Annotated in this window: 108 protein-coding genes and 9 pseudogenes (1 of these 117 running past the window's edge); 55 read left to right on the plus strand and 62 right to left on the minus strand. The window is 73.1% G+C overall.

Annotated features, from left to right (window positions below):
• The 3 genes from ACZ5WK_RS00005 to ACZ5WK_RS00015 form a co-directional block, all read left to right on the plus strand.
• The coding region (locus tag ACZ5WK_RS00005) for a hypothetical protein (protein ID WP_465543317.1) at positions 1-347 on the plus strand (347 nt) is incomplete at its 5' end.
• A 260-nt stretch (positions 348-607) separates the two neighbouring features.
• Positions 608-1,987: an AfsR/SARP family transcriptional regulator gene (locus tag ACZ5WK_RS00010; protein WP_465543319.1), complete on the plus strand. Its 1,380-nt coding sequence runs from the start codon at positions 608-610 to the stop codon at positions 1,985-1,987.
• Between the two features lie 1,506 nt (positions 1,988-3,493).
• Positions 3,494-4,327, plus strand: a complete 834-nt coding sequence (locus ACZ5WK_RS00015; protein ID WP_465543321.1) for an MBL fold metallo-hydrolase — start codon at positions 3,494-3,496, stop codon at positions 4,325-4,327.
• A 93-nt stretch (positions 4,328-4,420) separates the two neighbouring features.
• Here the strand turns inward: ACZ5WK_RS00015 and ACZ5WK_RS00020 are convergent, their stop codons facing one another.
• The 5 genes from ACZ5WK_RS00020 to ACZ5WK_RS00040 all read right to left on the minus strand — a co-directional run bounded on the left by ACZ5WK_RS00020 (position 4,421) and on the right by ACZ5WK_RS00040 (position 10,243).
• Positions 4,421-5,197, minus strand: a complete 777-nt coding sequence (locus ACZ5WK_RS00020) for a 3-oxoacyl-ACP reductase (protein ID WP_465543323.1) — start codon at positions 5,195-5,197, stop codon at positions 4,421-4,423.
• Positions 5,194-6,567 (minus strand): aldehyde dehydrogenase family protein, encoded by a 1,374-nt coding sequence (locus ACZ5WK_RS00025; protein ID WP_465543325.1) that lies wholly within the window; start codon positions 6,565-6,567, stop codon positions 5,194-5,196. The genes ACZ5WK_RS00020 and ACZ5WK_RS00025 overlap by 4 nt, the downstream gene beginning before the upstream one ends.
• Entirely contained in the window at positions 6,564-7,292 is a 729-nt protein-coding gene (locus ACZ5WK_RS00030) for a gamma-glutamyl-gamma-aminobutyrate hydrolase family protein (RefSeq protein WP_465543327.1), read from the minus strand. The genes ACZ5WK_RS00025 and ACZ5WK_RS00030 overlap by 4 nt, the downstream gene beginning before the upstream one ends.
• Positions 7,293-7,436: 144 nt before the next feature.
• The gene (locus ACZ5WK_RS00035) at positions 7,437-8,795 is read right to left on the minus strand and encodes a glutamine synthetase family protein (protein ID WP_465543329.1); all 1,359 of its coding nucleotides are present in this window, start codon (positions 8,793-8,795) and stop codon (positions 7,437-7,439) included.
• Positions 8,792-10,243, minus strand: coding sequence for an amino acid permease (locus ACZ5WK_RS00040; RefSeq protein WP_396321096.1), 1,452 nt, complete (start codon positions 10,241-10,243; stop codon positions 8,792-8,794). Before ACZ5WK_RS00040 ends, ACZ5WK_RS00035 begins: the two co-directional genes overlap by 4 nt.
• A 334-nt stretch (positions 10,244-10,577) precedes the next feature.
• Between ACZ5WK_RS00040 and ACZ5WK_RS00045 the strand changes: the two genes are divergently transcribed.
• The 4 genes from ACZ5WK_RS00045 to ACZ5WK_RS00060 all read left to right on the plus strand — a co-directional run bounded on the left by ACZ5WK_RS00045 (position 10,578) and on the right by ACZ5WK_RS00060 (position 14,731).
• Positions 10,578-11,327 carry a FadR/GntR family transcriptional regulator gene (locus tag ACZ5WK_RS00045; protein WP_396321095.1) on the plus strand — a complete coding sequence of 250 codons (750 nt, stop codon included), beginning with the start codon at positions 10,578-10,580 and terminating at the stop codon, positions 11,325-11,327.
• 100 nt (positions 11,328-11,427) lie between these two features.
• A complete protein-coding gene (locus tag ACZ5WK_RS00050; protein ID WP_465543332.1) occupies positions 11,428-11,787 on the plus strand; it encodes a zinc ribbon domain-containing protein YjdM in 360 nt (119 codons plus the stop codon).
• A 212-nt stretch (positions 11,788-11,999) separates the two neighbouring features.
• Positions 12,000-14,060, plus strand: a complete 2,061-nt coding sequence (locus ACZ5WK_RS00055; RefSeq protein ID WP_465543334.1) for a galactose-binding domain-containing protein — start codon at positions 12,000-12,002, stop codon at positions 14,058-14,060.
• 80 nt (positions 14,061-14,140) lie between these two features.
• Entirely contained in the window at positions 14,141-14,731 is a 591-nt protein-coding gene (locus ACZ5WK_RS00060; RefSeq protein WP_465543336.1) for a TetR/AcrR family transcriptional regulator, read from the plus strand.
• Positions 14,732-14,765: 34 nt separating this feature from the next.
• Here the strand turns inward: ACZ5WK_RS00060 and ACZ5WK_RS00065 are convergent, their stop codons facing one another.
• The 5 genes from ACZ5WK_RS00065 to ACZ5WK_RS00085 all read right to left on the minus strand — a co-directional run bounded on the left by ACZ5WK_RS00065 (position 14,766) and on the right by ACZ5WK_RS00085 (position 17,790).
• Positions 14,766-15,128, minus strand: coding sequence for a hypothetical protein (locus ACZ5WK_RS00065; RefSeq protein ID WP_465543337.1), 363 nt, complete (start codon positions 15,126-15,128; stop codon positions 14,766-14,768).
• A gap of 15 nt (positions 15,129-15,143) precedes the next feature.
• Positions 15,144-16,100, minus strand: a complete 957-nt coding sequence (locus ACZ5WK_RS00070; protein ID WP_465543339.1) for a S8 family serine peptidase — start codon at positions 16,098-16,100, stop codon at positions 15,144-15,146.
• Positions 16,101-16,199: 99 nt separating this feature from the next.
• Positions 16,200-16,448, minus strand: a complete 249-nt coding sequence (locus tag ACZ5WK_RS00075) for a hypothetical protein (RefSeq protein ID WP_465543341.1) — start codon at positions 16,446-16,448, stop codon at positions 16,200-16,202.
• 42 nt (positions 16,449-16,490) lie between these two features.
• On the minus strand, positions 16,491-17,483 hold the full coding sequence (locus tag ACZ5WK_RS00080) for a cyanobactin maturation protease PatG family protein (RefSeq protein WP_465543343.1): 993 nt from the start codon (positions 17,481-17,483) through the stop codon (positions 16,491-16,493).
• Between the two features lie 76 nt (positions 17,484-17,559).
• On the minus strand, positions 17,560-17,790 hold the full coding sequence (locus tag ACZ5WK_RS00085) for a hypothetical protein (protein ID WP_465543345.1): 231 nt from the start codon (positions 17,788-17,790) through the stop codon (positions 17,560-17,562).
• 429 nt (positions 17,791-18,219) lie between these two features.
• On the opposite strand from ACZ5WK_RS00085, the gene ACZ5WK_RS00090 reads away from it, so the two are divergent.
• On the plus strand, positions 18,220-18,498 hold the full coding sequence (locus ACZ5WK_RS00090; protein ID WP_465543347.1) for a hypothetical protein: 279 nt from the start codon (positions 18,220-18,222) through the stop codon (positions 18,496-18,498).
• A gap of 118 nt (positions 18,499-18,616) precedes the next feature.
• On the opposite strand, the gene ACZ5WK_RS00095 is transcribed toward ACZ5WK_RS00090, so the two are convergent.
• From ACZ5WK_RS00095 to ACZ5WK_RS00105, 3 genes and pseudogenes are all read right to left on the minus strand, one after another.
• Positions 18,617-20,146 (minus strand): MFS transporter, encoded by a 1,530-nt coding sequence (locus tag ACZ5WK_RS00095; protein WP_465543349.1) that lies wholly within the window; start codon positions 20,144-20,146, stop codon positions 18,617-18,619.
• Between the two features lie 513 nt (positions 20,147-20,659).
• A pseudogene (locus ACZ5WK_RS00100) lies at positions 20,660-20,944 on the minus strand (MFS transporter); the annotation flags it as partial.
• Between the two features lie 161 nt (positions 20,945-21,105).
• Positions 21,106-21,837, minus strand: a complete 732-nt coding sequence (locus ACZ5WK_RS00105; RefSeq protein ID WP_465544319.1) for a TetR family transcriptional regulator — start codon at positions 21,835-21,837, stop codon at positions 21,106-21,108.
• A 104-nt stretch (positions 21,838-21,941) separates the two neighbouring features.
• Between ACZ5WK_RS00105 and ACZ5WK_RS00110 the strand changes: the two genes are divergently transcribed.
• Entirely contained in the window at positions 21,942-22,877 is a 936-nt protein-coding gene (locus ACZ5WK_RS00110) for an oxidoreductase (protein WP_396321087.1), read from the plus strand.
• A 131-nt stretch (positions 22,878-23,008) separates the two neighbouring features.
• Here the strand turns inward: ACZ5WK_RS00110 and ACZ5WK_RS00115 are convergent, their stop codons facing one another.
• A complete protein-coding gene (locus ACZ5WK_RS00115; protein WP_465543350.1) occupies positions 23,009-23,530 on the minus strand; it encodes a DinB family protein in 522 nt (173 codons plus the stop codon).
• A 20-nt stretch (positions 23,531-23,550) separates the two neighbouring features.
• On the opposite strand from ACZ5WK_RS00115, the gene ACZ5WK_RS00120 reads away from it, so the two are divergent.
• Positions 23,551-23,991, plus strand: a complete 441-nt coding sequence (locus tag ACZ5WK_RS00120; RefSeq protein ID WP_465544367.1) for a hypothetical protein — start codon at positions 23,551-23,553, stop codon at positions 23,989-23,991.
• A 119-nt stretch (positions 23,992-24,110) separates the two neighbouring features.
• A pseudogene (locus ACZ5WK_RS00125) lies at positions 24,111-24,760 on the plus strand (response regulator transcription factor).
• 287 nt (positions 24,761-25,047) lie between these two features.
• Here ACZ5WK_RS00125 and ACZ5WK_RS00130 read toward each other — a convergent pair.
• Complete coding sequence (locus ACZ5WK_RS00130) at positions 25,048-25,917, minus strand: nuclease (protein ID WP_465543352.1); 870 nt, start codon at positions 25,915-25,917, stop codon at positions 25,048-25,050.
• A gap of 355 nt (positions 25,918-26,272) precedes the next feature.
• On the opposite strand from ACZ5WK_RS00130, the gene ACZ5WK_RS00135 reads away from it, so the two are divergent.
• Positions 26,273-26,668: a hypothetical protein gene (locus tag ACZ5WK_RS00135; protein WP_465543354.1), complete on the plus strand. Its 396-nt coding sequence runs from the start codon at positions 26,273-26,275 to the stop codon at positions 26,666-26,668.
• A 72-nt stretch (positions 26,669-26,740) separates the two neighbouring features.
• A pseudogene (locus ACZ5WK_RS00140) lies at positions 26,741-27,106 on the plus strand (transposase); the annotation flags it as partial.
• Positions 27,107-27,134: 28 nt separating this feature from the next.
• Here ACZ5WK_RS00140 and ACZ5WK_RS00145 read toward each other — a convergent pair.
• From ACZ5WK_RS00145 to ACZ5WK_RS00165, 5 genes are all read right to left on the minus strand, one after another.
• Positions 27,135-27,563 (minus strand): VOC family protein, encoded by a 429-nt coding sequence (locus ACZ5WK_RS00145; RefSeq protein WP_465543356.1) that lies wholly within the window; start codon positions 27,561-27,563, stop codon positions 27,135-27,137.
• Between the two features lie 154 nt (positions 27,564-27,717).
• On the minus strand, positions 27,718-28,206 hold the full coding sequence (locus tag ACZ5WK_RS00150) for an NUDIX domain-containing protein (protein ID WP_465543358.1): 489 nt from the start codon (positions 28,204-28,206) through the stop codon (positions 27,718-27,720).
• Complete coding sequence (locus tag ACZ5WK_RS00155) at positions 28,190-28,324, minus strand: hypothetical protein (RefSeq protein WP_465543360.1); 135 nt, start codon at positions 28,322-28,324, stop codon at positions 28,190-28,192. Before ACZ5WK_RS00155 ends, ACZ5WK_RS00150 begins: the two co-directional genes overlap by 17 nt.
• 99 nt (positions 28,325-28,423) lie before the next feature.
• Complete coding sequence (locus ACZ5WK_RS00160) at positions 28,424-28,561, minus strand: hypothetical protein (protein ID WP_465543362.1); 138 nt, start codon at positions 28,559-28,561, stop codon at positions 28,424-28,426.
• Positions 28,561-28,764, minus strand: coding sequence for a hypothetical protein (locus ACZ5WK_RS00165; RefSeq protein ID WP_465543364.1), 204 nt, complete (start codon positions 28,762-28,764; stop codon positions 28,561-28,563). Before ACZ5WK_RS00165 ends, ACZ5WK_RS00160 begins: the two co-directional genes overlap by 1 nt.
• 112 nt (positions 28,765-28,876) lie before the next feature.
• Here ACZ5WK_RS00165 and ACZ5WK_RS00170 point away from each other — a divergent pair, with 112 nt between their 5' ends.
• Together ACZ5WK_RS00170 and ACZ5WK_RS00175 are read left to right on the plus strand one after the other, a co-directional pair.
• On the plus strand, positions 28,877-29,713 hold the full coding sequence (locus ACZ5WK_RS00170; protein ID WP_465543366.1) for a helix-turn-helix domain-containing protein: 837 nt from the start codon (positions 28,877-28,879) through the stop codon (positions 29,711-29,713).
• Complete coding sequence (locus ACZ5WK_RS00175) at positions 29,710-29,922, plus strand: DUF397 domain-containing protein (protein ID WP_465543368.1); 213 nt, start codon at positions 29,710-29,712, stop codon at positions 29,920-29,922. The genes ACZ5WK_RS00170 and ACZ5WK_RS00175 overlap by 4 nt, the downstream gene beginning before the upstream one ends.
• Positions 29,923-30,066: 144 nt before the next feature.
• Here the strand turns inward: ACZ5WK_RS00175 and ACZ5WK_RS00180 are convergent, their stop codons facing one another.
• From ACZ5WK_RS00180 to ACZ5WK_RS00200, 5 genes are all read right to left on the minus strand, one after another.
• Positions 30,067-30,384 carry a hypothetical protein gene (locus ACZ5WK_RS00180; RefSeq protein ID WP_465543370.1) on the minus strand — a complete coding sequence of 106 codons (318 nt, stop codon included), beginning with the start codon at positions 30,382-30,384 and terminating at the stop codon, positions 30,067-30,069.
• A 216-nt stretch (positions 30,385-30,600) separates the two neighbouring features.
• Positions 30,601-30,984 (minus strand): hypothetical protein, encoded by a 384-nt coding sequence (locus ACZ5WK_RS00185; protein WP_465543372.1) that lies wholly within the window; start codon positions 30,982-30,984, stop codon positions 30,601-30,603.
• 13 nt (positions 30,985-30,997) lie between these two features.
• The gene (locus tag ACZ5WK_RS00190) at positions 30,998-31,861 is read right to left on the minus strand and encodes a heavy metal-binding domain-containing protein (RefSeq protein ID WP_465543374.1); all 864 of its coding nucleotides are present in this window, start codon (positions 31,859-31,861) and stop codon (positions 30,998-31,000) included.
• Between the two features lies 1 nt (position 31,862).
• Positions 31,863-32,735: a heavy metal-binding domain-containing protein gene (locus tag ACZ5WK_RS00195; protein WP_465543376.1), complete on the minus strand. Its 873-nt coding sequence runs from the start codon at positions 32,733-32,735 to the stop codon at positions 31,863-31,865.
• A 235-nt stretch (positions 32,736-32,970) separates the two neighbouring features.
• On the minus strand, positions 32,971-33,333 hold the full coding sequence (locus tag ACZ5WK_RS00200; RefSeq protein WP_465543378.1) for a hypothetical protein: 363 nt from the start codon (positions 33,331-33,333) through the stop codon (positions 32,971-32,973).
• A 205-nt stretch (positions 33,334-33,538) separates the two neighbouring features.
• On the opposite strand from ACZ5WK_RS00200, the gene ACZ5WK_RS00205 reads away from it, so the two are divergent.
• Positions 33,539-34,099: a hypothetical protein gene (locus tag ACZ5WK_RS00205; RefSeq protein ID WP_465543380.1), complete on the plus strand. Its 561-nt coding sequence runs from the start codon at positions 33,539-33,541 to the stop codon at positions 34,097-34,099.
• A 600-nt stretch (positions 34,100-34,699) separates the two neighbouring features.
• Here the strand turns inward: ACZ5WK_RS00205 and ACZ5WK_RS00210 are convergent.
• The gene (locus ACZ5WK_RS00210) at positions 34,700-35,377 is read right to left on the minus strand and encodes a hypothetical protein (RefSeq protein ID WP_465543382.1); all 678 of its coding nucleotides are present in this window, start codon (positions 35,375-35,377) and stop codon (positions 34,700-34,702) included.
• Between the two features lie 250 nt (positions 35,378-35,627).
• Between ACZ5WK_RS00210 and ACZ5WK_RS00215 the strand changes: the two genes are divergently transcribed.
• Positions 35,628-36,155, plus strand: coding sequence for a hypothetical protein (locus tag ACZ5WK_RS00215; RefSeq protein ID WP_465543383.1), 528 nt, complete (start codon positions 35,628-35,630; stop codon positions 36,153-36,155).
• A 155-nt stretch (positions 36,156-36,310) separates the two neighbouring features.
• Here ACZ5WK_RS00215 and ACZ5WK_RS00220 read toward each other — a convergent pair whose 3' ends face one another.
• The gene (locus ACZ5WK_RS00220; protein ID WP_465543385.1) at positions 36,311-36,616 is read right to left on the minus strand and encodes a hypothetical protein; all 306 of its coding nucleotides are present in this window, start codon (positions 36,614-36,616) and stop codon (positions 36,311-36,313) included.
• Between ACZ5WK_RS00220 and ACZ5WK_RS00225 the strand changes: the two genes are divergently transcribed.
• Positions 36,588-36,803, plus strand: a complete 216-nt coding sequence (locus ACZ5WK_RS00225) for a carbohydrate-binding protein (RefSeq protein ID WP_465543387.1) — start codon at positions 36,588-36,590, stop codon at positions 36,801-36,803. The genes ACZ5WK_RS00220 and ACZ5WK_RS00225 overlap by 29 nt on opposite strands.
• A gap of 132 nt (positions 36,804-36,935) precedes the next feature.
• On the opposite strand, the gene ACZ5WK_RS00230 is transcribed toward ACZ5WK_RS00225, so the two are convergent.
• Positions 36,936-37,580, minus strand: coding sequence for a hypothetical protein (locus ACZ5WK_RS00230; RefSeq protein WP_465543389.1), 645 nt, complete (start codon positions 37,578-37,580; stop codon positions 36,936-36,938).
• A gap of 642 nt (positions 37,581-38,222) precedes the next feature.
• On the opposite strand from ACZ5WK_RS00230, the gene ACZ5WK_RS00235 reads away from it, so the two are divergent.
• Complete coding sequence (locus ACZ5WK_RS00235) at positions 38,223-38,435, plus strand: hypothetical protein (RefSeq protein ID WP_465543391.1); 213 nt, start codon at positions 38,223-38,225, stop codon at positions 38,433-38,435.
• A gap of 423 nt (positions 38,436-38,858) precedes the next feature.
• Positions 38,859-40,163, plus strand: coding sequence for a cytochrome P450 (locus tag ACZ5WK_RS00240; RefSeq protein ID WP_465543393.1), 1,305 nt, complete (start codon positions 38,859-38,861; stop codon positions 40,161-40,163).
• A gap of 56 nt (positions 40,164-40,219) precedes the next feature.
• Here ACZ5WK_RS00240 and ACZ5WK_RS00245 read toward each other — a convergent pair whose 3' ends face one another.
• Positions 40,220-42,412, minus strand: coding sequence for a discoidin domain-containing protein (locus ACZ5WK_RS00245; RefSeq protein ID WP_465543395.1), 2,193 nt, complete (start codon positions 42,410-42,412; stop codon positions 40,220-40,222).
• Positions 42,413-42,699: 287 nt separating this feature from the next.
• Positions 42,700-43,941 (minus strand): ROK family transcriptional regulator, encoded by a 1,242-nt coding sequence (locus ACZ5WK_RS00250; RefSeq protein WP_465543396.1) that lies wholly within the window; start codon positions 43,939-43,941, stop codon positions 42,700-42,702.
• A 143-nt stretch (positions 43,942-44,084) separates the two neighbouring features.
• On the opposite strand from ACZ5WK_RS00250, the gene ACZ5WK_RS00255 reads away from it, so the two are divergent.
• Genes ACZ5WK_RS00255 through ACZ5WK_RS00270 form a run of 4 tightly spaced genes read left to right on the plus strand, consistent with a single transcriptional unit; the run spans position 44,085 to position 48,538 of the window.
• A complete protein-coding gene (locus tag ACZ5WK_RS00255) occupies positions 44,085-45,398 on the plus strand; it encodes an ABC transporter substrate-binding protein (RefSeq protein ID WP_465543398.1) in 1,314 nt (437 codons plus the stop codon).
• A gap of 1 nt (position 45,399) precedes the next feature.
• Complete coding sequence (locus tag ACZ5WK_RS00260; RefSeq protein WP_465543400.1) at positions 45,400-46,308, plus strand: carbohydrate ABC transporter permease; 909 nt, start codon at positions 45,400-45,402, stop codon at positions 46,306-46,308.
• Positions 46,305-47,147: a carbohydrate ABC transporter permease gene (locus ACZ5WK_RS00265; RefSeq protein WP_465543402.1), complete on the plus strand. Its 843-nt coding sequence runs from the start codon at positions 46,305-46,307 to the stop codon at positions 47,145-47,147. The genes ACZ5WK_RS00260 and ACZ5WK_RS00265 overlap by 4 nt, the downstream gene beginning before the upstream one ends.
• Positions 47,147-48,538 (plus strand): GH1 family beta-glucosidase, encoded by a 1,392-nt coding sequence (locus ACZ5WK_RS00270; protein ID WP_465543404.1) that lies wholly within the window; start codon positions 47,147-47,149, stop codon positions 48,536-48,538. Before ACZ5WK_RS00265 ends, ACZ5WK_RS00270 begins: the two co-directional genes overlap by 1 nt.
• Positions 48,539-48,586: 48 nt before the next feature.
• Here the strand turns inward: ACZ5WK_RS00270 and ACZ5WK_RS00275 are convergent, their stop codons facing one another.
• Positions 48,587-49,084: a MarR family winged helix-turn-helix transcriptional regulator gene (locus ACZ5WK_RS00275; RefSeq protein WP_465543406.1), complete on the minus strand. Its 498-nt coding sequence runs from the start codon at positions 49,082-49,084 to the stop codon at positions 48,587-48,589.
• Between the two features lie 117 nt (positions 49,085-49,201).
• On the opposite strand from ACZ5WK_RS00275, the gene ACZ5WK_RS00280 reads away from it, so the two are divergent.
• Together ACZ5WK_RS00280 and ACZ5WK_RS00285 are read left to right on the plus strand one after the other, a co-directional pair.
• Positions 49,202-50,077 carry an NAD(P)H-binding protein gene (locus ACZ5WK_RS00280; RefSeq protein WP_465543408.1) on the plus strand — a complete coding sequence of 292 codons (876 nt, stop codon included), beginning with the start codon at positions 49,202-49,204 and terminating at the stop codon, positions 50,075-50,077.
• Positions 50,078-50,110: 33 nt separating this feature from the next.
• Positions 50,111-50,524 carry a MarR family winged helix-turn-helix transcriptional regulator gene (locus ACZ5WK_RS00285; RefSeq protein WP_465543410.1) on the plus strand — a complete coding sequence of 138 codons (414 nt, stop codon included), beginning with the start codon at positions 50,111-50,113 and terminating at the stop codon, positions 50,522-50,524.
• Positions 50,525-50,571: 47 nt separating this feature from the next.
• Here the strand turns inward: ACZ5WK_RS00285 and ACZ5WK_RS00290 are convergent, their stop codons facing one another.
• Entirely contained in the window at positions 50,572-52,140 is a 1,569-nt protein-coding gene (locus tag ACZ5WK_RS00290; RefSeq protein WP_396321059.1) for an APC family permease, read from the minus strand.
• Positions 52,141-52,504: 364 nt separating this feature from the next.
• Here ACZ5WK_RS00290 and ACZ5WK_RS00295 point away from each other — a divergent pair.
• The 7 genes and pseudogenes from ACZ5WK_RS00295 to ACZ5WK_RS00325 all read left to right on the plus strand — a co-directional run.
• Positions 52,505-52,771 (plus strand): annotated as a pseudogene (locus ACZ5WK_RS00295) (muconolactone Delta-isomerase family protein); the annotation flags it as partial.
• Positions 52,772-52,804: 33 nt separating this feature from the next.
• Complete coding sequence (locus tag ACZ5WK_RS00300) at positions 52,805-53,164, plus strand: SgcJ/EcaC family oxidoreductase (protein WP_465544321.1); 360 nt, start codon at positions 52,805-52,807, stop codon at positions 53,162-53,164.
• Positions 53,165-53,239: 75 nt separating this feature from the next.
• Positions 53,240-53,746, plus strand: coding sequence for a carboxymuconolactone decarboxylase family protein (locus ACZ5WK_RS00305; protein ID WP_465543412.1), 507 nt, complete (start codon positions 53,240-53,242; stop codon positions 53,744-53,746).
• Between the two features lie 225 nt (positions 53,747-53,971).
• Positions 53,972-55,126: a serine hydrolase domain-containing protein gene (locus ACZ5WK_RS00310; RefSeq protein ID WP_465543414.1), complete on the plus strand. Its 1,155-nt coding sequence runs from the start codon at positions 53,972-53,974 to the stop codon at positions 55,124-55,126.
• A 69-nt stretch (positions 55,127-55,195) separates the two neighbouring features.
• Complete coding sequence (locus ACZ5WK_RS00315; protein ID WP_465544323.1) at positions 55,196-55,789, plus strand: TetR/AcrR family transcriptional regulator; 594 nt, start codon at positions 55,196-55,198, stop codon at positions 55,787-55,789.
• 38 nt (positions 55,790-55,827) lie between these two features.
• Positions 55,828-56,406 carry a dihydrofolate reductase family protein gene (locus ACZ5WK_RS00320; RefSeq protein ID WP_465543415.1) on the plus strand — a complete coding sequence of 193 codons (579 nt, stop codon included), beginning with the start codon at positions 55,828-55,830 and terminating at the stop codon, positions 56,404-56,406.
• Between the two features lie 338 nt (positions 56,407-56,744).
• Positions 56,745-57,521, plus strand: a complete 777-nt coding sequence (locus ACZ5WK_RS00325; protein WP_465543416.1) for a MerR family transcriptional regulator — start codon at positions 56,745-56,747, stop codon at positions 57,519-57,521.
• Positions 57,522-57,553: 32 nt separating this feature from the next.
• Here the strand turns inward: ACZ5WK_RS00325 and ACZ5WK_RS00330 are convergent, their stop codons facing one another.
• Positions 57,554-58,120 (minus strand): ATP-binding protein, encoded by a 567-nt coding sequence (locus ACZ5WK_RS00330; RefSeq protein ID WP_465544325.1) that lies wholly within the window; start codon positions 58,118-58,120, stop codon positions 57,554-57,556.
• A 162-nt stretch (positions 58,121-58,282) separates the two neighbouring features.
• On the opposite strand from ACZ5WK_RS00330, the gene ACZ5WK_RS00335 reads away from it, so the two are divergent.
• The 3 genes and pseudogenes from ACZ5WK_RS00335 to ACZ5WK_RS00345 all read left to right on the plus strand — a co-directional run.
• The gene (locus ACZ5WK_RS00335) at positions 58,283-58,609 is read left to right on the plus strand and encodes a putative quinol monooxygenase (protein WP_465543418.1); all 327 of its coding nucleotides are present in this window, start codon (positions 58,283-58,285) and stop codon (positions 58,607-58,609) included.
• Positions 58,606-59,847 carry a helix-turn-helix domain-containing protein gene (locus tag ACZ5WK_RS00340; RefSeq protein WP_465543420.1) on the plus strand — a complete coding sequence of 414 codons (1,242 nt, stop codon included), beginning with the start codon at positions 58,606-58,608 and terminating at the stop codon, positions 59,845-59,847. Before ACZ5WK_RS00335 ends, ACZ5WK_RS00340 begins: the two co-directional genes overlap by 4 nt.
• A 295-nt stretch (positions 59,848-60,142) precedes the next feature.
• Positions 60,143-60,460, plus strand: a pseudogene (locus ACZ5WK_RS00345) (NAD(P)(+) transhydrogenase (Re/Si-specific) subunit beta); the annotation flags it as partial.
• Positions 60,461-60,883: 423 nt separating this feature from the next.
• Here ACZ5WK_RS00345 and ACZ5WK_RS00350 read toward each other — a convergent pair.
• The 11 genes from ACZ5WK_RS00350 to ACZ5WK_RS00400 all read right to left on the minus strand — a co-directional run bounded on the left by ACZ5WK_RS00350 (position 60,884) and on the right by ACZ5WK_RS00400 (position 78,887).
• Entirely contained in the window at positions 60,884-63,133 is a 2,250-nt protein-coding gene (locus ACZ5WK_RS00350; protein ID WP_465543422.1) for a pyridoxal-phosphate dependent enzyme, read from the minus strand.
• The gene (locus ACZ5WK_RS00355) at positions 63,130-64,083 is read right to left on the minus strand and encodes a GHMP family kinase ATP-binding protein (RefSeq protein ID WP_465543424.1); all 954 of its coding nucleotides are present in this window, start codon (positions 64,081-64,083) and stop codon (positions 63,130-63,132) included. Before ACZ5WK_RS00355 ends, ACZ5WK_RS00350 begins: the two co-directional genes overlap by 4 nt.
• Positions 64,080-65,579: a lyase family protein gene (locus ACZ5WK_RS00360; RefSeq protein ID WP_465543426.1), complete on the minus strand. Its 1,500-nt coding sequence runs from the start codon at positions 65,577-65,579 to the stop codon at positions 64,080-64,082. Before ACZ5WK_RS00360 ends, ACZ5WK_RS00355 begins: the two co-directional genes overlap by 4 nt.
• A complete protein-coding gene (locus tag ACZ5WK_RS00365; RefSeq protein ID WP_465543428.1) occupies positions 65,576-66,883 on the minus strand; it encodes a phosphotransferase enzyme family protein in 1,308 nt (435 codons plus the stop codon). The genes ACZ5WK_RS00360 and ACZ5WK_RS00365 overlap by 4 nt, the downstream gene beginning before the upstream one ends.
• A 46-nt stretch (positions 66,884-66,929) precedes the next feature.
• Positions 66,930-68,366 carry an adenosylhomocysteinase gene (gene ahcY, locus ACZ5WK_RS00370; RefSeq protein WP_465543430.1) on the minus strand — a complete coding sequence of 479 codons (1,437 nt, stop codon included), beginning with the start codon at positions 68,364-68,366 and terminating at the stop codon, positions 66,930-66,932.
• 1 nt (position 68,367) lies between these two features.
• A complete protein-coding gene (locus ACZ5WK_RS00375; protein ID WP_465543432.1) occupies positions 68,368-70,905 on the minus strand; it encodes a lantibiotic dehydratase in 2,538 nt (845 codons plus the stop codon).
• A 79-nt stretch (positions 70,906-70,984) separates the two neighbouring features.
• Positions 70,985-71,896: a PHP domain-containing protein gene (locus ACZ5WK_RS00380; protein WP_465543434.1), complete on the minus strand. Its 912-nt coding sequence runs from the start codon at positions 71,894-71,896 to the stop codon at positions 70,985-70,987.
• The gene (locus tag ACZ5WK_RS00385; RefSeq protein WP_465543435.1) at positions 71,893-72,903 is read right to left on the minus strand and encodes a radical SAM protein; all 1,011 of its coding nucleotides are present in this window, start codon (positions 72,901-72,903) and stop codon (positions 71,893-71,895) included. Before ACZ5WK_RS00385 ends, ACZ5WK_RS00380 begins: the two co-directional genes overlap by 4 nt.
• 1 nt (position 72,904) lies before the next feature.
• A complete protein-coding gene (locus ACZ5WK_RS00390) occupies positions 72,905-74,560 on the minus strand; it encodes an ABC transporter ATP-binding protein (RefSeq protein ID WP_465543436.1) in 1,656 nt (551 codons plus the stop codon).
• Entirely contained in the window at positions 74,554-76,317 is a 1,764-nt protein-coding gene (locus tag ACZ5WK_RS00395) for an ABC transporter ATP-binding protein (protein ID WP_465543438.1), read from the minus strand. The genes ACZ5WK_RS00390 and ACZ5WK_RS00395 overlap by 7 nt, the downstream gene beginning before the upstream one ends.
• Positions 76,318-76,322: 5 nt before the next feature.
• Positions 76,323-78,887 carry a lantibiotic dehydratase gene (locus ACZ5WK_RS00400; protein ID WP_465543440.1) on the minus strand — a complete coding sequence of 855 codons (2,565 nt, stop codon included), beginning with the start codon at positions 78,885-78,887 and terminating at the stop codon, positions 76,323-76,325.
• A gap of 334 nt (positions 78,888-79,221) precedes the next feature.
• Between ACZ5WK_RS00400 and ACZ5WK_RS00405 the strand changes: the two are divergent.
• From ACZ5WK_RS00405 to ACZ5WK_RS00420, 4 genes and pseudogenes are all read left to right on the plus strand, one after another.
• A pseudogene (locus tag ACZ5WK_RS00405) lies at positions 79,222-79,685 on the plus strand (PaaI family thioesterase).
• A 195-nt stretch (positions 79,686-79,880) separates the two neighbouring features.
• Positions 79,881-80,090: pseudogene (locus ACZ5WK_RS00410) on the plus strand (hypothetical protein); the annotation flags it as partial.
• Positions 80,091-80,122: 32 nt separating this feature from the next.
• Positions 80,123-80,254, plus strand: a complete 132-nt coding sequence (locus ACZ5WK_RS00415) for a hypothetical protein (RefSeq protein WP_465543442.1) — start codon at positions 80,123-80,125, stop codon at positions 80,252-80,254.
• A gap of 77 nt (positions 80,255-80,331) precedes the next feature.
• Positions 80,332-81,303, plus strand: a complete 972-nt coding sequence (locus tag ACZ5WK_RS00420) for an ROK family protein (protein WP_465543444.1) — start codon at positions 80,332-80,334, stop codon at positions 81,301-81,303.
• Between the two features lie 99 nt (positions 81,304-81,402).
• Here ACZ5WK_RS00420 and ACZ5WK_RS00425 read toward each other — a convergent pair whose 3' ends face one another.
• The 3 genes from ACZ5WK_RS00425 to ACZ5WK_RS00435 form a co-directional block, all read right to left on the minus strand.
• Entirely contained in the window at positions 81,403-81,528 is a 126-nt protein-coding gene (locus tag ACZ5WK_RS00425) for a hypothetical protein (RefSeq protein WP_465544369.1), read from the minus strand.
• A gap of 349 nt (positions 81,529-81,877) precedes the next feature.
• Positions 81,878-82,594 (minus strand): ISAs1 family transposase, encoded by a 717-nt coding sequence (locus ACZ5WK_RS00430; RefSeq protein WP_465543446.1) that lies wholly within the window; start codon positions 82,592-82,594, stop codon positions 81,878-81,880.
• Between the two features lie 133 nt (positions 82,595-82,727).
• Positions 82,728-83,159, minus strand: a complete 432-nt coding sequence (locus tag ACZ5WK_RS00435) for a VOC family protein (RefSeq protein ID WP_465543448.1) — start codon at positions 83,157-83,159, stop codon at positions 82,728-82,730.
• Positions 83,160-83,320: 161 nt separating this feature from the next.
• Here ACZ5WK_RS00435 and manA point away from each other — a divergent pair.
• A pseudogene (manA, locus tag ACZ5WK_RS00440) lies at positions 83,321-83,807 on the plus strand (mannose-6-phosphate isomerase, class I); the annotation flags it as partial.
• A gap of 355 nt (positions 83,808-84,162) precedes the next feature.
• Here manA and ACZ5WK_RS00445 read toward each other — a convergent pair.
• From ACZ5WK_RS00445 to ACZ5WK_RS00460, 4 genes are all read right to left on the minus strand, one after another.
• Positions 84,163-84,699 (minus strand): acyl-CoA thioesterase, encoded by a 537-nt coding sequence (locus ACZ5WK_RS00445; RefSeq protein ID WP_465543450.1) that lies wholly within the window; start codon positions 84,697-84,699, stop codon positions 84,163-84,165.
• A complete protein-coding gene (locus ACZ5WK_RS00450) occupies positions 84,696-85,025 on the minus strand; it encodes a hypothetical protein (RefSeq protein WP_465543452.1) in 330 nt (109 codons plus the stop codon). Before ACZ5WK_RS00450 ends, ACZ5WK_RS00445 begins: the two co-directional genes overlap by 4 nt.
• A 254-nt stretch (positions 85,026-85,279) precedes the next feature.
• Complete coding sequence (locus ACZ5WK_RS00455; RefSeq protein WP_465543454.1) at positions 85,280-85,762, minus strand: DUF6528 family protein; 483 nt, start codon at positions 85,760-85,762, stop codon at positions 85,280-85,282.
• Between the two features lie 115 nt (positions 85,763-85,877).
• A complete protein-coding gene (locus tag ACZ5WK_RS00460) occupies positions 85,878-86,225 on the minus strand; it encodes an ArsR/SmtB family transcription factor (RefSeq protein WP_465543456.1) in 348 nt (115 codons plus the stop codon).
• A gap of 107 nt (positions 86,226-86,332) precedes the next feature.
• Between ACZ5WK_RS00460 and ACZ5WK_RS00465 the strand changes: the two genes are divergently transcribed.
• Positions 86,333-87,319, plus strand: coding sequence for a quinone oxidoreductase family protein (locus ACZ5WK_RS00465; protein WP_465543458.1), 987 nt, complete (start codon positions 86,333-86,335; stop codon positions 87,317-87,319).
• Positions 87,320-87,440: 121 nt separating this feature from the next.
• Here the strand turns inward: ACZ5WK_RS00465 and ACZ5WK_RS00470 are convergent, their stop codons facing one another.
• Together ACZ5WK_RS00470 and ACZ5WK_RS00475 are read right to left on the minus strand one after the other, a co-directional pair.
• On the minus strand, positions 87,441-87,839 hold the full coding sequence (locus ACZ5WK_RS00470; RefSeq protein WP_465543460.1) for a cupin: 399 nt from the start codon (positions 87,837-87,839) through the stop codon (positions 87,441-87,443).
• Positions 87,836-89,316 (minus strand): annotated as a pseudogene (locus ACZ5WK_RS00475) (MFS transporter). Before ACZ5WK_RS00475 ends, ACZ5WK_RS00470 begins: the two are co-directional and overlap by 4 nt.
• A 141-nt stretch (positions 89,317-89,457) precedes the next feature.
• Here ACZ5WK_RS00475 and ACZ5WK_RS00480 point away from each other — a divergent pair.
• The gene (locus ACZ5WK_RS00480; RefSeq protein WP_465543462.1) at positions 89,458-90,126 is read left to right on the plus strand and encodes a TetR/AcrR family transcriptional regulator; all 669 of its coding nucleotides are present in this window, start codon (positions 89,458-89,460) and stop codon (positions 90,124-90,126) included.
• A 52-nt stretch (positions 90,127-90,178) separates the two neighbouring features.
• On the opposite strand, the gene ACZ5WK_RS00485 is transcribed toward ACZ5WK_RS00480, so the two are convergent.
• Complete coding sequence (locus ACZ5WK_RS00485) at positions 90,179-91,591, minus strand: NAD(P)/FAD-dependent oxidoreductase (RefSeq protein ID WP_465543463.1); 1,413 nt, start codon at positions 91,589-91,591, stop codon at positions 90,179-90,181.
• A gap of 371 nt (positions 91,592-91,962) precedes the next feature.
• Complete coding sequence (locus ACZ5WK_RS00490; protein WP_465543465.1) at positions 91,963-92,451, minus strand: cysteine/serine endopeptidase inhibitor; 489 nt, start codon at positions 92,449-92,451, stop codon at positions 91,963-91,965.
• A gap of 290 nt (positions 92,452-92,741) precedes the next feature.
• Between ACZ5WK_RS00490 and ACZ5WK_RS00495 the strand changes: the two genes are divergently transcribed.
• Complete coding sequence (locus tag ACZ5WK_RS00495) at positions 92,742-92,945, plus strand: hypothetical protein (RefSeq protein ID WP_465543467.1); 204 nt, start codon at positions 92,742-92,744, stop codon at positions 92,943-92,945.
• 99 nt (positions 92,946-93,044) lie between these two features.
• On the opposite strand, the gene ACZ5WK_RS00500 is transcribed toward ACZ5WK_RS00495, so the two are convergent.
• Positions 93,045-93,857, minus strand: coding sequence for an SMP-30/gluconolactonase/LRE family protein (locus ACZ5WK_RS00500; RefSeq protein ID WP_465543469.1), 813 nt, complete (start codon positions 93,855-93,857; stop codon positions 93,045-93,047).
• 1,168 nt (positions 93,858-95,025) lie between these two features.
• Here ACZ5WK_RS00500 and ACZ5WK_RS00505 point away from each other — a divergent pair.
• From ACZ5WK_RS00505 to ACZ5WK_RS00530, 6 genes are all read left to right on the plus strand, one after another.
• Positions 95,026-95,679 carry a 4'-phosphopantetheinyl transferase family protein gene (locus ACZ5WK_RS00505; protein WP_465543471.1) on the plus strand — a complete coding sequence of 218 codons (654 nt, stop codon included), beginning with the start codon at positions 95,026-95,028 and terminating at the stop codon, positions 95,677-95,679.
• Positions 95,676-96,059, plus strand: a complete 384-nt coding sequence (locus ACZ5WK_RS00510) for a barstar family protein (protein ID WP_465543473.1) — start codon at positions 95,676-95,678, stop codon at positions 96,057-96,059. The genes ACZ5WK_RS00505 and ACZ5WK_RS00510 overlap by 4 nt, the downstream gene beginning before the upstream one ends.
• A 281-nt stretch (positions 96,060-96,340) precedes the next feature.
• Positions 96,341-96,652, plus strand: a complete 312-nt coding sequence (locus ACZ5WK_RS00515; RefSeq protein WP_396321022.1) for a WXG100 family type VII secretion target — start codon at positions 96,341-96,343, stop codon at positions 96,650-96,652.
• A gap of 3 nt (positions 96,653-96,655) precedes the next feature.
• Entirely contained in the window at positions 96,656-98,236 is a 1,581-nt protein-coding gene (locus ACZ5WK_RS00520; protein WP_465543475.1) for a putative alpha/beta hydrolase, read from the plus strand.
• A gap of 25 nt (positions 98,237-98,261) precedes the next feature.
• On the plus strand, positions 98,262-98,633 hold the full coding sequence (locus ACZ5WK_RS00525; RefSeq protein WP_465543477.1) for a hypothetical protein: 372 nt from the start codon (positions 98,262-98,264) through the stop codon (positions 98,631-98,633).
• On the plus strand, positions 98,630-99,091 hold the full coding sequence (locus tag ACZ5WK_RS00530) for a protease inhibitor I42 family protein (RefSeq protein WP_465543479.1): 462 nt from the start codon (positions 98,630-98,632) through the stop codon (positions 99,089-99,091). Before ACZ5WK_RS00525 ends, ACZ5WK_RS00530 begins: the two co-directional genes overlap by 4 nt.
• 58 nt (positions 99,092-99,149) lie before the next feature.
• Here the strand turns inward: ACZ5WK_RS00530 and ACZ5WK_RS00535 are convergent, their stop codons facing one another.
• Positions 99,150-100,106 (minus strand): polysaccharide deacetylase family protein, encoded by a 957-nt coding sequence (locus ACZ5WK_RS00535; RefSeq protein WP_465543481.1) that lies wholly within the window; start codon positions 100,104-100,106, stop codon positions 99,150-99,152.
• 192 nt (positions 100,107-100,298) lie between these two features.
• Between ACZ5WK_RS00535 and ACZ5WK_RS00540 the strand changes: the two genes are divergently transcribed.
• From ACZ5WK_RS00540 to ACZ5WK_RS00555, 4 genes are all read left to right on the plus strand, one after another.
• Positions 100,299-101,180, plus strand: coding sequence for an SMP-30/gluconolactonase/LRE family protein (locus ACZ5WK_RS00540; RefSeq protein WP_465543483.1), 882 nt, complete (start codon positions 100,299-100,301; stop codon positions 101,178-101,180).
• Between the two features lie 113 nt (positions 101,181-101,293).
• Positions 101,294-102,976, plus strand: coding sequence for a CehA/McbA family metallohydrolase (locus tag ACZ5WK_RS00545; protein WP_465543485.1), 1,683 nt, complete (start codon positions 101,294-101,296; stop codon positions 102,974-102,976).
• A gap of 144 nt (positions 102,977-103,120) precedes the next feature.
• Positions 103,121-103,627, plus strand: coding sequence for an ATP-binding protein (locus ACZ5WK_RS00550; RefSeq protein WP_465543487.1), 507 nt, complete (start codon positions 103,121-103,123; stop codon positions 103,625-103,627).
• A gap of 532 nt (positions 103,628-104,159) precedes the next feature.
• Positions 104,160-105,152, plus strand: coding sequence for a MinD/ParA family ATP-binding protein (locus ACZ5WK_RS00555; protein ID WP_465543489.1), 993 nt, complete (start codon positions 104,160-104,162; stop codon positions 105,150-105,152).
• A gap of 186 nt (positions 105,153-105,338) precedes the next feature.
• Here the strand turns inward: ACZ5WK_RS00555 and ACZ5WK_RS00560 are convergent, their stop codons facing one another.
• Positions 105,339-105,845, minus strand: a complete 507-nt coding sequence (locus ACZ5WK_RS00560) for a DinB family protein (protein WP_465543491.1) — start codon at positions 105,843-105,845, stop codon at positions 105,339-105,341.
• A gap of 480 nt (positions 105,846-106,325) precedes the next feature.
• On the opposite strand from ACZ5WK_RS00560, the gene ACZ5WK_RS00565 reads away from it, so the two are divergent.
• Complete coding sequence (locus ACZ5WK_RS00565; RefSeq protein WP_465543493.1) at positions 106,326-107,135, plus strand: class I SAM-dependent methyltransferase; 810 nt, start codon at positions 106,326-106,328, stop codon at positions 107,133-107,135.
• 155 nt (positions 107,136-107,290) lie between these two features.
• On the opposite strand, the gene ACZ5WK_RS00570 is transcribed toward ACZ5WK_RS00565, so the two are convergent.
• From ACZ5WK_RS00570 to ACZ5WK_RS00585, 4 genes are all read right to left on the minus strand, one after another.
• Complete coding sequence (locus ACZ5WK_RS00570) at positions 107,291-107,932, minus strand: hypothetical protein (protein ID WP_465543495.1); 642 nt, start codon at positions 107,930-107,932, stop codon at positions 107,291-107,293.
• 28 nt (positions 107,933-107,960) lie between these two features.
• Complete coding sequence (locus ACZ5WK_RS00575; protein WP_465543497.1) at positions 107,961-108,356, minus strand: hypothetical protein; 396 nt, start codon at positions 108,354-108,356, stop codon at positions 107,961-107,963.
• Between the two features lie 235 nt (positions 108,357-108,591).
• Positions 108,592-109,710, minus strand: coding sequence for an alpha/beta hydrolase (locus tag ACZ5WK_RS00580; RefSeq protein WP_465543499.1), 1,119 nt, complete (start codon positions 109,708-109,710; stop codon positions 108,592-108,594).
• 81 nt (positions 109,711-109,791) lie between these two features.
• On the minus strand, positions 109,792-110,339 hold the 3' portion of the coding sequence (locus ACZ5WK_RS00585) for a trypsin-like peptidase domain-containing protein (protein WP_465543501.1). 271 nt of this gene lie beyond the right edge of the window; only the last 548 of its 819 coding nucleotides appear in the window; its start codon lies off the right edge, out of view; the stop codon is at positions 109,792-109,794.

Genomic DNA, 110,339 nt, shown 5'->3' on the forward strand with positions numbered 1-110,339 from the left:
GACGCACCCAAAACACCCGCACCCAACCCGAACCACCCATCGAACCCACCCAGCACGACCTCCTCGACGAACCGGACGGCCTCGACCTCGACCTCTTCGACTCCATCGGTAGCAGTCCGTTCGCAGACACCGCGACCGAGCCCATCGCCACTCCCCTCCCCGACGAGCTGACGTCCGACCACCCGGCCCGGCCGGCCACGGTCCCCTTGACATACCTCGCCGCCACGACCACGGCTCAGGAGACGAACACGCGTGGGCAGCAGCCCGACTCGACGCCGGTCCCACAGATGACCGAGGCCGACCGGATCGCGGACATCCTGGCGGGCGGCCCACCGGCCTCCGGATGACAGCGCACCCCGGGTCGGCAGCAGAGCGAGGGCGTCCTCCCGACCCGCGGACCGAACGCGCCGGGGCAGGTGACCGCCCGGGAGGCGCGGTCTCCGTGAGCCGGGCAGCCCCCTCCATCCACGCCCGGAGTGAACGGCGGGGGCGCCGGACCCCGTCGGGCGGCGGGTGCCACCCCGCCGTTACTCGCCGGTAGGCTGCCCGAGGCCCCTTCGCCGGGACGGCCGCGCCGGCGGCACACAGGAAGGTCAGGACGGGAACCATGGAGATACGGCTGCTCGGCCCGGTCGATCTGTGCACCGCGGACGGCGAGGCCCTCGCGGTGGGCGGCGCGCAGCGGCGGGCGGTGCTCGCCCTGCTCGCGCTGGAGCTGGGCCGGGCGGTGCCGGTCGAGCGGTTCTTCGAGCTGCTCTGGGGCGACGAACCGCCGACCCACGCGAAGGCGGCGCTGCAGGGCCACATCGCGGCGCTGCGCAAGCTCCTGACCGGTTCGGGCTTCACCCTGCTCACCCGCGCGCCCGGCTACCGGCTCACCGGCGACCCCGGCGCGGTCGACGCGGTCGCCGCCGCGGAGCTTGCCGCGCGGGCCGCGGGGACCACCGACGACACCGCCGCCGCCGCACTGCTCCGGCAGGCGCTCGGGCTCTGGCGGGGCGCCGCCCTCGCCGGCCTCCCGGCCACCCCGCTCCGCGGCGCCCTGGCCGACGGGCTGGACGACGCCCGGACCGGGGCCCTGACCGCGTGGGCGCGGCGGCAGCTGCGCCTCGGGCAGGGCCACACGGCCGTCCCCGCGCTGGAGCAGGCCGTCCGCGCGGACGGCCTGTCCGAGCCCATGACGGCCCTGCTGATGCGCTGTCTGCACCGGAGCGGCCGCAGCCCCGACGCGCTCCGCGTCTACCACCGCTCCCGCGTGCGGCTGGGCGAGGAGCTGGGCGTCACCCCGGGGCCCGCGCTGCAACAGGCCCTCGCCGAGGTCCTGGCCGCCGACCGGGCCGGCGACCCGCCCTGCCGGCCCAGCGCAGCACCCGGCGGAGCCGCCGGGGAGCCCGGCCCGCCCGCGGTACCGGTGGCCGGCCGGCTGCCCGCGCCGCCGCGCGGTTTCGTCGGCCGCGACACCGAGGACGACTGGCTGGACCAGCAGTGCGGGCCGGAGCGGACCGGGGACGGCCTGGCCGTGGTGGCCGGCCCCGCCGGCGTGGGCAAGACCGCGCTGGTGGTGCGCTGGGCGCACCGCGCCGCGGCGGGCTTCCCGGACGGCCGGCTCTTCGCCGACCTGCGCGGCTTCGACCCGGCCGGCCCGGGCGACCCGGGCCAGGTGCTGGGGGAGCTTCCTGCGGGCGCTGGGCCTGCCCGAGGCGGCGATCCCCGAGGACCGGGCCGCGCGGGCGGCGCTCTTCCGGGAACAGACCCGGCACCGCCGGCTGCTCGTCGTCCTGGACAACGCGCGGTGCGCCGACGACGTCGCCGGCCTGCTGCCCTCGGGGCCCGGCTGCGCCACGGTGGTCACCAGTCGCAACAGCCTGGAGGCCCTGGTGGTCACCGACGGCGCCGCCCTGTGCCAGCTCGCCGCCCTGCCGGCCGCCGACGCGTACCGCCTGCTGGAGCGCGCGCTGACGGCCGAGCGCCTGGCGGCCGAGCCTGAGTCGGCCGGGCGGCTGACCGAGCTCTGCGACCGGCTGCCGCTGGCCCTGCGGATCGTGGCCGGCCGCCTCACCGCCCGGCCCGGCCGGCCGGTCGCCGACCTGGTGGCGGAGCTGACCGACGAGCGCACCCGGCTGGCCGCCCTCGGCACCCCGGGCGGGGCGGCCGGCGTCCGGCCGGCGCTCTCCCTGACGTACCAACACCTGCCCGAGAACGCGCGGAACCTGCTCGCCCTGCTGGCCGTGCACCCGGGGGCCGAGGCCGACCCGTACGCGGCGGCCGCCCTGCTCGGCTCGGACGCCGACGGGGCCCGGCACGCGCTCGGCCCGCTCACCGCCCACCACCTGCTGTCGGAGCCCGCGCCCGGCCGCTTCGGGCGGCACGATCTCGTCCGGCTCTACGGCGCGGAGCTGTTCGACCGGCTCCCCGCCGAGCGGCGGCGGCAGGCGTTCCGGAGCCTGGTCGACTACGAGCTGGTCGCCGCCGGCCTGGCGGTGCGGCGGATCAACCCGTTCCACGAGCCGTTCCGGCCGGCGGGGCCCGGGCCGCGGGCGCTGCCACGGCTCGGTGACGTCCCGTCCACGCTCGCCTGGTGCCACGCCGAGGAGCCGGTGCTGCGCGCCCTGGTGACGGCCGCCACCGACCGCGGCGAGTACGAGCGCGCCTGGCGTCTGGCCCGGGTGACGGCCACCCTGTACTACGGCGCCGGGCGGGTCTTCGACCGGCTCGCCTGCCTGCGGATCGGGTTGCGGGCCGCCCGGCTGGACGGCGGCCGGGAGGGGCTCGCCGCCATGGAGGCGGCGACGGCGTGCGCGCTCGGCTCCACCGGACGCGTCGCCGAGGCACTGCCGCTCGCCGCGCAGGCCGTCGCGCGGACCACGCCGGACGACGGCGACCTGCACGTCCACGCCCTCTCCGTCCGCGCCTCGATGACCGCGCTGTCCGGCGATCCGGCCGGCGCCGACCGGCTCTCGCAGGCCGCGCTCGCGCTGATCCGGGCGAGCGGGCCGAGCGAGCACGCCGCCACCGTGCTCAGCAACGCGGCGGCCCTCAAGGTCGTCCTGGGCGAGCCCTTGGCCGCGCTGGAGCACGCCCGGGAGACGCGCGCCCTGCTGGCCGGCAACCCGACCGCCAACGCCCACCTCTGGGCGATGGTCAGCGAGGCCCTCGCCCTGCGGGCACTGGGCGAGCGGACGGCGGCCGAGCGGGTCTGGCGGGAGGCCCTGCACCTGTGCGGGGCGACCGGGAACGTGCGGCTCCACGCCCTGGCCCGGCGCCACTTCGCCGAGTTCCTGGCCGGGACGGGCCGGGCCGCCGAGGCCCGCGAGCACCTGCGGGCGGCGGGCGAGCTGTACACCGCGCACGGGGACGTCCGGCCGGCCGAGGAGCTGGACCGGCTGCTCTCCCGGCCGCCCGCCGGCGCGGCCGGCGGCTCCCCGGCCCACGGCCACCTGCGGACCGCCTGAAGCAGCTGCGCGGCACCCGTATCCGAAACCCGGGAGGCAAGATGACCATCCACCACCTGGACTGCGCCACCATGTGCCCGCTCGGGGGCCGGCTGCTGCTGGGCAGCGGCGGGCCGCTGGTCGGGCGGCTGTCGGCGCACTGCCTGCTGGTGGAGGGCGCGCAGGGGCTCGTCCTGGTCGACACCGGGTTCGGGACCGCCGACGTCGCCGACCCCCGCCGGCTCGGCCGCGCGCTGCTGGGGGCCGTCCGCCCCCGGCTCGAACCCGCCCGCACCGCCCTGCACCAGGTCCGCGCACTCGGCCACGACCCGCGCGACGTCCGCCACATCGTGCTGACCCACCTCGACCCCGACCACGCGGGCGGGATCGGCGACTTCCCGCACGCCGAGGTGCACGTCCTGGCCGACGAACTGCGGGCCGCCACCGCGCCGCCGACCCGCGCCGAGCGGGACCGCTACCGCCCCGTCCAGTGGGCGCACGGCCCGCGCTGGGCGGAGCACCGGGCGGACGACGCCACCGAGGACTGGTACGGCTTCCGCGCCCTCCCCGTACTGCCGCGCGAGGTGCCCGGCCTCCTGCTGGTCCCGCTGGCCGGGCACACCCGGGGCCACTGCGGCGTCGCCGTCCGGGACGCGGACGCGGACCGCTGGCTGCTGCACTGCGGCGACGCCTACTTCTCGCGCGCCGACACCGATCCCGCCTCGCCGCGCAGGCCGCCCGTGCTGAGCGCCTTCCAGCGGATGATGGCCGTGGACGGCCGTGCCCGCCTGCAGAACCGCGAGCGCCTGCGCGAGCTGCGCCGCACGCGCCAGGACGAGGTGGAGCTGATCTGCGCCCACGACACCGCCGACTTCGACCGCTTCGCCCGGGCATAGGCGCGCCGGCCGGGCACAGGGGGGCCGCCCGGGCACGGGTGCGCCGGCCGGGGCTCCCTGGGGTGCCCCGGCCGGCCGTGGTGGCGTGGCGGGTTACTGCGGGGTGACGTAGGCGCCGGAGATGCCGCCGTCGACGAGGAAGGTGTTGGCGGTCATGAAGGAGGAGTCGTCGGAGGCCAGGAAGGCGACCGCGGCGGCGATCTCCTCGGGCTCGGCGAAGCGGCCGAGGGGGATGTGGACGAGGCGGCGCGCGGCGCGCTCCGGGTCCTTGGCGAAGAGCTCCTGGAGCAGCGGGGTGTTGACCGGGCCCGGGCAGAGGGCGTTGACCCGGATGCCCTCGCGGGCGAACTGCACGCCCAGCTCGCGCGACATCGCCAGCACGCCGCCCTTGGAGGCGCTGTAGGAGATCTGCGAGGTGGCCGCGCCCATCACGGCCACGAAGGAGGCGGTGTTGATGATGGAGCCCTTGCCCTGGCGCCGCATGTGCCCGATCGCGTACTTGCAGCAGAGGTAGACGCTGGTCAGGTTGACCTCCTGGACGCGCTTCCAGGCGTCCAGGCCGGTGGTGAGGATCGAGTCGTCGTCCGGCGGGGAGATGCCCGCGTTGTTGAACGCGATGTCGAGCCGCCCGTACTCGTCCACGGCCCGCTGGAAGAGGTCGCGCACCGCGTCCTCGTCGGTGACGTCGACCTGGACGAAGAGGCCGCCGACCTCGTTGGCGGCCTTGGCCCCGGTCTCCGGGTCGAGGTCGGCGCAGACCACCTTGGCCCCCTCGGCGGCGAACCGCCGGGCGGTGGCCAGGCCGATGCCGCTGCCCGCGCCGGTGATGACGGCCACCCGGCCGTCGAGTCGCTCGCTCATGCTGATCATTCCTCCGTGGAGATGAAGACGTTCTTGGTCTGGGTGAAGGCGTCGAGGGCGTCCGGGCCGAGCTCGCGGCCGAGACCGGACTGCTTGAAGCCGCCGAAGGGCGTCGAGTAGCGCACCGAGGAGTGCGAGTTGACGGAGAGGTTGCCGGCCTCCACCCCGCGGGAGACCCGCAGTGCGCGGCCGACGTCCCTGGTCCAGATGGAGCCGGAGAGGCCGTACTCGGTGGCGTTGGCGATGCGCAGGGCGTCCTGCTCGTCGCGGAAGGGGACGACGGTGACGACCGGGCCGAAGATCTCCTCGGTGAACGCCCGGTCGTCGTGCCGCACCGGCGCCAGCACCGTGGGCGGGAACCAGAAGCCGGGCCCGTCGGGGGCGCTGCCCCGGAAGGCGACCGCCGACCCGTCCGGGACGTAGGAGGCGACCCGGGCGTGGTGGGCGGCGGAGATCAGCGGGCCCATCTCGGTCTTCTCGTCGGCCGGGTCGCCGACCCGCACCGCCCGGACGGCGGGCTCCAGCAGCGCCATGAACTCGTCGTAGGCGCAGGCCTCGACCAGGATCCGGGAGCGAGCGCAGCAGTCCTGGCCGGCGTTGTCGAAGACGGCGTAGGGGGCGGTGGCGGCGGCCTTGGCGAGGTCGGCGTCGGCGAACACGATGTTGGCGCTCTTGCCGCCGAGTTCGAGGGTGACCGGCTTCACCTGGGCGGCGCAGCCCGCCATGATCTCCTTGCCGACCGGGGTGGAGCCGGTGAAGACCACCTTCCGCACGTCCGGGTGGGTGACGAAGCGCCGGCCGACCACCGGGCCGCGGCCGGGCAGGATCTGCAGCACGCCCTCGGGAAGGCCCGCTTCGAGGGCGAGTTCGCCGAGGCGCAGGGCGGTGAGGGGGGTGAGTTCGGCGGGTTTGACGATGACGGTGTTGCCGGCGGCGAGGGCGGGGGCCAGCGCCCAGACGGCGATCGGCATCGGGAAGTTCCACGGCACGATGACGCCGACGACGCCGAGCGGCTCCTGGAAGGTGACGTCGAGGCCGCCGGCGACCGGGATCTGCCGGCCGAAGAGCCGCTCGGGGGCGGCGGCGTAGTACTCGATGACGTCGCGGGCGTTGCCCGCCTCCCAGCGGGCGTTGCCGATGGTGTGGCCGGCGTTGGCGACCTCCAGGGCGGCGAGGTGCTCGCGGTCGCCGTCGACGGCGGAGGCGAAGGCCCGCAGCAGGCGGGCCCGGTCGGCGGGAGCGACCCTGCGCCAGGTGTCGAAGGCGGCCCGGGCGCGGGCGACGGCGGCGTCGGTCTCGGCGAGGCCGGCCAGTTCGACGGTGGTGATCACCTCCTCGGTGGCGGGGTTGACCACCGTGTAGAGGTCGGGGTCGGTCATCGGGTTGTCTCCCTGTCGCTGGCAGGAACGAAGCTGGCGTCGACGAGTGCGCGGAAGAGGCGGTGGTCGTCGGGGTCCGTCTCGGGGTGCCACTGCACGCCCAGCGCGAAGCGGTGGCCGGGCAGTTCGAGCGCCTCCACCGTCCCGTCGGCGGCCCAGGCGGTGGCGCGCAGCCCGGCTCCGATCCGGTCGGCGGCCTGGTGGTGGTAGCAGGAGACCTCGGCGGCGGGCCCGAGGACGGTGGCGAGCCGGCTGCCGTCGTGGACGCCGACCCGGTGGCGGACGAATTCGGCCGGGACGATCTGGTGGCTGCGCTCGGGCAGGTGCTGGCGCAGGGTGCCGCCGAGGGCGACGTTCAGCAGTTGCATGCCGCGGCAGACGCCGAGCAGCGGCAGGTCGCGGACGAGGGCTCCCCGCAGCAGCTCCAGCTCCCAGTCGTCGCGGGCGTGGTGCGGCGGGCCGGTGCGCGGGTCGGCGGCGGCCGCGTAGCGGGCCGGGTCGATGTCGGGGCCGCCGGCCAGGACGAGGCCGTCCAGCGCGTCCAGCAGGTGGCCGACGCCGCCGGGCTGCGGCGGCAGCAGCACGGGCGTGCCGCCGGCCACCGCGACGGCGTCCACGTAGGTCTGCGGGACGAGCGAGGCGCGCTGGCGCCAGACGGACCAGGCGGCCTCGTCCTGGTAGCTGGTGATGCCGATCAGGGGGCGTCGGCGGTGGTCACGGGTCACGGTCGCTCTCTGGGGTTCACGGTCACGGCAGGTCGGGCGTCGGTCGCGGAGTTCGTCGCGACGTCGGGCGCGGTACCGATTGCGGCAGGTCGGGCGTCGGAAGCGACGCCGGAAGCGGCGTCGGTCGCGGAGTTCGTCGCGGCTTCACAGTCGTTCGAATCCGCGGCGCCGCTCCCAGTCGGTCACCGCCCGGTCGTAGGCGGCGAGTTCGACCCGGCCGGCGTGGGCGTAGTGGCGGACGACGTCCTTGCCGAAGGCCTCGCCCGCGGCGGCGCTCTGCTCGAAGGCGGTGACCGCGTCGCGCAGGGTGGCCGGCACCCGGGGGGCGTCGGAGGCGTAGGCGTTGCCGGTGAACTCCGGTTCGAGTTCGAGCTGTTGCTCGACGCCGTGCAGCCCGGCCGCGATCAGGGCGGCGACCGCGAGGTACGGGTTGACGTCGCCGCCGGGGACGCGGTTCTCGAAGCGCAGCGACGGGCCGTGGCCGACCACCCGCAGGGCGCAGGTGCGGTTGTCCCGTCCCCAGGCGATCGCGGTGGGCGCGAAGCTGCCGGGCACGTACCGCTTGTAGGAGTTGACGGTGGGGGCGAACAGCAGCGCGAAGTCGGCCAGGCAGGCGAGCTGTCCGGCCAGGAAGTGCTCCATGGTGCGGGAGAACCCGTGCGGCCGGTCCCCGGCGAACACCGGCGCGCCCTGCTCGTCACGGAGGCTGAGGTGGACGTGGCACGAGTTGCCCTCGCGTTCGTCGTACTTGGCCATGAAGGTGAGGCTGTAGCCCTCCTGCGCGGCGATCTCCTTGGCGCCGGTCTTGTACACGGAGTGGTCGTCGCAGGTGGTGAGGGCGTCGGCGTACTTGAAGGCGATCTCGTGCTGGCCGAGGTTGCACTCGCCCTTCGCCGACTCGACGGTGAGGCCGGCGCCGGCCATCCCGTTGCGCAGCCGGCGCAGCAGGGGTTCGATCCGGCCGGTGCCGAGGACGGAGTAGTCCACGTTGTACTGGTTGGCCGGGGTGAGCCGGGTGTAGTCCTTGTCCCAGGCCTGCTCGTAGGTGTCCCGGAAGACGATGAACTCCAGCTCGGTGGCGGCGTGGGCCTGCCAGCCGTAGCCGGCCAGCCGCTCCAGCTGGCGGCGCAGGATCTGGCGCGGGGAGACGGCGACGGCGGTGCCGTCGTGGTGGGTGATGTCGCACTGGACCATGACGGTGGCCGGGTGCCAGGGCACGGTGCGCAGGGTGGCGAGGTCGGGGCGGAACACGAGGTCGCCGTAGCCGCCCTCCCAGGAGGAGATCTCGAAGCCGTCCACGGTGTTCATGTCGACGTCGACGGCGAGCAGGTAGCCGCAGCCCTCGGCGGCGTTCGGGACGACGTCGGTGAGGAAGTACCCGGCGGCGACGCGTTTGCCCTGGAGGCGTCCCTGCATGTCGGTCATCGCGAGGACGACGGTGTCGACGGAGCCGTCGGCCACGCGGCTGCGCAGCTCGTCGAGGGTGAGCCTGGGGCTGTTCAACGGATCTCCAGTTCGGCGTCTTCGGCGTCCGGTGCGGCGGGCCCCGGCGGTGTCTCGTGGAGGCGGGGGCCGGTGAACCAGTGGCGGGCGGAGGCGAGCCACCAGATGCCGGCGAAGCCGACGACCACGGCGACGGCCACGGGCGTGTAGTTGAAGCTCTCGGCGGTGATCGGGTTGACGGTGGGGAGCATGAACAGGACGGTGATCACGGCCGTCCAGCCGACCGCGACGATGCCGATCATCCGGCTCCAGCGGCCCAGGTGCCAGGGGCCACGCGGGAAGGCCTCGCCCTGGCGCAGCCGCAGGTAGACCGGGATGACGTAGGAGATGTACAGGCCGATCACCGAGATCGAGGTGACGGCGGTGTACGCGGTGGAGTTCCACAGCGCGGGCAGGCCGAGCAGCAGGGCGCCGCCGGTGGCCAGCCAGACCGCGTTGGTCGGGGTCTGGGTGCGCGGGTCGATGCGGTGCCAGAGGGAGGATCCGGGCAGTGCGCCGTCCCGCGAGAAGGCGTAGATCATGCGGGAGTTGGCGGTGACGGAGGCCATGCCGCAGAAGAACTGGGCGCCGATGACGATCAGCAGGAGCAGTTCGGCGCCGTTGGTGCCGATGGCGTCGATGAAGATCTGCGCGGGCGGCACCTTGGTCTCGCTGTCGAGCGCGCCGTCGTAGTCGCGGATGGCGAAGGTGATGCCGAGCAGCAGGATCCAGCCGGCCACCAGGGAGACGGTGATGGCGTTGACGATGCCGCGCGGGCCGGAGCGGGCGGCGTCCTGGGTCTCCTCGGTCATGTGGGCGGAGGCGTCGTAGCCGGTGAGGGTGTACTGGGCCATGAGCAGGCCGAGCATGGCCACGTAGAGCTGGTTGTGGAAGCCGGTGTTGTTGACGAACTCGGTGAACACGAAGGAGGCGGAGGCGTGTTGGTCGGGCAGCAGGACGAGCGCGCCGACGATGACGGCGACGCCGACCAGGTGCCACCAGACGGACAGGTTGTTGAGGAAGGCGACCAGCCGTACGCCGCGGGTGTTGAGCAGCCCGTGCAGCGCCAGGATGACGGCGAAGATCTCCACGGTGTGCGCGGGGGTGGCCGCGAAGCCGAACTGGAGGGTGAGGAAGGCGTTGGCGAAGAAGGCGGCGCCGTAGTCGACGCCGGCGGTCACCGCGACCTGGCCCAGGAAGTTGAACCAGCCGGTGAACCAGCTCCAGGCCGGGCCGCGGCTGCGGGCCAGTTTGGCGGACCAGTAGTACAGGCCGCCCGCGGTCGGGTAGCTGGAGCAGATCTCGGCCATCGCCAGCCCGACGCAGAGCGTCAGCAGGCCGACCACCGGCCAGCCCCAGATGATCATCGCGGGGCCGCCGGCGTTCATCCCCGTCCCGTACAGGGTGAGACAGCCGGACAGGATCGAGACGATGGAGAAGGAGACGGCGAAGTTGGAGAAGCCCGACATCGAACGGGCAAGCTCCTGGGTGTATCCCAGCTCGCGGAGCCGTTGTTCGTCGGCGGAAACGGGGGATGTGCCTACCGGAAACACCGGCGGGGAAGGGTGGTCGGGTGAGCGTTCGTCGGTCATGGGCACCCCTGGGGGTTGAGGTGTGCCGGGGCGGTGCGCGGCCACGTCGGTGTGGCGCGCCTCCCCGGCGGGCGAGACGGTCGGGCGGCTCTTCAATGGCCTGCATTCAGACCATTGGGGTGGTGAGCAGCATCGTTCACCCCCCGCCGGGGCCGCGTCAAGAGCGGCGCGGAGGGCGGTTGCGGGGAGCGCTCATAGGTACGATTCCGGCGTGGACGTCGACGAAGCACGCGAGCAGGCCCGCGTGGACTGGCAGGCCGGGGCGATCTTCCGGCCCGTGCGGACCGGCAACGCCTTCGAGGAGACCGTCGAGCGCCTCCTCCAGGCGATCAAACTGGGCGTCTTCGGCCACGGCGACCGACTGCCCGCCGAGCGCGACCTCGCCGCCCGGCTCGGGGTCAGCCGCGAGACCCTGCGCGAGGCGCTCCGCACGCTCCAGCAGGCCGGCTGCGTCGAGCCGCGCCGCGGCCGCTACGGCGGCACCTTCGTCACCTACCGGATGCCGCCGCCGGACGTCGCCGAGCTGCGCCGGGCCGCCCGCGACCTCGGCGGCGAGCTGGAGGACGCGCTGACCTACCGCCTGGTACTGGAGACCGGCGCCGCCGAGGCCGCCGCCCGGCGCGCCCTCTCCCCCGACCAGCGCGCCTACCTGGAACGCCGGCTGGCCGACCTGGAGGGCGCGCCCGCGGAGCAGTACCGGCAGCTGGACTCGCGCTTCCACCTCGCGGTCGGCGAGCTGACCGGCTCGCGCACGCTGGCCGCCGGCATCGCCGAGGCCCGGATGCGCCTCAACGACCTGCTCAACGCCATCCCGATGCTGGACCGCAACATCGAGCACGCCGCCGACCAGCACCGGGCGATGGTCCGGGCGATCCTGGACGGCGACGGCGAGGCCGCCCGCCGCGCCACCGAGGAGCACCTCGCCGCGACGGCCGCACTGCTGCGGGGCTTCCTGGTCTGAGGTCCGCGCCGGAAGGTCCGCTGCGAGCCGACACCACCACCCAGGGCATCCGAATGACCACGGAGCGCGACTCGTATCCGCGTTCGGATATTCTGGCCGGGTGAGCGAGAACCTGCCCCCGTGTCCCCGGTGCTCCAGCGAGTACACCTACGAGATGAACGCCCTCATGGTCTGCCCCGAGTGCGGCAACGAGTGGGTGCCCGCCGAGGGCGCGGCCGAGGAGTCGGGTGCCGCCGGCGACCGGGTGGTCAAGGACTCGGTCGGCAACGTGCTCAGCGACGGCGACACCGTGACCGTCGTCAAGGCCCTCAAGGTCAAGGGCAGCCCCTCGGGCATCAAGGCGGGCACCAAGGTCCGCAACATCCGGCTGGTCGACGGGGTCGACGGCCACGACATCGACTGCAAGATCGACGGCTTCGGTCCCATGCAGCTCAAGTCGAGCGTGGTCAAGAAGGCCTGACCCCGGGAGTGGGCGCCCGCGTCGGACGGTGACGCCGGGCGCCCTTGACGTGTCATCAGGTCATCCGTCCCGGACTATTGACTCGGAGTCCAACAGTGGCGATTCTCGTCACACCGAATACGCGGGACATGACAGTCGGCCGGACGGGCTGCGCCCCCGGACGATCCGGCTCTTCGACCGCGTCATCCGCTCATCGGACCCGAGTGGTGACCATGACTCAACTCCCCCACAGCAGGCTCAGACTCGTCACCCTCCTGGCCTCGCTCCTCGCTCTGATCGCCGTGGCGCTCGCCGCACCGGCCCCCGGGGCGGCGAGCGAGGCAGGCTGGTGGAACCCGACCGCACGGCCCTCGCCCGACTCGCAGATCAACGTCACGGGCGAGCCCTTCAAGGGCACCGACGCCCAGGGGAAGGTCCGCGGCTTCGTCGACGCGCACGACCACATCATGGCCAACGAGGCCTTCGGCGGCCGGCTCATCTGCGGGCAGTCCTTCTCCCCCGCTGGGGTCGCCGACGCGCTCAAGGACTGCCCGGAGCACTACCCCGACGGCTCGCTCGCGATCTTCGACTTCATCACCAAGGGCGGCGACGGCAAGCACGACCCCGTCGGCTGGCCGACCTTCGCGGACTGGCCCGCCCACGACTCGCTGACCCACCAGCAGAACTACTACGCCTGGATCGAACGGGCCTGGCGCGGCGGCCAGCGGGTGCTCGTCAACGACCTGGTCACCAACGGGGTGATCTGCTCGGTCTACTTCTTCAAGGACCGCAGCTGCGACGAGATGACCTCCATCCGCCTGCAGGCCCAGAAGACGTACGACCTGCAGGCCTACATCGACACGATGTACGGCGGACCGGGCAAGGGCTGGTTCCGGATCGTCACCGACAGCGCGCAGGCCCGCGAGGTGGTCAAGCAGGGCAAGCTGGCCGTCGTCCTGGGCGTGGAGACCTCCGAACCCTTCGGCTGCAAGCAGATCCTGGACGTCCCGCAGTGCAGCCGGGCCGACATCGACCGCGGCCTCGACGAGCTCTACGGGCTGGGCGTGCGCAGCATGTTCCTCTGCCACAAGTTCGACAACGCGCTGTGCGGGGTCCGCTTCGACGAGGGCGCCCTCGGTACGGCGATCAACGTCGGCCAGTTCCTGTCGACCGGCACCTTCTGGCAGACGGAGAAGTGCGCCGGGCCGCAGCACGACCACCCCATCGGCCTCGCCCCGGCGCCGGCCGCCCAGCAGCAACTGCCCCCGGGCGTCGCCGTCCCGTCCTACGCCACGGACGCCCAGTGCAACACCCGCGGGCTGACCGAGCTCGGCGAGTACGCCGTGCGCGGCATGATGAAACGCAAGATGATGCTCGAGGTCGACCACATGAGCGTCAAGGCGGCCGACCGTTCCTTCGACATCCTCGAATCCGAGTCGTACCCGGGCGTGATCTCCTCGCACAGCTGGATGGACCTCGACTGGACCGAGCGGGTCTACAAGCTCGGCGGCTTCGTCGCCCAGTACATGAACGGCGCCGAGGCGTTCAGCACGGAGGCGAAGCGCACCGACGCGCTGCGCGACCAGTACCACGTGGGCTACGGCTACGGCACCGACATGAACGGCGTCGGCGGCTGGCCCGGCCCGCGCGGCGCGGACACCGCCAACCCGGTGAAGTACCCGTTCCGCAGCGTGGACGGCGGCTCCGTCATCGACCGGCAGACCACCGGCTCCCGCACCTGGGACATCAACACCGACGGCGCCGCGCACTACGGCCTCGTCCCGGACTGGCTGGAGGACATCCGGCTGGTCGGCGGCCAGGACGTGGTGGACGACCTCTTCCGCGGCGCCGAGTCCTACCTCACCACCTGGGGGGCGTCCGAGCACCACCGGGCCGGGGTGAACCTGGCGGCGGGCTCGCCCGCCTCGGCCGCCTCCTCGGAGTGGAACCCGTTCACCAGCTACGCACCCGGCCGGGCCGTGGACGGCGACCCGGGCACCCGCTGGGCCAGCGACTGGAGCGACGACCAGTGGCTCCAGGTCGACCTCGGCGGCACCAGCCTGGTCGGGCGCGTCACCCTGGACTGGGAGCGCGCCTACGGAAAGGCCTACCGCATCGAGGTCTCCACCGACGGCACCACCTGGCAGTCCGTCTGGTCCACCACCACCGGTGCCGGCGGCCTGGACACCGCACGGTTCACGGGCGTCCCGGCCCGGTACGTCCGCGTCCACGGGCTGCAGCGCGGCACCCAGTGGGGCTACTCGCTCCACGAGGTCGGCGTCTACAGCACCTGACGGGTCTCCCGGCCCCCGGCGGCCCCGGTCCCTCGCGACCGGGGCCGCCGGGGGCCGGGGCCGCGACCGGGAGGAACCCCATGACACGGATGCCGTCCGCCGAGCGGCGCCGGCAGCTCACCGAGGCCGCGATCCGGGCGATGACCCGCGACGGTGTCGCCGCCACCACGACCCGCTCGGTCACCGCCGAGGCGGGCGTGTCGCTGAGCGTCTTCCACTACTGCTTCGACTCCAAGCAGGCCCTGCTGGAGTCCGTCATCGCGACGATCACCGACCACTCCGTCACGATGGTGCGGGAGGCGATCCGGCCCCGGGCCACCCTGCGGGAGACCGTCCGGGCCGGCTTCCAGGCCTACCGCGACCACGTGGCCGCCAACCCCGGCGAGCACATGCTCACCTACGAACTCACCCAGTACGCGCTGCGCCGGCCCGGATTCGAGCAGCTGGCACGGCGGCAGTACGAGCTGTACTCCGCCGCCTACACCGAACTCCTGGACCGGCTCCGCCGCGACGCGGGCTTCGAACTCCGCGTCCCCACCGACGTACTGGCCCGCTACCTGGCCGCGGTGACGGACGGGCTGACGCTGAACCTGCTCGTGCTCGGCGACGAGGGCTCGGCGCAGATGCTCGACCTGATCGCCGACCACGTCGCCGGCCTGGCCCGGGGGTGACGGGCCCCGCCCGGGGCGGCGGGCCGGCCGCGGATCACCGCCGATCGCCGTCCGGCCACCGGGAGATCGGGCTGAAGAAGCCCTCCACCGGAGTGACCGTGGTCCCGTGCGGCACGAAGGACTCGAAATCGATGCGCGGATCGCCGATGTCGACGGTCACCAGCAGCAGGTACCGGTTCATCCGGGACACCACGTCCTCGCCGAGCAGTTCCACCTTCGCGACGTTGCCGGAATGGCTGACCGGCCGTTCCGGCAGCGCCGCCAGGTAGGGCGACACCGCGTCCAGGAAGGCCTGCCGGGCCTCCTTCTCCTCCTCGATCTGCTCGGGGGTGGGGTTCCCGTCCCCCTTGAGCTCGATCCCGGTCGGGGGTGCATCGATACGGAAAACTGTGATCATCAGCGGAACTCCAGTTCATCGGGGACCGGTCGCCGCACGGGAGGTGACCCGCCGACCCTCCGGTCCGCGAACGGGCCGCGCCCCGGGCGGTCCGGGGCGCAGCAGCTCCGTGTACGCCGCCCAGGCGTCCAGCAGGGGCGGCACCACCGTCCGGCGCCGCCCGGAACCGGTACGCAGGACGGCCGCCCGCACCTCGGCCGGCGGCGCCGCGGGGAACTCCGACAGCAGCAGGGCGACCGTGCCCGCCACGAACGGGGCGGCGGCGCTGGTACCGGTGAGCACGAGCGGGCGGTCCCCGGTGCCGAGGCCCCTGACGGCCTCGCCCGGTGCGCCGATGCCGCGCCCTCCGATCGATCCCCCCAGGTTGGAGAGGCTCATCGGCCGCCCCCGTCGGTCGTAGGCGATCACGGGGATCGTCCAGGGGTGCCGGGTGAGGACGGAGGTGCCGACCGCGCCCTGGTTCCCGGCGGCCACGACCGTGATCACGCCGCGGTTGGCGGCGTGGTCCAGCGCCCACTCCAGCTCGCGGTGCCCGGTGCCGGCGGGCCGGTCCGGCGCGACGCTCAGGTTCAGCACGCGGGCGCCCGCGTCGACGGTCTCCACGACGGCGGCCGCGAGGTCCTCCAGCCGCGTGGCGGGGGCGGCGCGCGAGCCCGGGCGGTCGGGCGCGAAGACGGGGCGCAGCAGGAAGGTGCAGCCGGGGCAGATGCCGGGCGGCTCCCACCCGCGCCCAGCGCCGAGCAGACCGGTGACGAAAGTGCCGTGGCGGCAGGCCGGGCCGCCGCCCGCGCGGCTGCACCCGCTGGGCCTGCCGCCCCTCCCGCCATCCGTCAGGAGGCGCAGCCGCCGCCCGGCGAGGCCCGGGTGGTCCAGGGCCACCAGGCCGTCGACCACCGCGACGACGACCTCCGGCCTGCCCGCGCCGCGTGCCATCAGCCGCGCGAGGCCGACCTGTTCGAACGGTGTCGTCATCGGGGCGTCCCCTGTGCGTCGTTCATCCCGTCTGCGTTCTCCGCACGCGCGGGCCCGGCCGGCCGCGGCCCGGTCCGTTCCGGGTCCTGCCCTGTCCGGTCAGCCGAGGGGGCCGGTGTCGCAGTCGTCCAGACACCACTTCCGGCACTGCTTGCAGCGGAGGCCGCCGGGGTTGCGCGAGCACACGCCGGAGCAGGCCCCGCGGCACTCCAGCTCGCAGAGCGGCGTCAGGAACTCGCCCTGCCCCTCGATCATCTGCGGGCCCCGTGCGGAGCCGTGGCGCAACACCCGGTAGTGCCCGCCCGTGTGGTGGAGCGCCGATTCGGCGGTGAATCCCGGGATCGTCATCTCGACACCTCCTTTCCTTCTTCCGCGCCCGGCCGGCGCGGGTCAACGGTCGTAGTAGGGGCACAGCTTGTTCACCAGGAAGGGGAACTGCTCCGTGACGTCGACCCGGACGAAGAACTTCTCGGTGACGTCCGTCCGGCGGCCCGTGTAGCAGAACAGGACGTCGATGATCCTGCGGGCGCCGCTCAGCCGGGAGTCTCGGAAGCTCACCCCGCTCAGCGAGGAGTCGGCGGCGAAGGCCTCCACGGTCTTCTCGTAGATGCGCGGGTAGCGGACCGCGAGGTAGTTCAACGCGCGGTGCTCGTCGGTGTCGCCCGCGTTGTCCCCCAGCTGCATCACCCGGTGCAGCAGCTCCCTGGAGGACGCCTCGAACAGCTCCTCGGGCATCCCCTCGGGGCGGTCGATCGCCGCCACCAGCTCCTCCGTGTCGAAGGAGTAGATCTGGTCGAAGGAGACGACCGGAAGCGTCAGGCCGTTGCAGAGACCGGACGGGGCGAGCGGCCCCCGGTGACCGATGACGACGTCGAGGTCGGAGCCCTTGGGTTCCGGCCGGACGGCCGCGACCAGGCTGTCGAACTCCACCGGGTCCCGCGGCCTCAGGAGGTAGGTCTCGATCCCCTGGACGCTCAGGACGTAGCACAACTGGCGTGCGAGATAGCGGTTCTCGGGCTGGGAGACGACCGCGTGCACTGCCTGCCGGTCGGTCAGCTCGGCACTGTCGGACCGGTACACCGCCTGGGCGACCTCCTTCTCCACCGCCAGGCTCGGGAACCGGTAGTCGACCTGACCGAGCACGTAGACGTAGCCGCCGGCCGAGTAGCGGCCGCCCTGCCCGGAGTCGTCCCCGGCCGCCTCCGCGGTCGGGTCCCCGCTCTCGCAGTGGTGTCCGCAGCCGCCGTCCGGCATCGCGGCGGCAGTCACGAAGGCGGCCGCAGCGGTGGCGGCGGGCGGTGCGAGGGCCGGCCCGAGGCGGTCGGGGTCGTCCGCCGGCAGGTCGTCCAACAGGTCGGGGCGTTCCCGGTACTCCTGCTCCATCGGTGACTCCTCACGTCACGCTCGCGTCAAGCCTTGCGGACCGTCACGGATTTCACGTCACGGTCCGTCACCGCGCTCACGGTTGGTGAGCACGGCCCCGCGACAGGACCACCCGGTGGTTGAGCGCGGCCGCACGCCGCTCACAACCACCGCAGGGCCTCTTGATCCCCATCGTGCTCGTCACTCGCCTGACGGCGTCCCCGAGGCCGATCTCCTCGTCGGTGATGAAGCCCGGGACGCGCACCGTGCGCGGACGGTGGGCCTCGCCGCCGCGGGCGGGGTCGTCCCGCCTCTCACCGTCGGTCATCGGTCATCTCCCTCACCGTCACCGCCCTCAACGTCGCCTGTCGCACCGTCACCGTCCGGGCGCAGCGCTGTGGCAGCGGACGCCCTCGCGGGTGCCGCGGGGACAGGGACGTCAGGACGTGCCGGGTCGTGGAACGTGTCGGGCCGTGGAACGTGTCGGGCCGTTCGGACGCGAGGACCGGACTCACTCGCGTGGGGGGAGCCGGGGAGACCTGGCTTCGGTCGCCCGCAGTCATCCACTGCCTCCAGGTTGCTCCCGCCGGGCCGGACGTGCAAACCCCGGGGCCGGTGGGGCCGGTTCGGGACGACCCTGCGGCGTAGCCTGGACGGAGCGGGCCGTTCACCCGGAGGCGCCCGGGGAGGCCCGCGAGGGAGCGCCGGCCGACTGGTGCCGACGGTCTCCATCGGACCACCTGACGGGAGCATCATCATGGCCATCCCCGGCTTCCACGCTGAGGCCTCCCTCCGGCCGGGTGCCGGCCGGTACGCGACGACCCGGCCGCCGGCGGGCCCGCACGGCGGCGCCACCGGAGAACGGATCGTCCCCATGTTCACCGAGGAGGAGCGGCAGCGGCTGATCAGGTGCGGCCAACGCCTCGACTCCTGCGATCAGCAGTGCCAGCCCCAGCTCGACATGGGCAACTTCTACGAGTGGCAGCTGTGCCACGACGAATGCAACCAGCAGTACGACGACTGCATGCAGACCTGAGCTCCGGACCCGAACCGGACGCGGGGCCCGCGGGCACGCGAAGGCGGCCGGTCTCGGGGAGACCGGCCGCCTGCGTCACGCTCCCGGCGCCGCGGGGCCCGGGTGTTCGCCGTACGTCTCAGGCGCCCGGACCGGCCACCGGCGCGGCAGGCTCGGCGACCGGCGCCGTCTCCGCGGTCACCCGCGTGCCGGGGTGCATCAGCGCGCACAGGAACGCGACCCCGAGCGCCGCCGCCATGCCGTACAGCACCGGGCCGTTGGCCTCGGCGAAGGCCCCGCGGACGGCGTCGATCATCTCCGCGGAGGCCCCGGACGCGCCCTGGCCGCCCTCACCGTGGCCGGTGATGCTCTTGGTGATCTCCTCGGCGGTGCTGTGCGCGACCTCCGCCGGCACGCCGTGCGCCCGCAGGGCGTCCTGGACGTTGGCGGTGGTGCTGTGCAGCAGGACGGTGCCCAGCACGGCCAGGCCCAGGCTCGCCGAGTAGTTGCGCACGGTCTGGGTGATGCCGGTGACCTCGCCGTACGAGGCGCCGATCGCCCGGTTGACGGCGTCCGTCGAGGCGGGCGTCAGCAGCAGGCCGATGCCGGCGCCGGACATCACGATGTAGGGCCACTGGGCGCCCAGCGAGAGGTCCGTGATCTTGCCGGCCCAGAGCGCGAAGCCGACGGCGGCGAGCGCGGTGCCCACCAGCATCGGCGGGCGGGCGCCGACCCGGTCGAGGAGCCGGCCGCCGATCTGCGAGCCGGGGGCGAAGCCGGCGAAGAACACCAGCAGGTAGAGGCCCGCGTCGTTGGCCGACTGGCCGAGCGCCACCTGCGAGTAGACCGACGCGAAGAAGAACACCGGGACGAAGGCGATCATCGCGAAGAACAGCACCGCGTTGTCGGCCGCGAAGGCACGGTCGGCGAAGACCCGCAGCTTGATCAGCGGGTCCCGGGTACGCAGCTCGAACAGGACGAACAGGACCAGCACCGCGAAGCCGCCGACGATGCAGAGCCAGGTGGCCGCGCTGTCCCAGCCCCAGGTCGCGGCCTGCTGGAGGCCGAGCACGCTCAGGGCCATGCCGACCGCCACCAGTGCGGCGCCCGCCCAGTCGATCGGCTCCCGGCGCGGCGTGTTGCGGATCTTCGCCATCAGCGTCAGGACGATCGCGATGAGGGCCATCGGCACGTTGACCCAGAAGATCGCCCGCCAGGTCCAGCTGGTCAGGAAGCCACCGAGGATCGGGCCGACCGCGGTGAGGCCGCCGGCCACACCGAAGAAGAGCGCCAGCGCGCGGCCGCGCCGCTGCACCGGGAAGACCTCCACCACCACGGCCAGCGCGGCCGGGAACATCAGTGCCGCGCCGACGCCCTGGAGCGCACGGAAGGCGATCAGCCAGGTCTGCGCCGCGCCTCCGGTCGGCACCGCCCCGCACAGGGCCGAGGCGACGACGAAGGTCAGCGTGCCGACGATCGCCATCCGCTTGTGGCCGAGCACGTCCGCCAGCCGCCCGCCGAGGGCGAAGAACGCCGCCAGCGCCAGCAGGTAGGCGTTGACCACCCACTGCATGCCGGCCGAGGAGAGGCCGAGTTCGTGGATGATGTCGGGCGCGGCGATGGAGACGATGGTCTGGTCGATGAAGGTCATCGAGACCGCGAAGAGCATGCCTGCCAGCGTCAATGACTGACTGGCGGCCACGGGTGTGGAGGTGGCCGGGGCGTTCTCGGACCGCACGGGTTCCCGTCCCTTTCGTTCGATGGGTGAGGCGGCATGGCTTCGCCTCCGGTTCACCCCGTCCGGCCCTGCCCGTACCGCGAACTGACACGGCGTCCTACCGGTCAGCGGACACTATGTCACCCGAACGGCTGCCCTGCACGCCGGCAGGGCGACTGTTCGACAGCGGTGTAGTTTACGGTCCCTCAGGCCTGCCGCAGCACCTGCCGCAGCGCCGGGTTCCCGGCTTCCGTCACGAAGAACCCGGTGGTGGCGAGGGTGCAGCCACGGCGGGGGGCTCGTACGTAGGCATCCTGTCCGTCCGGCCCGGCGGGCGCCGGCGCCGCTCACTCGCCGCCGGCCTGCCCGGCCAGGCGGCGGCGCAGGCTGAGCGGGCGGATGTCCGGCCAGACCCGGTCGACGTGGGCGGTGCACTCCTCCTCGCTGCCGGTGAAGCCCTCCGCCGCCGTTGGCGTGGCCGAGGTGCTGCTTGGGCACGATCCGGGGCACCGCGGAGGCGTAGGCGAACCGTTGGAAGGCGAGCGCCACGGAGAGCACCCCGAGCAGCACGTAGATCTCCCGGGAGTGCAGTCGCCCGGGGAGCAGCAGGGCGAGCATCCCGGCCTGGGTGGCGCCCGCGGCGATGTCGCCGGCCAGCATCACCCTGCGGCGGTCCAGCCGGTCCACCAGCGCGCCGGCCAGCGGGCCGACGACGATCCCGGGCAGCATCGCGATCACCGCGTAGAGCGCGGCTGCTGGTGCGCGACGCCTCCGGCCTCTCCGTACCGCCGGTCGCCACCGTCCACCTGCCGCGCCGGGTACCGGCGATGATCTACGGCTCGTGGATCCCGGACGCCTGACCCCGGCCGTGACCCGAGTCCGCCCCGGCCGTGCCGCCGGGGCGGACTCCGTCATGCCCGGGGAGCCCCGACGGTGTCGAGCGCCGGGGCGACGACGGCGAACGCCTCGTCGAGCAGTACGGCCGGGTCCTCGGCACCGTCGCTCTCGCTCCAGCGGCGCAGCGCTGTGTCGAACGCGGTCAGCGCCATCCCGGCGGCGAGCCGCGGGTACATCGCGGTGACGGGGTCGAGACCGTGGCGGTGCGCCAGCTCCGCCGCCAGCTCGTCGCGCCACTGCACCTGGCGTTCCAGGAACCGCCCCAACAGGGCGGGCGTGCGGAGGATCAGCTGCACCACGCGCAGCGCCCGGTCGGCGTGACCGGACTGGCCGGACTGGCCGGCGGGGGCGGCGTGGCCGTCGCGGCCGGTGTGACCGTCGCGGTGGGTGTGGCCGTCGTCGTGGGTGTGGCCGGTGTGACCGGAGCGGCCGTCGTGGGCGGCGCCGTTCGAGCGTGCGGCGCAGGCCGCGAGCGAGACCCAGACGGCGTGCCGCAGCGCGACGGAGGGCCGCTCCCCGCCCGGCCGGGCGGCCAGCACGGCGCGCATCTCGGGGCCCAGGTCGGCCAGGACCTGGACGACCACGTCCTCCTTGGAGGCGAAGTACCGGAAGAACGTCCGCTTCGAGACGCCGGCGGCGCCCGCGATCTCGTCGATGGTGACGGCGTCGAACCCGTTCTCCGCCAGCAGTTGCAGCGCGGCCTCGGCCAGCTCGCCGGAGACGAGCCGCCGCTTGCGCTCGGCCATGGACAGTTCGGGGCGGGTGGTCACCGCGTCATGGTACCGCGATGCCTTGGGTGACACTCAGGAACGCCTTGACACCAAGTGACACGGAGGGCAGCATGTGCCGCATGACAGAGCATCAGCGCTGGACCGCCGAGCGGATCCCGGACCAGACCGGGCGGGTCGTCGTCGTCACCGGGGCCAACAGCGGCCTCGGCCTCGCCACCACCCGGGCCCTGGCCCGCAGGGGCGCCCACGTGGTCCTCGCCGTCCGCGACGAGGAGAAGGGGCGCCGGGCGGTCGCGGAGCTGACCGTCGAGCAGCCGGCCGCCCGGCTGGAGGTGCGCCGGCTAGACCTGGCCGACCTCGACTCAGTCCGCACCTTCGCCCACGGCCTCCACGCCGACCACGACCGGCTGGACGTGCTGGTCAACAACGCCGGCGTGATGGCCCCGCCGCGGACGCTGAGCGCCCAGGGGCACGAGCTCCAGTTCGCCGCGCACCACCTCGGCCACTTCGCCCTCACCGGCCTGCTGCTCGACCTGCTGGCCGGGGGACGCGACCCGCGGGTGGTCACGGTGAGCTCGATCAACCACCGGCGCGGACGGATCCGGTTCGACGACCTCGACGGCCGGCACGGGTACGCGCCGATGGCCTTCTACAACCAGTCCAAGCTGGCCAACGCCGTCTTCGGCCGTCAGTTGCACCTCCGGCTCACCGCCGCGGGCAGCCCCGTGCGCAGCCTGCTCGCCCACCCCGGCTACGCCGCCACCAACATCGTGACCGGCGCGCCGACCGCCCTGTACCGGCTGCTCTTCGGCCACCTCGCCCGCCCGCTCGCCCAGACCCCCGCCCGGGGCGCCCTGCCGCAGCTCTACGCCGCGACCGAACCGGGTGTCCGGGGCGGCGAGTTCATCGGCCCTGACGGCTTCGCCGAGCTGCGCGGCGGGCCCGCCCGGGTGCGGCTGTCGCCCTCGGCCGCCGACCCCGAAACCGGGCGCCGGCTCTGGGAGTTGTCGGAGGAGCTGACGGACGTCCGGTACGGCCTGCCGGCCGCCGCCTGACGCCGCCGCCACCCCTGCACTGCGGCGCGGCGGCTTTGCGCGACTGTGGCGGGGCGGCCGGGCCACGGTGGCGGGCGCCTCGGCGCCGCCGGTCACCGGCGTCGAGGCGCGTCGCGTCACGTCGCGGCGGGCTACTGTCCGGCTACGCCGTCGGCGAGCTCCCGGGCGATGTCGAGGTGCCCCGCGTGCCGCGCGTACTCCTGCATGACGTGGAAGAGGATCCAGCCGAGCGACGGCCTGACCTCCTGATCTCCTGCGGAGAACCGGCCGCCCTCGGCACTCTCCGCCGCCAGGGCCGCGCCCGTGACGATGGCGCGGGTCCGCTCGCCCCCGGCATGCAGGGCTGCGATCAGCTCCGCGGCCGTCTCGTCCGGGCCGACGCGCCAGCGCCCGGACTCGTCCTTGTCCCCGTGCGGTTCCGGCACGGGCTCACCCTCGAAGATCCAGCGCAGCCACCGCCGTTCCATGAACACGAGGTGCTTGAGCAGTTCCAGCGGGCTCCAGCCCGAGGGCAGCCGGCTGGAACGCTGCTCCTCCTCGGGCATGCCCTCGATCTTGGCGGTGACGGCCGAGCGGAGGAAGTCCAGGTAGCCGAGCAGCAGTTCCTGCGGATCGGACAGCTGACGGCTCGGTTCGGGCACAGGGGCTCTCATGGGCGCCGAGTCTGGCACCCGTGCGCGACGACATCAACGGGACCCCCACAGCCGCCTGGCGACGGCACCTCAACGCGGCACCACCCGATCCGGCGACCTGGCGCCGACCTGCGGTTCACCGCGATCGCGCCGGTCACCGTCGGGGTGGTCGCCGCCGTCCCGCCGGCCGGGTCGCGGCCGCGATCGCCGGACTGTCCGGGCCGACGCTCTCCGCCCGCGCCGTCGGGGCGCTCGGCCTGGTCGCCGCCGTGGCCGGCGCCCCGTACGCCTGGCGGGCCGTCGGCCCGGTGTCCGTCCGCTTCCTGCCCCCGTCGCGCGCCATGCTGCTGACGGAACGGGTGGACGAACTCACCGCCCAGCGAGCCGACGCCACGGTTGCGCAGGCCGCCGAGATCCGCCGGACGAGCGGGACCTGCACGACGGGGCACAGGCCCGCCTGGTCGCGCTCGGGCTCTCCCTGACGACCGCGGAGAAGCTGATGGAGACCGACCCCGACCGGGCCAGGGCGCTGATGAGGGAGGCACGAACCGGCGCCGCGACCCCGGCAGGCGGGGCCGACCCGCGTCACCATGGTGCTGCCATGCGAATCGTCGTAGCCGAAGACTTCTACCTCCTGCGGAACGGGATGGTCCGTCTCCTCGACGCGTACGGACACCAGGTGGTGGCGACCGCGACGACCGGACCCGAGACGCTCGACGCGCTGCTGACGTGGCGTCCGGACGTTGCCGTCGTCGACGTCCGCATGCCACCGACCCAGTCGGACGAGGGCCTGCGTGCGGGGCGCTCGCCGCCCACCACCGCATACCCGGGCTGCCCGTCCTGATCCTCTCCGAGCACGTCGAACAGCTCGACGCCCGTGAGCTGTTGGCCGACGACTCCGGCGGCGTCGGCTACTTCCTCAAGGAGAGCGTGTTCGACGGCGATCGGTTCATCGGTGCGCTGGAGTGCGTCGCCGCCGGAGGGACCGCGATGGACCCGGCCGTCATCACCACCCTGCTCTCCGCCGGGCCCTCCAACCGGCGGCTCCAACGGCTCACGCCGCGCGAACACTCCGTGCTCGGCGTCATGGCCGAAGGACTGTCCAACCAGGCCATCGGCCGGCGGCTCTTCCTGAGCGAGAGCGCCATCGGCAAGTACACCACCTCGATGTTCGTCAAACTCGGCCTCCGCGATGACGACGACCGCAACCGCCGCGTCCGCGCCGTCCTCACCTACCTGAACAAGCCGTGACGCGTCGGGGCGGGCGGAAGCGGGCGGTTGCAACGGCGGGGCGGTCAACGGCGGGGCGGTCAACGGCGGTGGGCACTCCGGCGGCTCCGGACGGGGCTCAACGGGCTCCGGACGGCTCGGCGGCTCCGGACGGCTCGGCGACTGAGCGCGGGTGGCCGTCGCGGAGCCGTCCGAAGCCGCCGCCCGTCGGGTCGGGTGCACTTCCCCGTCGGGGACCGCCCCGTCCTGCTCGTGAACCGGTGCGTCCCGAGGGCGCCGCCGGGCGAGCACGGGCCGGACCTCACGGCTCACTTCTCGTCGAAGATCAGGTCCTCCGCGGGGTGGGTCAGGCGCAGGGTCTGCCCGTCGGTGATTTCGAGAATGCGGTGCAGGCCTGAGCACTCCGTGCCGTCGGGGAGTGTGAAGACGTCGTTGGCCCCGGCCAGGAACGCGGGGAGGCAGTCCAGCGCGTTGTTGCCGAGGTCCAGGTAGTCCTTGAGCCGGCGGAAGAGCTTGGGGAGGATCACCGCGTCCGTGGTGATCGAGTTCATGTCGGCGACCTTCGCGCCCTTGACCGTCACGTCCTGCGACCAGAGGCCGTCGGCGGGGGGCGCGGCGGCGCGCACCTGGAGGACGAGGTCCTTCAGGATGCGGCGCAGATCACCGGGGAAGCCCTTGTAGAAGGTCGGGTACGCTAACCCCTTCGCCAGCAGGTGGTAGTTGGCGGTCCTCGCCAGCAGCTTGTCGTCCACGTTGATCTCGTAGCCGCTGGCGCCCGGAGTGCGGCCCCGGCCCACCAGCGCCACGCAGCGGCCGAGGCTGTCGGTGCCGCGGGTGAGGATGTAGCCGGGCACCTGGTCGGGCGTGACGCTGACGGTTTCGTCGGCGTGGCGCTGGATGTCCACGAACCCGAGCCAGTCGAGCAGCTCGTCGGCGGCGGCGTGGGCGAACGCCGGTGGCTGGTGCTCGTCGTGCTTGTTGGCGCCCGGGTAGTGGGTCTCCAGGGCGTCGATGGCCTCCAGCCGGACGTTGACGTGGCCGTCGGGGCCGGGTTTGAGCTCGTTCCCGTGGACGAGCTTCCACTCCCCCACGTAGTCGGGGACGAACGCGATGGTGTCGCCGTCCGGCTTGGCCTTGGCGGAGACGTGGAACGAGCCCTTGATCAACAGCATCGACATGGTGACTCCCTGCTGCTCTGTCGGGGTGGCTGCCGGGGTGGAGTACGCGCCCGGCGAATCCGGCCCAGAGGCCGCCTCCTCGGGCGGACGCCTCCACGGGCCGACTCCCGCACCGTCCGCCTTGGCGCGGACGCTGCTCCGTTCGGGTGGCGGCCCGGGCGGCACCCGCCGCGGAGTGCGGACATCGGGCGCCGGGCGGCCCGGGCGAGGCCCCGGCCGAGCCGGGCCCCGGGTGGCGGGACGCTGACCACATGCTCCGGCAGCTGCCGGACGCCCGCGAGCCGGCGAGGCTCTCCGCGGTCGCGCTGTCGCCCCCGCCCGGCCCGCTCAGAAGCCTCCAGCCGACCCGCCTCCGATGCTGTTGCGCCGAGACGATCAACCCACCCCCCATGCGTCCACCGCACCCCGATGCCACCCCCCAGAGGTCAAGACCCGCCGGCACCTGCGACCAGGCGAGTTCAACCTGGGCAACTCCTCCAAGCGGTTCGCTGCATTCCGGTTTCATATGGGAGTTTCCGGATCGGCCGTGCCGAGCTGCGTCACGTACGTCAACGCCGACTACCGGCTCGTTTACGGGAGGGCCAAGGTGACCAATGGTTGTTCGACGACCCAGAGTTTCAAGCTCATCTACGACAGCGTCAACAACTACCACCCCTATGGCTGCCTGACTCTCGCTCCCGGTGTGACCAAGGATCTGTTCGTCTTCAGCTTCGCGAACAAGCCGATGATCGACGGCCTCACCACCTGCTGACACGCAGGCATTTCTTTCCGCCACCAGTACGGCTCACCGCACCTGGCGGACTGACAACCCGGCAGCACACGCATTCTCCGGCCGCCCCGGCTCACCGCCGGGCGGCCGGACGCGGAAACCCGGACGCCCGGGGGCAGCACAGCCGAGAGATCGACGCGCCCGGCAGCCGCGAGCCTTGACTCACCCGTGCCGCCGGAGAGGAGATCCCGGTCTGTTGTCGCCGACGGCGGCTACCCCGGAGCCGGCCTGGTCGCCCCGCACCGCCGGCCGACGGACCGTCGGCTCGCCCGATGCCAGGCCGGGCACGACCGCGAGCACAAGCACGGCCGGGCCCGCGTCGAGCACGTCCTCGCGCGGATGAAGACCCGGAAGATCCTTCGTGACTGCCATCCGAAAGGCGACACCGTTCACACGGCCGTGCTCGGCATCGCCCGGCTGCAGACCTCGCCCGCCGCTCGGAGAACGCTCAGTCGATACAGAACTCGTTTCCCTCGATGTCCTGCATCGGAATGCACGAGTCATTTCCGTCATACAGCGTTTGCACGTGGACCGCGCCGAGCGGGACCAGTCGCGCGCATTCGGCCTCAAGTGCGGCGAGGCGCTCCTTGCCCACGAGACCGGTGCCGACCCGCACATCAAGATGCAGCCGGTTCTTGGCCGCCTTCCCTTCGGGGACACGCTGGAAGTACAGCCGCGGGCCCACTCCTGAGGGATCCACGCAGGCGAACCACGAATCCCGCTGCTCAGCCGGCTGCGAGCCTTTGAAGTCGTCCCACGTGGCAAACCCCTCCGGTGGCGGCGCTACGACGTACCCCAACACCTCGCACCAGAAACGACCGAGGCGCTCAGGCTCCGCGCAGTCGAAGGTGACTTGGAACTTCTTGATCGCTGACATCGGTGCACGCTAGCAGCGGGACCGCTCCTCCGGTAGCGGTGACGACGACCGCCGAGACCGCCGACGAATGGTCGGCTCGCGCCGCCTACCGCCTGTCCGGCTTTGCCCCCTGTGACAGGACCGGGAGCCGGGGCCGTGTTCCCATCGCGGTTCGTCAGGCCGCGCGTTGGCCATGGAGGAGGAGGGGGAGGGCGCGGCCGAGGTTGGCGAGGGCCTGTTGGACGCGTGCGTTCTGGGCGGGGCTCATGAGGGTGGGAAAGTGGGCGGGGTCGGCGAAGCGGGCGCCGTGGAGGTGGGAGCGGCGTTGGGGTGGGACGGTGAGGCGCTTCGCGTCGTGGTCGGTGATGGTGCCGCCGTCGAAGACGAGGTTGAGGCGCTCCAGGTAGCGGTCGGCGGGGGTGAAGTCGACGGCGAGGAGCTGGGTGAGGCGGCGGTGGAGGCCGGTCTGGGCATGGAGGTGGCGGGCGGCGGCGAGGTGGGGTGATTCGTTGGGAAGGGCGGCGCCGCCGGGGAGGATGAGGCCGTCCAGGTAGTCGGGGTCGACGAGGAGGACGTGGCCGGCGGGGTTGCGCAGGAGGGCGAGGGCGCCGAGGCGGCAGGCGGGGGGCTTGGCGAGGAGCCGGGGGTCACGGGCGGGGCGCACGGTCGTTTTCGCTTTCGGGGGTTCGCGATGCGAGGCGGTGGACGCCGGCGATGAGGGTGGCGGCGAAGAGCAGCCACCAGAGGAGCCGGCCGGCGGCGGCGAGGAGTTCAGTGCGCATCGGCCTGGCGCTCGTGGCGCAGGCCCATCCGCAGGAGGTCGGTGATGCGCAGGACCTGGGCGGTGCGGGCGGATCCGAGGTTGATCAGGTAGGCGCCGGTCAACCGGCCGTAGTCCCAGCGACTTCAACGGAGGGGAGCGTGGCTTCGGCGAGGGCGAGGACCGCGAGGAGTTCCTCGACGGCCAGGGCGGCCTCGCGGCGCTGCTCGGCGGTCGCCCGGTTGAGGATCGGCCCCATCAGGCGGCCCGCCGGCGGGGCTCGAAGGCGCGCCAGGCCGATTCGGCGGCGGAGATGGTGGGGAACCCGGCGAGTTCGCCGGAAGAGTCGAGCAGCCAGTCGCCGGTCATCTCGTTGCGCACCCGGTAGAGGCGGGCGGCAGGGTCCCACCGCATGCCGTAGCCGTGGAGCTTGGTGGACGGGTGGGTACGGGCGGTTCTCATGACAACCCTCCGCAGTTGGAGTTTCACTTTCTGTGCCCATCCTGGCCCGGTCGCGACTAGCATCGGAACCGAAGTTGGTTTTGAATTTCCGGCTGCCCAAGTTGGAGCAACCATGCCGAACCGCAAAGAACTTGATCCATCGGCAGGACGATGGGCACCCTTCGGTGTTCAACTCCGCAGGTCACGCGAGACGGCGGGCCTTACGCAGGCCCAGCTGGCGGAGCGAACCGGGTTCCATTACTCGACGATCTCCTTCGCCGAACTTGCCACGAAGCAGCCCTCCCTGCGCCTGGCCCGCGCGGCCGACCTGGCCCTCGGAACGCAGGGCACGCTGGCCCTCATGTGGCAGCAGGCCTCCAACTCAGCCGGCCTCGCCGAGGGATTCACTGAGTTCACTCGGCACGAAGCGCAGGCCACGGAGATAAGGCTGTTCGAAATCGGTGCCATCCCAGGGCTGTTCCAGACCCGGGCCTACGCCGAAGCCGAGTTGGCCGGGGCAGTCGAACGAGGCGAGGTCACTGCAGACCAGGCCGACGAGCGGCTCAACTTCCGCTTGGCCCGGCAGAAGCTGCTGTCCCGGAAACCTCCGCCCCTTATCTACGCCGCTCTGGATGAGAGCGCGCTCCGCTGGCAGCTCGGTGGCCCGGCCGTTCTGGCCCAACAGCTTGATCGCCTTGAAGCGCTGGCGGAGGAGCCCCACATCCTGTTGCAGGTCGTGCCGTTCAGCATGGGAGGCCTCCGCTCCTTCCGGTCGGCCGTCACCCTGCTGACCGTCAGCGATCACAGCCAACTCGGCTACACGGAAACGCTTCATCGCGGCTTTCTGGAGCGGGACCGAGCCAGTGTCGTGCTCTGGCGCAGGAGATACGATCGGCTGCAGGTGGACGCGCCTCCCCAGGCGGAATCCCTGGCCCTGATCAGAAGAATCCGGAAGGAACTGGCACCATGAGCTCAAGCCTTGACCTGTCATCGGCCCGCTGGGTCAAGTCCTCCCACAGCACCGACGGAGGCCAGTGCGTCGAGGTTGCCCCCGGACACCTCGACGTCATGCCGGTCCGCGACTCCAAGGACCCCAACGGCCCCGCCCTCCTGTTCCCCGCCGACGCCTGGCAGTCCTTCGTCACCGCCATCCGTGCAGGCGAGTTCGGGACCAACTGAGCAAAACGCGGCACAGGAAGTCGGACTCGCCGACTTCCTGTGCCACCAGGCGAGCCGATCTCGACTCACCGGGGAGGGGGATGCGGGCGGACCTGAGAGCGAACGACCGGGACAGGCCTGTTCCGCAGTCCCACAGGCCGAGGGTCAAGCCGTGTCCGGGTCGATGCCGACGGCGCCGACCGAACGGAGTGATCGCCCGAGCTCTCCGGTGAGGATGCGGGGGTGTCGCCGCCACCACCACAGGTCGGCGTCGGGCAGCCTGTGGAACCGGTCGAGTGCTTGGCCGTCGTCGTCGAAGGTCGCGGCCTTGTACCGGTCGTCCACGGCCTTGATCCGCGGCGTCCAGAGCTGCACGACGTGTTCGTCCAGCAGGAGCCACGCCTCGTGGAGCCAGTTCCGGCTGTAGAGGTCGTTGGTGTACTCGTCGATGTCCTCGTCATAGCCGCGCTCGACGGAACTCACCAGGTCCGCCCACGCGTTCGCCCTCTCGGCGACCGTGAACGCCGTCCGCCAGCCGCGCCGGCGCAGCAGCTCGCCTACCTCGGATTCAGTGGCCGTGATCGTGAGGCTCTCATGCCGGATCCGTCCGGGCTACCGACATGTGCCCCACCCCGAGGCTGACGATCGGCGGCCGCCACGACCGTTCCACGATCCGCGCCGCCCCCGGGTCGGCGACGGTCAGGCCAGGAAGCGTTCGATGGCCTCGCGGGCACGGGCATTCGACGCCGCAGCGTCAGCCAGGGATTGCGCCAGGGCACCGATCCACTCGTCCAGGCCGACGTGGCGCCGCGACAGCACGATGCCCCGCACCTCGTGGCAGATCTCGCCGGCCACCCGGCCCCGCTCCATCCGGAGCGAGAGCCGCTGCTCCCCGAGCGCGACGTCCAGTTCGGTGACCGAACCCTCGCGCCCGGCCACCCGTTCCGTGACGGAACGCCTGCGCTTGATCCGCACGGCGCCGGGCGGCAGCGAGTCCGCCAGGTTCGCCGACAGCACTGTGGCGTAGAGGTTCAGGTCCGTGCTGTCCTGGCGCAGAGCCGCGGCCAGCAGCTCCACTTCCATCGCAGGTTCCATCTCAGGCATCGAGGCTCAGCACCATGGTCGGTCGGTCGATGACGTGGTCGTCGCGAAGCGGGCGCACCGCCGTCCCGATGGCGAAGAACTCGGTGGTGTGCGACCCCCAGGTGTGCGAGTGCTGCCGCAGCTGGACCGCCACGATCCCCTCGGCGTCGAGGGCCTTCCCCTCCGCCTGCATGCGGCTCATCGCCAGCTCGCGTGCGTCGTAGAGCGCCTGGGTGAACGGCTCGATCTCGACGTTGCGGCCCGTGGTGCTCAGCGCCTGGCCGAGGCGCTGGTGCGCCACGTGGTAGACGCACGACCCCATGACCATGTCCAGGGGTGCGTATCCGGCGCGGATCAGTGTCCAGAAATCCTGGCCGGAGAGGTCCGAGGTGAACGGCTTGCCCTTGTTGTTGAGCCAGGTCCCGCCCGCTCCCGGGTCCGCACCGTCCGCCTTCACTGCCGTGCCGACCGCGATGAACTCGGCGATGTCCGAGCCGAACTCCTTGAACTCTATGTCCAGCCGCACCCCCACGATCCCGTCCGCCCCCAGAGCGCTCGCCTCCGCCTCCATCCGGCTCATCGCCAGCTCGCGCGCGTGGTACATGGCCTGTGACAGCTTGGTCAGCTCCTGGTTCTTCGTCCACCGGCCGAGCTGGATGCCGACGTGGTAGACCGAGGAGCCGAGGACCAGGCCGAGCGGGCGGAACCCGGCCTCGCGCACCAGCAGGAACTCGTTCACCGTCAGGTCCGACGTGAAGAGCGAGCCCTTCTCCCCCGGCTGGAGCTGCGCAAGCCGCCGCATCGCGTCCTCGGGCACGCCCTCCGCAGCCGGCTGCGCGGGTACCCCGGCCGGTTCCTGCCCCGTTCGTTCGGTCATGTCAGTGCTCGCGCTCCAGTCTCATGATGGTCAGTGGCCTGGGCCCGGCGGGCCGCCCGGAGCGGCCGAACCGGGCGATGGAGGTGCCGACGAGGACCGCCTCCGCGGTGAAGTCGCCTGAGTACCCGAACGAGGGGCACTCGCTCTCGCTCACCGTCAACTCCACGTCGTCCAGCACCACACCGTCGCCGCCGTGCTTCGCCGCATCGAGGGCCAGCTGGTTCCGGGCGTCGTGGCGGACGTGGTTGATCAGCTGGGTGTAGCCGTCGACCTCCTGGTTCCCGGTGGTCCAGCGGACCCGGCGGGAGGTGCGCCAGTCGTCGTGCCGAATCGCGATGGCGATGCCGAAGGCGAGCCCGGTGGGAACCCATCCGGTGTGTATGAGCTTGGCGAAGTCCTGGCCGCTCAGGTGCGAGGTGAAGGGCAGGCGCGGCCGGATCCGCGAGCGGGCCCGGACGGCGGTGCCCAACGCGGTGAACTCCAGACCCCCCGCCGGGAACTCCTCGACCCGCAGCTCGACCCCGACGATCCCGTCGCCGCCGAGCGCGCGGCACTCGGCGACCGCGCGGGACAGCGCCAGCCTGCGCGCCGCGTACATCGTCCTCACCAACAACGAGTAGGACGACGCCCACGCCGAGGACGGCACCTTCGCACCGTCGGTGACCGACCACGAGCCGGGGCAGCCCCAGAGGCCGGTGTACCCGATGTTGAAGACGGCCGTGCCGAGTACCTGCCCGACCGGATCGAACCCGGCACCCTTGATCGCCGCGAACTCCTCGGACGACAGCGCCGAGTCCCAGGTGTTGCCGGCCCGGAGCTCTGACGTCGCGTCGGCAGTGGGTCCCGGCGGGCCGGCGTCTCGTCGGTGTGTCATCGGCTCCTGTGCCATCGACCTCTCGGCTCACCGCGCGGATCGCGGCGCCGTTCGGCAGCTTATGTCATCGGAGGGATCATCGACGTGGTGATCACGCTCTCCAACGGATCTTCCCGGCCAGGCTGTTGGGCGGGTGCGCCCTTCGAAGGCGCCGAATCCCCCGACCTGCCCGACATCCGCTGGTGGGACAGGGTGTGACGGAGCTGCGGGTCGTCCGGGGGCGGGCGGGCGGCGGTCACTCCGGAATTCCCTGGACCCTGCGGATGAGGACCGCGAACCGGTGGAAGCCGCCCTGGACGAGGACCTCGTCCCGGTAGCCGCCGGCCTCGAAATGAATGTCGTCCGGGCTGGGGCAGAGGAAGCCGAAGAGCCAGATGTGGGCTTCCTTGTCGCGTTCCTCGATGGTGCTCCAGTCACTTCCGCAGGCCGTGGCCAACGCACCCACGCAGGCGGCGATGGCGCGGTACTCGCTGCCGCCCCACTCCTTGACCATCCACTGCCGGAAGTTCGCCTTGGCCTGCTCGATGTCGCGGCTCGTTCCGTTTCCCCGGAGAACCCTGTTGACGATCAAGGCCTGTGGTTCGGGTTTCTTCGCCATGGCGTCATGATTTCGGCCCTCCGCACTCAGGGCAATGGGCCCGGCGCTGCGGTCGTCGGACCGTGCCGCGGTCGTCGGACCGGGCGGTGGTCGTCGGACCGTGCGGTCACCCACGGAGGGCGGCCGGGCTCGCCGCCCTCCGTGGCACTACGCTCTGCTGATCAAGAACCGAGAGTGGGGGCCGAGCAGGGTGACAGGTGACCGGGTGAGGCGCGGGCGGGTACGCCGGGGCTGGGTGGTCGGTGGGGCGGCGGTCGTGGTCGTGGCCACTGCGGCGGTGGTCGGCACCTTCGTGGTCGGTGCGCAGGAGCCCGCGTTGAGGCAGACGCTCTGCGGGCTGCCGCGGGCGGACGGGACCGCACTCGGCGCCATGCTGCCCGCGGGGCGGCCGGGGGTCGAGGAGCGCAATGTCTCGCCGGACGGTGCCATGGGGGGCCACCCACAGCTCTCCTGTGTGATCTCGGTGGACGGTCACGCGATGGTCCGTGTCCTGATGTCCGGCCAGGACCCGGACCGGCCGAGCGGAACCGACGCCACCGCCCCCTCCGTCGGGGGCCTGGTCGATCAGGGTGTGGTGGCCGGCCTGGGCAGTGCCTCGGTGGCGGGCTTCTGCCCCGGCACCCGCGACCTGGCGACGGTGGTCTCCGTCAGGTCCGACCCCAGCATCTGGCCGAAGGCCCCCACCGACCAGGACAACCACATACGCGCACTGGCATCGCTCGCGCAGAGCGTCCTCGCCGAGCAGCAGCACACCGTCTGCCAGTGACCGGAGCAGGCACCCGGGCGGGCCGCAGCCCACAGCCGGGCTGCGGCACCTGACCGCCAGTCCGGCCGGGACCCTCCGCCCTCGCAGGACCTGGCCCGGCCGGTCCGGGACACGCTGACCCCGACGGGAGCCGGCGGAGCGGGGGCCGGGCAGGGGCGGGGCCGGACCATCAGCCGATGCGGCGGCGCCGGCCGTAGGCGTAAGCGAGGGCCAGCACGATCGGGCCCCACAGCATCACCGGGCCGATGCACACGTGACCAGGCCGGGACGGTCTCACCCCACCCGCTGACCAGGCCGGTGCAGACCAGGGCCAGCGCCTCGGTGAGCAGGCTCAGCCCGAAGACGTAGTACGCGCCCCACCATGGGAGGGGCGGCGCCGACGGATCGACCATCCCCATCTCGAAGTCGAAGGCGAACGGCAGCCGCCACAGGCAGTGCGGCAGGACCACGAACGGAAGGAGCTTCGCGAGACGGAGCACCCACGGCTGGACCGGCCGCTCGGTTTCGCCCGAAGAGAGGTTGATCGGCATGACCTCACTGTCGCCGGGCCCCGGCCGATGCCGCGTCAGCCGGCCGCACGATCCACCTCTCCCGCCGCAGCTACCCCTCAACACCCTGGGTCGCAGGCAGCGGGGGAAGCTCGGCCGGGCGGACGGTCAGGCCGCCGGATATGACCGGGGCGAACGGGGCCGGGGCCATACAGGTACCGACCTTTCCCTCGGCCGGCCCGCCGGCGGGGTCGGTGTCCAGGTTCGCCACACCCCAGGAGAAGCCGACGCGGTCGGGGTGCCGGGGCGAGGTGCCGTCGAGGACGCTGAAGCCTCGGCGCCGACCGACCGTGTCAGCCACCTCGGGGTCGGCCCGGGTGATGACGGCGGTGAACGAGGCCGTCCGGTCCCCCGTCACCAGGCAGTCCACGGCGGCCTCCGAGATCACGGTGTGGTTCAGCGCCGCGACGTGGTGGGAGATCCGCACGGTGCCGCGCGCGTCCGTCGGCAGGCCCTGCGGCAGCCCCGGCAGCGGCCGGGTGAACGGCGCGGCCTCGACGTCGAAGGTGAAGCGGATGTCGTCGTCGGGCGAGTAGGCGTAGGCGATCCGCACCGACCCGCTCACCGCCGCCTTCGCCGTCTTCACCGCCGCGCCGGACGGCTTGGGGGCGGGCGCGGTACCGGCGGCGGAGGCGGAGGCCCCTGTGCCGCCTCCCACGGCGACCAGCAGAGCAGTGGCGGCGAGCGCCCCGAAGGCCTTCGCGCGGGCGGTGGTGAGAGTGACGGACATGGCGAACTTCCTTGTCTGCTGGGCCCGCCGGCCGACGGCCGGGGCGTCTTCCTGGTGACGGGTCCAGCCTCCCGCCCGGCCCGCTGCCCGGTCCATGTGCCGTCCGGCAGGTCTTCGGCGCCCTCCTCCGCCCCGCCCCCTGCCATTCGGCAGGGGTCGGCCCGCGGCCCACGTGTCCTGTCGGCACACCCGCGAAAACGATCGGGAACTTTTGTTACCAATGCCAGCCTTCGTTAACTATAGTTGTCGCATGACAGTGCCTGAGATCACCCCCGAAGAGCAGATCGAGCTCGACAAGGCCCTCCTCGACGCCCTCAATCCCCTCGCGTCGGCGATCCGGTCCCGGCTGACCGGCCTCCCCGAGAGCCGCATGTGGGCGGCGGACCCGGCCGAGGTGGCCCTGACCGTCCTCTCCACCTGGAAGGTGGTGGACGCGGAGGTCAAGCGACTGGCGGCGATCGCCGCGGGAACCGCCGGCTCGTACGGCGCGAGCTACGAGCAACTGGGGGCGGCCTGGGGCATCACCCGGCAGGGCGCCCGCAAGAAGTGGCCCGACGCCGTCGGCCGCCCCTCGGCCGCGACGTCAACCACCCTGGGGCTGTTCGGCGGTGAGGCCGAACTGACGCAGGAGCCGTCGTCCGGCGACTGGACGTGGACGGGCCGGGGCGCCGACGGATCGCAGGGCACGGCCGGCGACGACACCTGGTACGGGACCAAGGAGGAGGCCGCCGCCTACGCGGGCGCCTTCCTGCGGGAGCACGCCGCAGGAAGGCCGTAGACTCCCTGCCCCTCGCGCCGTCCGCAGGCCCCGGCACAGGGAAGCGGCAGGCCTGACGCGGCGCAGCGCCTGGCGGCGGGTCCGCCGGTGCGCACGGCCGGGCCGCCGTCCGGGGACCCCTCGGACGGCGGGACGTGAGAACCAATCAGAAGCGTTCAGGAATCCGCGAGTCGGATGATCCCCTCCTGGAGGAGCCGGCGCGGCAACGCGTCGGCGTTCTTCTCCGAGAGGGACCGCAGGTCCTGCGCGCGCACCGGCTTGCCGCTGAGCAGGACGCGCACGTCCTCGGCGAAGCCGGCGGGCAGCACCCGCCGCCAGGACAGGTGCTGGTGTTCCGCGTAGCTGCGCACCGCCGAGGTGAGCGCGTCCTTCCAGGTGACGGCCTCGATGCCCAGGGTGATGTGCAGGCCGGTGTCGGTGCGGCTGCTGACCGTGTGGAGGTGGCCGCGGGGCAGGTACATCGACGCCTACTCGCTGGTGGTCGGCACCGACCCGGGCAACCCTGGCGGCATCTGGAAGCCGGGCACCACCTACAAGGCGGGTGACGTCGTCGCCTGGAACGGCCTCGGCTACCGCTGCATCCAGGGCCACACCGCCCAGGTCGGCTGGGAGCCCGACATCGTCCCGGCCCTCTGGCAGCGGATCTGAGCGGACGGATCCGCTGCGGCGGAACGGGATGGGCTGGGCCGCGGTTCGTCGAGGGGGACGAGCCGCGGCGCAGCCGCGTCCGCGCGCGGGCACCGGCTGCGCCGGGGACGGGACGGCACGGGTGACCGCGCGTCAGCCCGGGTGGAAGACGATCCGGACGTTGGCGTCCACCGGGAGGATCAGCACGTTGCCCTGATCCCACGTCCAGTCGCGCGGGATCAGGAACATCCGGTTGTTCGCCTGCGCCAGCAGCCGCAGCCCCCGGTAGCGGTAGCGGAACCGCTGCCCCGCGCCGGCGTCCGGCAGCGCCCGCTCGTCCACCCCGGACCACTGGAGGTAGAGCCGCTCGGTGGTGTCCAGGACGACGGCCGGGCGCAGCGCCAGGTTGCCGGCCAGCCGCTCGGCGTCCCCCTCCCCCTTCTGGTGCGCGAAGCCGCCGGCGGCCCAGAACGAGCAGAGCACGATGAGCGCCGTGCTGATGCCGAGCGCCGCCCGCTCGCCGGTGAGCGGGTAGGGGGCGCCGGCGGTGCGGACGGCGAGCAGCCGGGCCAGCACGACCAGCAGGAGCGCGCCGCCGAGCAGCAGCGGGGTGCCCATCGGTCCCGCGTCGATCATCTCGAACCCGGCCAGGAAGCCGAGCACCACCAGCGGGACGACCAGCACCGCGACGGCTCGGCAGGCCCGGCCGACGACCCTGCGGCCGTCCGTTCCGGTCCGGACGGCACGGGTCGCCAGGTGGTACGCGAGCGCGGCCAGCAGGGCGCCGCAGAGCAGCACCCCGGCCGGGAGGTACAGCGCGGGCGAGCTGCGGAGCAGGAGGTCCTGGGTGCCGAAGCCGATCGTCGCGGCATCCAGGCCGAAGTAGTTGTAGAGCGAGTCGGTGTAGGCGAAGCCGAAGAAGAACAGCAGCGCGGTGATGAGGGTGGTCGGCCCGACCCAGGACGCGATCAGGCCGAGCCAGCTGCTCCACGAGCGGGCGACGGCCGGCTCGGGCGGCTCGGGGGCAGGCGGCTCGGGCGGCTCGGGGGCAGGCTGCTCAGGCGGCCCGGACTGCTCGGCCGTTGCGGCGGGCCCGGCGGTGGGGTCGGCGGCGGGCCCGGTGGCGGGCGGCTCCTCCTCCGCAGGGCTCAGGGCGTGCTCCCGCTGCCCGCCGACGCGTTGCCGGCACTGGTGCCCGCCGAGCTGCCCCCGTTCTCGTTGCCGCCGTTCTCACCGCCCCCGCCGTTCTGGCCACCCCCGTTCTCATTGCCTCCGCCGTTCTGGCCACCCCCGTTCTCGGTATCGTGCTGCACTGCCAGCCCGCCCGAGGCTTGAACCGACTGGCTCTTTCCGCCCGCGGTCAGAGTGAAGCAGACCTTGGACCCCGCGGAGGTGGGCTTCGGGCCGGGAAGGTTGACCGTGGCGCTTGCCGTGCCTCCCGTGAACTCCACGCTCGTCGATCCCGAGGACTTCGCGCCGCCGGCACAGTTGTTCACCTGGGTCACCTCGGCGGTGAAGGTGCTCGTCACCGAACTCGTGAGCGTCAGATTGGCCGTCGGCCAGATTCCCGTGGCGCTCGCCGACACATTGCCCGCGCCGGTGAACCCGCCCTGGTTGCCGCCCGCCGACGTCCGCTTGTCCTGGGGCTGCTGACCCGAGCCCTCCGCCGGGGGCGTGTCCGCCAGCTCGGCGGCGCCGGCCGCCGAGCTCGCCGCCCCGGGCCCGGAGCCACCGCCTCCCCCGCAGGCGGCCAGCGCCGGCAGCAGCAGAGCGGCCGCCAGCCACCGGGCCGGTCTGCCGAGGCGAGGACGGGGCGCGTTGGGCGGGGTCCCGGGCATGCGTTTCTCCCGTCGGTGGGCGAGCAGCGGTGAGGGGCCGGGTCGGCCTCGCCGAAGGCTACCGGTTCGCACACGTTGTGACTGTCCGCCGCCCGGGTGGTATCGCCCCGCCCCGCCCCCGACCGGAGCAGCGGTGCGCCCCCGGACGCGGCCTGACCGGCGACCACGCGTTGACGTACAGTCAGGTGCGCGCTGCGCCCGTCCGAGTGGTCGGTCCATTCGCCAGAGGAGACCCCCCGTGGCCACCGAAGCCCACCCCGTCCCCGTCCCGAGCCCGGCCCTGCGCCCTGTCCCGGAGTTGGCACCCGAGGCCGTCGCGCAGTGGCGGGACGAGCAGGCCGACCTGGTCGAGCTGCTGGCCCTGGCGCACCGGCAGCTGGGCGGTGTCGCCGCGTTCCGGCTCGGACCGGAGCCGACCGTCGTGGTCACCGACCCGGAGGCCGTCCAGCACGTGCTCGGCCGCCACCCCGACCGCTACGTGAAGCGCTCGCACCGGGCGCGGATGCTGGCCGGCGGGGGTGTCCTCTCCGCGACCGGCGACGCCTGGAGGCGCCAACGGCGCATGCTGCAGTCGCAGTTCACCGGCACGGGGATGCGCCGCTACGAGCAGCGGATCGCCGAGGCCGCCCGCCACGCCGCCGACCGCTGGGCCGGCTACGCCCGTACCGGGGAGCAGTTCGACGTGGGCGAGGAGATGCGGCACTTCGCGCTGGACACCATCTGGCGCGCCCTCACCGGCCGCCCGCTGGACGACCGGACCGACCGCGAACTCGCCGCCGTGGCCCGGGTGGTGGCCGCACTGCCGACGCTGCCCGCGGACGGCGGCGACGCCCGGGACGCGGTCGCCGAGGACCTGGCCCGGATCGACGCCGTCGCGCACGCCGCGATCGACGCCGCCCGCCGCGACCCGGACGGCGACGGCCTGCTGCGCGTGCTGCTCGACGCCGGCGAGGAGCGCCCCGAGTACACCGACACACTGATCCGGGACGAGCTGGTCACCCTGCTGGTGGCCGGCCACGAGACCACCGCCACCACGCTGACCTGGCTCTTCCTCCTCCTCGACCGCCACCCCGAGGCCCGCACCCGGGCGCTGGCGGCCGGCCCCGAGGGCTCGCCCGAGCGGCGGGAGGCGATCCAGGCGCTGGTCAGCGAGACGCTCCGGCTCTACCCGTCCGCCTGGATCCTCCCCCGGCACGCCACCGAGGCCGACACCCTGGCCGGCCACCGCATCGAGGCCGGCACCGACCTGCTGGTCTCCCCCTACCTCACGCACCGTGACCCGACGCTCTGGCCCGACCCCGAGCGCTTCGACCCCGCCCGCTTCACCACCCCCGGCGCCCGCCCGGCTCACCTCGGCGCCTACTACCCCTTCGGCCTCGGCGCCCGCGCCTGCCTGGGCACCCAGTTCGCCGTGCGCGAGACCACGGCCGTGCTGGAGCTCCTCCTGCCGGCATACGCACCGCGCTTCCTGAGCGTCCCCGCCGGCGCGGCCTACAGCATCACCGTCCGCCCGGACGGGCCGACCCCTGCGGTGCTGACCTGAGCAGAGCCCCGGCCGTGCCCGGGTGGGCACGGCCGGGGCGGCGTCACGGACCGGAATCAGGGGAAGGCGACCACGGTGGACGGGGTGGTGGAGGTGCCCGACGTCGCGGCGCCGGTGCCGTTGACCACGTGCTCGAACTGGCCGTTGCCGCCGAGGGAGACCACCAGCAGGTCGTGGAACCTCACCCCCGGCCGGACGGGGGCCTCGAAGCCGTGGTCCATCCGGATGGTCGGGTCCACGTTGAAGTAGCAGTAGCTGCCGAGGCCCCAGCCCTCGTGGGTGGTCACGGTGTCGTCGACCTTGTACGCGGCGAAGCCCTTGGTCGCGCCGTTCTGGACGGCGGCCTGGTTCGGCGCGTCGTACGCCTTCTCGTTCTGGAAGAAGATCGTCCGCCCGCGCTCGCCGGACCACTCGACGTCGTACTTCTTGAAGTGCTCGACGAAGAGCCCGGTGGCGAGCACGTCGTCGCCGCGGACGAGCAGGCCGTAGTCGGCCGGGTTGGTGTTCCATCCGACGCCGGCGCCGTGGTCGGCGCGCCAGATCCAGGTGTGGTCGATGATCACGTCGTCGCTGTTGACCACGACCCCGGCGGTGGCGGAGCCGGGGCCGGCGCCGCCGACGCGGATGAAGACGTCCTGGAGGGTGGTCGGGTCGGCCGCGTGGTCGGCGGCCGCGTTGTCCGGGCCGATCTGGACCAGTACCGGCGAGTTGACCGGACCGGCGTCGACCAGCAGGCCGGACAGCCGGACGCCGTCCACGTCCGCGACCTTGATCGCCGTCACCCCGTTGTCGGGCACGACGGTCGCCAGGCCGAGGCCGAGCACCACGGTGTCGGGCCGGTTGACCTCGATCGGCCGGTCGACGTGGTAGACGCCGGGGGTGAAGAGCAGGTCGAGCCCCTGGGCGAGCGCGGCGTTGATGGTCGAGGCGGTGGCACCGGGCTTGACCACGTAGAACCGGCCGAGCGGCCGTGAGGTGCCCTGCGGGGTGCCGTCCCAGGAGACGCCACGGGCGTCGGTCCGCTCGGCCGGCACGAACACCTTGTAGTCGTTGCCGTCCAGGTAGAGGAACGGCTTCTCGCGCGAGACCGGGGTGGTGTCCAGCGTGGTGTAGGGAGGGTCGGGGAAGCTCTGCGCGGGTGCCCCCTGGACGCCGGAGAACACCTGGTTCCAGACGCCGTTGGAGAAGCCGCCGACCGCGCTGTCCCGGGTGTACCACTGCTGCTGCGAGTAGTTGCCGACGGCGCCGTCGATCCGGCTGTCGGCGATGTATCCGCCGCTGGCCCAGCCGTAGCCGTTGGGCGCCAGGTTGAGGCCTCCCTTGACGTGCATCCGGCGCAGCGGCGCGGCCTGGGCGACGGCCCAGCGGTCGGTGCCGCTGGCCGGGTTGAGCGCCAGGTTCTCGGCGGAGCGCCAGAAGTTCTGGGTCGCGTTGCCGTTGAACCAGCCGGCGTCCACGGTGACGTCCCCGTTGATCAGGGTGTCGTCGGGCTTGAGGCCGAGGCCGGAGATCGAGGTGTAGAAGCCGAGTTGGGCGTTGAGGTTGTTGTAGGTGCCCGGCTTGAAGAGCATCGCGTACCGCTCGCTGCCGAACTGGTTGGACTCCTGCTTGGCGAAGACCTCGTCCACCTTGGCCTGGATGCCGGGCGTGGCGGGGTCGAAGACCAGCACGTTGGGCCCGAGGTCGCCGCCGCCCTGCACCGGCGGGACGGTGGGACCGTCGGCGGTGTTGACCTGGAACTCCCAGAGCGAGTAGCCGTAACCGGTGCCCCTGGTGAGGCCGTTCATCCGGACGTAGCGGCCGCTGCCGGCCACCGCGAGCGTCTCGGTGCCGCCCGTGCCGTTGCCGGTGGCGCACACCGTGCGCCAGGCGGCACCGTCGTCCGAGGTCTGGATCTTGTACGAACGCCCGTACGCGGCCTCCCAGTTGAGCACGACCCGGCAGAGCTGCCGGACGGAGCCGAGGTCGACCTGGAGCCACTGCGGGTCGCTGAAGGCGGAGGACCACCGGGTGCCGCCGTTGCCGTCCACCGCGTTGGCGGCGGCGGTGCCGGCGTTCTCGGTGGAGGAGGCGGTGACCGGCCGGCCATGGGCGGCGTCGGCGGTGCCGCAGTCGGCGGCGGCGCCGTCCGCGGAAGCGGCGGCGACCGGGGCGGCGAGGGCGGGCAGCGCCAGCGCGGGGCCGGCGAGCAGGGACAGGCCGAGCAGTGCGGCCGGTCCCCGGCGGGGGCGTGCTGAAGTGAGCCTCACGGGCTTCTCCTGCGGTGGGGGTGGGTGGGATGCGGGGGCGCACGCCGAGGCCCGCGCCCGGCGCAGCGCAGGCGCCGGGCGGTGGGGAACGACGGGGCGGGGCGGGTCGGGCGGGCCGGGGAACGACGGCCGGCCCCACGGAGCGCCACCGACCCGTCGTCCGAGCCGGGTCAGCGCCCCCGACCGGGAGTCTCGGGGCTGCCGATCGGGGGTGTCAACCCTTCGCGCCGACTTTCCTCACACCGTGAACTAGCTTGTGCGGCAACAAATCAGCACATCCCGCGAGGTCACACCCGGACTGCCGGCCGGACGTCGCCGCGACGCGGAAGCTCCCCGCCGGAGTCGAGGAAGTCGGTCAGCGGCAGGGTCGCGGCCCCGACGGTGACCGCCTCCGGGCCGAGGGTGCCGAGCACGATCGAGGTCTGCTCGCGCGGGAAGCGCAACGCGTACTCGGTGGCCGCGGCGCCGATCGCGGGCAGCAGCCGCGGGCCGAGCAGCAGGCCCGCCCAGCCGCCGATCACGATCCGCTCGGGGTTGAACAGGTTGATCAGGTCGGCGATGGCCGCGCCGAGGTACTCGGCGGCCTCTGCGAGCAGGGCGGCGGCCGCGGGTTCGCCCGCCTCCGCGGCCGCCAGCAGCGCGGCCAGCCCGGCCTTCTCGCCGCCGGCCGGAGCGGCGCCCCACCGTTCGACCAGTGCCTCGGCCCCGACGTACGCCTCCAGGCAGCCGCGCGCGCCGCACCGGCAGCGGCGGCCGCCGACGTGGACCTTGGTGTGGCCCCACTCCCCCGCGCTGCTGGTGGCCCCGCGGAAGCGGACCCCGTCGGCGATCACACAGGCCCCGACGCCGGAGCCGAACAGGGCGATCACCGCGTGCTGCACGCCGCGTCCGGCCCCGAACCACATCTCGGCCTGGCCGAGCGTCTTGGCGCCGTTGTCGACGAAGAGCGGCAGGCCGGTGCCGGCCCGCAGCAGCCGGCCGAGCGGGACGGCGTCCCACCCGACGGTCTGGCTGTGGACGACGATCCCGAGGCCCTCCGAGGCCGGGTCGCCCTGCTCGACGATGCCGGGCACGCCGACGCCGACGCCGAGCACGGTGGCCGGGTCGGTGCCGGTGCGCTCCAGCACCTCGGCCAGCCCGGCGAGAATCAGCTCGACGACGTGGTCGACGTCGTGGCCCTTGTCGGAGAGCGGCCGGTCGCTGGCGGCCAGTTCGGTGCGGGCCAGGTCGAACAGGGCCACCCGGACCTGCGTCTCCCCGACGTCGACCCCGACCAGGTGGGCCCGGCCGGCGGCCACCCGGAGCAGGATCCGGGGGCGGCCGCCGTCCGACTCCACCGAGCCGCACTCCTCGATCAGCCCGTCGGCGAGCAGCTCGCCCGTCACGTTGCTGATCGAGCCGGCGCTCAGCCCGGTGATCGCACCGAGCTCCTGCCGGCTGAGCGGCCCGTCGAAGTACAGCCGCCGCAGCAGCGTGGACCGGCTGCCTCTGCGCAGGTCACGCACCGTCTTCTTGCCTCGCACGGTCATGAGACCTCCCTCCTGCCCCGAATCTATCGTTGTCCGAACCCTTGACGGAAGCTTTTCTCACACGTTAAATCACGGCCTGAAGTAAGCCGTGGAGCACGGCACTTCACCCACCCCACCGCACCCACCCGAAAGGGGGGCCCGTCGTGCCGATCAGACGCGCCGCCGCGACCACCACCCTGGCCGTCACCCTGGCCCTCACCGCCACCGCCTGCGGCGGCGGCTCCGCGTCCGGCGGCGGCGACAACAGCAGCCCCGGCACGCTCACCTACTGGGCCTCCAACCAGGGCACCAGCCTGGAGAACGACCGCCAGGTGCTGGAGCCCGAACTGAAGAAGTTCGAGCAGCAGACCGGCATCAAGGTGAAGCTGGAGGTCATCCCCTGGTCCGACCTGCTCAACCGGATCCTCGCCGCCACCAGCTCCGGCCAGGGCCCCGACGTGCTGAACATCGGCAACACCTGGTCCGCCTCGCTCCAGGCCACCGGCGCCCTGCTGCCCTTCGACGCGGCCACGTTCGAGAAGATCGGCGGCAAGGAGCGCTTCCTGCCCGCCGCCCTCGGCTCGGCCGGTGCGGCGGGCAGGGACCCGGCCGCCGTTCCGCTCTACTCGATGGCCTACGGCCTGTACTGGAACAAGAAGCTCTTCGCCGAGGCCGGGATCGACAAGCCCCCGGCCACCTGGGACGACCTCGTCGCCGACGGGAAGAAGCTCACCACCGGCGGCCGCTACGGCATCGCCCTGGAGGGCGGCAACGTCTCCGAGAACGTCCACCACGCCTTCGTCCTCGCCAAGCAGCACGGCACCGACTTCTTCGACGGCTCCGGCAGGCCGGCCTTCGACAGCCCGGACGCCGTCGCCGCCGTCAGGAGTTACGTCGACCTGCTCGGCACCGAGCGGATCGCCGCCCCCGGCAACGCCGAGTACGCCAACAACCAGTCCGTCACCGACTTCGCCACCGGCAAGGCCGCCATGCTGATGTGGCAGGCCGCCGGCGCCAACCTCAAGTCCCACGGCATGAACCCCGAGGACTACGGCGTCGCCCCCGTCCCCGCCCCGGCCGGCGCCACCGGCGACCGCGCCACCACCTCGATGGTCGCCGGCATCAACCTCGCCGTCTTCAGGAACACCCGGAACACCGACGGCGCGCTCAAGTTCGTCAAGTTCCTGACCGGCGCCGAGGAGCAGACCCAGCTCAACAAGGCCTACGGCTCCATCCCCCCGGTCAAGGACGCCCAGTCCGACCCGGCCTTCGCCACCCCCGAGCTCAAGGCCCTCGCCGACGTCCTCGGCGGCAGCGCCAAGCCCCTCCCCCAGGTGGCGAACGAGAGCCAGTTCGAAACCCTCGTCGGCACCGCCGTGAAGAACCTGCTCGCCGCGGCCGCCGCCGGCAAGCCCACCACCGACGAGACGGTGAAGGCCGAACTCGCCAAGGCCCAGCAGCAGATGCCGGCCAACTGACGTGATCCGCAAGCGCCTCCTCCCCCGCCGCAGCGCTCTCCCCTACGTGCTGCTGCTCCCCGCCCTCGTCCTCGAACTGGTCGTCCACCTGGTGCCGATGGTGGTCGGCATCGTGATGAGCTTCAAGCAGCTCACCCAGTTCTTCATCCGGGACTGGTCCGCCGCCCCCTGGGCCGGACTCGCCAACTACCGCATGGCGGTGGACTTCCACGCCCCCGTCGGCCGGGCGCTGCTGCACTCGTTCTGGGTCACCTGCGCGTTCACCGCACTCGCCGTCGGCCTCGCCTGGCTGATCGGCACCACGGCCGCCGTCCTGACCCAGGACGCCTTCCGCGGCCGCGGCCTGCTGCGCGCCCTGTTCCTGCTGCCCTACGCCCTGCCGGTCTACGCGGCCGTGATCACCTGGTCGTTCATGTTCCAGCGCGACACCGGCCTGATCAACCACGTGCTCCACGACCAGCTCCACCTCGTCGACGACAAGCCGTTCTGGCTGCTCGGCGACAACAGCTTCACCGCGCTCGTCACCGTCTCGGTCTGGCGCAGCTGGCCGTTCGCCTTCCTCACCCTCACCGCGGGCCTGCAGAACATCCCGCGCGAGCTGTACGAGGCGTCCGCGCTCGACGGCGCCGGGGTCTGGCAGCAGATCCGCCGGATCACCCTGCCCTCGCTGCGGCCGGTCAACCTGGTGCTCGTCCTGGTGCTCTTCCTCTGGACGTTCAACGACTTCAACACGCCGTACGTGCTGTTCGGCAGGTCGGCCCCGGAGGCGGCGGACCTCGTCTCCGTCCACATCTACCAGTCCTCCTTCGTCACCTGGAACTTCGGCGCCGGCTCGGCGATGTCGGTGCTCCTGCTGCTCGTCACCTCCCTGTACCTGCTGCTCACCTCACGCCGGAGGGACACGGCATGATCAACCCGCCCGCCTCCTTCCGGTGGTTCCGCCGGATCTTCCTGGCCGCGCTCACCGTCTTCGCCACCGTCCCCGTCCTGGTGATGCTCAGCAGCTCGCTGAAGCCGCTGCAGGACGTGCAGGGGCCGTTCCGGTGGATTCCCAGCACCGTGACCCTCCGCCCCTATCTGGACATCTGGCGCACCGTCCCGCTCGGCCGGTACCTGGTGAACTCGCTGATCGTGGCCGGCGGGGCGACCGTCTGCTCGGTGCTGGTGGCGGTCCTGGCGGCCTACGCCGTCAGCCGCTACCGCTTCCGCGGCCGCCGGCTCTTCACCGTCACGGTGCTCTCGACCCAGATGTTCCCCGGCATCCTCTTCCTGCTGCCGCTCTTCCTGATCTTCGTCAACGTCGGCAACGCGACGGGCGTGCCGCTGTACGGCAGCCGGGGCGGCCTGATCCTCACCTACCTGACCTTCTCGCTGCCGTTCTCGGTCTGGATGCTGGTCGGCTACTTCGACTCCATCCCCCGCGACCTCGACGAGGCCGCCCTCGTCGACGGCTGCGGGCCGCTCCAGGCCCTGGTGCGGATCATCGTCCCGGCCGCGGTGCCCGGCATCGTCGCCGTCGCCGTCTACGCCTTCATGACCGCCTGGGGCGAAGTGCTCTTCGCCTCCGTCCTCACCGACGACGAGACCCGCACCCTCGCCGTCGGCCTCCAGGGCTACGCCACCCTCAACGACGTCTACTGGAACCAGGTGATGGCCGCCTCGCTCGTGGTGAGCGTGCCCGTCGTCGCCGGGTTCCTGCTGCTCCAGCGGTACCTGGTCGCCGGGCTGACCGCCGGGGCCGTCAAGTGATGAGCCGTCACATCACGCCCTCCCGTTCCGAAAGGCCTCCCGTGACCGACCTCAGCGCGCTGAGCTCCCTGCCCGACGACTTCCTCTGGGGCGCCGCCACCGCCGCCTACCAGATCGAGGGGGCCGCGGACGCCGACGGCCGCGCACCCTCCATCTGGGACACCTTCGCGCACACGCCCGGCAAGGTCGCCGGCGGCGACACCGGCGACACCGCCTGCGACCACTACCGGCGCTGGCCCGAGGACATCGCCCTGATGGGGCGACTCGGCCTCGGCGCCTACCGGTTCTCCATCGCCTGGCCCCGGGTCGTGCCGCTCGCCGACGGCCGGGTCAACCCGGCCGGCCTCGACTTCTACGACCGCCTGGTCGACGCCCTGCTCGCCGCCGGCGTCACGCCCTTCCCCACCCTCTACCACTGGGACCTCCCGCAGGCCCAGCAGGACCGCGGCGGCTGGCCCGCCCGGCAGACCGCCGAGCGCTTCGCCGAGTACACGGCCGTCGTGGCCGCCCGCCTCGGCGACCGGGTGACCGACTGGGCCACCCTCAACGAGCCGCTCTGCTCCGCGTGGATCGGCCACCTCGACGGCGCGATGGCCCCCGGCCTCACCGACCTCACCGCCGCCGTCCGCGCCTCCTACCACCTCCACCTCGCGCACGGCCTCGCCGTCCAGGTGCTCCGGGAGACCGTGGCCGGCGCGCGGATCGGCCTCGTCAACAACCTCAGCCCGGTGCAGCCCGCCACCGGCTCCGAGGCCGACCTGGCCGCCGCCGTCCGTGCCGACGGCCACATCAACCGGTGGTGGCTCGACCCCGTCCTCGGCCGCGGCTACCCCGAGGACATGCGGGAGGTCTACGGCGTCGAACTGCCGGAGCGGGACGGCGACCTGGACCTCATCGCGGCCCCGCTCGACTGGCTCGGCCTCAACTACTACTTCCGCCAGATCGTCGCCGACGACCCGGCAGGCGCGGCCCCGCACTTCCGCCAGCTCCCCGGCCCCAACCCCGAACACACCGCCATGCCCTGGGAGGTGCACGCCCCCGGCCTGGAGGACCTGCTGCTGCGCCTCACCCGGGAGTACGGCGCCCGGAGGATCTACGTCACCGAGAACGGCTCCGCCTACCACGACATCGTCGCCCCCGACGGCACCGTCCACGACCCCGAGCGGACCGCCTACCTCGAACAGCACCTGGCCGCCTGCGCCCGCGCCGTCACCCGGGGCGCCCCGCTGGCCGGGTACTTCGCGTGGTCCCTGCTGGACAACTTCGAGTGGGCGTACGGCTACGACAAGCGGTTCGGCCTCGTCCACGTCGACTACGCCACCCAGCGCCGCACGGTGAAGACCAGCGGCCGGCGCTACGCGGGACTCATCGCCGCCCACCGGGGGCGGTGAGTCCCGGCCGCCCCGGCCCCGGCCCTGCCCCGCCGGGTCCCGGGCGGCTCAGCGACCGGCGTCCCGGCCGCCCGGGGCCCGGTGGCGCAGGCCCTCCTGGGCGGCGACGTACTTGAGCATGAGCCGGGCGAACTCCAGGCGCTCCTGCTCGGTCCACCCGTCGGTGACCTGCTCGAAGGCGGCGCGCTGGTGCCGGCGGAAGCGGGCCATCAGCTCCCGGCCGGCGGGGCTGAGGTGGAGGACGGTACGACGGCCGTCCTGCTGGGAGGCGGCGCGGATCAGGTAGCCGGCGGTGATGGAGTCGGTCACCATGCGGCTGGCCACCGACGGGTCGACGCCGAGGTGCTCGGCCACCCCGCCGACGGTGACCTCACGGGCCTCGTCCTGCTCGGCCTCCAGGACGATGTTCAGCACCAGGGTGCGGCTGAGGTCCTTCTGGGAGATCGGGTTCTCGACCTCCAGGAGGGAGGAGCGCCGCAGCTTCCCGAACGCGGGGCCGACGGCGTCGAGCAGTTCGTCGGCCGTCTTCGGTTCCTGCTTCGTCATGCCCCCCATCGTATCCGGATGGATGACCCGTCGAAGACATGTGTTGACATGAAATTGCATGCATGTCAGCATGCATATGTCTACAGCACTGAACGAACGAACCGAGTGGAGCCCCCCATGACCGTCCTCATCACCGGCGCCCGCGGCAAGGTCGGCCAGGCCGTCCTCGACCGCCTGCACGCCGCCGGCCACACCGTCCGCGCCGCCAGCGCCAACCCCGCCGACCTGACCGTCCCGGCCGGCGTCGAGGTCGCCGAACTCGCCCTCGACCGGCCCGACACCTTCGCCTCCGCCCTGCGCGGCGTCCGCCGGGTCTTCCTCTATCCGCAGCCCGCCGGCATCCACGAGCTGATCGAGGCCGCCGAGGCCGCCGGCGTCGAGCACGTCGTGCTGCTCTCCTCGTCCTCCGTCCTCGGCCCCGACGCCGAGAACGACCCGCTGGCGAGCCACAGCCTCGAGGTCGAGCGCGCCCTCGCCGGCTCCGGCCTCACCTGCACCTTCCTCCGCCCGGACGCCTTCGCCAGCAACTCCCTCGGCTGGGCCTGGTTCATCGGCAACGCGATGCCCGTCCAGCTCGCCTACCCCGACGCGCACATCGCGCCCATCCACCCCGAGGACATCGCCGACATCGCCGTCGCCGCCCTGACCGGCGCCTCCCCCACCGGCGGCTCCCTGGCCGGCGCCCCCCTCACCGGCCGCGCCGTCACCCTCACCGGCGCCGAGTCGCTCACCTTCCGTGAGCAGCTCGCCGTCCTCGCCGACACCCTCGGCCGCGAGATCCCGGTCGAGCGGATCACCCGCGCCGAGGCGGAGCAGCAGATGGGCCGCCACATGCCCGCGCCGATGGTCTCCTCGCTGCTCGACCTCTGGCAGGCCGCCGACCACGGGCCCGCCACCATCGCCGACACCACCGAGACCCTCCTCGGCCGCCCCGCCCGCACCTACCGCCAGTGGGCGCGCGAGAACGCCGCGGCCTTCACCGCCGCGCACTGAACCGACCCGCCCCGGCCCGTCAGGAGCAAGCACATGAAGCCCATCGGCTACTGGCTCAACCGCACCGACCAGGCCCTCACCGGCCACATGAACGCCATGCTGGCCGAGTTCGGCCTCACCCGGCTCGCCTGGCAGGTCCTCAACGTCGTCGAGGACGACCCGCAGGCCACCGACGCCGACGTCCTCACCGTGCTCGCCGCCAACGCCGGCGCCGACGCCCTGACCGCCGCCGTCGAGCAGGTCCTCGCCGACGGCTGGGCGGCCCGCCCGGAACCGGCCCGGCTCGCCCTGACCGCCGACGGCCGCGCCCGCCTCACCGAGGTCGCCGCACGCGTCGACGCCTTCCGCACCCGCTCGACGGCCGGCATCTCCCCGGAGGAGTACCGCACCGCCGTCACCGTCCTGGAGCGGATGACCCACAACCTGGAGACCGGGGCGCAGCGGTAGGGCGGCCGGCGGTGCGGGGTTGTGTGGCGCTGTACGGCGCTCCGGCCCTACGGTGCGTCCGCCGGGTCGGCGGCGCTCACCGGGACGTCGGGGTGGCGGAACCAGGAGCCCTGGACTGCCCACTGGACGAGCATCAGGACGGCGCCCAGCACCAGGGCACCGATGCCGATCACGGTCACGCCGCCGGTGTTCCCGATCAGCGGCAGATCGATCGAGGTCGCGCCGTAGTCAGGGTCCGCGTAGACGTCGAAGGCCCCGTAGCAGAAGAAGTAGAGCAGCATCACGCCGCCGAGGAACGGGAAGATCCCCTTGAGGACGAAGTCCTTGACGCTCCTGGTCAGGACCCGCCGGTAGTACCAGACGCAGGCGAACCCGGTCAGGCCGTAGTAGAAGGCGATGCCGAGCCCCACCGAGGCGATGGAGTCGGCCAGCACGTTGCCGCTGATCGCGGTCAGCAGGACGTAGAAGGCGATCGACGCCAGGCCCATGCCCACGGTCGACCAGGTCGGGGTGAGGTGGCGGGGGTGCACGCGGCCGAACTGCTCCGGGATGGCCTTGTGCGTGGCCATCGAGAACGTGGTGCGGGCCGTGGGCAGGATGGTGGTCTGGGTGGAGGCGGCGGCGGAGGTCAGCACCATGAAGATCAGCAGCTTGCTGAGGAACCCGCCGAACCCCGCCGTCCCGAAGACCGCATCACCGAGGCCGGACAGCACGTCGCCGGAGTTTTCCTCGTTGCCCAGCCCGATGCCCTCCGTGCCGACGCCGGCGAACGCCAGCGCCGAGGTGGACACCAGGGTGTAGATGAGCAGGAGCAGCACCGTGGAGATGACCGCCGCACGCCCGGGCGTGCGCTTCGCGTCGGCGGTCTCCTCGTTCACCGAGACGGCCGTGTCCCAGCCCCAGTAGATGAACACCGCGGCGAGCATGCCGGCGGTGAAGGCACCGGTCGAGGCCACGTTGAACGGGTTGAACCAGGAGGCGCTGACATGGGTCGCCGTGGCGGGCGCACTACTGCCGTAGGACTTGACGAGGGCGGTGATCGACAGCACGACCAGCATCACCACCTCCACGGAGAGCAGCCAGCGCTGCAGGGCCGCGGAGAGCTCGATGCCCACGTAGCAGATCGCCGTCATCACGATGATCCAGACGACGCCCGCGATCGAGGTCCACAGGGTGCTGTCGGCCAGCGAGTCGAGGCCGACCAACCGGAACCCGTAGACGCCGGCGATCTGGGCCAGGTTGGCCATGACGATGATGTCGGCGATGACGATGCCCCAGCCGCCCATCCACCCGGTCCGCGGCCCGAAGGCCCGGGCGGCCCAGGTGAAGGTGGTGCCGCAGTCCGGGTCGGAGGCGTTGAGCTCCTTGTAGGCATAGGCGATCAGCAGCATCGGGACGAACGCCAGGATGGTGATGATCGGGGCCTGGAGCCCCACGCCGACCACGATGATGCCGAGCGTCGCGGCAAGGCTGTAGGCGGGGGCTGTCGAGGCCAGGCCGATGGCCACCGAGGAGACGAGACCGAGCGCACCGGTCTTGAGCCCCTTCTCGCCCGCGCCCGAGCCGGTCGCACCAGGCGCGACCGGCGGGGCCGGGCTGTTGGAGGAGTGCGCCACCGATCCCACCTCCTCCCCCTGACGCAACCCGGGGAGCCGGATGCAGTCATGGGGCCGAGACGATTCCCGATGCAACCGACGATACTGCCGGCGACGCCCACGGGCTCGCCCAGCACACTGCGCGAGCCGGCGCGGCAACCCGTAGTCGCACCGCCCGGCCCCGGACGGTGACGGCCGGCGGCCGCCCCACGCCGACGGTTCGGCGGCCCCGGAGCCGATCGAGGCCGTCCACCGGACCGGCTGCCGGCTGCGCGGGCCCGGTTGGCGAGCCCGCCCCACGCCGCCCCGCAGTACGCGGCGCGCCGTTCCGGATCCGGTCGCCGGGGCCGCCGATACTCCGAGTCACACGAACGAAAGGATCCCCATGGAGTTCCTGGTCGACATGGTGACCACCGTCCCCGACGGCACATCGGAGGAGGCGGTGACGGACATCCGGGCCCGGGAGGCCGCCAGGGCAGGCGAACTGGCCGACCAGGGCAGTCTGTTGCGGCTCTGGCGGCCTCCCCTGGCACCCGGCGAGTGGCGCTCGTGGGGGCTGTTCAGCGCACCCGACGCGGAGCGGCTGGAGCAGGTACTCGCGTCGATGCCGCTGCGGGTGTGGCGGCACGACACCGTCACCCCGTTGGCGCCGCACCCGAGCGACCCCCGGCGCGAGAGGGACCCGATGAGCGACGAAGCCGTCCTGCGCGAGGTACTGGACGCCTGGAAAGCCGCCGTCGACGCGCACGAGCCCGAGCAGGTCGCGGCCTGTTTCAGCGAGGACGCGATCTTCCAGGGCCTGCACCCGTACAGCGTCGGACGGCCGGGCATCGCCGAGTACTACGACTCCCAGCCCCTCGGGATGACGGCCGCCTACCGCATCCTGGAAACCCGCCGGCTCGCCCCCGACCTCCTCCTCGGGTACCTGAGCGTCGACTTCGCCTTCACCGACCGCCCCACTCTCACCGTCCATCTCAGCACCCTGCTACGCCGCTCCACCGACGGCTGGTCCATCGCCCACTACCAGGTGTCGCACATTCCGTGACCGCCGCCGTCACAATCCATCGCCGCGATCCGTCGGACCGGTGACAGCAACGTGAAACCCGAGAGGAACACGGCGATGGAAACCCGTTCGATCACCACCGAGATCCCGATGCGCCCGCGGCAGGAGCAGGACCCCGTCCAGCTCGTGCCCGAGCTGGCCGAGGTCTCGGCGGCCCTGTTCAAGGCCACCGGCAACGGCTCGGTGCCGCGCACCACGATCAGCCTGGTCCAGCTGCGGGCCGGCCAGATCGCCGGCAACACCTACCTGACCGTCCTGCACACCGGTTTCCTCCGCAAGGCCGGGGAGACGGAGGAGCGGATCACCTCGGTGTCGTCCTGGCAGGACTCGCCGTACTTCACCGGCCCCGAGCGCGCAGCCCTGGCCCTGGTGGAGGCCGTCCTCCAGCCGTCGGCACATGGTGAGCGGGTGTCCGACGAGCTGTACGCGCAGGTCGCCGAGCACTACGACCCGACGGCGCTGACCACCCTGACCGTCGCCATCGGCCAGGTCAACTTCTTCACCGCCATCGCCCTCATCGCCAAGCCGGTCCCCGGCCGGTCGTTCACCGACCCCTGGGCGTGACACACACCGCGAACCCCGCCGGCCCGCCGAGCAACCTGCCCGGCGGGCCGGCCGGCCACGTCTGTCGCCGGCCGGCGGCGGTCACGGCGCGTCCCACCGCTCACGCCGAAGACCCCTCCCAAAAGCTGTGATCCGGAGCACGGTTGAGGTTGACCCTGGGTCAGGGTGAAAGCTCGTCGCAACGACCCGACGCCGAGTCGGGCACGACAGATGCGAAGGAGCACCATGTCCATCACCTCTTCCGGCCACGGCCAGGATCGTCCGGAGCTGCAGCAGGCGATCGAGGAGATCGTCGAGTCCGGCTTCGTCGGGGTACAGCTGCGGGTGAACGACGAGCGGGGCGAGTGGGTCGGCAGCGCCGGGGCGCGCGAGCTGGGCGGGAGCGCCGAGCCGCTGACCGACGGTCACTTCCGCACCGGCAGCACCACCAAGAACTTCATCGCGACCTCGGTGCTCATGCTGGTGGCCGAGGGCAGGATCGGCCTGGACACCCCGGCCGACGACTACCTGCCCGGGTTCGGGCTCGACCGTCGGATCACCGTGCGGATGCTGCTGCAGCACACCAGCGGGATCTTCAACCACACCGGCGAGCTCCACGAGGACGGGACGTTCGCGCCGGGGGTTCCCTGGCGGGGCGAGGAGTGGGTGGACAACCGGTTCAAGACCTACCCGCCCGAGGAGCTGGTACGGCTGTCGCTGTCCAAGCCGGCGCGGTTCGCGCCGGGGGCGGGCTGGAGCTACGCCAACACCAACTACGTGCTGGCCCGGCTGGTGATCGAGAAGGTCACCGGCCGCTCGTTCGCCGAGGAGCTGCAGCGGCTGGTCCTCGGACCGCTGGGGATGACCGGCACCGTGGCACCGGGCACCTCGCCGGAGGTCCCCGAGCCGCACCACCGCAGCTACTACCGCTACGAGGACGCCGGGCAGGAGAGGACGATCGACGTCACCCGCCACAACCCCTCCTGGGTCGGGGGCGGTGGTGACATGATCTCCACCACCAAGGACCTGCACACGTACTTCTCCGCGCTGATGGGCGGCAGGCTCCTGCCGGCCGAGCTGCTGGCCGAGATGCGCACGCCGGAGGCGACGATCGGCTACGGCCTGGGCGTGTTCGCGCAGGACACGGGCCCCGGCGGCACCGTCTTCCACCACAACGGTGCCACCATCGGCTCGGCATCGCTGATGTACGGCACACCCGACGGCCGCACGACTCTCACCGCCGGGCTGAACTACGTGGACGACGCCGACGTGTCCATAGCGGCAGCGTTCCAGAACGCCCAACGGCGGCTCGTCACCGAGGTGTTCTGCGGCGGGCAGGCCGGGACGGGCCGGGCCGGTAGCGCCTCCTCAGCCCCGACCCGACAGATCACCACTGCCTGACGGGTTGCCCTGCGTGCTCCTCCCCGCTTTAATAAACGAACAGGCATTTATTAATCGGAGGTGTGGACGGTGGCAGGGCGCCCAAGAGGTATCGATGACGCGGCGATCTTGCGGGCGGCGGTGGACGTGATGGGCCGCACAGGCCCGGCAAAGCTGACACTGGCCCTGCTGGCACGGGAGGTCGGATTGGTGCCCGGCACGCTGGTGCAGCGGTTCGGGTCCAAGCGTGGTCTGCTGCTGGCGCTGGCCGAGCACACGGCGAACGATGCCAACGCGCTGTACGAGGGTGTTCGCGCCGAACACGACTCCCCGCTGGCGGCGCTCGCGGCACTGGTCATCGAAACCTGGGCGGCGGCCACCAGCCCCGAGGCGTTCGCCAACCATCTCGCCTTCCTGTGCGCGGATCTGGATGACCCGCAGTTCCGTGACTGCGCCCTCGCGTCCCAGCGGACGCAGTCCCACTGGATCGGCGAGCTGCTGGATCACGCCAGGGACGCGCGCGAACTGCGGCCGGACACGGACACCACCACCCTGGCCGCAACGGTGCACGCCACGACGACGGGCGCCGCCGTGCTCTGGGCGGTCGACCGGCAAGGCACCCTCGCCGAACGGCAGCGCGCCGCCCTGGACGCCGTTCTCGCCCCCCACCACCTCACCCCATGACCTCCGTTTTCTCCCACTCGGCAAGGAGCCAGACCCTCATGACTGCCGCCACCACCCCCGAAGCCCCCGGGCGCGCCTTCCGTACCCTGGTCTACATCGGCACAAGCCTGGACGGGTTCATCGCCCGCCCGGATGGCGATATCGACTGGCTCAACGAGCGTGGCGCGCAAGCCGGTGACATGGGGTACGACGCGTTCATGGCCGGCATCGACACATTGGTGATGGGCCGCAACACCTACGAGAAGATCCTCACCTTCGATTTCTGGCCCTACGAAGGCAAGCGTGTGGCCGTCCTGAGCACCCGGCTGACAACGCAGGACGCGAACGTCACCGTCCACCGCAGCCTGGCCGCACTCCTGGAAAGCCTGACCACCGAGGGCGCGAAGAACGTGTACGTGGACGGCGGACAGATGGTCCAGACGTTCCTGCGTGAGGGCATCCTCGACGAACTCATCATCACCACCGCCCCGGTCCTTCTGGGCGCGGGCATTCCCCTGTTCGGCCACCTGGACCACGACATCGACCTCACCCACCGCGAGACCCGCGCGCTCGGCGCCGGCTTCGTGCAGACGACCTACGCCGTCGACCAACGGCCTACAACCGCAGACCAGGGCTGAGACCGGAGGCCCCGCAGGCAGCCGAGTGGCCCGCTCCGCGACTCCGCGACTGGCTCCAGCCAACTCGTGGACCAGGTCGATGCATTCCTGGGATGAGACTTGGTCCGCCGCCGGAGCGGGTGGACAACAACTGAAGAACCTCACTGCACTGGAGGCAACGTACGACAAGCGCGTCCCCGGCCTCCTCGGTGCGGAGCCGGATGGCAGCGGCGCTGGCCATCCGGCTCCGCACGTGATCGACCGGGCAAAACCTGGCCGGTGGACTGAACACCCGTCATACACCGGACAGGAAGAGCCCCAGGGCCACACCGGCCCCGAACACAAGGCAAGCTGAGCAGATGATGAACGGAGTCACGATCGGGCAGGCGGCGGTGTTCACCGGCGTCACGGTGAAGACGGTGCGGCACTACCATCGGCTCGGCCTGGTCAAGGAGCCGGACCGCGACAGCTCCGGTTACCGGCGCTACGGATCGGACGAGCTGCTACGGCTGGTGCAGGTCCGGACGATGGCCGCCGCCGGCGTGCCGCTGGCCGAGATCGGGCCCCTCCTCGACGCCGAAGCCGAGCAGTTCACCGCCACCCTCGCCGACGTCGAACGGCGGCTGACCGAGCGGATCGCAGAACTGATCGCGCGCCGCGACATGCTGCACCGCCTCGCCGAGGGCGACCGGGCCCTGCTGCCCGACCGCGCCTGCGCGATCCTGGACCGGATGCCCGGCCTCGGCTTCGGCCCCGACTACGTGGCCGCGCAACGCGAGGCCCTGGTGCTCGCCCGGGCACTGGTGCCGGAGGGCTTCGACGGCTTCCTCACCCAGCTCGAACACCGGCTCGACGACCCCGAGTCGATCGAGCTGACCAAGCGGGGCTGGGAGGCCGAGACCTGGGAACCGGACGACCCGAGGATCGAGGAACTCGCGACCGCCATGGCCGACCACTACCTCGCCAACCCCGCACTGCTGGGCGATCCCACCAGCCTGCGGGCCTGGGGCAGGGCCTCCGCCCAGTACAAGCTGATCAACAACCACCGCGAGGACCAGGCGCCGGTCTCGGCCCGCCTGACCGCCCTCACCGAGGCCAAACTCCGCTCCGCCGGCTTCTCCATGCCCCATCGGTGACGGACGGGGTGAACCGGGCGGTCCCGGGCTCGTCACGCCACCGACCGTAGGGAGCGGAGGTCCTGCGCCGTGCCCCACCCATGCGTGGGGCACGGCGCCTCGCAGGATTCCAGGAATTCGAACCACACGACCTTGCCTGCCTGCGCCGGACGCCAGCCCCAGGCGTCGGCCAGTGCCTCGACCAGGATCAGCCCACGTCCGCTGGTCGCGTCCGGGTCCGGCTCCGCTCCGCAACGTTCGAACGCCGGACCGGGATCCGCCACCTCGACCCGCAGCCGCTCGCCCACCCGGCGAACGGTCACCGTGCAGCGGGCCTTCCCGTGCTCCAGTGCATTCGCGATCACCTCACTCGCGCAGAGCTCCAGTTCCTGCAACGAGTCTGCGGACAGGGGCACGTCCCAGGCCCGGACGATCGCCACCAATAGCCTCCGAGCCGGCGGGACCGCCGCCGCGTCTGGCGGGACACTCCACTCCAGGGGCACCGGAAACCGAGCGGTCCTGAGCGGGCTGACGATCACGTTCCACCCCATTGCTCCTCCATCACCGGGCATGGGAAGGCAGCCGAAGTCGATGCTTCTGCTCCACCCCGCAGGTGCCATGGCTGCCGACAGGCGGCAGCGAGGGATCGCCGACCGCAGCCTGCGCCACTTCGGCACTACCGACAGTAGTCATAGAAAAACTGCGAGTCAAGGAAAGCTGCTACTCGCAGAACTTCGCCTAGTCGTGCGAGACTCGACCAACGTCGGAAGGGGAGTCGTCTCATGGGATTCGGACTTGTCGTGCGCTTCGTCGCCCACAGCGCGGAAGCCGCGCGCGCCTTCGACCGGTTGGCGGAGAGGGCGCTTGAGGGCATCCGTACCGAGGAGCCCGGCACTGTCGTGTACGTGAACCACGCAGTGCCGGAGGAGCCCAACGTCCGTGTCTTCTACGAGCTGTACGCGGATCGCGCGGCTTTCGAGGAGCACGAACGACAGCCGCACGTCCAGGCGTTTCTGGCCGAACGCGCCCAGTACCTCGCTTCCTTCGACGTCACGTTCCTGGAGGAGATCGCGGGTAAGGGCTCCTCGTCCGACGAGGCCACCCGGTGAGTCCGGAGGAGAGGCGGACGTTCGGAGCCCGAGTCGCCCAACTCCGCAAGAGCCGCGGTCTGAGGCAGGATCAGCTCGCTGCCACCGTCAACCGCACCGCCAGTTGGGTGTCCCAGGTGGAACGAGGCGTTCAGCCCGTCGTCCGCCTCGATGTGCTCCAACTCCTCGCAGACAGTCTCGGCGTATCGGTCCAAGCCCTGCGGCCTGACGCCCCTGTGCCCGCTCCCCCGTCACGGTCCGAGCCTGACCAACCCAACGACCTCGACCTGGCCCGGCTGTCGCTCTCCGGTCATCCTGCCCTGGACACCCTGCTCTGCACCCGCCCACAGGTCGAACACGTTGATCCCGCGCCATTGGCCACCGCCGTCGACGAACTCTGGCGACTGACACACAGTGCACGATTCGCCGAACTGAGTACGGCCATCTCAGACACCCTGCCGAGGCTGGAACGGGCATCGCGGACCGCACCCTCCGAATTGCGCCCCGAGATCCACCTCCTGCTGAGCCAGGCCTACCAAGCGATGGCCGCGGCCTTCGTGCGCCAGGACGAGCCCGATGCGGCCTGGATCGCCGCAGATCGGGCCATCCGTGCCGCCGAGCAGTCCGCACATCCCCTGCATGTGTTCGCCGGCATCTACCGTCTGGCCCATGCCTTCGTTCGGCTTCGGCGGCTGGAGCAGGCCGAACATGCGGCCACGAACGCGGTGGCCGTCCTCACGAAACACATCACGTCGGCCAACCCGCCGTCACCCGAGGCGCTTTCGGTGCTCGGCGCACTGCACCTGGTCCTCGGGTTGACCGCGGCTCGCGCCGGCCGACGTGAGCAGGCCCGAAAGGAGCTGGCCGACGCCCGAGCGGTTGCAGCGCAACTCGGCGAGGACCGCAACGACTTCAATTTGGAGTTCGGCCCCACAAACGTGGAGGTCCAAGCCGTCTCGACAGCCGTCGATCTCGGTGACGCGGGCGAGGCCCTGGACCTGGGCCGACAGATCGACGCCGAACGACTGTCACCGGAACGCAGATCACGGCTCCTGATCGATCTGGGCCGGGCGCACGCCCAACGACGCCATCTCGGCGAGGCGTTGGACTGTCTTCTCCAGGCCGAGAAGCTGGCCCCGGAGAGCGTCCGCAGCCACGTGGCAGCCCGGGAGACGATCCATGAACTCGTCCTCATCGCGGGTCGGAACTCCCCATCGGAGCTGGTGAAGCTCGCGAAGCGTGCGAATGCGACGGGGTGAGAGCGAACTCCGAGATCCCTTCAGGCGAATCCGGATCGCGCCCCTGAAGCCCGCCGACGTCGAACACCACTGCGCGAACCAGCGCCGCAGTCCTGGCGAAGTGGTCCGCCCGCCGCGCTCGGGCGAGCGCGGCGGGCCTCTTTCGGGGGTCCTCAGTGGCGGTGGTGATTGTCGGGTTGAGCGGGGTCGCCCGGGTGTTCCAGCCCCTCGACCAGGGTGAGGCGTTGGGCGCGGGCGTGGTCGAGCCAGCGGACGAAGGCCACCCTGCGGCGTCCACAAGCACCTCCAGGCGAGCCTCGCCCTGATCATCGCCGTCACGGTGCTCGCCCTGGCGCTGGGCTGGCACCTGGTGGCCTCGATCGGCGGCGGCGACATGCCCGTGGTCGTCTCGATGCTCAACAGCTACCCGGGCTGGGCCGCGGCGGCCGCCGGTTCTGCTCGACAACAACCTGCTGATCGTCACGGGCGCTCTGGTCGGGTCCTCGGGTGCCTACCGGTCATACATCATGTGCAAGGCGATGAACCGGTCCTTCCTCTCCGTCATCGCGGGCGGCTTCGGCATCGAGGCCCCTCCGGCGGGGACGAGGAGCAGGGCGAGCACCAGCACGGCCGTCAGCAGGATCAGCACGGTGAAGGCCGCCCACCCCGACAGTGCGACGAGGAGGGCGGCCAGGAACCCGTTCAGGACGGCGCAGACGACCAGCAGGATCCGCACGGTCGGCCGGACCGCGTCGCTCACCGCCGACCAGGCCACCAGCGCGGCGCAGACCAGCAGGAACATCGCGAGGATTCCCTGACCGATCCAGGAGCTCATCGCGATCCGCGAGCTGGGCAGCCCGCCGACCGACATGTGCTGACGGCTGGCGGCCAGGCCGAGCACCAGTCCGAGGAACCCGACCACCGCCGATTCGATCAGCAGCAGCACCGCTGCCGCCGTCAGTACCGCCCTGCGCATGCGCCCTCCCGTGTCCGCGAGAGCCCGAGGTTACTGACAAGTTGTCTCGTCCCGCCAGGGGTCGGCGCCGCTTTGCGGCGGTCAGACCACCAGCCGCACCGCCGCCGTGGCGGCGTCCAGCACGAGACCCACGGCCGCGGACTCGTCGGCGCGCACGATCACATGCCCGAGGCGGTCGTAGGCGCTGCGCGCCGGACGGACGGTGTCGCCCACCCGTCCGGTCACCCGCACCTGCGTCACCCCGGGGACGAGCGCCGCCTCCGCCTCACCCTGCACGGCCGTCAGCACACCCTCCCGGCCGGCCAGCAGGAACTGGATCCCCGCGTGCCCCTCCCGGCTCGGCTCAAGCTGCGGCCGCAGGCCGACCGCGGCCCGCAGCTGCTGCTCCAGCAGGTCGACGCCGGTGGCCAGCCGGACCAGCTCGGGGATCATGCCGCCGGCCAGCCGCGGGTTGATCTCGATGATCGCCGGCCCCTCGGCCGTCAGCCGCACCTCGGTGTGGGTCGGGCCCTCCTCGATGCCGCAGGCGGCCAGAGCGTCGGCCACGGCCGCCGTGAGCGCCCCGGCCGAGGCCTCGGGCAGCGCGGCGGGGAAGAGGTGGCGGTGCTCCACGAAGTACGGCGAGCCGCCGACCTGCTTGGCGGTGATGCCCACGCACGAGGCCCGTCCACCGCTGCTGAACATCTCCACGCTGAACTCGGGGGCGTCCACGAACTCCTCGACCAGCACCGTCCGGGCCGTCGGCATCCCGCGGACGTTGGTGTGGATCGCCAGGATCAGCTCCGCGTGCGCCCGCACCTGCTCCGCCGAGGTGCACAGCAGTACGTTGTTGGAGGCCGAGTCGTCGGCCGGCTTCACCACGCAGGGCAGCCCCACGGCCGCCACGGCATCGTCCGCCTCGGCCGCGTCCCGGACGATCGCGTACCGGGGCTGGCGCACACCCGCCCGGTCCAGCGCCTCGCGCAGCAGCGCCTTGTTGCGGCAGGCCGTGACCGCCCGTGCCGGGTTGCCGGGCAACCCGAGCCAGTCGGCGATCTCCGCGACGGCCGGGACGTAGAAGTCGCTGGTCGTGGTGACACCGGCGATCTCCTCGCGGGCGAACCGCCCCTGGATCGCGTCCTGCAGCGCGTCGAGCACGTTGGTGTCGCAGCGCAGGATCTCGCAGCCGGTCTCCTCCAAGCCCGCGTAGCGCTCGGGAGCGCCGGTCAGCAGCACCGGACGCAGGTCGAGCTCGGCGGCGGAGCGCAGCGCCATCATCCCGGTGCCGGTGGTGTTGGACTCGACGAACAGCAGGTAGCGGTCGCCGTCGACGGCGCTCTTGGCCATCGCCCGGGACCACGACCGCACCGGGGTCCCGTAGTCCACCGCAGTCGGCGCGGCCGCCGCCTCCAGCTCGCCCAGCCCCTTCTCGGCCCAGTACTCCGGGCTGTGCACCGTCTCGGCGTAGCGGTCGCCGCGGTCGGGGAAGATCCCGACGATCCGGGCTCCCGGCTGCGCCCGGGCGGCCACGTCACCGAGCACCCGGTACACCGATCCGGCCGTGTTGCCGGCGAAGATCTGCTGCTCCACGGCGAGTGCGGCGGCCGCCTCGAAGGCCTCGCGGTCGTTCAGCCAGTGGACCTCGTCGACCACCCGCCGGTCGAGGTTCTTGGGGTGCAGGCTGTTGCCAAGCCCGCTCTGCAGCCGCCTCGGCTCGTCCGGCTGGTCGAACAACACACTGCCCACGCAGTCCACACCCACCACCCATAGGTCCGGCTGGCCGCGCCGCAGGGCGCGGGCCGAGCCGCACAGCGAGCCGCCGGAGCCGACGGCGCCGACCAGCACGTCGACCCGGCCCAGGTCCTCGCGGAGTTCCTCGGCCAATTGCCGGTAGGCGCCCGGGTTGTCGGGGTTGCTGTACTGCTGCGGCCAGAAGGCGCCGGGGAGTTCGCGCATCAGCTGGTCCAGCCGCTCCAGCCGGGCACCCTGCCAGCCCTGCTCGGACATCTCGGTGACGATGTGCAGGGAGCAGCCCAGTGCGCGCAGTTTGGCGAGGGTCACCGAGTCGATCCTCGGATCGGTGACGATGTGCACCTCGTGGTCCAGGGAGCGGCCGACCAGGGCGACCCCGAGGGCCATCGTGCCGGAGGAGCTCTCCACGATCGGCGCGCCGGGGCGGAGCACGCCGCGGCGGCGGGCGCTCAGGATGGTGTGCCGTGCCACCCGGTCCTTCATCGCGAACGGATTGGCCAACTCCAGCTTGGCGAACACCTCGACGCCGGGCGGAGCGTCCATCCGCAGGCGGACGAGCGGAGTGCGCCCGATCACCTCGTGCATGCTGTCGTAGATCACGGCTCTTCCCTCCCATCGGTGCCGGTGGGCCACACGCCGCCGCGGCCGAGCGAGCGGAAGACCGCCGTCGTGCCGGGCAGTGGTACGCACACCGCGCGTATGTACTCGGTCTTCCGGGCCAGTTCGGGGTCGTCGGCGTCGAAGGCGACGCCGAGCATGGTGCCGCTGTGTGCGAGTACCAGGCCGACCCCGTCGGTCTCCTGGCAGGCGAGGCGCATCGGGGCGAGGTCCTGCCGGGCCCGCACCGCGGAGTTCAGCTCCGCGCTGCGGGTGGAGACCCGCCCGACGGTCGCCAGGTCACCGACCGCGACGGCCTCCCCCAGTTGCTCCAGCAGCCTGGCGTACTCGGCCCGTTCGGCCGGGCCGTGCCGGAGCGGGATCCGATTGTGGCTCACCGTGTCCACCTGGCCGCCCTCGTCGTGCGCCACGATCGCCAACGCGGGCAGCCGGCCGAGGCGTTGGCGCAGCCGCACCTCCCGGTGGTGGAAGGCCACGACCTCGTCGTACATCACCCCGTCGGAGGGCTCTATCCCGCGCAGAAACTCCTCGATCTCGGCGGGGCCGAAGCCGACGCCGGCCGCCTCGGCCACCGCCCGGACGGTGGCCACCAGGTCGGCGGAGGAGCTGGCCAGGCCCTTGCCCTCGGCCAGCTCGCTCGCCAACTCCAGGACCCCGCCGCCGCGGTGGCCGACGGCGTCGAGCACCAGGCGGGCCACCGCCCGGGCCTTGTCCTTGCCGTCGGGCCGGACCAGGATCTCGACGAGGTCCTCGCGGAGCTCGAATCTTGCCCGGCTCCAGCCGTCGATGGGCAGGGTGACCAGGAAGGCGCTGCCGTCCGGCAGCACGCCCTGCAGCAGTTCGCCGAAGGTGCCGAAGGCCGCGCCCGTCCCCACGGGCCCGGCCGGGCGGGCCGGGTGGAGAAGGGAGTCGCCCGGCTGCACCCGGCTCATCGGCCGATCCCCAGCAGGCCGTCCGTCTCCCGCAGACCGGCCGCCACTCGGTCCGCCCTGCTCGCCAACTCCTCCTCCAGACGCAGGTACTCGCCCCGCTGGGCGTCGAGCACGGCCAGCGTCGCGTCCGGGTGCGCGGAGCCGCTGGACGCCAGGCGGCGCAGCCCCGCGTCGACGTCCTGGATCGCTGTGAGCGCCTTGACCGGATCGGCGAGGGTGAAGCCGTGCTCGGCCGCGACCTTCCGCAGCAGATCCGCGTCGGGCCGGGCCGGCGGCAGGCCCGCCGCCATCGCGGCGACGATGTACGCCCCGGCCACCACCTGCGCCCGGCGCCAGGGCACGCTCTCGTCGACGGTCAGCGCGTTGGCGAGGCTGAAGCCGCCCAGGTACTCGCGCTCGCAGGCGGCCCGCATCCGGTCGGCCCGGAAGCCCAGCCGCTCGACGACCTCGGTGAACAGCCGCAGCACGCTGCGCAGCGTCCCGAAGGCGGTGGCCAGGTTGGCTCCGGCCTCCTTGCCGACCTCGACCAGGTTGGTGTACGGGGTGTTGCGCTGGCCGAGCACCGCGTCGAGGTGGTAGCTGGTCAGGTGCGCCGTGCGGCCCCGGATCCGCTCCAGCACCGGGAAGTTCTTCTTCTGCGGCATCGCGGAGGAAATGCCGCAGAGCTCGTCGGGCAGATCGATGAAGCCGAGGTCGCTGCTGCCCCAGGTGAGCAGGTCGGTGGTGAAGCGGCTGAGCGCGACGCCCAGCAGCCCGAGCTCGGCCGTCACCTCGGCGACCCAGCCGCGGGAGGCGACGGCGGTGAGTGCGACGGGCTGAGCCTGCCGGAAGCCCAGCAGCCGGGCCATCCGGTCGCGGTCCCAGGCCAGTTCCTGGCCGGCCATCGCCCCCGCCCCGAGCGGGCAGGCGTCGAGGCCGTCGTAGGTCGCGAGCAGCCGCCGCAGGGTGTGCAGCACCTGCTCCGAGACGGCGGCGAGGTAGTAGCCGGGGGTGATGATCTGCGCGGCCTGGAAGTGCGTGTAGCCGGGCATCGGCAGCTCGCGGGTGGACTCGGCCAGCCGGTGGACGGCCCGGCCGAAGGCCAGCAGCCGGTCGGCGGTGACGGCCAGTTCCTGCCGCCCGAACATCAGTTGGGCGCAGGCCTGGAGGTCGTTGCGGCTGCGGTCGACGTGCCAGGCCGGGACGGACTCGGCCAGCTCCTGCTCGACGTGCCGCTCCAGCGCGAAGCTGATGTCCGACATGTTGGCCGCCGGGTCCGCCACCAGCCGGTCGGCGGTGACGGTCTCCAGGGCCCGGCCCAGCCGGCTGGACTCGGCCGCGGTGAGCACGCCGAGCCGCTGGTACTCGACGGCCAGCACCTTCTCGATCGCCCGGTACCAGGGCAGCAGGTTGGCCAACTCGTACTGGAAGTGCGGGCCGAGCACCTCCTCGTGCCACATCGCACTGGGTCCGGCGTTGACGCGGCCGCTGAGCGGCGCGGGGGCATCCTGGCTCACTTCACGTCCTTTGCGAGAGTCCTGGCCCGCTCCACGAGCATCGCCAGGCGTTCGTGGTCGACATCGCCGGTGCCGAAGACGACGCAGAGCATCGTCACGCCGTCCAGCCGGAGCACGGCCTCCACCGCACTGTCCACCTCGGGGAGCGGGGCGACCTTGCGGTAGCCGGCTAGCAGAGCCTCAATGTCCAGCCCGTTCTCGGGCAGTTCGGCGTTCTCGGCCACCCGGGCGAGCTCCAGGGCCGGGTGGCCGATCATCGCGCAGCCCCAGTCGAAGAGTCCGCCGACCTCGTCGCCCGCGGCCGCCATGTTGCTGCCGCGGACATCGAGGTGGAGCAGCCGGGGCTGCTCTGCGATCGGCTCCAGCAGCTCCAGCATCCTTTCCAGGGGCGGAAGTTCGGGCAGGTCGGCGACGCGCTCGGCCAGCCAGGTCCAGCGGGCGGTGACCCGGCGGGCGATGTTCACGTCGATCGGCCAGCCGTCGTGGTCGAGCGGGCGGATGCCGGGCGGCGGGGTCTCCTGGTGCAGCCGGGCCAGCAGTGCGCCGATCCGGTCAGAGGGCGGCACCGTGCCCGCTCCGGGCAGGAAGCGGGAGGCCAGCACGGGGGCCGTCGCGGTCGGCACGACGGCCAGCGGCTCGGCCACCGGCAGCCCCCGGGCGTGCAGGTGGGCCGCGATGATCCGCTCCTGCTCCAGCGCCTGCCGGGTGGTGTAGGGCGGCCGGCCGGTGTAGTGGCTCACCGGCAGGCGCGGCACCCGCAGGGCGACCTCGCCCGCCTCTCTGCTCTGCGCCCGGAAGACGACGAACTCCAGACCCTCGCCCACCGGTTGGGGTCCGGAGAGCCCGAGCCGGTACGCCGCCTCGGCGGCGATCTCCTCGACTGCCGCGTGCTCGCGCTCCGCGTCGCGCTGCGCGGTGGCGTCCCAGCGGCCGAACAGCGGCCGGATCCGGCCGAGTTCGTCCGCCGCCAGCACCTCGGGGTCGGCCGCGTACGCGTCGGCCAGCCAGGGGATCGACGCCACCGGGTTACCGGGGAGAGCGCCGTCGGCGCCCACCGCCTGCCGGACCGCCTGCGGGTCGAGGCCGGCGGCCGGTCCGGCCACGAGCAGCGGCACCCCCGGGTGCGCCACCCGCGCGGCGGCCGCCGCGCGGGCCATGCCCTCGGTCGGGGCGGGCTCGCCGGTGAGCAGGACCACGAGGTCCGGCCCCGAGGCGGCCCCCGCGCCGTGCCCGGCCGCGGCGAGCGCGGCTGCCACCCGGGACAGCGCCCCGTCGCCGTGGTGGTCGAGGAGTTGAATGTGCAAGGTTGTGTCCTGACGGTCCGTAGGATTCGGTGGCCCGGCCCGGGGTTCAGTACCGGTAGTCGTCGCGCTTGTACGGGCCCTCCACCGGCACGCCCGCGTACTCGGCCTGACGTGGCGTCAGGATGGCGAGCTTGACGCCCAGCGCGTCGAGGTGAAGCCGGGCCACCTGCTCGTCCACGGCCCGGGGCAACAGGTGCACACCGATCGGGTACTCGCCGCGGTTCCCGGCGAGTTCCAGCAGGGCGAGCGCCTGGTTGGTGAACGAGGCCGACATGACGAAGGCCGGATGGCCGGTGGCGTTGCCGAAGTTGAGGTCGCGGCCGTCGGAGAGGACGAGCAGGGAACGGCCGTCGGGCCAGATCCACTCGTCGACCTGGGCCTTCAGCTCCCGCTTGCGCACGCCGGGGACCTGGGCCAGCCCGGCCACGTCGACCTCGACGTCGCTGTGGCCCATGTTGCCGAGGATGGCGAGGTGCTTCATCCGGGCCATGTGCTCGGGGCGGATCACCTCGCGGTTGGCGGCGGCCGTGATGAAGACGTCGCCGATCGGCGCGGCCTCCTCCAGGGTGGTCACCTGGTAGCCGTCGAGGGCGGCCTGTAGTGCACAGATCGGGTCGACCTCCACCACGATCACCCGGGCGCCGATCCCGGACAGCGCCGAGGCACAGCCCTTGCCGACGTCTCCGTAGCCGACGACGACGCCGACCCGGCCGCTGATCAGCCGGTCGGTGGCCCGGTTCAGACCGTCGATCAGGGAGTGCCGGCAGCCGTAGATGTTGTCCAGCTTGGACTTGGTCACCGCGTCGTTGACGTTGATGCCGGGGAACATCAGCTCCCCGGAGTCGGCGAGGCGCCGCAGCGCGCGCACGCCGGTGGTGGTCTCCTCGGCGACGCCGCGCACACTCGCCGCGATGCCGGTCCAGCGGCCGCCGTCCTCGGCCATCGAGGCGGCGATGAACCGAAGCAGCGCGGCGCGCTCGGCGTCGTGGGCGGTGGCCGGGTCGGGCGGGGTTCCGTTCTTCTCGTGCTTCACGGACTCGTGCAGCAGCCGGGTGGCGTCGCCGCCGTCGTCCTGGATGAGGTCGGGGCCGCTGCCGTCGGGCCACTGGAGGGCCCGGGAGTGGGCCCACCAGTACTCGTCGAGGGTCATGTCCATCCAGGCGAAGACCGGGATGCCCTGCGGGTCGTCGGCGCTGCCCGCCGGGCCGGCCACGATGGCGGCGGCCGCGTGGTCCATGGTCGACAGCACGTTGCAGGTCGCCCAGCGGACGTCCGCGCCGAGCTCGATGAGGGTCTCGATCAGGACGGCGGTCTCGACGGTCATGCCGAGCGAGCCGGCTATCCGGACGCCCGCGAGCGGCTTGCTCGGGCCGTACTCCCGGCGGACGGCCATCAGGCCGGGCATCTCGTTCTCCGCGAGCCGGATGGCGATCCGGCCCTCCTCGGCCAGGCCGAGGTTGGCGACGCGGTGGTCGAAGGTCATGTCAGCTCTCCCTGATCGGCTCGGGAACGGTCGGCTCGGGAACGGTGGTGAAGACGGAGCAGCGCAGCTCGCTGGTGTAGCTCATACCGTTGCGACGCAGCCACAGCTGGTCCGGGCCGGGCAGCATCTCGCTGAAGGTGGCCAGGCCGGTGTCGCCGTGGGCGAGGCGGAACATCTGCCGGACGAGCAGCGGCGCCTCGAAGTCCACGTACAGCGGCTTGGGTTCGGAGTCGAACTTGACGAACGCGTGCCGCGGCAGCCCGTGCCGGGCGCGCAGCTCGCAGGCGGCGAAGAACTCGGCCGCGTTGCCCTTGCGGCGGGAGCCGTCGGCGCCGAGGCCGGCCAGCTCGGCGACCGGGATCCGCCACAGCCGGCGCTGGAGGACGGTCCGGCCGGTGCGGATCCGCGGCACGTGGGCGTGGTGGTCGGCCTGGAGCAGCAGACCGCCGAGCCGCCGCGGGAAGGCGAACGGGGCGAGCGGGTCGAGCCTGATGCTGGGACCGCCCGACGGCGGGGCGAGCAGCCGCAGCCGGCCGGTCACGCCCTCCGCGTACAGGCCCAGCCGTCCGCCGCTGACCTTGAGGTACATCGCGGAGGGCTGGACGACCTGCTCGCGCGGGCGGCTGGAGCGGCCGAACACCTCGACGTCGACCATGTCGAGCGGCGCCCGGGAGGCCGTCTTGTCGGGGTGGACGCGGGCGAGGTCGCACAGCACCTCGTCCTCGTCGACCAGTTCGCGGTAGGCGGCGGTGACGTCCTCGGTGAAGCCGGCGTACTCCTCGGCCATCAGCGGCGCGAAGGAGGAGTGGCTGAGCAGCTCCCGGGTGCCGTGGCAGTCACCGACGATGGCGAGGTACTCGCCCCGGGCGAGCGCTTCGGTGTTCTCGGCGGCGAGCATCACATCGGGGTTGAGCAGGGCGGGCGGACCGTCGGGGCAGCGAGCCAGGAAGGCACGCAGCCGCTCGGGGGCGACCTCGATCTCGGCGATCGCCGGGTCGGCGTCGCCGAGCAGAAGATCGGTCAACTCGGCGTCGAGTCCGTCCAGTTCGGCGTCGATCCGGTCGCACTCGCGGAGCAGGGCCGGGCGGTCCTCGAAGTAGGCGGCGTAGAACCGGTCCAGCGGGACGGCGGTGTCGCTGCCGAAGCGCTGCGCGGCCCAGCGGCTGAGCGCCTCGCCCTCGCGCAGGATCCGCAGCCGGGGCACGGCCAGGGCCAGGGCGTAGACGGGTGCGAGCTCGTCCTCGATCAGCTCCGCGAGGTCGGCGCCGAGCCGCACGTCCCCGACCGGGCCGTGGCACTCCTCGTAGAAGACGCTGCGGTCCGCGTAGTGCAGGCCGGTGCCGCGGTTGGCGGCGCTGCCGGTGGTCTCGACGAAGGTGGACTTGAGCCGCTCGATCGCCGCGGGGCGGTCGGTCGGCTCGGCGACGGGGATCGCGGCGAGGTCGGCGGCCATCCGTTCGACGGCGGCGGCCTCGCCGACCTGCTCGCGCAACGCCGCCAGCGGCTCGGTGACGCCGACCGGCACCTCGAAGCGGGCGACCACGAGCTCCCGTTCGACCAGCGAGGTGAGCGCGGCGTCGACTCCGGCGCCGAGCTCCTCGCGCAGTCGGGCCAGAGTGGTGCTGCCGTCGCAGCGCCGGAAGACGGCGAGTTCCTCGGCGGAGAGGGCCACCGCCGGGCGGTCGCGGAACTGCCAGTCCGCGGAGAAGCCGTCCTCGGTGGTGAACTCATAGAGGGTGACGGCGCCTTCGCGCTCGAAGGCCCAGGGGCGGCGGCGCGGGCGCACCTGGCCGGCCAGGGCGGGGTCGCGGCTCAGCGCGCCGGCCAGCTTCTCGGCCGCCCAGGCCGCCAGGAAGACCCGCCGGCGCAGGGGCGCCTGCGCCCAGTCGACGCCGTGCAGGTCGCGGTCGAACCGGCCGACGCTGAGCGGGCCGAAGTGGGAGGCGGTCTCGTTCTTGGTGGTGACCCGCTGGAGGTAGCGGGTCAACAGGTCCGTCATCTTCCTGCCGCGCGGCCCGGCGACTCCCTCGGGGCCGTCCAGCCACTCGGCGAACAGCTGGTAGCCGGCCTCGTTGGAGAGCAGCAGCGCATCACGCAGCAGCGGGTCGGTACGGAAGGCCTCGCGCAGCGTCGCCTTGGCGGCCTTCAGGCGCTCCTCGTAGGCCTGCTCCCACTTCAGCCAGCTGTCGGCCAGCCCAGTGGCGGCCCGCTGGTAGGCGTGCAGGGTGCGCAGGTCCTCCGGTGCGAGCAACTCCTCCAGCAGGGCGAGCTGTTGGGCGGAGAGCGGGCGCTTGGTGGCGACGGCCGAGGAGCAGCCGCCGCTGTCCGCCGGGCGAGCCTGGCGGATCAGCTCCTTGAGTGCGGGTATCAGCCGGTCGAGCTCCCTGCGGGTGTCCGCCATCCGCCCGGCCTCGGCGACGGCGTCCGGCTCCGCGTACGGCTCCAGCAGTTCGAAGCCGAAGCCGGACTGGCGGAGCGCGAACGCGGGCAGCAGCCGCCAACCGTCGGCGGACCGGCCATGGTGCGGCCGTGTGCTCATCTGGGGCTTCTCCCTTGGTTCCTGGGGTGGTTCACGGTGTCTGGGCGGCCGGGCCGTCCATAGGGCGGGACGGGCCGGTTCAGGCGCTGGCCCGGCGGAGGCGGTCCAGCAGGGCGAGCGGGTCGGGTGCGGCCTCCGGGACGAGTCCGGGCGCGGGCGACCAGGGCTTGAGCCGGCCGCCGTGGAAGTCGGAGCCCTGGGTGGGCACCAGGCCCAGCGCCTCGCAGGCCGCCACCACGCGCCGGGTGTCCGCCGGGTCGTGCCAGGTGGTCCAGGCCTCCAGGCCGGTCACGCCGAGTCCGGGCAGCTCGGCGAGCGCCTGCTGCGGGTCGTCGGTGATCCGTCCGGGGTGGGCGAGCACGGCGGCGCCGCCGGCCTCCCGGATCCAGCCGACCACCTCGGCCAGTGGCGGCCGCCGGGGCGCGGGGACGTGCAGCGGCTTCCCGGCCTTGCACCAGTCGGTGATGAACTCGCGGTGGTGGCCTCCCTGTTCGTAGCTCGCGAAGCGAGGGTCGGGGTCGGCCGCGGCGAGGAAGAGGTCGAGGTAGTCGCCGAGGAAGGCGACTCGGTCCGCGCCGAAGCGCTCAGCCGCCACCGACCAGTCGATGTCCACGCCGAGAGCGCCGGCCTGCTCGAACCAGGTGCGCCACCAGGCGACTTCGGCCCCGCGCACCCCGGCGAGACGGGCCTGGAAGGCCTGGTCTGCCGGGTTGACGAAGTAGCCGAGGCAGTGGATCTCCTGGCCTTCCCAGTGGGCCGTGATCTCGGCGCCCGGGACGACGGTCAGCCCGGCGGGCTCCGCGACGGCGCGGAACTCCTGGTAGCCGGCCATGCTGTCGTGGTCGGTGATCGCGACCGCCTTCAGCCCGGCCGCGACACAGGCGCGCGCGAGGGCGGCCGGGGTGTCGTCGCCGTCCGAGACCGTGCTGTGCAGGTGCAGGTCCACGGTGGTGCGGGCGGTGGCGGTGGGCCGGTCGGTGACGATGCTCACTGCGGGCCGACCCCCTCCGGCACCTCAAGGGTGTTGAAGCAGACGCAGCGGCGGCAGGTCGGGTCGTTGGCGACGTCCAGTTCGGAGCGCCAGCGCACGGCCTGCGGGGAGTTGATCACCGCGTCCAGGCTGCCGGTCTCGTGCAGGTTGCCATAGGCCTCCTGGAAGAAGCACGGCCGCACGGTGCCGTCCACCTCGATGACGGCGGAGGCCCAGGGCAGGTTGCAGGTGACGGCCGGGTACTCGGCGCGGCGGTGGAAGCCCTCGTAGTACTGGAGGATGTAGGTGCGGACGTAGTCCGGGGTCTCCTTGACGATCCCGCCGTCGAACTCGTCGGCACACTCGGTGAACATCCGCTCCAACTCGGCTTCGAGCTCCGAGAGTTCGTCAGCCGGGACGACCAGGTCGCCCTGCCGGTCGGCGTCCCAGCCGCCGGCCCGGTTGAAGGCCTCGCTGGTGACGTCGGCGGGGATGAAGCTGAGGCGGTTGACGCCGAGTTCCCGCGCGGCGCGCACCGTCTCGGCCAGGTGCCGGTAGTTGTGGCGGTGCACGGTGCAGCGGGCGGCGACGCGGATGTCGGGCCGCAGCTCGCGCAGGGCGTCCAGGCCGGCCTTCAGGTGGTCGAAGGCGCGAGGCACCCGGCGGACGCTGTCGTGCACCTCGGGCGGACCGTCGAGGCTGACCAGCACCACCTCGTAGTCCTCGACGACCTGCTTGGCATGCTTCTTGAGCAGCAGGCCGGTGGAGAGCAGCACCAGCGGGATGCCGCGCTCGCGCAGCGGCTTGGCGACCGCCGACAGGTCGCGGTGCATCAACGGCTCACCGCCGGTCAGGATCACCTCCTTGACGCCGAGCCGCTCCCAGTCCTCGGCCCAGCGTTCGATGTCCTCGGCGGACAGCTCCCGGCGGGACTTGTCCTGCCAGATGTCGCAGGAGATGCAGCGGTGGTTGCAGCCCGCGTGCGGCCAGATGAAGAGTTCGGCGATCTGCGAGATGGCGTGCGGCACGTCAGGCTCCTCGGAGCTCAGGGATGTGTACGGTCAGTTGGGAATCGTCGAGATGCAGGATGTGGCTGGCCCGGGCGCGCAGGTCCGCGCGGTCCGAGACGACCACGACGGTGCGGTGCCGGGCGACCTCGATCAGTTCGGCCGCGAGCCGGCGTGCCACGCCGGCGTCCAGCGCGCTGAACGGGTCGTCGAGCAGCAGTACGTCGGCCCTGGAGAGCAGGGCCCGGGAGAGCGCGACGCGCTGGCGCTGCCCGCCGGAGAGCGCCGCCCCGCCGGTGCCGAGCCGGGCGTCCCAGCCGTCGGCCAGCGCGGGGACGAACTCGGCGACGCCGGCCTGCCCGGCCGCGGCGCGGATCTCCTCCCCCTCGGCGCCGAGCCGTCCGAGGCCGATGTTCTCGGCCAGGCTCATGGAGAACAGTGCGTCGTGCTCGGCGACCAGGACCACTCGACGCGCGAGGTCTTCCCGGCGCCACTCGGTGGCGTCCACGCCGCCGATCCGCACCGAGCCGGCGGCCGGGGCCTCGACTCCGGCCAGCATCTGCAGCAGGGTCGACTTTCCCGAGCCGGTGGGCCCGGTGACCACCGCCAGCGAGCGCGGCGGGAGGGTCACCGAGATCCGCGGCGGCAGCTGCCGTCCCTCGGCGGGGACCGCGTCCACCGCCTCCAGCTGCGGCACGTCCGCGTCCGGCCGGAACGACCCGCCGTCCGCGGGCCGCAGGCCCGTGAACAGCTGGTGGATCCGCGCGATGGCGGCGAGTCCGTTGGCGAGGGCCGGGAAGGCCGCCCCGGCCGAGAAGGTCGGGCCGCCCAGCAGCAGCAGCAGGCTGTGGTAGCCGACCATGTCACCGACGGTGAGGCGGCCGTCCCCGGCCAGCAGCAAGGCGTGGGCGAAGCCGATCCCCTGCACCACGCCGAGCAGCAGGAAGAGCGGGGTGCGTCGCTCCTCGCGGCCCTGGCCGACGACGGCGTCGCGGTGGGCGGAGGCGGCGGCCCGCAGCCGGCCCCAGACGGCGTCCGGACCGCCCGCGTCGCGGACCGCCTCGATGTTCTGCAGCGCCTCGGTGACCCGCTCGGTCATGTCGGCCGACTGGGCCCGGGTGGTCCGCGCGGCACGGCTGATGCCGCGCAGCATCCGGACCGACACCCACGCGAAGCCGATCGCGTAGAGCGCCGGCGCCAGCACGAGTTGCGGCGACCAGATCACGGCGGAGCCCAGCACCACGACCACGAAGGCGCAGGCCGCCACGCCGACGTCGACCCCCGGCGTGATCATGTACCGGACCGCGCGGACGTCGCTGATCAGCGTCGACAGCCGGACACCCCGGTCGCCGGGGCGGGCGTCGGTGAGCACGCCGGTGACGAGCTCGGACCGCAGGTCCCGCTCGAGCGCGGTGCCCAGCCGGATGCTCGCCAGCTGACGCAGGTAGAGCACCAGGGCGCGGATCAGCTGACTGGCCAGCAGCGTCCCGCCGAGGGCGAGCAGCGGCCCGGCACCGACACCGCGCTTGAGCGCCTCGTCGAGCGCCATGCCGGTCGCCCAGGAGGCCACCACCGCGAGGAACGCAGTCACGACGCCGCCCGCCAGGACCAGCAGCAGCGGCAGCCGGGAGGCCCGCAGTCGCGCGGCGAGCCAGCGGACCTGTTCGGTGGTCAGCACGGGCCACCGCCGACCGGTGCGGTGCGGGTGTCGGCGGAGGCGTACGCGAAGTCCTCGTGCAGCGCCGCGTACTCCCCGGCGGCGGCGAGCAGTTCGGCGTGCGTGCCGCTCTCGGTGATCCGTCCCTCGCGCAGGACGGCGATCCGGTCGACGCTTCGGACGGTGTTCAGGCGGTGCGCGATCATGACGCAGGTGACTCCGGCAAGCAGGGTTCGCAACGCGGTCTGGAGGTGCTCGTCGGTGGCCGCGTCCACGTTGGCGGTCGGCTCGTCGAGCAGGACGAGGATCGGCTTCTTGGCCAACGCCCGTATCAGGCAGACGATCTGGCGCTCGCCGTGGGAGAGCTGCGCGCCGCGCGGTCCGACCGGGGTGTCGAGCCCCCGCGGAAGGGCGGCGAGCCAGTCGGTCAGTCCTGCTTCGGCGACCAGCCGGGTCAGCTCCTCGTCGGTCGCATCGGGGGCGGCCAGCCGGAGGTTGTCCGCGAGCGTGCCGTCGAACAGCTGCGGCTGCTGCGGCACGTAGGCCACCCCGCGGCGCAGTTCGGCCTCCGGGATCGAGGCGAGCGGACGGCCGTCCAGGTGGACGGTGCCTCCGGTAGCGGACTGCATCCGGGCCAGCACCTTCAACAGGCTCGACTTGCCGGAGCCCGAGGGCCCGACCAGCCCGAGGTGGCAGCCGGCCGGCACCTCCAGCGAGAGGCCGCGCAGCGCCTGGTTGCCGGAGGAGTAGGTCAGGCTGAGGTCGGTCACCCGGATCTCGCCCTTGGCCGGCGCTGGGGACTCGGCCGCCGCGGTGTCCTGGACCCGCGCGTCGATCAGTTCGAAGACCCGCTCGGCGGCGGCGAGCGCCGTCTGCGCCTGGCCGTCCAGGGCGCCGGTCGAGCCCAGCAGCCAGGCGACCCGGTCGGTGGCCAGGACGAACAGGTACCAGGCGGAGACGGTGAGCACCGCGTCCTCGACCATCAGGCCGCCGGCGAACACCAGCATCGCCATGATCGCCCCGCTGATCACCGAGAGCAGCGGCTGGAGCAGCGCAGCGAAACCGTCGGACCGCCGGTTGGCCTCGAACAGACGGGAGTTGAGCCCGGCCGCGGCCGAGATCAGCGGCTCCTCGCAGCCGAAGGCCCGGACGGTGGCCAGCGCCGAGGTGCTCTCCGCGATGGCCGCGGTCAGCTCCCCCGTCGCCGCCGCCGCGCGGCCGGCCCGTCCGCGGGTGACCCGGCCGAACCTGCGGGTGGTCCAGGCGATCAGCACACCGCCGAACAGGGTCGCCAGCGTGAGACGCCATTCCAGGAAGAACATCAGCGGCACCAGCAGCACCACGACCAGCAGTTGCTGCAGCAGCTCCAGCAGGTTGAACGCCGCCTCGCCGAAGGACTCCAGGTCGTTGGTGATCCGGCTGGTGGTCTCCGCCCGGTCGTTGCGGTCGTAGTACTCCAGGTCCTGGCCGAGCGCCGAGCGCAGCGCGTCGAGCCGCAGCTCCAGGACGGCGTCGGCCACCAGGCACTTGGTCAGGTAGGCCCGCCACCGGTTGAGCGCCCAGACCGCCACACTGCCGGCGATCACCCCGGCGGCGAGCAGGTTCCCGCCGGTGGTCGAGCGCAGGCCGTAGCCGGGGCCCTGCGCGATCAGCACCGGCGCGGACGCGCTCACCAGGGCCATCGCCAGGGCGACCAGGGCCAGCCGGGTGAGCCGGCCCCGGTCCCGCCCGACGTAGGCCCACACCCTGCTGCCCGGGCCTCGGGTCGTTGCGTCCACGGCGGTCACCGCCCTTCCGGTCGGGAGAACACGGCGTACCGGAACTCCGCGGTGTGGCCCCGGCCGTCGAGCTCCAGCCAGAGCTGGTCGGGGCCGGGCAGCATCTCGCTGAGCTCGACCTCGGTGACGGCGGATCCGACCGCGCGGCACAGCTGACGGACCAGCAGCGGCGCGTCCAGATCGAGGTAGAGCGGCTTCGGCTCGCCCGGCACCTTGGCGAACAGGTGCCGGGGCAGGCCCAGCCGGTACCGGAGCCCCTGGACGGCGTGGAAGTCCGCCGCGTCGCTGTCACCGGCGCCCGGGAACGGCCGGGCGCCGCGGAGTGCAGTGGCCGGGACCCGCCAGCTCTCGCGCCGCAGCACGATCCGGCCGCAGTTGATCCTGGGCACGTGGTCCCGGTGGCGGGCGCGCAGGCTGACCCCGCCGTAGTGGCGCGGGAATCCGAGCGGTGCGAGCGGGTCCTGCCGGATGCTCTGCCCGCCGGCGGGCACCGAGAGCGGGCGCAGCCGCTGCTCCAGCCCGTCAGCCCGCAGCTCGATCCGCCCCTCGCGAACCAGCAGGTACAGCTGCTGGGGCTGGAGCACCTGCCCGCGGGGTTTGCCGGAGCGGCCCGTGATCTCCACATCGGGGATGGGAAGCAGCAGTTGGGCACCGGTCTTGTTCGGGTGGGAGCGGACCAGGTCGCAGAGCACCTCGTCCGGTCCGAGCATCCGCTGGTAGGCCTCGTGCACCAACGGGCCGAGGTCCGGCGCCCGTTCGGCCAGCAGCGGCGCGTAGCTGGCGTGCGACAGCAGCTCGCGCACTGCATGGCACTCGCCGAGCACGGCCGTCAGCCGGCCGGCCGCGAGGTCGGCCGCACTAGCGGCGGCGAGCAGCACGTCCGGGTTGCACACCACGGCCGGGTCGCCGGGCCGGGCCGCGGCCAGCGCGGTCAGGATGTGCGGGGTCACCTCGATCGCCCGGGCCCCGGGACGGGCGTCCGCCAGCAGCGCGGCGGTGATGTCGTCGTCCAGCGCGAGGAGGTCGCGATCCACCGCATCGCACGAGGCGAGCAGGGCGTCCCGGTCATCGAAGTACCCGGCGTAGAACTCGCCGAGCGGTACGGGGCGTTCGGCCCCGAAGCGGTCGGTGGCCCAGCGGGCGAGGATCTCCCGCTCGCGGCGCATCCGGAGCCGGGGGCCGGCCAGGATCAGGTCGTAGACCGGAGCGAACTCCTCGGCGAGCAGCCGCTGGATCTCGTCGCCGATGGTCAGGTCGGCCACGCGGCTGTGGCCCTCCTCGTAGAAGACCGCGCGGTCCGCGTAGTGCCGTCCCGAGCGGCGGTTGGCGGCGAGGCCGGTGACGGCGGTGAACTCCTCCTTGACGGCCGCCAGCGCGGCGGGGCGCTCGGCCGGTCCGGCCACAGAGAACGCGGCGAGCCGCTGCTCCAGCGAGGCGACCAGCCGGTGTGCCTCGTCAACAGCAGGCGAGTGGCCCGGATCGGGCAGCGCCTCGCGCAGCGCGCGGAGCGGATCGGCGGCACCGATCGGGATCTCGAACCGGTCCACCAGCCAGTCCCGCCGGGCGAGGTCGGCAAGACACTCGTCGAACCCGCCGTCGCTTCCGCTTTCGGTCCCGGCTTCGGGTACGCCTTCGGATACGCCGTCGGATGTGTCTGTGGACGGGCCGAAGGGCCACTCGCGGCGAAGCTCGGCGAGCTGGCGGACCCCGTCGCAGCGCTCCAGCAGCCACTGCTGCCGCTCGGTCAGCCGTTCGTCGGCGGTCCGTTCGAAGCGCCAGTCGGCGAGGAAGCCGGTGGCCGTCGTGGGGGCGTAGAGGGCGAGCCGTCCGGCCTCGGCGAAGGCCAGCGGACGGCGGCGGGGGCGGACCAGGCCGCGCAGGTCGGGATGGCGGCCGAGCACCTCGGCGAGCGCCTCGGCCGCCCAGTGCGCGGCGTGGACCCTGCGCTCCGGCGCGCCGGTGTCGGTCCAGCTCACCCCGGCCGCGCCGGGCACCAGCCGACCGGTGGCGATCGGCCCGAAGTGGGCGGTGGTCTCGTTCTTGGTGGTCACCCGCTGGAGGTAGCGCACCAGCAGGTCGGCCATCCGGCGGTCGGCCTTGCCGAAGCGCGCGCCGTCGCGGTGCTCGTCCAACCAGGCGGCGAACCGGGGGAAGTGGGCGTCGTTGGAGAGCAGCAGCACCTCGCGGAGCGCCGCGTCGGCGCGGAACTCCGCGGCCACGTACCGCCATCCGGCCTCCAGCCGGTCCCGGTGCGCGGTCTCGTACCGCTCCCACCGGTCGACCAGCTCGGCCCGCGCCCGCTCGTACTCCTGGGCGTGCGGCACACTCTCGGGCAGCGCGGCAAGCATCCCGATCCGGGAACCGACCCCCGCCGGTGCGGCCGTTCCGCGCAGCTTCTCCAGCAGTGCCGAGCCTGCCTCGGCGGCCCTTTCGGCGGCCTTGCGCAATGCCGCGGCCTCCAGCCCTGCGTCCTGTTCGGAGAGTGCTTCCAGCAGCTCAACGGGAAAGCCCGCGTGCCGCAGCGCCACCACCGGCAACAGAGACCAGCCATTTCCCGGATTCACGCCCATGCGCCCTTTTCTTTATGTCAATCCCGGTTGGTTCGACGACGGAAGTGGATGGCGAGAAGAGAGAGCGCAGATGTCCGAATTTCGCCGGAATCGACGCCCCCGCGCAGGCAGGCCTGCAGATGCACCAATTGCATCAACTGCACGAGAAATCCCCCTGGTTGCACCCGACCCGTCCGTCACGACGTTACCTGAAGGAAACTCTACTAACAAAGGCCTATCCGATAAGACCCGGCTTCACCGCTTGGGCAGCATCTCACCGGATTGCACCCCGCCCGCACACTTGATGGCGATTCTGCAGGATCATGTCAATCACGTTCGATTTCATTGACAAGTCATGTCAGATGATGGCGGTGGCACTTCCGTTCGGCCCTCGCCCGAATGGCCGGACGACCCTCACACCGCCGAGGCGGAGCAGATCCTCAGCGACAACCTCGCCCCCTGGGCGCAGGCCCTCGGCCTCACCGTCACCGAGACCGGAGCGCAGCACGCCGTGCTGCGCCTGCCCTGGTCCGACCAACTCACCCGCGAGGGCGGCGGGTTGTCCGGGCAGGCACTGACAGCCGCCGCCGACACCGCGACCGCGATCGCCGTCTCGGGGCCTGCGGCGGCGACGGCCCGATGACGACCATTCAGCAGTCGACGAGCTCTCAGCGTGCCGTCCTCGGCAAGGACGTACCGGTCACCGCCAGAGTTACCAAGATCGGACGCCGGCTCGCCTTCATCGACGTCACGCTGACCGCCGAGGGCGAGGAGGAGCCGGCCGCGCACGCCACGACCGTGTACGCCTTCCCGGGCTGACGCACAGACCACCGGATCGGTGATCAACGGCGGGGCTCCGGCAGTCCGCCGGGCCGCACACGCGGATCCACGGCATGAACCTCTGTGACCCGTTCCTGGCCGCCTGGCTGACGGGTCCGCAGGGCGAGGCGCCGGCCACCCCTCCGGTGCCGCTCGCCGAGGGTAGAGGTAGAGGTTCGGCATGCAGCTCTGGGCGACCGGGCTGTTCTGCGGGTTGTCGTCGGAGTTGGGCACCGACTGCGTCGACTTGTCGTCGCGGCGGTCGACCTCGCGACCGGCCGGGAGACCGTGGCCCCCGGCGCCCGCGCCAACCTGCTCCAGCTGCACCCGGACTTCCCGAACATGTGGGAGGCCTGGGACGTGGACCAGTTCTACCGCAACACCGTCACCGGCCTGACCGGGGCCGGCTCGCCGCCTCGTTCCCGCTGGCCGGGGCGGTGCCCTGCGACCTGCTGGAGCGGCCGTGGGACGGCACCCGCGGCGAGCTCACGGTGGACGGGGACGGCGTGGTGCCGGCGCTGCGGCCGTGCGAGCTGCTCACACTGCGGCTGACGCCCGCGTCCGCCTGACGTACGCTGCTCGACTGCCCCCGCCCGCCCGGGCGGGGGCGCTCACCCCCCCGCTTCTCGTTCTGGAGCCTCCCGCGATGACCGTCTCCCCGTCCGCTCCCCCGCTGTTCGCCGCCGTCGACATCGGCGGGACGAAGATCGCCGGAGCGCTCGTCGACCGGCGCGGGGAGCTCTCCCACCGGGTCCAGCTGCCCACCCCCGCCGGGGAGTCCGGCGCGGCCGTGCTGGCCGTCGTGCACCGGGTGCTTGACCACCTCGCCGCAGCCCCCGGGTGGTCCGCGGTGACCGCCGTCGGCATCGGCAGCGCCGGGCCGGTCGACCTCGCCGGCGGCACGGTGAGCCCGGTCAACATCCCCGGCTGGCGGGCGTTCCCGCTGGTCGCCGAGGTGGCCGCCCACCCGGCCGTGGCCGGGGCCGGGGTGCCGGTGGCGCTGGCCGGGGACGGTGTCGCCATGGCCGCCGCCGAGCACTGGCGCGGCGCCGCCCGGGACGCCGACAACGCGCTCTGCCTGGTCGTCTCCACCGGCGTCGGCGCCGGGCTGGTCCTGGACGGCGCCGTCCGCCCCGGCCCCAGCGGCAACGCCGGCCACCTCGGCCACATCACCGTCGACCTCGACGGCGACCCGTGCCCCTGCGGCTCGCGCGGCTGTCTGGAGGGCCTCGCCAGCGGCACGGCCATCGCGCGGCGGGCCCTCGCCCGGGGCTGGCGGCCGTCCGGCGAGGACCGCTCGGCGCGCGCCGTCGCCGCCGACGCGCTGGCCGGTGACCCGGTCGCGCTGGCCTCCTTCGACCGGGCCGCCCAGGCGCTGGCCGCCGGGATCGCCGCCACCGCCGCCCTGGTCGACCTCGACCGGGTGGTGATCGGCGGCGGGGTCGCCGAGTCCGGCCCCGCCCTGTTCGACCCTCTCGCCCGCCACCTCGACCGGTACGCCGCCCTGCCCTACATCCGCGGCCTCGACGTGCGCCGGGCCGAACTCGGCACCGACGCGGGCCTGATCGGCGCGGCGGCCCTCTGCCGCCAGGGTCCGTCACGAGAGAGCCGCCCATGACCACACGCGCCCGCCCCCCGTTCGCGCCGCTCGCCAACCCGGTCCGCGCCTACCCCTGGGGCAGAGCTTCGGCGTAGTCGCCTGATGTCCGTTTTGTGGTCACGCGAGGCCGAGCAGGGCCAGCGGACGTAGTGGGTTGCGGGCGTTGCGACGGAGCGCGGCGGCGATGTTGGTGACGCCGTTCAGCTTCAAGGCGCCGATGGCCAGGTTTCGCCAGGCAGCCATCGCGCGGGGAGCGTTGCCTGTCCGCAACTGCGAGGCGTCCTCGGCGGACGTTGTGTCCCGGACGTGGTGCAGGGCCGCGATGTTCCAGTGATCACGAACCAGCTTCGAGAGCTGGGCCGGGGTGGCCTGCTCGGCAGCGAGGCTCGTGACCGCGTAGACGGATTTGATCGTGGTCTTGCCGGTCTTGCGGTCGGTGCGGCGGCGCTTGATCTGGATGGCCTGGCGGGCGCTGGGGGAACAGCAGGTTATCCACGGTGGCGACCTTGATCCGGCGGATCTCGGACCGTGCGTGGCCGGTCTCCTTCGTGCGGCCCAGGAGCGGGATGTCCATCCAGGGAAGGGACTTGAGCTACCTGCGCAGGCTCTTCTGGTTGCCCTTGACGATCACGATGTAGTGCGCCTTGCGGCCGAGGAGATAGGTGGCGTGCTCGCGCTGGGTGTGCAGCGCGTCGCCGGTGACCACCGTGTCGGCGAGGTCGGCGACGGTGTCCAGCAGCGGCTGGAAGCAAGTGATTTCGTTGGTCTTCTCGCCGACGTCCAACTGGGCCGGGACCAGGCCCGTGGTGTGCTCCACGGCAGCGAGCAGGTGGACCTTGCGTCCACGGGCCTTGGCCGCGCCGCGCAGGCTCTTGCCGTCCACGGACACGCCGCGCAGGCCGGCGCCACCGCTCGGCCGCGGGCGGCGGTCCGCGAGCCAGCGGCCGACCGCCTGGTCCAGTGCGTCGCCGTCGATGCGGGCAAGCAGTCGGCGGACCGTCGACTCCGCAGGCACCGGCCGCCTGGACATCAGCGGACCGAGACGCAGACCGAGGCGCTCCAGGACGTGGGCCGGGGCGTCGGCGATCCACTCACCGACCGCCAGAAGCGAGGTGGCCCCGGTCAGCACGGCGCACGCGGTCAGTGTGAGCACGACGGCCGGGGCGTGGCGCACGCCGCGCGGGTCACGCGGGTCCGGCACCTCGGCCAGCCGCTCCAGCAGCCCCGGGATCTCCTCGGGCCGGGGTTCGGGCTGACAGCGGAGCTGGTCAAGAGCAGGCGGGATCGGCGATGATGCGTCGACAGGCACGGTCTTCCACTCGGATCACGGGGCGTAGAGAACTCCATGATCTTGGAAGCCCGTGCCTGTCTCATCCCCGGGGCTTCCTACCCGACTTACTGGCACAACCTGACCATGCGCCAACTCGCCCCGCTGTCCGGCATCAGGCGAGGCAGAACTCGTTGCCCTCGATGTCCTGCATCGTGATGCACGACTCGTTGACGCCATCGGCGCGCTGCGTCAGCACGTGCTTCGCGCCGAGCGCCATCAGTCGTGCGCATTCGGCCTCGAGTGTGGCCAGGCGCTCGTCACCCACGAGCCCGGCGCCGGCCCGCACACAGAGATGCACCCGGTTCTTGACGACCTTGCCTTCGGGAACTCGCTGGAAGAGCACGCGCGGGCCCAGACCCGAGGGATCAGTGCACGCGAAGTAGACCTCGTCCTCAGGCGGCAGCGAGCGGTGGTACTCCTCCCACGTGGCAAAGTCCTCCGGGACTGTCGGTACGACGTACCCCAGCACCTCGCACCAGAAGGCGGCGAGGCGCGCAGGTTCCGCGCAGTCGAAGGTCACCTGGAACTGCTTGATCGTTGACATCGGCGTACGATAACAGGGGCCCTGCTCATCTCCTCGGGCGGGTGGATCCGCACGTTGCCGGGAGGACGGCCCTGTCATCCGCTGCTGTGTCGTGCGGTCAGCCTCGCGCTTCCACGAAGCGGGCTGTCGAGAACTCCATGATCCTGGAAGCCGCTCCTGTGATGCTTCCCAAAGCTTCGGTTGAGCTGACGGATCGCCATGAACCGGACGTCACTCGACTATGCCGAAGCCCTGACCCCTGGGGCTCCGCCACCGCCGTCCCCGCCCTCACCGGCACCCCGCCCACCGGCGAGCCGCAGGCCGAACTCTGGATGGGCGCCCACCCGTCGGCGCCGTCCCTGCTCGACGACGGCGACGGGCCCTCGCCCGCTGGACGAGCTGATCGCCGAGGCCCCCGAGGCCGAACTCGGGATCGGCACCGTGCGGCGCTTCGGCCCGGAACTGCCCTTCCTCTTCAAGGTGTTGGCCGCCGATCGGGCCCTCTCGATCCAGGTCCACCCCACCCGTGCGCAGGCCAAGGCCGGCCACGCCGCCGAGGAGGCCCGCGGCATCCCGCTCGACGCGCCGTACCGCACCTTCCGCGACCGCGGCCACAAACCCGAACTCATCTGCGCCCTTGGCGACTTCGAGGCCCTCTGCGGGTTCCGCCCTCACCGGCGCCGGCGCGGACCTGTTCCGTGCCACCACCGGCCACTGACCTTGCCGGCCGCCCCGGGGTTCACCGGCGGAGGAGCCGGGTGGGGGCGGCCGGGCCTGGCAGGTCGTCGCGGGGCGCCGCTCCGAGCGCGCCGCCCGGACGACGCCCCGCGACCGGACGGCGGAGCTCCGCGGGGCCGGCGACCAGCGGCGGCGCGCCCCGGGCGGGGCCCGGGTGCCGGCGTGCCCGGGCCGGCGTCGGTGGGCCACAGCCGGCGGCTCCGTTGCCGCTGTCCGTGCCGTGGCCGCTCTCCGTGTCGTTGCTTCCCCTGCTGCCGGCAGCTTCGTCGGTGCCGGCAGGACGCCGTCAGCGCGCCGAGGCGCGGAAGCGTCTGCGCGGCCGGTGTGCCGTGACCGTGGCGCGCGAGGCCTTCACCGGCACCCGCTGGGGCGGCGCCGTAGGCAGCGGATCGGCCGCGGCCCCGCCCGGCACGAACGCCTCGAGAAACCGCCGCTCGGACTGGCTGAGTTTGCGGGAACGACCGGAATCCCGGTCCCGCGCGACCACCACGGTGCGCGCCCGCATATACGTCAGCGGATCGCGGCAGACATTCACCTCGACATGCGCGGAACTGCGGCCCAGCCGTGCCACGGTCAGCCGGACCAGCAGTGGTTCCGACGCGTGGTGGAGCTGCTCCAGATAATCGATCTCATGGCGCGCGATCAGGAATCCGGACGGGAAAAGGGATTCCCGGACGGCGACCGCGTGGTGGCGGAAGAGGTCGTAGATCCCCTCCTGGACGTAGGAGACCAGCCGGGCGTTGTTGATGTGCCCGTTCTCGTCGACGTCGCTCCACCGGGTGGGACAGGTCAGGACATGCACGTTTGGGTGCGGCGCGCTCACTGCTTCTTCAGCCCGGCGTCGCCCTGGCCGCCGGCCCCGGCGGGCAGCAGCGCCCGCTGCAACCTCGCGTAGTAGACGGCGTGTTCCGAAGCCATCCGGGCGGCGGTCCACCCCTCCTCCGCGGCCTCGGCGGCGGCCTGGACGACCAGGCTGTCGAGCACCCCGTCCACGGCGCGGCAGAGCTCGGCCACCGCGGCCAGGCGGTCGGGGACGCCGACGTCGACGCCGCCGGCCCCGCCCCGGGCCGGGAACGCCGCGAGGGAGTCCACGGCGAGCCGCAGCTCGTCGACGGCGTCCGACCGGATCTCCGAAGGGCAATTGCGCACGGTTTTCTCCCGAAAATATACTGCATTGTCTGATGCGTTCGAATACACCGGAGCGGTTCAGGCGCGGATCGCGCAACCCCCCGGTGGAACGGACGCTATCCCAGCCCGGCCACGCCGTCACAGGATTACGGACGTCCACGGGAAACTGCCCACCATTGGAGTAGTTTGCGGGGGCATAAAATCTGCCGCATCATCCGAATGCCCTCCCGGCCCGTCACCCCGCGTCACCACGGGACCGGCCGGGCCCCCGCCGGTCAGCCGGTCCAACTGGCCCACCAACGCGCCTTGTACAGGTGCGTCCCGGACAGCACGCGGACGCCGTCCGGGCGGTGGAAGGTGACCACCGAGGCGCACGAGGAACAGGGCCCGGCACGGTCGGGGGCCGCGGTCAGCAGCCGCCCGGTACCCGGCTCTTCGCCGACGCTCTTGACGTCCCGTCCGGCGGCCTCGGAGCCGAGCGGCACCCGGGTGAAGCGGCCGCCCGCCGGGTCGTACTGCCACACGTTCGAGGCGGCGCTCACCCAGAACCGGCCGGGCGCGGCGAGCACCGGAGCGAGGTCGTGCCCGCCCGGCTCCGGCAGCGCGGCACTGCGGACGGCGGTGAGCTCGGGCGCCGCCGGCGTGCCGCCGACCCGCAGGGCGGTGAGAGCGTCGCCCCCCACCGCCCGGAGCAGCCCGCTGCGCCGGTCCCACTGCACGCCGTGCGCGCCGGGCAGCCGGTACTCGGCGCGGGGCACCACCGTGCGGGGCGGCGGCCCGGCCTGCCGGCGGGCACGCCCGGACGGCCGACGGATCCGGCTCGACGCGGGAACGCCCTGGCCGGGAGACCGGGCTGGACTTGCCGCAATCGCCCTAACCGGCACCGGCCCCGGTGCGGGCGTGGGCGGCGAGGACGGTGTCGAGGAGGCCGGGGAAGCGCTGCTCCAGGTCGGCGGCGCGCAGGGCGGTCAGGCGGCGGTTGGCCTCCTCGCGCTGGCGGACCACGCCGGACTCGCGCAGCACCTTGAAGTGGTGACTGAGGGTCGAGGGCGCGACGTCGACCGGGAAGGTGCCGCAGGCGCGTTCGGTTTCGGCGCGCAGGATGCGCACGATGGTCATGCGGGTGGGGTCGGCGAGCGCGTGCAGCACGTCGAACAGGTCGATCTCCCCGGTCTCGGGGTGCGCGAGCGGCGCCTTGCGCCGGGTGCTGCTGCGGGGCACGGACGGCCCTCCCTGTCAGTCATGTTCGACAATCATCGAAATTGCGTGCTACCAATGTCGCACAGCAATTTCGTCATTCGTCGAACATCGTAGCTGAGGGGCCCGACATGCGCGCACTGGTGATGACCGCACCCGGTGGAGCCGAGAACTCGCAGATCCAGGAGGTCGGGGCGCCGCACCCCGGCCCCGGCCAGGTGGCGGTCGACGTCGCCTACGCCGGGCTGAACTTCGTCGACGTGATGACCCGTCGCGGCGACGCCGCTTACGACTCCGGCTGGCCGTACCTGCCGGGCAAGGAGGTCGCCGGCACGGTCCGGGCGGTGGGCGAAGGGGTCACCGGGCTGGAGGTGGGCGACCGGGTGGTCGCCGCGCCGCCCGGCGGCGGCCTCGCCGAGGTGGTCGTCACCGAGGCCGCCCTCACCGTGCCGGTACCGGACGGACTCGCACTGCGCGAGGCCGCGGCCGCCCCGCTCGGCCTGGCCACCGCCATGCTGCTGCTGACCGACGCGGGCCGCTTCACCGCCGGGGACACCGTCCTCGTGCACTCGGCGGGCGGCGGGATCGGCAGCGCGATCGCCCGGCTCGTGCCGCTGCTCGGCGGCGGCCTGCTGCTCGGTACCGTGGGGCGCCCCGAGAAGGCCGCGGCCGCCGAGGCATCCGGCTACCACCACGCGTACGCCCGTGACGAGCGGCTCCGCGAGGCCGTCCGGGAGGCCACCGGCGGGCGGGGCGTCGACCTCGTCCTCGACCCGCTGGGCACCGAGGCCCTGGAGCTGGACCTCGACCTGGCCGCGGTGGGCGGCCGGATCGTCCTGTTCGGCAACGCGGGCGGCGGCGACATCGGCGCGCTGCCCCCGGTCGGCCGGCTGCTCGCCGGCAACCTCACCGTCACCGGTTTCAGCCACCGCGGCCTGGCCGCCACCGCCCCCGAGCGACTGGGCCGGGCCATCGCCCGGGTCGCCGACCTGCTCGCCGACGGCCGGCTCGCCCTGCCCGTCACCGAGCTGGCCGGCCTCGCCGACGTCCCCGCCGCCCACGACGCCATGGCCGCCGGCCGGGCGACCGGCAAGTACGTAGTGCGCGTGGGCGGTTGAGCGGCGCCGACCGCCACGGAGGACGGGAACTGCGCGGGCGCCGCCCTCGGCTCCCGGAGGACGGACCGCGGCGGCGGCCCGGCAGCGGCTGCGCCTTCGCCTTCGCCTGCCCGTAGAACGGTCAGCGAGGGCCGGTGCGCCTCTCGAGTCGGGTGCCGTGGCGGAGGGTGATCGACATCAGGTCGCTGGGGGCGTCCAGCTCCAGGCGGTGCCAGCGGCCCCGGGGGACGATCGCGGCGGTGCCCGCCCGCAAGCGCACCACGGACTCGTCGCCGCCGGGAGTGGTCGGACGGAGGTGGAGGCGGACGCCGCCGGTCAGGCAGCACACCGCCTCCTCGGCCTCCGGGTGCATCTCCCAGTGGTCGGCGTGGACGTCGGCGTCGGTCTCCGCGTGGAACGTCGCGATCTGCCAGGCGCCGGGGTCGCCGCTCACCATCCGCCGCTCGGCGGCCCGGACGTCGCCGTCGGGGTGGAGTTGCAGCGCCGAGGCGAACAGGTCGACGGGGGTCGTCGTGGTCATGATCGCGTTCCTTCCAGTCGGTTCTCCGCCCGGACGGCGGGTCGCGGGTCAGGTACTCCGGCCCGGCGGCCGGGGAGCACGCCGATCGCCACGGCCGCCGCGAGGACGAAGAGGGCGGCGGTGACGGCGAGGCCCAGGGCGTAACCGTCGTTGAGTGCGGCGGGGCCGGTGGCCGTGCCGGTGCGGTGGGCGGCGACGGTGGCCAGGGCGGCCAGGCCGACGCAGCCGCCGAGTTGGCGGGAGCTGTTGAGGACACCGGAGGCCATGCCGGCCTCGTGGGGGGCGATGCCGGTGGTCGCGGCGGCGGCGACCGGGGCCAGGACGAGCCCGGTGCCGACGCTGGTGACGAGGGACGGGCCGAGGACGTCGGTGAGGAAGCCGCCGTCGGGGCTGATGAAGGCGAACCAGGCCAGGCCCGCGGCCGCCAGCAGCGCGCCGGGCACCAGGGAGGCGCGCGGGGAGCGGGCCGCGGTGACGCGGGTCGCGACGACGGTGCCCGCCACCAGGCCCGCCGAGCAGGGCAGGAACGCGGCGCCGGTCGCCGCAGCGCCCAGGCCCAGGACCTGCTGCAGGTAGAGGGAGACGAGGTAGAAGGCGGTGAACTGCCCGGCCGCGGCCAGGAACACCAGCAGGTTGGCCCCGGCGACCCAGCGGCTGCGCAGCAGGCCGAGCCGCAGCAGGGGCGCGGACGCCCTGGATTCGACGAGGACGAAGGCGGCCAGGAGAACGGCGGCGGCGGCGAGGGTCGCCACCGTGGCCGGGGAGGCCCACCCCCGGGCGTCGGTACGGACGACACCGAACACCAGCAGCCCGACTCCGCCGGTCGCCAGGACGGCGCCGGGCACGTCCAGCCGTTCGCGCCGGCCGGGCCGTGCTCCGGCGGGTACGCCCGCCAGGACCAGGGCGAGAGCGGCGGCCACGATGGGCAGGTTGACCAGCATCACCCAACGCCAGCCCGCGCACTCGGTGAGCAGTCCGCCCGCCAGCACGCCCAGCGCTCCCCCGGCGGCGTTGACCGCGCTCCACACCCCGAGCGCACGGACCCGCCGGGGGCCTTCGGGGAAGGTGCACGGACCCGCCGGGGGCCTTCGGGGAAGGTGGTGGTGAGCAGCGCGAGCGCGGCCGGCGCGGCCGCGGCGGCGCCCAGCCCCTGGCCGGCGCGGGCGGCGACCAGCTGCCAGGGCTCGCGGGCCAGGCCGCCCGCCAGGGAGCAGAGCCCGAAGACGGCCAGGCCGACCAGGAGCAGCCGCCGTCGGCCGTAGAGGTCGCAGGCGCGGCCGCCCAGCAGCAGGAGCCCGCCGAAGGTGAGCGCGTAGACGTGCACGACCCAGGACAGGTCGAGCGCCGAGAAGCCCAGCGCGGTGCGGATCGCGGGCAGGGCGACATTGACCACCGACATGTCCAGGGCGAAGACGAACTGGGCGACGCAAGCCGCCGCCAGCACCGCTCCCGGGCGCCCTCGTAAGTTTTTATACATGTAAGGAAATTAGCGCGGGCGGCCACCGTTGTCGACTCCTCGGGTCGTCGGCGCCTCGGGTCGCCGGCGCCCTCGGGACTGTCAGCGCCTCGAAACTGGCATTGCCCCGGGGCTGTCGGCGCCTCGGGGATGATGGGGGGCATGCCACAACCGCCCGCACCGCGCAGATCCCCCGGCCGCCCTCCCCGCATCTCCCGCGAGGAGGTCATCGGGACGGCCCGTCGGATCGTCACCGAGGAGGGCGTGCACCGGCTGACCATGCGTCGGCTGGCCACGGAGGTCGGCAGTACGCCGATGGCGCTCTACCACCACGTCCGCAACAAGGAGGAGCTGCTCGTCCTGCTCCTCGACGACTACGCCTCACGGACGCTGCGCCGGACCGAACTGCCCGCCCCGCCCCGCGAGCGGATCGTCGCGGCCGCCACCACGATCCACGAGGCGCTCGCCGCCTGCCCCTGGATCGTAGAGGTGCTGACCGCCGACGACCTGATGTCCGCGTCCGCGCTCTGGTTCGTCGAGCAGATCGTCGACGGCCTGGTCGCCTGCGGACTCTCCCCCGAGCAGGCCGTGCACGGATACCGTGCGATCTGGTACTACACCGCCGGAGAGATCGTGGTCCGGGCGACGGCGGCCCGGCGGCGCGCGGACGACGACCGAACGACCTACCGCGAGCGGGTCTTCGCCGAGCTCGACCCGGACGAGCTCCCCCGCCTGGCACAGGTCGCCGGCCGCTGGGCGCCGCTGACCGCGGAGGACACCTACGCGGACGGGCTCCGTGCCCTGATCGACGGCCTCACCGCCACCCGCTGACGGGCCGCTGCAGGACGCCCGCTCGCCCGACCGACCGACCGCCGGACGCCCGCTACCCGCGCCCCGAGATCGCGTCCGCCAGGCGGGCGAGCGGGGAGGTGGTGGGGCGGCCGGTGGACTCCTGGTGGTCGGCGGCGTGGTAGGCCGCGTAGAGGGCGTGGACGCCGAGCCAGCGCAGCGGTTCGGGTTCCCAGCGGCGGACGGTGTGGCCGACCCAGGGCAGGCGGGTGAGTCCGGTGTCGTGGCCGAGGACGAGGTCGCGCAGGGTGCGGCCGGCCAGGTTGGCGGTGGTGACGCCGCTGCCGACGTAGCCGCCGGCCCAGCCGAGGCCGGTGGCGCGGTCGAGCTCGACGGTGGCGCACCAGTCGCGGGGGACGCCGAGCACGCCGGCCCAGGCGTGGTCGATCCGGGCGTCGGCGGCGGCGGGGAAGAAGCTGTCGAGGATCGCGCGGAGCTGGCGGACGGTGGCCGGCTGGGTGGTGCCGTCGGAGTCGGTTCGCGAGCCGTAGCGGTAGGGGACGCCGCGCCCGCCGAGGGCGATCCGGTCGTCGGCGGTGCGCTGGGCGTACATGTAGGCGTGGGCGAAGTCCCCGAGGACCTCGCGCCCCTCCCAGCCGGCCGCGGCCCAGAAGGAGGGCGGCAGCGGTTCGGTGGCGATCATCGCGGAGTTCATCGGCAGCCAGGTGCGCCGTTCGCCGCTCAGCCCGGCGGTGAAACCCTCGGTGGCACGCAGCACGTGGTCGGCGGTCACGGTGCCGTACGGGGTGACGGCCCGGGCGCGGCGGCCCGGTCCGGCGGGGCGGACGGCCGTGACCGGGGTCTCTTCGTGGATGCGTACGCCGAGTGCCCCGACCACCCGGGCGAGGCCGCGGGCCAGTTCGGCGGGCTGGATGCGCGCGCCGTACGGCGTCCAGGTGCCGCCGAGCGCGCCGGCGACACGGATCCGGCCGGCGGTCTCGCGGCCGGTCAGCAGGTGGATGCGGTCCGGACCGTAGGCGGCCTCGGCCGCGGCGAAGGCCTGGAGCCGGGCGAGCTGGGCGGGGGTGCGGGCGACTTCCAGGACGCCGCCACGGACGATGTCCGCCTCGATGCCCTCGGCGGCGGCGGTGTCGGCCACCTCGCCGACCGCGGCGTCCATCGCGCGCTGCATCGCGGCGGCCGGCCCGGGCCCGTACCGGCGGGCGAAGGCGGACCGCCCGGCGAAGCCGTTGTAGAGCCAGCCTCCGTTGCGCCCCGAAGCGCCGTACCCGCAGAAGCGCTGTTCGAGCAGGGTGATCCGCAGCCCGGGCTCGGCCTTCTTCAGGTAGTACGCCGCCCAGAGCCCGGTGTACCCGCCGCCGACGATGCACACGTCGGCGTCCGCGTCGCCCGGCAGCGCCGGCCGGGGTTCGGGCAGGCCGCTGCGCGCGTACCAGAAGGAGACGCCGCCGTTGACGGCCGGGGTGTCGTCGCCGTTGCGGGCCACGGGAACCTGCTTTCGCTCGGTGATCTGCGGGGACGCTACGCCGCGTCCTCCCGTGCGGACCACCACCACGCTGCCAGGATCCGGCCGCCGCGCCCTGCACCCTGTCAGGCTTCCCGGGCGGGTTCGCCGTCCCGCGCCTCGGCACGCCGACGCGGACGCCGGACGGCGGTTCGCCTGGCACCGGCCCCGGGGCCTCCCAGGTCTCCGGTGCCGGGGCGGCGCCGGGCCCGGGCGGGTACCCGCTCCCCGCGACCGCCGGGAGGGGCTGCGAGGGACGGCGCCCCGAGGACGGCCGGGTCACCGTTGCCCGGCCGCCCCCGGGTGGCCGCTCCTGGGGCGGCGGCGGGCGCCGGCCGCCCGGCCGGTCCCGCCTAGCCGATCGTCGAGCCCTCGACGGGTGCGGCGAGCGGGATGGTCTCGCCGGCGAAACCGGTTTTGACGAACTGCCAGGTGAGGCCGGTGATCACGCCCTTGTCGAGCGGCGCGAGCCGGGCGAAGGCGGGCTGACTGAGGTCGATGTGGGTGGAGTCGCAGGACGGACACTGGTCCTTGACGGGCACGGTGACGGTCTTGCCCTGGTAGGTCACCTTGACCGAAATGCCCTTGCAGACAGGGTCGTTGTTCGGGTTGGCGGTGGTCCACCAGGTGTGCGAGACGGCCACCAGCAGCTGGGTGGCGGCGTTGATCCGGGTGCCGCAGGCGCCGTAGCCGGCGTCGTTGTAGTAGGTGGCCTTGCCGTTCATCGGCTTGTTGATCGGGATCGCGGCACTGGCCGAGCCTGCGGTCAGTGCGATCAGCGCGGCGGCGGCGAGCGGCGCGCCGGCCAGGATCCGGGCACTCCTGATGTTGGCGATTCGCATGGTTCCCCTCCGGTTCTTGGTGCGGACGGCATACCGAGCACGGGCGGGGCCGGGGCCTCCCTCACACTCGCCGGATCAGGCCAAGTCGGCGGCGAAGCAGAGGAGTTCGAGCACGTCCGACCCTCCCGGAAAGGGACGCTATGCCGGGCCGGCCGACGAGGTCCAGACCTTTGATGTGTTGTCATGAACACAAGGCAAGATGCTTTACGAACGCGGCCGAAGGCGGGACGATACGTGACCGCAGCACGGGGTGGCGTTGTCAGGGCACGGTCCGCGCCCCAGGAGGCCCCGTGCACCCCACGCTTCGCAGCGCTCTCACCGCCGCGCTCCTCGGCGCCGCCGTGCTGGCCGGCGTCACCCCCGCCGCGACCACCGCCGCACCCCGGGAGGTCAACCAGGGGTACAGCATCCCGGTCGGCGGGGTGACCGACCTCGGCGCGCTGCCCGTCCTCGGCAGCCTCGGACTGGACTTCGCCCGCCTGCTCGGCACATGAGGCGCCCCCACGCGGGCGCCACTCCGCCCCGGCTCCACCCTCCCCGACTCCGCCCGCCACGACTCCGCCACCCCACCGGAGCGGCGGCCGCTGACGGCGTCAGACCTGGCCGAGCGCGAACAGGGCGCCGGAGAGCGGGTGTTCGGCGGTCCGGGCGGTGGTGATGTAGAGCGTGCGCAGGTCCGGGCCTCCGAACGCACAGCTGGTCACGCGCGGCACCGGGAGCTCCACGGTGGCGAGCAGGTGTCCCTCCGGCGAGAGGCAGTGGACGGCGGCGCCGTCCCAGAACGCCACCCAGAGGTTCCCGGCCGCGTCGAGGGTCATGCCGTCGGGCAGGCCCGGCAGGTGGGAGACGTCCAGCGAACGGATCCGGCGGCCGACCGGGCCGTGCTCGGGGTACTCGTAGAGGTCGATCCGGCGGGTCGGGGTGTCGATGTGCCAGAGCCGGTCCGGCTCCGGCCAGGCCAGGCCGTTGGGGACGGACAGCCCGTCCAGGACAGGCCGCGCGACACCGTCGTCCTCCAACCGGTAGAGCGGGCCGGGCTGCCAGGGCTCGGCCCGCTGCATGGTGCCGGCGACCGGGCGGCCGTACGGGTCACAGGCGCCGTCGTTCATCCGGCGCTCCGGCCGGTCGGCCTCGACCGGGGCGAGCAGCTCGGTGCGCCCGGTGGCCGGGTCCAGCAGCTCGAAGCCGCGTTCGGTGGCCAGCACCGGCCGGCCGTCCGGGCGGAACATCAACGCGCCGGGGGTGACGGCGAGTTCGGTGACGCCGACACGGCCGCTCGACGCGTCCAGGGTGAGGACGCGGCGGTCGCGGATTCCGATCCAGTGGAGGCGGCCCTGGGAGGCGTCCCAGCGCGGGCCCTCGCCGAGGGCGAGTCGCGGGGTCTCGGCAACGGGTTCGGCACGCATCGGGCTTCTCCTCGGGGATGTCAACGGGATCTCAAGGCAGCAGGGCCTCGGGCAGCAGGGCCGCGCTCGGCTCCGGGTCGGTCCAGACGTGCCGGTGACGCTCCACCGGGACGATCCCGGCGCAACGGCGTTGCACCGCACCCTACGTGGTTCCGCTCGAACGGCGGCGGTGCGGGTGAGCGCCGGCCGCGCGGCCTTGGTGACGCCGGACCCCGGCGCCATCGCGCACCTCGCCTCCCCACACGCGTTCGGCACCGTGCCGGGGTTCGCCGCCTTCGCGGGCGTGCAGCAGTTCCAGGCTCGGTACCGTCCTCCTCGCCCGGGCCCAGGGCGTGCCCGGCAGCGCCGCGGAGCGTCTCCGGGGTTTCTTCCGCTCCGAGAGTCAGTAACTCCGACAGGCCCGTTACAAGGCCGATCGGCACCGCGAAGCTCTCCCGCCATCGTCCGGCCATCGGCCGCAACAGGGCCGCCACACTGCGGCAACACCCCTGCTCAGCAGGCAAGATGGCGATTGACAGCGGGCGTCGGCGTTCAGCACGATGAGCGCCGAGCCCACTCGCAGCACGCCGGAAGGAGGGCCGATGACCACCGTTCGCCACGTCCCGTGCCCTGCCTGTCCCCGCCCTGCCGCGGCCGTCGCCGCAGCCTCTGTTGTCGCTGAAACGCTCACCTGCTGAACGGCTGAACCTCCGAAGCCCCAACCTCTGAGTCCCTCACGGCCCGGCCGGCCGGCCTGGCTCGCCGGACGGGCTCCGTCCATGGCGCGGCGCCGAGCCCTCACGTCCAGCGCCATCCGTTCTCCCCGCGAAGCCGCGAACCCACGAGCCGCTGCACCGCGCACTCCGTGCACGCCGGCGCCCTGCCCCACTCCCCACGGCCTGCACGCGCCCCCTGCCCTTTCACCTGTCCCGCCCCACCCGAAGTCACACGAATCCACGCGATATTCCACGACATCACGCGAAAGCCGAGGTACCGCCATGACAGTCCGTCGCCTACCTCTCCACCCACCCCACCTTCGCGGCGGCCCACACACGCCCACCGCACACCCCGCCGCACACCCCGCCGCACACCCGGCCGCTCCGCAGCCGCTCACCCGGCCGGCCCCCGCCCCCGGGGCCGGCCGGGTTAGGCTCGTCCCGTCCGCACGGCACACACTCAGGGGGGACCTGTGATCGGCGAACTGCTGCCCGAGACCGTCGTGGTGGAGGTCGCGTACGACGACCCGCCGCAGGCCCGGCTCGAACCGGAGGAAGAGGCCGTCATCGCCCGCGCCGTCGACTCCCGGCGGCGCGAGTTCACCACCGTCCGCCACTGTGCCCGTCTCGCCCTGGGCCGCCTCGGCTTCCCCTACCGCGCCCTCGTCCCCGGCCTGCGCGGCGCCCCCGGCTGGCCCGACGGCGTGGTCGGCAGCCTCACCCACTGCGCCGGGTTCCGCGGCGCCGCCGTCGCCCGCGCGGGCGACGTCGTCTCCCTCGGCATCGACGCCGAGCCCGCCCTCCCCCTCCCCGAGGGCGTCTTCGAGGCCATCGCCCTCCCCGCCGAGCAGAAGCGCATCGCCGAGCTGCTCGCCGAGCACCCCGACACCCCGTGGGACCGGATCCTGTTCAGCGCCAAGGAGTCCGTCTACAAGACCTGGTTCCCGCTCACCCACCTCTTCCTCGACTTCAGCGAGGCCGACCTCACGCTCGGCACCGACGGCACCTTCCACGCCGAACTCCTCGTCCCCGGCCCGGTGGTCGACGGCCGGCGCCTCGGCTCCTTCACCGGCCGGTGGACCGTGCGCAACGGCCTCCTCGCCACCGCGATCACCGTCCTGCCGTGACCGTCACCTACGTCGTCGACGGCACCCGGATCACCACGCTGGAGGACTTCTGGGCCGAGGCCGGCCGCTCCATCGGCTGCGGCGGCTACTTCGGCCGCAACCTCGACGCCTTCGCCGACTGCCTCCGCGGCGGCTTCGGCACCCCCGACGACGGCGACTACGTGATCGAGTGGCGTGACCACGAGACCTCCCGCCACCACCTCTCCTACCCCGAGACGGCCCGTCAGCTGGAACTGACGCTCGCCCGCTGCCACCCCGGCAACCGCGACCGGGTGGCCGCCCGCCTCGCCGAGGCCCGGGCCGGCCGGGGCCCGACCGTCTTCGACTGGCTGGTCGAGATCATCGAGGACGAACTCCCCGGCGGGCTGCGGCTGCGCTGACCCGGCGGTCCGACGAACGGGGGCCGGCCGGCCGATGCCGTGCCGCCCTCCGTCAGTACGGGCACGTCCTCCGCCGGCGTCGCCCGTCGCCCGCCGTTACCGGTCTTCGACCCGGCTCCGCCCTTTACCTCGGCAAGACCGGAGATGGCCGTTTCCGATCGATTTGTGCCTTCCTCGCGACAGTGTCGTAACAGGCGTGCTCGGGCGGCCGGACCGCCTCCGAGCTGCGGCTATGCTGTGCGGCGGCCTTGACGGGCCGTGAGTGAAACGGGGGCAGGACAATGACCGACAGCACAGGAACGGGCTTCACCGCCCACCCGGAGAAGCTGGACTCGGCGGCGGGCAAGCTGACCACCGCGGGCAACGACGTGGGGACGATCCGCGACACCCTGGGCCGGCTGAGCATGTCCGGCGAGGACACCTTCGGGCCGTACGGCGCACCGGAGGCGGCGAAGGCCTTCTGGTCGGCCTGGCAGGACGAGCTGGGCGTCAACACCGACGCGCTGCACGACCTCGGCGACAAGGTCGGCAAGACCGCCGCCAACTACGCGGGCGTGGACGGCAAGATCTCCCAGCACCTCCAGGCGCGGTGACCGGTGCCCGACCACGACGCACATCCGCTGGGCATCGACCCGGGCAGCCACCGGGCCCAGGTCGAGCGCCTCAAGAAGACCATCGACGAGTCGCACGGCATGTGGGGCGCCGGCGACCTCAAGTACGCCGTGCACGACGCCCTGCAGCTCGACGCGCCGAAGGGGGACCCGGGGAAGCTGGGCGAACTGGCCGCCGCCTACCACAACGCGGGCAGTCAGCTCGACCAGGTCCAGCTCGAGGTCGCCCGGACCGCGTCCGAGCGGCTCCCGGAGGCCTGGACCGGCCAGGTCGGCGAGAAGGCCGTCGAGGTCGTCAAGGCGTCCGCCGACGACCTGCAGCGCTGCCGCGAGACCCTGGCCAAGGGGCACGACCAGCTCAAGGCGCTCGCCGGCTCCCTCGGCGAGGCGCAGTCGCTGCACGGCCAGGGCGACGCCCCGCTGCGGGAGGCGCTCGGGCTGCTGCACGACATCACCGTCGGCGGCGCACCCGACCCGGTGCACTGGGACGACGACAAGATGCACTCGGCCCACGCCAAGGCCAAGGACGGCATCAAGTCGATGTTCGACGCGGCAGTGAAGGCCGAGGACGCCGGCCGGGCCGCGGCCCGCGAACTGAACGGGCTGGCGGGCAAGGCGCTGGCCGGCAAGTTCAAGAACAAGGGGCTCGGCGCGGCCGACAAACTGGTCCTCGTCGACGCCTCCCTCCTGGGCAGCGACAGGGCCGGTGCGATCCTCACCGCCAACGACGTGACCCGGGCCGGCCAGTTCATGGACAGGATGAGCGACGCCGACCGGGCCCGCTTCGACGAGCTGCTGGCCGGCGCGAAGTCCCCGGAGGAGCGCGCCTACCTGATGAAGGCGCTGGCCGCCGGGCACAGTTACGACGAGGTCAAGGCCTTCGGGGCGCAGATCCACGAGCACGGCGACGACCCGAACTGGCTGGCTCAGCGGATCTCCCCGGTGCAGCTCACCTCCCTCTCGTCCGACACGAACGGCACCGGCTACGGGGGCGTCGGCTGGGGTCAGGGCCAGCACCCGACCTGCGTCGCCGCCTCGACCGTCACGGCCCGGGCGATGGTCGACCCGATGTTCGCCTTCCAGCTCACCACCGGCGGCCACCCCGGCGATCCGAAGTTCGACAACGGCCAGGCAGCGAAGGACCGTTGGGACAAGGAGACGAACCGGGTCTACGACGAGCGCAGCTGGTGGGGCAGCTGGCAGGACGGCATGTCCGACGGCGACTCCAAGGACGTCGCCAACGACGAGATCGGCAAGCACACCGGCGCGAGCTACCGCACCGTGGACCTGGAGGGCGCCGAGCAGCGCCGCGACGTGCTCGCCAAGGTCGAGGAGGCGGTGGACCAGGGCAAGCCGGTGCCGGTCGGCGTCAAGGAGGACACCTGGTTCCGTCCCGACGGCCACCAGATGATGATCATCGCGCACCGCGGCGACCAGCTGGAGATCTACAACCCCTGGGGTTACACCGTCTGGGTCAGCGAGAGCGACTTCGTCAACAACCGCATGGAGGGCGCCGCCGCCGGTGGCGGAATGCCCGTCGCCGACCACGTCCAGCTCCCCAAGTGAGGCCGCTGTGAGCACTCCGCAGTCCATGAGCGACAGCCAGCTGGCCGCGCTCGACATCGAGATCCTGCTGCGCTTCGGCCTGCCGTCGGAGGGGGCGCACCGCTCGGCCCTGTTCGGGGACGGCGCGGTGGCCGCCGCCATCGCCGCCGACCGGCTGGGCGTGCTGCCGCGTGCGCTCGTCTTCCTCGGCGAAGTGGTCAAGGCGGGCGGCACCCGCTACGCGGCCGGTCTGCCCGAACCGCTGCCGGGCCCGGCAGCGGCCGTGGCCCGGGGGTGGCTGGAGGCGGCCGCGATGGTCGTCCAGGACCCCTCGGGGGACTTGCTGGTCGCCCGCTGGCTGGACGCGGTCGCCGCCGTCCTCGCCCTGCGGGTGACCAACCGGGAGGCGACGTCATGACGCGACGCCGGATTCTGCTGACGGTGGCCGGCGCACTGGTCATCGTGGTCGCGGCGGGAGCGGTGGGAGTCCACCTGCTGACCCGGGGCAAGCTCGACCACGGCAAGGTGTTCACCGCGGCGTCGGGACAGCTCACCGTCAAGCCGGGGCAGCTGTTCTCGATCGAGGTCGACGCGCACCCGTCCTGGGGAGACGAGTGGACGGTGGCCCTGCCGCGCCCCGACACGGCCACGGTTCAGGTGTCGGACGAGGAGTACGTCGCCAACCTCCACCTCCTCGGCAGGTCCGGCGGCGTGTTCGGTTCGGGCGGCCGCCACTTCTTCGTCTTCCGCGCCATGGGCCCCGGCCGGACGGAGATCGCCCTGCACAACCTTTACGCGGGCGGGGTGATCGCGCCGCCGGCCGACATGGCGCCCGAACAGGTCGACCGCCGCTTCACCGTGGACGTGCGGGCGTAGGGCGGGGCCTTCGGACGGACGCGCTGTGGGGGCGGGCCCCTACGGCGCGTCCGTCTGCTCAGCCCAGCACGTCCGAGAGCCGGACGAAGCGCCTGCCGTCGGCCAGCAGCGCCGGGAGGGCGGCGGCGAAGCCGGGGGCGGTGCCGCCGGCGGGGTGGTTCATGTGGGCGATGACGATGCCGCCGGGCGGGGTGGCCGCGACCTCCTGGCGGACCTGGCTCCCGGTGAAGGTGGCGCCGCCGTCGGCGTTGACGGTGAAACCGGCAATGCGCTGTCCGACGTCGGCGGCGATGCGGGCGGCCACGTCGTCGTAGTGGGCGGTGCCCGAGCGGAAGAAGCGGGGCGGGTGGCCGAGCAGGGCGGCGAGCTTCTCCCTGTTCCCGGCGACCTCGTCGTACGCGTCGGCCGCGTCGCCGGTGCCGGCGATGCCGTAGGCGGAGCGGCCGGTGACGGAGAGGGGGCGGTGGAGCGTGCCGTGGTTGGCGATCTCGAACAGCGGGTCGCCGGCGAGGCTCCCGAACTCGGCGGGGTTGGCGTCGATCCAGCGGGCGTTGAGGAAGAGGGTGGCGGGGACGTCGTGGCTGCGGAGGAGCTCGATGAGGTCGGCGTCGTAGCCGGAGCCGCCGGGCCCGCCGCAGGCGTCGAAGGTGAGTGCGGTGGCCTGCTCGCCGTCGGGCAGTGCGGTGATCACACCGGACACCTCCAGGCCCCAGTCGGCCGGCTCGACGGCCCCGTACCGGTCCACCGCCACGGCCCGGGTGAAGGCGGGACCAGCGGGCGCAGCCGGCGCGGCCTGCGCGACCTGCGTCACCGGTGCGGACGGCGCGGCGGAGACGACCGGTGCAGCCGGCTCCGGGGTGGCCGGCGCCGTCGGCGCGGACGGCTCCGGGGTGGCGGGAGCAGCCCCGGCCGGCACCGCCGCCATCACCCGTTCGGCGGGCCTTGCAGTCGCCTGACACCCCGCCAGTGCGCTCCCGGCCGCAACGATCAGCAGTGTCCGCCGACTCAGCGACATGCCCGCCTCCACATATATCCGACATTCCGCTCATCTGTTTCTATGAACCGATCGATCGTCACCCGCCGCAACCCCACCCGGCCGTCCCGGCACCCGCCGCCTCGGGCGCCCCGCCGGCCCGGCCACCGTCGGTTGCGGCGCCCGTCCATTCCGGCACCCGTCCGGTCCGGCACCCCGCACAGGGAGTCCCCGATGCCCGCCACCCCCGCCACCCCCGTCCCCCTGCTCACCGGCCTCGCGCTCGGCGAGTCCCCCCGCTGGCACGACGGCCGGCTCTGGGTCTGCGACTGGGGCGCTCAGGAGCTGCTCACCGTCGACGGGGACGGCGCCGCCACCGTGGCCGCCCGCATCCCCTCGTTCCCGTTCTGCATCGACTGGCTGCCCGCACCCGACGGCCGCCTGCTCGTCGTGGCCGGCAGCGACCGGCAGCTGCTGCGCCGCGAGGCGGACGGCGCGCTCACCGCGTACGCGGACCTGCGGGCGGTCTGCGACCGGCCGTGGAACGAGGTGGCCGTGGACGGGCGCGGCAACGCGTACGTCAACTGCATCGGGTTCGACCTGATGGGCGGCGAGGACGCAGGGCCGGGGCTGCTCGCGCTGGTCACCCCGGACGGGGCCGTCCGGCAGGTGGCCGGGGACCTCGCCTTCCCCAACGGGATCGCCGTCACCCCGGACGGCTCGACGCTGATCGTCGCCGAGTCGTACGCGGGCCGGCTCACCGCGTTCACCGTCGCGCCGGACGGCGGCCTGACCGACCGGCGGGTCTGGGCGGCGGTCGAGGGTTCGGCCCCGGACGGGATCGCCCTGGACGCGGAGGGCGCGCTCTGGTTCGCGGACGTGCCGAACCGCTGCTGCGTCCGGGTGCGCGAGGGCGGCGAGGTGGTGCAGCGGGTCACGCTCGACCGGGGGTGCTTCTCGTGCGCGCTGGGCGGCCCGGACGGTCGGACGCTCTACCTGACCGCCGCCGAGTGGCCGCCGCCGGAGGGCGCCCGGACCGGGCAGGTGCTGGCCGTGCCGGTGGACGTCCCGGGTGCGGGCGGTCCGGGTGCGGGCGGTCCGGGGCTCCTTCACTGACCCGCCGTACGCACGTGGGGCCCGGCTCACCGCGGGTTCACCGGCGCGGGTAGGGAGGCGGGCGAGCCGGCGGGGAGTCCGCCCGCCGCCGCTGCCCGAGACCGGAGGCCCCGATGACCGACCGCGACGACCCGCAGCCCGACCGGCAGCACGCTCTGCCCGGCCGCCGGCAGCCCCTCCTCGACCGCCGCGACCTCCTCAGGACCGGCCTGGCCGGCGGCGCCGTCACCGCCCTCGGCCTCGCGGTCACCGCCGCCTCCGCCCAGGCGGCGGACGCGGCGGGGACGCCACCCGACCGGACGATCACCCTCACCGGCCATCTCCCCACCGGCGCACCCGACTTCGTCTACCTGCCCTTCGACGTCCCCTCCGGCGTACGGGAGATCGCCGTCTCCTACGGCTACGACAAGCCGCCCGTCCCCGCCGGCACCCCGGGCAACTCCTGCGACATCGGCCTCTTCGACGAACGCGGCACCGACCTCGGCGGCCGCGGGTTCCGCGGCTGGTCGGGCGGGTTCCGTACCGAGTTCACGGTCGCCCGCGACCAGGCGACGCCCGGCTACCTCCCGGGCCCGATCCGCCCGGGGACGTGGAACGTCGTACTCGGCCCCTACCAGGTGGCCCCGCAGGGCCTCGACTACCACGTGGCGATCACGCTCCGGTTCGGCGTGCCGGGGCCGGAGTTCACCCCGTCATACCCGCCCGAGCGGGCCCGGGGGCGCGGGCGCGCCTGGTACCGGGGCGACTGCCACCTGCACACCGTGCACTCCGACGGGCGCCGGCTGCCGGCCGAGGTGGCGGCGGGCGCACGGGCAGCCGGGCTGGACTTCATCGTGTCGACGGACCACAACACCACCTCGTCGCACGGTGTCTGGGGCCCGCTCGCCGGACCGGACCTGCTGATCGTGACCGGCGAGGAGGTCACCACCCGCAACGGCCACTGGCTGGCACTCGGGCTGCGCCCGGGCCAGTTCGTCGACTGGCGGTACCGCTCGCGCGACGAGGCGTTCCCCCGCCTCGCCCGGCAGGTCCGCCGCCAGGGCGGCCTGGTGGTGCCCGCGCACCCGTACTGCCCCTACGTCGCCTGCCAGTGGAAGTTCGGCTACCAGGACGCCGACGCGGTGGAGGTCTGGAACGGCCCCTGGACGTACGACGACGAGTCGGCCGTCGACACCTGGGACGCGGGGCTCGCCGTCGCCATGCGGGAAGGGCGCTCGTGGCTGCCGGCCGTCGGCAACAGCGACGCCCACAGCGCCCCGCAGGTCATAGGCTCCCCGCACACCGTCGTCCGGGCGGAGGACCTCACCCGCGACGCCGTCCTCGACGGCCTCCGCTCCGGGCGCAGCTGGATAGCCGAATCGGCCACCGTCCAGCTGGAGTTCACCGCCACCGGACACGGCCGCCAGGCCGGCATCGGCGAGCAGCTCACCGGCCCCGCGGACGCCCCGGTGGACGTACGCCTCACCGTCTCCGGCGTCCCGGGCGGCACCGTCCGGTTCCTCACCGACGAGGGTCAGCTGCACCAGGAGTCGCTGCCCGCCGACGGCACTGGCACCGTGGTCTGGCGGACGACGGCCTCGCTCGCCGCCTTCGTCCGGGCCGAGGTCCGCCGCCCGAAGGCCGACGGCACCCCGGGGAGGGGCAATGCGACGGGACCCGACCTGCCGTGGGGCCCGATGGCGGCGCTGACCAATCCGATCGTGCTGCGGCCGGCGGCCCCGCCGCAGGAGCAGTCCGCGGAGCAGCCGGCAGAGCCGTCGGCGGACCGGTCCCCGGAGCAGTCCGCGGACCGGTAGGGGGGAGGACTCGGGGTACCGCCGTGGACTAGGTTGATCTCCGACAGCAGTCAGTCGTAGGGGCGGGGCACCCGGCTGTCCGTACCCGGGTCCGACCCGCCCCGGCACCCCGTCCGCCCCCGGCCCGCGAAGGGATCAGCAGCCGTGAACCGTACGACCGTAGGTGGGCCGGAGATCGGGGGCGGCCGGGGCGCCGGCGGCGTGATCGTGCTGGCCGACCCGGCCGGGGCCGGGAGCGGCACGGTCGCGCCCCTGCTGGCGGACGCCCTCCACCCGAGCGTGCACCTGCGGGCGGACGACTTCCAGCGGGCGGTCCGGCAGGGCTACGTCCCGGCGCACCTGCCGGAGGCGCGGCGGCAGAACACGACGGCTCTGGCCGCCACGGCGCAGGCCGCCTTCGCGTTCGCCACCGGCGGGTACCAGGTGGTGGTGGAGGCGGCGGTGGAACCGGCGGCACTGGACGCCTTCCGCCGTGAGAGCCGCACCACCGGGGCGGCCCTGCACTACGTGGTGCTGCGGCCGGCGGGTGCGCCGGCCGAACCGGGCACGCCGGACCGGCACGCGGTGGACGCCGAGCCGGTCGCACCGGAGGCGGCGGCCGGGGCCGTCCTTGCCCGCCTGGCGCAGGGAGCGTTCCTGCTGGGGTGGTGAGGGCTCGGCGGTGAGGCCTCCATGGTGAGACCGCGACGTGGTGAGACCGCGGCGGTGAGGCCGGGTAAGCGAGGGCTCCGGCGGCCGCCCTCCCACAAGGGCGGTCGCCGGAGCGTCCCGGTCCCGCTGCCGCCGGGGCGCGGAAGCCGGATGGACCGGGAGGGGCCGGAGACCGGAGGCCCCGGCGGGCGGTCCGCCCCGGAGGGTGGTCCGCCCGCCCGGACGGCTGAACCGGCGCCCGCACGGGGGGTCGGGCGCCGGTAGCAGTGCCGCCACCCCGTACTACGGACGGGAGCGTCCTCTCGGTTCACCGGTTCGGCAGCCCGTCACCCGGGCTGTCTTCCGGCTGGCCCCCCGCACCGCTCTGAGGCCGCTCCCCCACGGGCCCGGGCCACGTCTCCCCGGTCCACGGCGGGGCGCCGGTGCCCGGTCCGGACCCCGGCCGGGTGGCCGGTCGGTGAACTGACCTGCGCCGACGCTCCGTAGAGCCGGGTAACGAGCGTGCACCGCAGACCGCGCCGAAGGAGACACCGTGAGGAACGCCGCCACCGCACCGCCCCTCGAACCTTTCGGCGCCCGAGTCCTGCCGTCATCGCCGTCGCTGCCACTCCACCACGCTCCCCACCCGAGCCCCCTCTCCGCCCCGGCCCCCGCACCCGCCCACGCACCTGCACCTGCACCTGCACCGGCCCACGCGCCGCGGCGCAGTGTGCTGGAGCGGCTGCGCAGCGGCGAACGCCAGGGCCGGGAGCAGCTGCGGCTCATCCGGTCCCCGCTGCAAGGGAGTTGGCGGATCGCCGTGCTGGGCGCCAAGGGTGGCGCCGGCAAGACCTCCGTGGTGCTCGCCCTGGGGGCGATGCTCGCGGCCGAGCGTGGCGAGCCCGTCGTGGCGGTCGACTCGGGCTCGCACTCCGGCTCGCTGGCCCGCCGCGTCCGGCACCGCACGACGGCGGGGATCACCGGCCTCGCGGCGGCCCGCCACCTCGTCGACCTCGACCGGTACGTCTCGCCGACACCGAGCGGCCTCGCGGTGCTCGCCGGACCGGACCGCCCGGGCACACTCTCCGACGCCGGCTACCGCGCCGCCCTGGAGCTGCTCGCGCAGCGGTACCCGATCGCGCTCACCGACTCCGGCACCGGCCTGCTGGAGGCCCCGATGCACGGAGTCCTCGACCTGGCCGACCAGTTGATCCTTGCCACCACGCCTGGCGTGGACGGCGCCGGCAGCGCGGCCGCAACCCTCGACTGGCTGCACGCCCACGGCTACGGGGAGTTGGCCGAGCGCTCGATCACCGTGGTCTCGGCGGTACGCGGGACCACCCGGCCGGTCGACCCCGCCGACCTGCGGGCGTACTTCGGCGCACGCTGCCGGGGCGTGGTGGAGCTGCCGTTCGACGACCACCTGGCGGCAGGCGCCGAGTTCGACCCCTGCCGGCTCGGCCACCGCACCGGCGCGGCCGTACGCGAGCTGGCCGCCCTGGTCGGCGCCGACCTCTGGCGCGCGGGCCGGCCCACCGTATGGTGAACCACCCTACGATGCACGGCCGTTGGCCTCCCGGGCCGCCGGGCCCCGGGCGGACGTCCGCCCGGGACTCGGCCCGCCGGGGCCTTGGCCTTCCGAGGGTCCGGTCATCCGGCCTCCCGCGCTGCCGGGCCCGGGCTGACGGGCCGCCCAGTCTGCCGGGCCCGGGCTGACCGGGAAGGGGCCTCGTTACGCCCCCACCTCACCGTCGATCGACTCGCGCAGGAAGTCGGCGTGCCCGTTGTGCCGGGCGTACTCGTGGATCAGGTGCAGCATCACCAGGCGCAGCGAGACGTCCGCCTCCCACTTCGGCATGTAGCCGGTCACGTCCAGCGACTCCGCCTCCCGCTCGATACGGCGGGCGTGCTCGACCTCCTCCTGCCAGGCGGCGAACGCCTCCGTCCGGTCGGCTCCCCGCGCGTCGTACGCGGCCTGGTAGTCGCGCTCCGGGGACCAGACGAACGGGATCTCCTCCTTGTTGATGACCCGGCGGAACCACGTCCGCTCGACCTCGGCCATGTGCCGGACCAGCCCGAGCAGGGACAACGTGGACGGCGGGCTCGACTGCAGCCGCAGCTGGTCGTCGGTCAGCCCGTCGCACTTCATCGCCAGCGTCGCCCGGTGGTAGTCCAGGAAGGCGCGCAGCATCTCGCGCTCGTCCCCGGTCAGCGGTGGCGCGATCCGTTCGGTGGCCATGTCGGTCTCCTGTCCTCCCCGGTGGCGCGGCCCCTTTGGCGCACGCCTCCCGTCCGTTGCCCGCCGACAGCCCGAGAACGTGTCTGCCCATTCCCGCCAAGCGCGCTGATCCGACGGTTTGTCGGACACACCCCCGTACCTGCCGAGCCCCGGTGTCCACACCGTACCGGGGAGCCGGGACGCCCGGCCCGCGGGCGGTGCGCCGCAGGCGGGTGGGAACCCGTGGCCCCGCTCACCGCCCTCCGCCCTCCGCTCTCCGCCGGGCCTGCACCGAGAACCCCGGGAGCCCGCGGGGCCGCCGGGCCGATGACCCGCACACCGTCGGGATGCTCATCGTCCGGTCACACCACCAACCCCCTGACCAGCCCGGTTTCCGCTCGAATCACCCTGGCGTGGTGTTCGGCCACGATCCCGGCTGGGTACGTACTGCGCGCACGCCCGAGGCCCCGGGCGGCGACCCGCGAGGAGACCGAGCAGCCCATGACCCACGACCGCATTCCCGCAACCGTGCGACAGACCTACGGCGCCGGCGATCTCGCCCTGGCGGCGAGCTTCGCCGGCGGCTTCATCAACTTCGGTGACTGGCAGGGGATCGACACCACGTCGCCGACCCCCGAGGACCGGGTGCACAGCCAGGAGCAGTTGTACCGGCGGGTGCTGCGCGCCCTTCCGACGCCGGCCGAGCAGCTGCGGCTGGCCGAGGTGGGCTGCGGGCGCGGGCTGGGTGCGGCGCTGGCGATGCGGGAGTTCCGGTTCGCCGCGGTGACCGGGGTGGACATCCATCCGGACCAGGTCGAGCGCGCCCGGGCCGTCAACGCCAAGGCGCTGGCGACGTTCCCGGACCGGCTGGCCTTCACTCTCGGCGCGGCCGACGAACTGCCGTTCGCGGACGGCTCGCTGGACGGCGTGTACTCCGTCGAGGCGGCCCAGCACTTCCGCGAGCTGACCGGCTTCGCGCACGAGGCGGCCCGGGTGCTGCGGCCCGGCGGGCGGCTGGTGGTGACCACGTTCTTCAGCTCCGGCCCGGAGGTCGCCGAGCGGCTGAGCATCCTGCTCGCCAGCTTCGCCGACGGCCTGGACGTGGCCCATCCGCTCGAGGACTTCACGGCCGACCTCGCCACCGCCGGCTTCGGGAACGTCACCACCGAGTCGATCGGCGCGAACGTCTGGCCCGGCCTCGACCGCTACCTGGAGGACACCGTCCCGCCCGGCCACTGGACGCGCAACTTCCTCACCGCCTGGCGGAGCGGCCTGCTCGACTACCACCTGGTGACCGCCGACCGCGACTGACCACGGCGGGCCTGCTCCGTCACGACGAACCGCCGGACACCTGCCTGCCTGCGGGGCCCGGCCCCGGTCGGAGAGCGGCCCGGCGTCGGCGCCGGGACGCGGCTCCGACCCGGGCCGTGCGGCTCCGCCCCGGCCGGGCGCGCGTCCCGCCGGCCTCAGCCGAGGACGGATTCGATGCGGGCGGCCAGGTTCAGCACGACATCGGAGCGGAGTGACCAGCCGCGGGCGGCGGCGCGGTGGAGGGTGCGCAGGAGGAGGACCGACCCCTGGGGCAGCGGCTCGACCGCCAGCAGCCGTTCGATCGACCAGGTGTGCGAGGTGTCCGGCCCGGCCTCCAGGGGGGTGAGTGCGTTGGCCTCGGCGACCAGCTCCCGGTCCGCGTTCAGGCGGCCGGCGGCCTCGGCGTCGCCCTCGAAGGACGACGGGCCGAAACGCCGCGGCGCGCTCAGGGCGACCCGGGAGGGCAGCGGCCGGCTCAGCGGCACGGCGTAGAGGAGTTGGCCCAGCCCCAGGCTTCGGCGGAGCGCGGCCCGCCCGGCCATGAGCGAGGCGCGAAGCTCGAACGGCCTCGGCGCCTGGGCGTCCACGTAGACGTAGCAGAGTGTCGGTGCGGGCATTCCGCTGAACCGCTCCCGCGGCGGCAGCAGACTGCCGGCCGGGACACCGGTGCTGTCGGGCGGGAGCGTGGCGGCCACCGGCGGCCGGTCGAGGCCGAGTTCACGGCCGAGCGCCAGGGTGAGGTCGGCGGTCACGCGGTCCGGGTCGGCGTCCCGGCCGGTCCAGAGTGCTGCGGGCATGGCGGTCTCCTCGCTTCGGTCGGGTGTGTCAGCCGAGCCCGACGATCTCCCGGCGGACTCGTGCCGCCTCGTCCGGCCGGCCGGCGGCAGCGAGCAGTTCGCCGAGCCGCGTCAGGGCTGCCTGCCGTTCGGCCTGGAACCGTCCCTGGCGCACCTCGGTGAGCCGGCGCCAGAGATCGGCGGCCGTCCGGGCCGGGTCGAGCGCCGCGGCGGGGCCGGCCTGGGCGGCCAGCGCCTCGCGGCTCCGGTCGGCCTCCTGGGCCTGCCGCAGCAGGGTCTGCGAGAGGTCCTCGACCGGGGCCGGCGCGGCGGCCTCCGCCCTGGCGACCCGCCTCCGGCGGACCAGGACGCTGAGCCCTCCGACCAGTGCGATCAGCCCACCGCTGAGGGCGCCCGAAACCAGCTTGTGCATCAGATCGTCCATGGAATCCTCGCTTCTTCGCAGCGTCACAGCTCTGCGCGTTCGTCTGTCGTGTGTTGCTTCGTGCTTCGTACTCAGTGCTCAGTGCTTCGCGCTCGGGGCTTCGTGCTCGGGGCTTCGTGGGGCGGTGGGGCGGCCACGGGGCGTTGGCCATGGACCGTGGACCGGCGGCCTCCGACCGCCGCTCCGCGCGACGACGCGGAGCGGCGGTCGGGCGGAGCGCCTCCGCCCGGGCGGGTCAGCCCGCCGCGGCGAACGCGGCCCCGAGCCGGGGCACGTAGTCCGCGAACGCGGGCGCCCAGCAGCCGTAGTTGTGGCCGCCGTTGCAACCGGGAGCCAGCGACCCCCCGTTGCCGTAGTCGACCAGGGTGCTGGGGAGCCCCAGCCGGTCGAGGCGGGCCTTGACGTTGGTGGAGGCGATCTCGGTGAAGTGGTCGATCGGCCCCTGGTTGCCGGTGTAGAGCGTGATTCCCGCACCGGTGAGCTTGGCCAGGTTGGCCTTGGCGGCGGGATCGACCTCCTTCCAGACGTGGTCCGCATTGAAGACGGGGTACGGCGAGCCGAAGATCGCGTCGCTGTCGACGTAGGGGCCGTAGCCGGTGCACTGTCCGGTGCCGGAGGGGGTGGAGGTGCTCAGCGCGCACCACGTACCCGTGAGGTTGAGTTCGGTGGCCAGGACGGCCCCGCGGATCTCCGCCGTTCCGAAGTCGATGCCACCGGAGAGTGCGGCCACCTGCCCGAACAGGTCGGGGCGGGCCTCCGCGTAGTGCAGCGCGCCGTAGCCGCCCATAGACAGGCCGACGATGCCCCGGTGGCTCCGGTCGGCGAGAGTGCGCAGGTTGGCGTCGATGAAGGGGACCACCTGGTTGAGGTGGAAGGTCTCCCAGTTCGCCGCGCCCAGGGCGGTGTTCTGCATGAGCCAGTCCGTGTACCAGCCCTTCAGGCCCCCGTCCGGGACGACCGTGATCATCGAGTCCGAGTGCAGGGCCGGCGCCGCCGCGGCATCGTCCACGTTGCCGCCACCGCCGTGCAGGAAGTACGCCACCGGCCAGCGCTTGCCGGGCTCGGCGGCGTAGCCGCTGGGCAGGAAGATCCGGATCCTGTGCCGGCCGGACACCTGTCCGGTGGTCACGGTGATCGTGAAGTCGGTGCCGGAGTGGACCTCGGTGGCGCCGGCGACCTGGGTCAGGCCGTAGCCGTCGGCGAAGACCGGAACGCCGGGCGCGTCGGCCTGCGCGTCGGCGTGCGCGGCCGGACCGGTGAAGGCGATCACCGTTGCCGCCAGCGCCGTCGCGGCGGCGGCTGCGGTGGCGCGCATCGCGGCGCGCACGCGCGCACCGGACAGCAGGGATGTCATGAGGGTTCTCTCTCCGTGAGGGTGAGTCGGAGGGCGAGTCGGAGGGCGAATCGCAGGAGAAGGCGCAGGGGCGGTGGGTGGTCAGCCGGCCAGGTGGAAGCCGGCGCCGACGCCGCCGTTGGCGTTCAGTTCGTCGATGATGCTCAGGATCGACGAACTGTGCTGGATGCCCCAGGCGTTGCCGACCAGCGTCGTGCCGGAGACGACCGGGGAGCCGGAGTCGCCGCCGTCGGTCCAGATCAGATGGGTGAACCAGATGCCGTTGGTGCCGATCCTCATGCCGCAGGTCAGACCGGTCCGGTGGCCCTCCTTGCACATGCGCGTCCCCACCGCCGGCGGGGCACCGATCGACTTGATGGTCACGCCGCCGACGGTGTCGGTGGCCGCCACCCGGCTCTCGTCCAGCTTGATCACCGCGTAGTCGAGCCCCTTGGGGCCGTTGTTGAGCAGGTTGTTGGGCGTACTGACGTACGTCACCTCGCCGATCGCCCCCGTCCCCAGGTCGGGCCGGCTGGCGGTGAGCGGTGCCGGGGAAAAGGCCGTCCCGGCGGGCGAGGTGTCGCGGTACACCTGTGAGCCGACGAGCTTGTTGCCCTGGTCGTCGATGAAACAGTGGGCGTTGGTCAGCG

The sequence above is a fragment of the Kitasatospora sp. NPDC032757 genome (assembly GCF_055579305.1).

Excerpts from the sequence above, each read along its gene's own strand:
- ACZ5WK_RS00010 (WP_465543319.1), top strand. The coding sequence starts at position 608 with ATGGAGATACGGCTGCTCGGCCCGGTCGATCTGTGCACCGCGGACGGC.
- ACZ5WK_RS00325 (WP_465543416.1), top strand. The coding sequence starts at position 56,745 with ATGATGAACGGAGTCACGATCGGGCAGGCGGCGGTGTTCACCGGCGTC.
- ACZ5WK_RS00015 (WP_465543321.1), top strand. The coding sequence starts at position 3,494 with ATGACCATCCACCACCTGGACTGCGCCACCATGTGCCCGCTCGGGGGC.
- ACZ5WK_RS00160 (WP_465543362.1), bottom strand. The coding sequence starts at position 28,561 with ATGGGGCCGATCCTCAACCGGGCGACCGCCGAGCAGCGCCGCGAGGCC.
- ACZ5WK_RS00085 (WP_465543345.1), bottom strand. The coding sequence starts at position 17,790 with ATGACCGACGGTGAGAGGCGGGACGACCCCGCCCGCGGCGGCGAGGCC.
- ACZ5WK_RS00420 (WP_465543444.1), top strand. The coding sequence starts at position 80,332 with ATGACCGTCTCCCCGTCCGCTCCCCCGCTGTTCGCCGCCGTCGACATC.
- ACZ5WK_RS00080 (WP_465543343.1), bottom strand. The coding sequence starts at position 17,483 with ATGGAGCAGGAGTACCGGGAACGCCCCGACCTGTTGGACGACCTGCCG.
- ACZ5WK_RS00040 (WP_396321096.1), bottom strand. The coding sequence starts at position 10,243 with ATGTCGGGCTTCTCCAACTTCGCCGTCTCCTTCTCCATCGTCTCGATC.
- ACZ5WK_RS00170 (WP_465543366.1), top strand. The coding sequence starts at position 28,877 with ATGCCGAACCGCAAAGAACTTGATCCATCGGCAGGACGATGGGCACCC.
- ACZ5WK_RS00025 (WP_465543325.1), bottom strand. The coding sequence starts at position 6,567 with ATGACCGACCCCGACCTCTACACGGTGGTCAACCCCGCCACCGAGGAG.
- ACZ5WK_RS00215 (WP_465543383.1), top strand. The coding sequence starts at position 35,628 with ATGACAGTGCCTGAGATCACCCCCGAAGAGCAGATCGAGCTCGACAAG.
- ACZ5WK_RS00155 (WP_465543360.1), bottom strand. The coding sequence starts at position 28,324 with ATGCGCACTGAACTCCTCGCCGCCGCCGGCCGGCTCCTCTGGTGGCTG.
- ACZ5WK_RS00280 (WP_465543408.1), top strand. The coding sequence starts at position 49,202 with ATGACCGTCCTCATCACCGGCGCCCGCGGCAAGGTCGGCCAGGCCGTC.
- ACZ5WK_RS00135 (WP_465543354.1), top strand. The coding sequence starts at position 26,273 with ATGCTGTTGCGCCGAGACGATCAACCCACCCCCCATGCGTCCACCGCA.
- ACZ5WK_RS00130 (WP_465543352.1), bottom strand. The coding sequence starts at position 25,917 with ATGTCGATGCTGTTGATCAAGGGCTCGTTCCACGTCTCCGCCAAGGCC.
- ACZ5WK_RS00195 (WP_465543376.1), bottom strand. The coding sequence starts at position 32,735 with ATGACACACCGACGAGACGCCGGCCCGCCGGGACCCACTGCCGACGCG.
- ACZ5WK_RS00530 (WP_465543479.1), top strand. The coding sequence starts at position 98,630 with ATGACGCGACGCCGGATTCTGCTGACGGTGGCCGGCGCACTGGTCATC.
- ACZ5WK_RS00425 (WP_465544369.1), bottom strand. The coding sequence starts at position 81,528 with ATGGCTGCCTGGCGAAACCTGGCCATCGGCGCCTTGAAGCTGAACGGC.
- ACZ5WK_RS00330 (WP_465544325.1), bottom strand. The coding sequence starts at position 58,120 with ATGGCACCTGCGGGGTGGAGCAGAAGCATCGACTTCGGCTGCCTTCCC.
- ACZ5WK_RS00200 (WP_465543378.1), bottom strand. The coding sequence starts at position 33,333 with ATGGCGAAGAAACCCGAACCACAGGCCTTGATCGTCAACAGGGTTCTC.
- ACZ5WK_RS00335 (WP_465543418.1), top strand. The coding sequence starts at position 58,283 with ATGGGATTCGGACTTGTCGTGCGCTTCGTCGCCCACAGCGCGGAAGCC.
- ACZ5WK_RS00020 (WP_465543323.1), bottom strand. The coding sequence starts at position 5,197 with ATGATCAGCATGAGCGAGCGACTCGACGGCCGGGTGGCCGTCATCACC.
- ACZ5WK_RS00515 (WP_396321022.1), top strand. The coding sequence starts at position 96,341 with ATGACCGACAGCACAGGAACGGGCTTCACCGCCCACCCGGAGAAGCTG.
- ACZ5WK_RS00480 (WP_465543462.1), top strand. The coding sequence starts at position 89,458 with ATGCCACAACCGCCCGCACCGCGCAGATCCCCCGGCCGCCCTCCCCGC.
- ACZ5WK_RS00310 (WP_465543414.1), top strand. The coding sequence starts at position 53,972 with ATGTCCATCACCTCTTCCGGCCACGGCCAGGATCGTCCGGAGCTGCAG.
- ACZ5WK_RS00095 (WP_465543349.1), bottom strand. The coding sequence starts at position 20,146 with ATGCTCTTCGCGGTCTCGATGACCTTCATCGACCAGACCATCGTCTCC.
- ACZ5WK_RS00265 (WP_465543402.1), top strand. The coding sequence starts at position 46,305 with ATGATCAACCCGCCCGCCTCCTTCCGGTGGTTCCGCCGGATCTTCCTG.
- ACZ5WK_RS00185 (WP_465543372.1), bottom strand. The coding sequence starts at position 30,984 with ATGGAAGTGGAGCTGCTGGCCGCGGCTCTGCGCCAGGACAGCACGGAC.
- ACZ5WK_RS00535 (WP_465543481.1), bottom strand. The coding sequence starts at position 100,106 with ATGTCGCTGAGTCGGCGGACACTGCTGATCGTTGCGGCCGGGAGCGCA.
- ACZ5WK_RS00115 (WP_465543350.1), bottom strand. The coding sequence starts at position 23,530 with ATGAGAGCCCCTGTGCCCGAACCGAGCCGTCAGCTGTCCGATCCGCAG.
- ACZ5WK_RS00400 (WP_465543440.1), bottom strand. The coding sequence starts at position 78,887 with ATGGGCGTGAATCCGGGAAATGGCTGGTCTCTGTTGCCGGTGGTGGCG.
- ACZ5WK_RS00060 (WP_465543336.1), top strand. The coding sequence starts at position 14,141 with ATGACACGGATGCCGTCCGCCGAGCGGCGCCGGCAGCTCACCGAGGCC.
- ACZ5WK_RS00250 (WP_465543396.1), bottom strand. The coding sequence starts at position 43,941 with ATGACCGTGCGAGGCAAGAAGACGGTGCGTGACCTGCGCAGAGGCAGC.
- ACZ5WK_RS00090 (WP_465543347.1), top strand. The coding sequence starts at position 18,220 with ATGGCCATCCCCGGCTTCCACGCTGAGGCCTCCCTCCGGCCGGGTGCC.
- ACZ5WK_RS00075 (WP_465543341.1), bottom strand. The coding sequence starts at position 16,448 with ATGACGATCCCGGGATTCACCGCCGAATCGGCGCTCCACCACACGGGC.
- ACZ5WK_RS00320 (WP_465543415.1), top strand. The coding sequence starts at position 55,828 with ATGACTGCCGCCACCACCCCCGAAGCCCCCGGGCGCGCCTTCCGTACC.
- ACZ5WK_RS00210 (WP_465543382.1), bottom strand. The coding sequence starts at position 35,377 with ATGTCCGTCACTCTCACCACCGCCCGCGCGAAGGCCTTCGGGGCGCTC.
- ACZ5WK_RS00500 (WP_465543469.1), bottom strand. The coding sequence starts at position 93,857 with ATGCGTGCCGAACCCGTTGCCGAGACCCCGCGACTCGCCCTCGGCGAG.
- ACZ5WK_RS00465 (WP_465543458.1), top strand. The coding sequence starts at position 86,333 with ATGCGCGCACTGGTGATGACCGCACCCGGTGGAGCCGAGAACTCGCAG.
- ACZ5WK_RS00355 (WP_465543424.1), bottom strand. The coding sequence starts at position 64,083 with ATGAGCCGGGTGCAGCCGGGCGACTCCCTTCTCCACCCGGCCCGCCCG.
- ACZ5WK_RS00055 (WP_465543334.1), top strand. The coding sequence starts at position 12,000 with ATGACTCAACTCCCCCACAGCAGGCTCAGACTCGTCACCCTCCTGGCC.
- ACZ5WK_RS00285 (WP_465543410.1), top strand. The coding sequence starts at position 50,111 with ATGAAGCCCATCGGCTACTGGCTCAACCGCACCGACCAGGCCCTCACC.
- ACZ5WK_RS00190 (WP_465543374.1), bottom strand. The coding sequence starts at position 31,861 with ATGACCGAACGAACGGGGCAGGAACCGGCCGGGGTACCCGCGCAGCCG.
- ACZ5WK_RS00575 (WP_465543497.1), bottom strand. The coding sequence starts at position 108,356 with ATGGACGATCTGATGCACAAGCTGGTTTCGGGCGCCCTCAGCGGTGGG.
- ahcY (WP_465543430.1), bottom strand. The coding sequence starts at position 68,366 with ATGACCTTCGACCACCGCGTCGCCAACCTCGGCCTGGCCGAGGAGGGC.
- ACZ5WK_RS00270 (WP_465543404.1), top strand. The coding sequence starts at position 47,147 with ATGAGCCGTCACATCACGCCCTCCCGTTCCGAAAGGCCTCCCGTGACC.
- ACZ5WK_RS00525 (WP_465543477.1), top strand. The coding sequence starts at position 98,262 with ATGAGCGACAGCCAGCTGGCCGCGCTCGACATCGAGATCCTGCTGCGC.
- ACZ5WK_RS00580 (WP_465543499.1), bottom strand. The coding sequence starts at position 109,710 with ATGACATCCCTGCTGTCCGGTGCGCGCGTGCGCGCCGCGATGCGCGCC.
- ACZ5WK_RS00570 (WP_465543495.1), bottom strand. The coding sequence starts at position 107,932 with ATGCCCGCAGCACTCTGGACCGGCCGGGACGCCGACCCGGACCGCGTG.
- ACZ5WK_RS00145 (WP_465543356.1), bottom strand. The coding sequence starts at position 27,563 with ATGTCAGCGATCAAGAAGTTCCAAGTCACCTTCGACTGCGCGGAGCCT.
- ACZ5WK_RS00565 (WP_465543493.1), top strand. The coding sequence starts at position 106,326 with ATGACCCACGACCGCATTCCCGCAACCGTGCGACAGACCTACGGCGCC.
- ACZ5WK_RS00375 (WP_465543432.1), bottom strand. The coding sequence starts at position 70,905 with ATGAGCACACGGCCGCACCATGGCCGGTCCGCCGACGGTTGGCGGCTG.
- ACZ5WK_RS00220 (WP_465543385.1), bottom strand. The coding sequence starts at position 36,616 with ATGTACCTGCCCCGCGGCCACCTCCACACGGTCAGCAGCCGCACCGAC.
- ACZ5WK_RS00065 (WP_465543337.1), bottom strand. The coding sequence starts at position 15,128 with ATGATCACAGTTTTCCGTATCGATGCACCCCCGACCGGGATCGAGCTC.
- ACZ5WK_RS00105 (WP_465544319.1), bottom strand. The coding sequence starts at position 21,837 with ATGGCCGAGCGCAAGCGGCGGCTCGTCTCCGGCGAGCTGGCCGAGGCC.
- ACZ5WK_RS00305 (WP_465543412.1), top strand. The coding sequence starts at position 53,240 with ATGGAAACCCGTTCGATCACCACCGAGATCCCGATGCGCCCGCGGCAG.
- ACZ5WK_RS00275 (WP_465543406.1), bottom strand. The coding sequence starts at position 49,084 with ATGACGAAGCAGGAACCGAAGACGGCCGACGAACTGCTCGACGCCGTC.
- ACZ5WK_RS00175 (WP_465543368.1), top strand. The coding sequence starts at position 29,710 with ATGAGCTCAAGCCTTGACCTGTCATCGGCCCGCTGGGTCAAGTCCTCC.
- ACZ5WK_RS00435 (WP_465543448.1), bottom strand. The coding sequence starts at position 83,159 with ATGTCAACGATCAAGCAGTTCCAGGTGACCTTCGACTGCGCGGAACCT.
- ACZ5WK_RS00540 (WP_465543483.1), top strand. The coding sequence starts at position 100,299 with ATGCCCGCCACCCCCGCCACCCCCGTCCCCCTGCTCACCGGCCTCGCG.
- ACZ5WK_RS00490 (WP_465543465.1), bottom strand. The coding sequence starts at position 92,451 with ATGCGAATCGCCAACATCAGGAGTGCCCGGATCCTGGCCGGCGCGCCG.
- ACZ5WK_RS00165 (WP_465543364.1), bottom strand. The coding sequence starts at position 28,764 with ATGAGAACCGCCCGTACCCACCCGTCCACCAAGCTCCACGGCTACGGC.
- ACZ5WK_RS00300 (WP_465544321.1), top strand. The coding sequence starts at position 52,805 with ATGAGCGACGAAGCCGTCCTGCGCGAGGTACTGGACGCCTGGAAAGCC.
- ACZ5WK_RS00070 (WP_465543339.1), bottom strand. The coding sequence starts at position 16,100 with ATGACGACACCGTTCGAACAGGTCGGCCTCGCGCGGCTGATGGCACGC.
- ACZ5WK_RS00470 (WP_465543460.1), bottom strand. The coding sequence starts at position 87,839 with ATGACCACGACGACCCCCGTCGACCTGTTCGCCTCGGCGCTGCAACTC.
- ACZ5WK_RS00545 (WP_465543485.1), top strand. The coding sequence starts at position 101,294 with ATGACCGACCGCGACGACCCGCAGCCCGACCGGCAGCACGCTCTGCCC.
- ACZ5WK_RS00560 (WP_465543491.1), bottom strand. The coding sequence starts at position 105,845 with ATGGCCACCGAACGGATCGCGCCACCGCTGACCGGGGACGAGCGCGAG.
- ACZ5WK_RS00110 (WP_396321087.1), top strand. The coding sequence starts at position 21,942 with ATGACAGAGCATCAGCGCTGGACCGCCGAGCGGATCCCGGACCAGACC.